The organism is Maribacter dokdonensis DSW-8 (assembly GCF_001447995.1).
Taxonomy (GTDB): domain Bacteria; phylum Bacteroidota; class Bacteroidia; order Flavobacteriales; family Flavobacteriaceae; genus Maribacter; species Maribacter dokdonensis.
On the sequence record NZ_LDPE01000001.1, the window covers coordinates 2076173 to 2191515 of the forward strand.

A 115343-nucleotide genomic window follows, 5' to 3' on the forward strand; every position below is an offset into this window, starting at 1 on the left:
AGATAGTTTGGCATTAGGGTTTTCAACCAACTGGTTAATAATGGTCTTAAAAGCACTACCTAAGTTTAGTATCGTGTTCTCTTCAAATAAGTTGGTATTGTAAGACCACTCAAGTGTTATATTATCATTGGAGCCTGTAGCATTCAAGAACAATTCAAAAGTTTCGAAATTACGAGCATTACTATGATAATCATAGGTTAACCCTTCAAAAGCAACATCATCATCTAAATTCATGTCCACATTAAAAACAACAGGAACCAAGGGAACCCTACCTGGTGTTCTAGGGATGTTCAGTTTTTTCAACAGGCTACCAAAGGTGAGTTCTTGATTTTCGAACGCATCAAAATTGTCAGATTTTCGTTTCTTTAAATAATCAATAAAACTATCATCATCATTAAGCTCACTTTTCATAGGAAGCAGCTTAACGCAATGACCCACTAAATTTTTAACGCCCATGTTAGATTGCCCCGCAACAGGAAGCCCTAGCACTATACTTTTTTGAGCCGTAGTTTTGTAGAGCAATATTTCAAATGCGCCCATTAAGGTCAAAACTAAACTAGAACCAGCTTTAATACCAGTATCTTTTATGCGCTTTACAATTTCTTTATCTAAAGTTTGATTTATACGAGCACCGTTATAGGTTCTTTTCGTTACTTGTCCAAAATCGGTAGGTAAATTTGTTTTGGGAATCTCACCTTTAAAAAGGTTCAACCAGTACGTTTCAGCTCTTTCAAACTCGCCATTGGTTTTTAATTCCTCTTGTTGAGTCACATAGGCAGTGTACGGTGTTGCAACCGGAAGATTATGAGATTTATGGAGTACTTTAGACGAATATAGCGCGCCTATTTCCTGCATAATAATGCCAACGGACCATCCGTCGCAAACAATATGGTGTGCGGTAATTGTAAAATTATAAACTTCCTCATCAAGTTTAAGCAGTGCAAACCTGATCAATGGTCCTTTGGTAAGATCAAAAGAAGTATTCGTATCCTGTTCAGTATAATTATGTATTGCCTCCTTGGCTTTCTCAACTGAAAGTTGGCTATAATCCACCAGGTCGATATTAGTAAACACCGATGAAAAAACGTTAATATACTTACCATCCGGGCTAAATGAAGATCTTAGTGACTCATGACGCGCAATCAATTCATCTACCGCCAATTGCAAAGCATTTACATTGAGCTGTCCTTGCAATTTTATAGTAAGGGAAAGGTTGTAAGCAATATTTGCCGCCTCACCACCAAAATAACAAGAATACCAAATTTCCTCTTGCGCATCGGTCGTTTGCAAAATATGCTTAATCTCAGGTCCTTCAAAAGGATTAAAAGGTGTTAAAACTTCCAAGATTCTATACTAAATAGGTTAATTATATAAGATAAGGGGAACACGTTTAAATTCACACAACTTCACCTTAAGGGGTGTAATTATTTAAATCTTGGGATAAATATATTTATATTCCTAACAATTTGGACTTAGATTCGCTAATCTGTATATAAAAAGAGTTGTTTGTAAAAAAGCGAAGATTTTAGCCCCCTACTTAAGACCCTTAATAATGATGAATATAACAACAAAAAAAGGTATAACCCAATAAAGTTTGGACTATACCTTTTCATTATCAATTACCAGGTTGGCATTTATAAATACTTATATAATTTCTCAAAAGACTGTATTAGCCTTTTAACAACCTTTCAGTCATTAATTTGGCATATATTATTTGATTCTGTTCAATAAGATTAGGTGAAAGTTGATCTCTAGTACCTTGAATTTTTTTTCCTTTCAAGGCAGAACCAGATGCATTGACCTGTCCACTTATTTTTATCTTAAAATAAGGCTTAAGTTGCTTATAGCAATCTTCAAGAGAAACTAACTTTTTACTTTGATAAGAAGATGTTAGCTTCCCATTTAAAATGTTAGATATCATCATATGGAGGTTTAAGTTGATAAAATAACGAGAGGAAACAATAAATATTCTACAAGAGATGACTTAATTTTATAATTTAAGTAAGAGAAAACTTATAAAAGCTAAACATAGCATAAACAACAATACAAATACTAAAAAAATTATATTTTAATTATATTTTAACTATACAACAACAATTCGCTTATAAGTTTTAATTTGAATATTAAGACTAAAACAAAACTTCACCTAATAAGTTTGAAAATATGTACAACATTTAAGAAGAAAAGTTGGCATGCAGTTATTACCATCCATTTGTCAATTGAAACAAAATTGTATCTAATCGGGCTTTACTTCCGATAAACTAAGCTTTCGATCATTTAAGAAATAATTCTTTTTACCGCGCAAGTAAATAATATTCAATAGCAATTATCATTATTTAACTAGAACATTCTTAGAAAACCTTAAAATATACAGGTCATAAATACACTCTTAATAATAATTGAGAACAACATTTTATATAATTACACTTTATCGAATAAATGATTAATTTGTCTATAGTTTGATTTTAACAAGGTGAATTAGGTAAATATTATCCTAAATTTGTTACACAACCATTAACCACAGTCATTTTAGGCGATTTAACCTATGATGAACTTCATACTTATTTTGTTTTAATCTAGGTAGTGGTAAAACATAATTTTACTTTTAAAACCAGTTTATTAACGAATTAAACGAACATCTTTTCTCATATAAATTTAATGAATACACTAAGTTTTTCGCAGGAAAAATGTTTATCACCTAACAATTCAAACAATTTAGAACAAAATTTGGATTCTAATTAAACATAAAATATTATTTAAATTCATTTCACAGCACTATGAAAGTAGCATTAATCACAGGAGTAACAGGTCAAGACGGCGCTTATTTGAGCGAATTTTTACTAAAAAAAGGATACCAAGTTCACGGACTTAAAAGAAGAGCTTCTCTTTTCAATACTGATAGAATAGATCACCTTTATCAAGACCCACATGTTGAACATAGAAATTTTGTACTTCATTATGGTGATATGACCGATAGTACTAACCTGATTAGATTAATACAAGAGATTCAACCTGACGAGATATATAACCTTGCGGCCATGAGTCACGTTCATGTATCATTTGAAGTTCCTGAATATACAGGAAATGCGGATGGATTAGGTACTTTAAGAATATTGGATGCAGTTCGTCTACTAGGGCTAGAGAAAAAAACAAGAATCTACCAGGCGTCTACTTCAGAATTATACGGTAAGGTACAAGAGGTACCACAATCTGAAACTACTCCTTTTTACCCAAGAAGTCCCTATGCAGTTGCAAAAATGTATGCATTTTGGATTACGGTAAATTACAGGGAAGCATATAACATGTTTGCTTGTAACGGTATTTTATTTAACCATGAGTCGCCCATTAGAGGGGAAACTTTTGTTACCCGAAAAATTACTAGAGCTGCGGCACGGATTGGTCTAGGGCTACAGGACAAAGTATACTTAGGGAACTTAGATGCACAGCGTGATTGGGGCCATGCCAAAGATTATGTACGTATGATGTGGATGATTTTACAGGCAGACGAACCAGAAGACTGGGTTATTGCTACTGGTAAAACTACTCCGGTTAGAGAATTTGTACGAATGGCATTTGCAGAAATGGGTGTTGAAATAGAATTTAAAGGTGAAGGTGTTAATGAGAAAGGATATGTAAAATCTTGTAGCAACCCAGAAATTCAACTAGAAATTGGCAAAGAAGTACTAGCTGTAGATCCTAAATATTTTAGACCAACAGAAGTAGAATTGTTAATTGGCGATGCTACAAAAGCAAACACCAAATTAGGATGGATCCCGGAATATGATTTACAAGGCTTGGTAAAGGATATGATGGTACATGACCTAAAACTAATGAAGAAAGACCAATACTTGAAAGAAGGCGGCTATGTAACTTATAACTATTTTGAGTAAGAAATAAACAATTATTCAAGTTAAAATTTCAAAATGTTAGATAAAGAAGCTAAAATATATGTTGCAGGTCATAGAGGTCTGGTCGGTAGTGCAATAGTTAAGAACCTTAAAATAAAAGGCTACTCGAATTTAATTTTCAGAACACACAAAGAGTTAGATTTGACCGATTCTGTAAAGGTTTCACATTTTTTTGAAACCGAAAAACCTTCGTATGTAATACTTGCCGCCGCAAAAGTTGGCGGCATAGTTGCCAACAATACATATAGAGCTGATTTCATTTATGAGAATCTCATGATTCAGAATAATGTGATTCACCAAAGCTATAAACATGGTGTAAAAAAATTACTTTTTTTAGGTAGTACCTGTATTTATCCTAAAAATTGTCCACAACCCATGAAAGAAGATTATTTGCTGACCGATACTTTAGAGTATACCAATGAGCCTTATGCTATTGCTAAAATTGCTGGTATAAAAATGTGCGAAAGTTATAATCTGCAGTACGGAACTAATTTTATTTCTGTAATGCCTACTAATTTATATGGTCCTAATGACAATTTCGACTTAGAAAAATCACATGTTTTACCAGCATTGATAAGAAAAATGCACTTAGGAAAAGCCCTAGAGAATGATCATTGGGATGCTATCTCATCTGATTTAAATGCCTTACCCATTGAGAGAGTCAATGGAAACTCATCAAAAGAAGAAATTTTATCAGTTCTAGATAAATACGGTATCAAAAAGAAAGATGATAACATTCATTTAGAAATCTGGGGAACAGGAAAACCAATGCGAGAGTTTCTTTGGAGTGAAGACATGGCAGACGCCTGTGTTTTCTTAATGGAACAAAGAGATTTTAATGACTGTTATGACCAAGATAATAAAGAAGTTCGCAATACACATATTAACATAGGTACTGGTGTAGATATCAGTATTAAAGATTTAGCTGAACTTATTCAGCAGAAAATAGGTTTTAAAGGTAATTTATATTTTAACACAGAAAAACCAGATGGAACCCTAAAAAAACTAACAGATCCCTCAAAACTACATGACCTTGGATGGAAACACACCGTTTCATTATCACAAGGAATAGAACAAGTGTATTCTTGGTACACCACTAAGAAATAGTTGTCATTTACCTACAGATTTCTATCAAACTCAAATTTACCTGTTATCCATTGGTTGACACCAATGGATAACAGTAATAACCTATCATTAGCTCTTAAACCAACCATTATTAAAAGCTGAAATGAAGAAATCAATTTTCATTATTCCAATTTCATTTTTTGTACATATAATGTTCATAAACCTTACATTATACGTATACATACCTGAAACCTATCTAAATATTTATGGCATACTATATTATAACTTAACTTGGTTAATTGTTGCATACCACATTAACTTTTACCCTACTGCGAGAAGGGATAGTTTTATGACAAATTTCAAGAATTTTGTCGCACAATTTACTGTGTACGGGTTGGTTTACTTTACCTCTTTTATATTCTTTAACCAACAAACGTATACCCCTATTTATTTAGTTCTAGTATATCTTCAGATTTGTATTTTACTCACAGTTTTTAGAATACTATTTTACTGGGCGAGAAATTTATACCGTAAAAAAGGGTATAGCGAAATTAGAACGGTAGTAATTGGGCGAGATAAAAACTTACAAAAAGTAAAACGCATATTTGACAATCCTGAATACGGCTATCGTTATATGGGGTATTTTGATAATATTGAATCAAAAAATCCTTTTTATTTAGGCAATATTGAAAGTTCCTTTAATTACATTTTTGAAAATAACGTAGAGGAAGTTTATTGCATGGCTTCTAGACTCTCAAAATCAGAGATTCAATATTTAATAAACATTGCCGATAATAGTCTAAAGAAAGTGAAAATAATACCAGATAATAAAGAACTATTTTCAAGGGCAATGTCTTTAGAGCTTTATGGGCATGTGCCGGTACTAAATCTTAGGGCATCTCCTTTAGATCTAGATTATTCTAGCATTATAAAACGTTTATTCGATATTTTTTTCTCAAGCCTAGTAATTTTGCTAGTACTATCATGGTTAACTCCAATCATATATATCCTTATGAAACTTGATTCTAAAGGTCCTTTATTTTTTAAACAAAAGCGTCATGGGGTTAATAGAAAAACTTTTTGGTGTTACAAGTTTAGGTCTATGACCAAAAGCAAAAATAGTGACACCAAAATGGCTACCAAGAATGATATGCGTATTACTAGGTTAGGCAAAATTTTACGAAAGACCAGTATTGATGAATTACCTCAATTTATCAATGTATTAATGGGAGACATGAGTGTAGTTGGTCCAAGACCACATATGGTTGTACATACCGAGCAATATCAAAATTCAGTAGACAAATATCTAGTACGGCATTTCCTAAAACCAGGTATAACAGGCTTGGCACAGATTCAAGGGTACAGAGGTGAAATCATATACAAATCGGATATCATTAACAGAGTACGTTATGATATTTTTTATATGGAAAAATGGTCATTGGGATTAGATGCAAAAATTATAATCATGACTGTATATAATGCCATTAAAGGAGAAGAACGTGCATACTAAACAACTAAACCCAAGAACCTATTTTTTGAATATTGATTTAACTCCTTTAAAAATCAACAGAGCTACAAACCCCACTACAAGTCCAGTTAAAAATTCCACAATAATACCTGGTAAATTAGGTAGTAAATGATGTAGAAATTCAATATTGTGTACAAATATTCCCCCAGAAACCAAAAGTAATGCTATTGTACCTATTACAGCAAGCGCTTTAATCACCTTAGGTAATGCGCTTACAAAAAATTGCCCTATTTTATCTGAAATGGTATTGGTCTCTTCATTTATGTTAATTAATCTAGCTCCAAACTCATCCATACGAACTATTAAAGCTACAATACCGTATACTCCAACCGTAGCTAACAAAGCAACAACTGAAACAACAGCTATTTGAGTAGCTAGAGGTTCTTCAATAACAGTTCCTAACGCAATGATCACGATTTCTATTGACAAAATAAAATCCGTTAGAATAGCAGATTTCACTTTTGACTTTTCCAGTTCTAAAATTTCCGCCTTGCTCATTGGTTGAGTATCGGCAGAAACATGGTCAAGCTTGTGAGGTACAATAAATTCATAAATTTTCTCGGCACCTTCAAAAGCAAGGTAAACACCTCCTAAAATTAAAATCACTGTAACCGCCCAAGGCAAAAAAGCACTCAACAAAAAGGCGATAGGTAGAATTATAATCTTATTGAGCAAAGAACCCTTAGTAATTGCCCAAAGTACCGGTAATTCTCTTTGAGAGACAAATCCTGATGCTTTTTCTGCATTTACCGCTAAATCATCACCGAGAATACCAGCCGTTTTCTTAGTAGCTATTTTACTCATTGACGCTACATCGTCCAACAATGCCGCTACGTCATCCAATACTGCAAAAAATCCTGATGCCATTTATATCATTTTGCTCAAAAATAATTCAACAAATTCATTATTAAGAATTCTATACCTAAAAAAGATAACCCATCCCTAATTTGTAACTTTAGTAAGAAATAAAAAGAGAACCTTAAATGAAAGAAATTAATTGGGGAATAATTGGTTGTGGAGATGTTGCCGAAGTAAAAAGTGGACCTGCTTTTCAAAAAGTGGAAAACTCCAACTTGCTAATGGTCATGCGCAGAAATGAAGCTAAGGTCAAAGATTTTGCACAACGCCATGAGGTACCGTTATGGACTACCAATGCTGATGATATTATACACGACCCAAATATCAATGCAGTATATATTGCCACTCCCCCATCTTCTCACCTTACCTATACCACACAGGCTCTAAAGGCAAATAAAAATGTGTATTTAGAAAAACCAATGGCACTGAACCCAAATGAAGCTAACCAAATTTGTGAAGCATTAGTAAATAGCACAGGTAAATTAACCATGGCTCATTACCGACGTAAACTACCCGCTTTCTTAAAATTAAAAGAATTACTAGAAATTAATGCTATTGGTAATGTGCTTCACGTTGGATTACAAGTTTTACAATCTAAAAATGAATTATTTGCTTCTGACAAAAAAGAGAATTGGAGAATACAACCAGAAATATCAGGTGGTGGGTATTTTTTCGATTTGGCACCTCATCATTTAGATTTAATGATTCATTTTTTCGGGTCCATTGACAAGTTATATGGCCTTACCACGCCAACCAAAATCAACAACAAGGTAAATGAAATCGTTAACGGTATTATCGCATTTAAAAATGGTATACAATTTCGAGGTCTTTGGCAATTTAATGCCGCCGAAATAAACCAAAAAGATGAGTGTATTATATATGGAACAAACGGATGTATCAAATTTTCGTTTTTTGGATCGAAAGTTCACCTTATATCCAAAACAGAGGAAAGAGTATTTGAATTCAACAATCCTAAACATGTTCAAGAGCCTATGATCGAAGCAACTGTTAATTTCTTTTTAGGAAACAATAAAAACCCATGCTCTGCTGAAGAAGGACTTTTGGTTATCGATATTTTAGAACGTTTAAGCAGTCGATAACCTTATTTTTCAACCCCCAACAACACCAACTTCGTAAAGAAATCGTCAAACAACAAGCGATTATCAAGCTGTTGATATACTCGAATGTTTCGCCCTTTTAAATTGACTTTATACAAACCCTCTTCATTTATAATTGGAGCTTGTTTTATAACATAGCTACTCGATGATGGGTCTGGCTCAAATGACGACTGAAGAGCCGTCAGAAGCACTAACGGATTATCGCCATATATATACACCTCCCCCATAGGAATATTCCATTTATCCAATTTCGTATAAGCCTCTTTCATCACATTAAATAAATGATTACCAAGCTTGCCTTTACCTTTAACTTTTATCAATAGTTCGGCATCTGACATTATAGGTTGTCGATAAACGTTTCTTGGTACTTGCCATATATTGATGTCTGAATCATTGAATATAACTTGAGCGGCTTTAATATCGATTCCTAAATTATACTCTAAAGTAGTATACCCAGGTGGCGGAATTGCGATATCTGTATATTCTGGACCGCCGATCCAAACCAAGGTTAATTTTTCTGCAATTTCAGGTTCAAGCAAGTAAGCACTTGCGATGTTAGTTAAACCTCCACCACAAACAACATACAAAGGCAAATCTGTATCGGTACGCATTGCTTCTTTAATGATTACCTGGACTGCTTCGCTATCTATAGGTTTTGTAACATCGACCATACTTCGGCTTTTATCTATATACACATTAACAGAATTTTCGAGCCCCAAGATATTAATGACTTTCATCGCCTGTTCTTTTGCGTATTCTGAAGTTCCAGGTCCGCCAAAACCTTGTTCATATAAATGGGAAGCAATTATCCCTCTTATTTCTACTGATGGTGACATTAAGTGATGTGCTAATTGAAAGAGTCCGTCAGGATCACCTCCCAAATCATTATCTATTATTACTCGCATTCTGGGCTTCACCAAAGAGTTCAGCTCTTCTAATCGGGTTTGTTGTGAAAATCCAAATGAAGAAATAACAAAAAACAGAATTAGAAATATAGACCGCATAAGCTTTATTTTTTTATGAAATACGTATCAACAACAATTAATTTTATATTACTACAATGATTACAACAACTTAAATCATCAATATCTGATAGTAAATTTTATCAATAATACTAAATTTTAATGGTCAGATTATCATATAATTAAAAAATAAATGTATTATTGTTACAAAATGAGACAATAACACATTTAATCATCATGAGAAATCTTAAAATTATCCTATTCAGCCTTTTGTTGACCTTCAAATTTACAAACGCACAAGAAACTAATTCATTTCCTGTTCAAGTATCTATTGAAAACGGAATCATCGAAGGTAATTACGACACTCACACCGGAATTCAACGTTTCTTTGGCATACCATTTGCCAAACCTCCAGTAGGTGAGCTAAGATGGAAAGCCCCTCAACCTTTAGATAATTGGGAAGGCGTAAAAGAGACTAAAAAATTTGGTCCTAGACCAATGCAAACTATGGTTTTCGGTGATATGCATTCTAGGTCTAATGGCGTTAGCGAAGATTGCCTATACCTAAACGTTTGGACACCAGCAAAAATGGACACCAAAGACCTTCCCGTTCTTGTATATTTCTATGGCGGCGGGAATGTTGCCGGTGATGGTTCAGAGCCTCGTTATGATGGTGAGAGTATGGCCAAAGAAGGTATTGTCGTTGTTACAACGAATTATAGATTGAATATATTCGGATTTTTGGCACACCCAGAATTAAGTGCAGAGGCTCCGTATAAGGCTTCTGGAAATTATGGATTGTTAGATCAAAATGCAGCTCTAAAATGGGTAAACAAAAATATTGCCGTTTTTGGTGGCGACCCCAATAAAATAACCATTGCAGGCGAATCGGCTGGTTCTATTGGTACAAGTCAACAAATGGGGTCGCCATTATCTAAAGATTTAATTGCAGGCGCTATTGGTGAAAGTGGTGCTGGCATCAACCCTACTATGTCACCTGTTCCATTGAAAGATGCAGAAAACATGGGTGAGGAATTTGCTAAAAATACCGGTTACCCATCTATTGCAGCATTACGTAAATTGAGCACCAGAGAAGTATACGAAATATATAATGAGTCAAAAAGATTTGGTTTCCCTACTGTTCTAGACGGTTACTTTTTACCCAAAACGCTACCTGAAATCTTTGAAAATAAAGAACAGGCTATGGTCCCATTATTATTAGGGTGGAATTCTGCCGAGATACCAGGTATGGCTTTTACACAAGGTCCTTATACAGAGGAAAACTATGTAAACAAAGTAAAAGAAGCTTACCCAAAAGAATATAAAAAGGTATTAGAACTATACCCTCATAGTTCTGAAAAAGAAATTGAATTATCTGCTACTGCTTTAGCATCTGATAGATTTATCTCTTATAGTACTTGGAAATGGTTCGATTTACATAGAAAAAATAGTGGCCAACCCGTTTACAGATATTTATACAGCAAATTGAGACCACCTTTAGTTGATAATACTTTAGCATCTGGTTTAGCTGGTGGCACTGTGGCAAAAGGCTCAGACACACCTCCTGCTCCAGTAGCTGTTGGTGCTCCGCACGCTTGTGAAATTGAATATTGTATGGGCAACCTTCATTTGGTTGATGATTATGCATGGACTGCGGATGATTACAAAGTTTCTAAAGAGATGATGACGTATTTTGCTAATTTCATTAAAACCGGAAACCCAAATGGTGAAGGACTACCAAAATGGGATCCTGCCAAACCCAACGACACAACTCCCCCGGTTATGGTCCTAGACACTGAAAGTAAGCTGATAAAGGCTCCCAATGATGAACGTTATGAGTTTTTAGATAAGTCTTTCAAAAATTAATTAGTAACTCCGTTCAAATACATCTCTTTTTCATTTTAATAGCATCAATGCTCTTAATAAGAAAAAGAGATTTTTTATTGAAACAAGTTTTTGAGCAACTTTTTACATCAATAGTAACCAAACAATATTATAAATTGCACCCATGAAAAAATTAATTCAAATTATTGGTGCGTGGTATGGCGCAAAGAAAATAGGTGGTGGTAAATGTGGCTGCATAGGAACCGTTTTTGTATTTCTTATTCTGTATTGGATATTCGGTTATGTTTTAGAGGCTTTTTGAGGATGTTTGTTAGTTGTTAGTTGCCGGTTGATGGCTTTTACGCTGGGCGCTATGCGCCTGTCGCTTAACGCTTGACGCATTGCGCTGGACATTATAAAACGCTTTATCTGCGCAGAGCATATAGGGCTTTACAAATAGCGCTTCCTCTACTCTCTAATTTCTATTTTCTCTTCTCCAGTTTTCTTTTGGTCAAAAACCTTGACGCTAGTTTTCATATCGGCATATCTAGGGTCTTGTATAAAATCTTGCTTTTGTAGTTTTATAACTTCTATACTTAGAAAACCAAATTCACTGACCACTTTACCATAAAACCGATAAATTCCTCGTCCTTTAAACATATATTTTGCTGCCACGGGCGGAAATAAGACCGTATCAAAAACCTGTCCCTGTTGATCCAACAATGTTGCAAAGTACATGGCTTTCTTTGTATGTGTTCTGGTGCGCTTTACTGTAATTAGATATCCGTAGATATCTATATTCTTACCTAAGTACTGCTCCAAATCTTTACTACCACAAGTATTTAACGGCTGCTCTAACAACAACTGAAACGGACTGCATAAACTAAAGCCCAACAATTCTAATTGTGTAAAGGCAACTTCTAAATGGGTGCTATATAATGCTGGAATTTCAAAATGTTGATGTCGTGGCGCAAACAATTTAGGGTGGTCCACTTTTTTAGTCTTATTCAAAAACAAATGTGCTTTCCATAATAATTCGTGCTTATTGGTTTTTGTAAACCTAAAAGCATCAATTCGTATTAAAATACTCACTTGCTCTATAGAGATAATCAACCGATCTAATAAATCTTCTAACGAATGAAACTTCCCATTAAGAAAGCGCTCTTTTAAAATACGCTCCATAACCCGTTGTTCCAATTCTCGTAGATAGCCTAACCCTAAATACAAATCTTTACCATAAATGCAATTACCTGCATTACTTCTATTTACGCAAGGTGGATGTATCGTTGCGCCCAACATACGGGCTTCGTGCACATAAAATTCGGGTTTGTAAAATCCGCCACCATTATTCAGTACCGCCACCATATATTCTAGCGGATAATACGCCCTTAAAAACAAACTCTGGTAACTTTCTACTGCGTATGATGCCGAATGCCCTTTTGCAAAAGCATAGCCAGCAAAACTTGCTACTTGATCCCACACCTCATTAATAAGCTTTTCTGTATAGCCTTTTTTACGACAGTTATCTATAAATTTATCCTGTACTTTTTGAAACTCTTCTCGCGAGCGAAATTTACCGCTCATTCCACGCCGTAACACATCGGCTTCACCTAAATCTAAATCGGCAAAATGGTGGGCAACTTTTATCACATCTTCTTGATACACCATAACTCCGTAAGTCTCTGGCATAATTTCTAGCATTACCGGGTGAGCCAACTCTTCTGCCCTGCCCTTGTTACGATGCCGAAGAATGTATTCTCGCATCATACCACTTTTAGACACTCCTGGGCGAATTATAGAACTTGCCGCTACCAAACCTAAATAGGTATCTACTTCTAGCTTTTTCAACAACATACGCATAGCGGGAGATTCTACATAAAAACAACCCATGCACTGCGCTGTTTTTACCATGTTATTGATTTTGGGGTCGTTTTTAAATGCTTTGATATCGTGAATATCGAATTTGGCAAATTCATCAGGGCGGTCGCGTTCCAAAATATCGAGCGTTTCTTTTATTTTAGAGAGTCCGCGCTGGGCAAGAATATCAAACTTAAAAATACCGACATCTTCGGCGATCACCATATCAAATTGTGTGGTAGGAAATCCTTTTGGGGGCATATTGGTTGCCGAAAACCAATGAATAGGTTGTTCGGTAATTAAGATTCCACCGGCATGTATACTCAAATAATTGGGCATGCCGTGTAGCAACTGGGCGTATTTTAATACCAAAGCCGATATATTATCTAACCTGCTGGCTTGAAAATCACCATTACACAACACATCTATTTCATCTTTTGGCAAGCCAAATACCTTACCCAATTCTCGAATTACTCCTCTAGATTGAAACGTAACATAGGTACCCAACAAAGCAACGTTCTTGAATCGATTAAAAATATACTCCGTCATTACCGGTCTGTCCCGATGCGAAAAATCAATATCAAAATCGGGCGGATTTACACGATACAGATTAATAAAACGCTCAAAATACAGGTCGAGCTCCATAGGATCTACATCCGTTATAAAAAGTAAATATGCCACAATACTATTGGCACCACTACCACGCCCCACATAAAAGAATTTCTGCTTACGGGCATAAGAGATGATATCCCAATTAATAAGAAAGTAAGAGACAAAATCCATTTTTTTAATGAGGTAGAGCTCTTTCTCTAAGCGATCCAAAACAGCTTGGTTTATTTCTGGATACCGCTTAGGCAAGCCTTCTTGACATAGCTGCTCTAAAAACACCTCATCTTCTGCCTTACTCCCTAAATACACATTTAAATTCTGAGGTTTTCGCTCCAAGCTAAAATCGAAATGAATAGTGCAATTATTCATTAAACGCTGGGTATTCTCTAAAATAAAAGGATGCTCGGAAAAATGCGCTGCCAAATTTGGTATGGCATACATTTTCTCATCTTCATTAGCTTGCTCAGTAACCGACAGCATACTCAACAAGGTGTTATTAGCAATGGCGCGTAGCAACCTGTGTGCATTAAAATCGCGCTTATTTCTAAAGGTTACAGGTTGTAGCAATACAATTTTATCGTGCTGCTCTAACAACTTTGAAAATCGTAATCGTTTTAGCTCATTGACCGAAACCCCAATAAACTCATGTTCTGCAAAGACTTTCTTTTCACTCTCTAAAACTTTCTCAAAAGGATAAATAACAAAGACATTTTTAAACTGCGGAGCTATTTCAGGAATGTTCTTTTCATGATGAATATAATGCGATAAAAAATCGTTGAGCTCTAAAAACCCTTCGTTATTCTTAGCTATACCCACAAAACAAGGTTCAACCCCGTTTCTAAAATCGATTCCTAAAATGGGTTTTATATCATATTCTGGAGCTTTACGAACAAAATTTAAACAAGCCGATGTGTTATTGATATCGGTCAATGCCAGTTGCGTAACCCCATGATTTTTTGCCAATTGCAAGAGCTCCAGTTCCGAGAAGGTTCCGTAACGAAGGCTGTAATATGTGTGACAGTTTAGGTACAAAATTCGTTGTTCGTTTTTGGTTGATGGTTTTTTTGCGCTGAGCGCTTCACGCTAGACGCTAAACACTATTTTTTTTTGCGCTTCGCGTGTGGCGCTCGGCGTGTAGCGCGATGCGCTTTCTCTCTTTTCTAACTTCTATTTTCTCACTCGAGATTTCACTTCGGCTACGCTCAGTGACCGGATTTCGTCATTGCAAGGTTTTTTAGCCGAAGCAATCTGCCGAAAGTAACTGCATCCGATTATCATTGTCACCCCAATACAACAGATCACTTCGTCATTCCTCCTCTTTTTAGTTGATGGTTGTTGGTTGTTCGTTTTTTTTTGCACTTAGCGTGTTGCGCATTGCGCTTTCTCTCCTCTCTATATTCTAACTTCTTTTCTCTCCTCAACAACCAACATTTCATTCCGCCTCTGGGGCTAGGGGCTTACAATTTTCTATGCGCCAATACTACTGGTGGTAATCCGTTGAAGGGATTATGCATTCTTCCTATTGTTTTTGCTCCCATGCCTGATGCACGCAGCACACTTTTGTCTCCGTAGCGTTTTCGTATGTTATCCATAGCATTGTAAAGGCTTAGAATTTCTTCGGTATCATCGAACAAATTGATCTGGTAATTACCCGATACTAAATGACTAAAACGTATACCTATTAAGCGTACTAGCAACCTACGGTTATACAAGTTTTTGAACAGGTCTAAAATTTTAGGAATTAAAATATGATCTGCGCTGGTATACGGAATACGCATTTGCTTTGAATAGGTGTTAAAATCTGAATATCTGATCTTTACCGAAATACAAGCTGTTAGCTTCTCGCCTCTTCGTAATTGGTAGGCTAGGTTTTCGGTCATAGCAATCAGAATACCGCGCAGCCTGTTGACATCAATAGTATCTTTGTCAAAAGTTCGTTCTGTAGAGATAGACTTTCGTTCGTTGAACGGAATCACGGGTGTATTATCAATGCCATTGGCTCGTTTCCAAATAACGCCACCATTGGCACCCAACACACGCTGCATTACCTCCATGGGCATTTCTTGTACAGTACGTACTTGGCGCAATCCTAAATTTCGTAATGTTTGATAGGTTTTATCGCCCACCATAGGTATTTTTTTGATGGACAGCGGTGCCAGAAAAGGCTTTTCCAATCCCTCATCTATTTTTAATTGATTGTTAGGTTTTGCCTCGTTCGTAGCCACTTTAGAAACTACTTTATTTGCTGAAAGTCCAAAAGAAATAGGAAGCCCCGTTTCCCTAATAATCTTCTTTCGCATGTCACATGCATATTGATAGCAACCAAAAAAACGGTCCATACCGGTGAGGTCTGCATAAAACTCATCTATGCTCGATTTTTCGAATACGGGCACATACTCTTTTATAATTTCGGTTACAATATCTGAGTGCTTACTATAGTCACCCGCATTACCTCTAATGACAACAGCTTCGGGACAAAGTTCTCTTGCCATTTTCATGGGCATACCAGAATGTACCCCAAAGCCACGGGTTTCATAGCTACACGCTGCCACTACACCACGGTCTCCTGTTCCGCCTACCAACAAAGGTTTATGCTGTAACTCACGATTATTTAATCGTTCTACGGACACATAAAAAGTATCTAAATCTATATGTAAAATGGTCTTGCTCATAACTACCCCTATAAAAAAACGGGACAGCTAAATTATGGATTATTTCCAATTATTAGGATTATTTCCATTTTTTAACATTGAAAAATAAAGAAAAAAGATTCTGAACCAAAAAGACCATATACTTAATGCCTATTACACTACAAACTACTTACTATCAACACAATAAAACACACAACTTACCTCCCATTGCAAATATTCATCCTCTATATTATTTCAAAAAAATAGTACTATTTATATTAAAATAATATAGTTTTTCGTTAAATGCCATATATCTTGTAGATTACAAAGGTCTTGAACAATTGGTTCTATAAGACTATCTTTAGGGTAAGAACGTACATATGCGCCAACTTCATTTTATATTTTTATTTGTTTTATTATTATCATCTACTATTGCCCACACGCAAGAGATATCTACGATAAACATTACTTCTCCAAATGAAAACACAATCTGGAATATTCCAGAAAAAATAACATTAGAGTGGAATACCGTAAAAATAGATACCAGTAAGTCTATTCGTTTTTTTCTAGTTAGAAATGAAATGGTGGTACAAGAACTAGGCTCTTTTAAGAACGATGGTTTTGAAAGCGGAATAGAATTAGCAAAAAATATAGGTTCTGGCAATAGATACCAGGTAGTTGCCATAGAATTATTTCCTGATGACAAATACAATATTGCCAAAAGGGTAACACCTTTTTTTACCATTACCAATGCAGCCTCTGACGAAAGAAAGAAAAAACAGCAATTAGCAAATGCCAATACGGTTGCCCCTAAAAAAAAGAGAAAGAAATCTAAAGTAAAAACAAAGGAACAAGTTGCCCCGGCGCAAACAGAAGTTGTCCAAGCCCAAGAGAAACCTGAAGTAAGAGAAAGTTTTGATGGAAGAAAAATCTCCTACACCAAAGAATTTGAATTCGATTCTGAACACATTATTGTAAAAATCTGGGACCATGGCAGGCAAGATGGTGACATCGTATCTATTTACCTTAACGGAGTACAAGTAGTAAAAAAGTATTATTTAACCTATTGGAAAAAAGAGTTTAAAATTAAATTAGACCCCAATAAATCTAACGATCTTTTTCTCTATGCCCATAACCTAGGCGACTCGCCCCCAAATACCGTAGCCGTGGAAATCACCGACGGAAAAAAATCAGAAAATATTGTTCTTAACTCAGATTTACAAAGTTGTGAAGCGGTTTTGATCAGTGTAAAATAACCAACACTGAGTATGCCCATCCATTGCTATTTTGATGAACCTGATAATTATAAAAATCAATTCGATTTTTATGAACAGGGTGGCTCCCCTTTCTTACTTCAAGAATTTATACGCACTATTGAAAAGGACAAGAACAATATTGAGGAAATCAATATTTCATGGTACCTGTTCAACAATCAATATTTGTACAACTATCTTAAAGAGGTAGCCGCAAATGGCATTACGGTAAATGTAATTACTATTCCGCTAGAGGGCTATGACAATAACAATCCTAAAGTTTTAAAAAACCTTGATACCGGAAAAAAAACAACTCAAGAACTTACCAAATATAATTTAGCAAGGAAGATTTTTGGTGAAGTTTACAGATCTACATCTCTCAAAAATTTTCATTTTTATGTATTCTCCCACCTATATGTTCGCAGCGCGAATATTAAAAAATTCTCAAGGGGCACCTTACCGTATTCCCTGCATATAAAATCTGCCTACATAAAAAAGAAAAACGGCTATTTATTATTAATGAGCTCATCTAATTTAGCCGTAAGGGATTTGGTGAAAAATGAATCTATGATCTGTATTGAAAACGAACCTGGTTATGAAGAAACGGCCAACACGTTTTACAAGAATTTGATAGAGCGTTCTATTGCCATAAAAGATTACAGGTCTTCACTGAATACAACATGTAACACCCATGATAAGGCAGTATTTCAATTTTCCGATTCAATATATATCACCGCTCCTTTTTACGACAACTCTGCTAACCACCTAGAAATAACTTTGATCAATTACCTAGAAGCGGCAAAAGAAAAAATAATCCTTTGCGCGCAACATTTAGCGGCATTTAATTATAATTTCAATGCCACACATCATTCTACTTTAGAAATAAATGAAACCAGACAAGGTATATTGGGCGTGGTACTAAAAATGGCAGACAAAGGAATCAGCGTCACCTGTTTATCTCAAACATTTGCTCCATTACCCCAAGACGAACAAAAATTTAAGGATGTAAAATTCAGAAGTCCGGTAAACACCGGGAATTTCCAAAAATTTTACGCTCAGCTTAAAAACACCAAAAATGTAACATACTTTATCAATAATGACATTCACTCAAAATATATCATCATAGATAATCTTCTTATCTATTGCTCTTACAATTTTACCCCTACACAATTTATATATTTAGATGATGTGAACATCCCTACATTTAAGAATATGCCAAATGTAAGTTATACCGGTATTCATTGCGAGGTAGGAATGCATGTTGTCATAAAAGACCGTAAAATTATTAAGTCTTTTGAAGCCAATGTAGCGAATATTAAAAATAAGAAGCAGACCATACAAGTGAAATAGATACTTGGTTTAAAAGCATTTTGAAAATCTAAAATGTATTTTTGTAATAACAATAGCATTTAAAATCAAGATATTGTTTAGAACAAAAACAATTGAATAGCACAAAAAAATGAATGTAGTATCCTTTTTTGCCGGAGCGGGCGGTTTAGATCTTGGTTTTGAACAAGCAGGCTTCAATGTCATTTGGGCAAACGAATATGATAAGGATATTTGGGAAACGTACGAGAAAAATCATCCGGATACTATCTTTGACAAAAGAAGTATTGTAGACATCCCTGCCGATGAAGTTCCCGATTGTGACGGAATCATTGGCGGACCACCTTGCCAAAGTTGGAGTGCAGCAGGTGCTGCCAGAGGCATTCAAGATAAACGAGGGCAACTCTTCTATGATTTCATTAGAATTCTTGAAGCCAAACAACCCAAATTCTTTTTAGCAGAAAATGTAAGCGGTATGCTTATTCATAAGCACAGCACTGCTCTTGATGGCATTAAAAAACTTTTAAAAAATGCAGGTGTAGGTTATGACCTATCATTTCAAATGCTAAATGCAAGCGACTACAATGTACCACAGGATAGAAAAAGGGTGTTTTTTATAGGTATTAGAAAAGATTTGAATTTTAAATATGAATTTCCTACCCGTACCTTTCCTAAAGTAACTCTTGAAACTGCCATACATGACCTAAAAAGTAACGCCATACCTGCATTGGAATACAATAACACCAATGGTACAAATTGTAAGGTAGCCAATCATGAATATATGATCGGTGGTTTTTCTACCATGTTTATGTCCAGGAACCGGGTGCGTAATTGGGACGAACAATCTTTTACCATACAAGCTGGCGGCAGACATGCCCCTATACACCCACAGGCGCCCAAAATGAAACTGATAGATAAAGATGTTAGAATCTTTGTACCAGGAAAAGAACACCTTTACCGAAGGTTAAGTGTGCGCGAATGTGCCAGAATACAGACTTTCCCCAATGATTTTACTTTCCATTACAAAAAAGTAGCAGCAGGTTATAAGATGATCGGTAATGCCGTACCTGTAAATTTGGCAAAATTTTTGGCTGAAAGTATTATGGAGCAATTGAAGGTAAATGAGAAAATTACACCTAAAAAGGCAAGAGCGAAGAAAATTAAAATGGATAGCATAACAAACTAATTAAATAGCAAGTTCCATTATTCCACAAAAATCAACATTAGCAATATCAGAATTTTCCAAAATCAAAAAACCCTATTAATCAATTGATTAATAGGGTTTGTAAGTACTCGAGGCGGGAATCGAACCCGCACTCCGAAGAACTGGATTTTGAATCCAGCGCGTCTACCAGTTCCGCCACTCGAGCATATTTGCCATTCAAAGTTGGCATCCTATCAAAATAGGACTGCAAAATTAAATAATAATTTTCTTTCTACCACTAAAAATATCAATATTTATGCATTAGCAACCAAAATTAATTTTTAAATTTGCACCTTCTAAAAAACAAGTGCTTGCCGCCATACAAGGAAGTAACTGTTTGGAAAACAATATACAAAGACATGCCATACCAAGTTCCACAACCGAAAATATTTGCTTGTACTCAAAGTAAAGTCTTAGGAGAAAAAATTGCCAAAGCTTATGGTGCAGAAATAGGCAAAATATCGTTTTCCCGCTATAGTGATGGTGAATTTCAACCTTCTTTTGAAGAATCAATAAGAGGAACCCGTATATTTCTTATTGGATCAACACATCCCGGTCCAGAGAACTTAATGGAAATGTTATTAATGATAGATGCTGCCAAAAGAGCATCTGCGCGTCATATTACAGCCGTTATGCCGTATTTTGGCTGGGCAAGACAAGATAGAAAAGACAAACCTAGAGTGCCTATTGCTGCCAAATTGGTCGCTAAAATGTTAGAAACAGCTGGGGCAACTAGAATTATCACCATGGATTTACATGCTGATCAAATACAAGGCTTTTTTGAAAAACCGGTTGACCACCTATTCGCATCAACATTATTTTTACCTTATTTAAAAAATTTAGGATTAAAAGATCTTACCATTGCCTCACCCGACATGGGCGGATCAAAAAGAGCTTATGCATATTCCAAAGCTTTAGATAGTGATGTTGTAGTATGTTATAAGCAAAGAGCCAAAGCCAATGTTATTTCCCATATGGAACTAATTGGTGATGTAAAAGGTAAAAATGTAGTACTAGCAGATGACATGGTAGATACGGCAGGTACATTGACCAAAGCAGCGGACCTAATGATGGAACGTGGCGCTTTGAGTGTTAGGGCCATTGCTACACATGGTCTATTATCAGGAGATGCTTACGAGAAAATTGAGAAATCAAAACTTACGGAATTGATCATTACAGATTCAATACCGGCGGAGGTAAAGAGTGATAAAGTAAAAGTTTTAAGTTGCGCAGATTTATTTGCCGATGTCATGGACAAGGTACACAACAACAACTCCATATCTTCTAAGTTTTTAATGTAAAGAAGAAGTCAAAACAAGAATATTAATTTTTAATACATATAATGAAGTCAATTACAATTAAAGGATCAGAAAGAGAAAGCGTGGGCAAGAAGGCAACGAAAGCCCTACGTAATGCTGGAAAGGTTCCTTGCGTGGTATACGGAGGGGATAAACCATTACACTTTTCAGCAGATGAACTAGCGTTCAGAGACTTGGTTTACACTCCAAATGCACACACAGTTGCAATTGAATTGGAAGGCAAAGAAACAGTTAACGCAGTATTACAGGATATTCAATTTCACCCTGTAACAGATGCCATCATCCATATTGATTTTTATCAGTTATTCGATGATAAAATGGTTACCATGAACATTCCTGTAAGATTACAAGGGAATTCACCGGGTGTTCGTAATGGTGGACGTTTATTGTTCAGAAAACGTAAGCTTGCAATCAAAGCTTTACCTAGCAAATTGCCAGATTTCTTCGATATCGATATTTCTAAATTAAGAATTGGTCAGAACATTTCTGTAGCATCATTATTAAATGATGACTTTAGCATCTTACACCCAGACAATCAAGTTGTAGTACAGGTTAAAACTGCACGTACCGCTGTTGTTACTGATGATGAAGATGAAGATGAAGAAGGAGCTGAAGGTGCAGAAGGTGCATCTGAAGAAGCTGCTCAAGAATAGACTTAACGGTTTAAAATTCATTAAAAAGCATCCTGGTATTTGTATCAGGATGCTTTTGTATTTTTACGCACTAAATTATAGTTCAAATGCTCCGTTTACTTAAATCCTTTTTTACCAAACAGAGTATTATTATCGAAGAAAAAGATCCCATGAAAAAATTTTTAATCGTTGGCCTTGGAAATATAGGAGAAGAATATACCGAAACCAGACACAACATCGGTTTTAAAATACTGGACGAAGTAGCCAAAACAAACGACTTTACCTTTGAAACGGCAAAACTAGGCGACATTGGTTCTTATAAGGTAAAAGGAAGAACTATTATTTGTCTTAAGCCCTCAACATATATGAACAGAAGTGGCAAGGCATTGAAATATTGGATGGATAAAGAAAATATTCCGCAAAGTAACGTCCTTGTAATTACAGATGATATTAATCTGCCATTTGGAACCATTCGTATTAAAACAAAAGGCAGCAATGGTGGCCATAATGGACTAAAAGATGTAGAATTATTTCTACAGACCATTCAATACAACAGGTACCGCTTTGGAGTAGGTTCAGATTTTAGTAAGGGTAGACAGGTTGAATACGTGTTAGGACAATGGAACAGTGACGAGCAAGCATTATTACCAGAGCGATTAAAGAAATCAACTGAAATTATCAACTCTTTCGCTTTAGCCGGCATTGCCAGAACAATGAATCAATTCAACAATTCTTAGCATTAAAGCACCTTAAAACTATATACCCCGGTATTAGATCTATTACCTTCTGCATCTATAACAATTACACGCCAATAGTAAACCGTATCTGAAGATACCGAAACTTTGATATTGGTAACATCTGATGAAAGCGTACGTATAAGATCAATTGGTGGCGTTTCTACCGAGAAATAGACTTCATAACCGGTTATATCATTATCCAGATCAGATGCAGACCAAACTAGCTCTACCTCATTATTGATGTCCTTAAAAACACTTGAAGAGGAAGCCGGGCTCTCAATAGTTGCCGGAAAGGGGGCAAATGTAGTTCTAGACCCTGCATTATAAAAATACCATTCTTCACTGGAAACCGTTTCTTCTACGTCACTATTACGTGATCGTACCAACCATGAAAACTGCTCTCCTTTGGCCAAAGGCAGCTTTGCTGAATTTGAAGTAGACACAATGGTTTGCACCGTACTTGTAGCAATATTGGTAACACGTAACTCATACGTTTCCGTATTATCCGCCAAGTTCCATCTAAATTCTACCTGACTGGTTTCAGTACCTAAGCTTACACCGGTTGTACATTCAGAATTCTCTTCGGGGAATACCAAACTTACTGCTTCTGGAGGTGTTGCAGAACGCTTCTTTTTACAGCTAGAAAAAGCTATAACTACGCAGAAAGAGAACATTAGAAAACGTATCATTCCTTAATTACTTTTGTTGTTCCATTAATTGTATTTCCCTCATACCTTAAGTAGTATATTCCCGCGGCCAATGCACTTAAATCTAACTGAATTATGCCATTCACCAAAGTGGTAGTTTCATCATAGATAAACCTACCGTCTATACTAAAAATACTTACAAAAACATCTTCTTGCTGCCCACCTATATACACCTGCACTACATCTTTTACCGGGTTTGGAAAAACTACCGGGCGCTCATAAAAACCTATTTGCTCTTCATAAACTCCTTGACAAGCGATTGGAGTATATACCTTTAAAGAATTTAGTCCTTTTTGCAATTCTAATTGCACAACAGAATTTTCCGTTTGTATGGCTATACCGTTCAACTCTATCGTATAAAATGAAGACCCGGTCAAATTCAATGTCACTAAAGACCCATCATCCGCAATTTTAGAAGAAACGTTTAACGGACCAGGTTCGGTTATTTGTACTTCAACACAATATTCTTGATACACGACCGTACCATCCGTACCCGTAATACATAATGTATACGTACCCGCACTTAAGTTTGCCAAATTAAAGCTATTGGAAAAATTTTGCGTTAAATCAACCCCATTACCCGACACGGTTATTTGATAATCCAATGCCAATTTAGGGGCAATGGACAAAGACCCATCATTATTATCGCTACAGGTTTCACTTTCTAAAGTTATTACAAAATTCTCTGAAGGAAAGCGATAAATTGCACAACCGGAAGCATCTACCTCCTGCCCTGCCGGGGTATTTAGACAAAGATCGTCACCATCATCGAATACACCATCATTATCCGCATCTGGTCTAAAGTCACCTTCAACACAAACCTCAAGAGCAAAAGAAACCAAGCGTCCACCATCAGAAGGTGCATTATCTTTTACTTCCAAAGTCCATTCACCCAGTATAGATTCCCCATTAAAGGAACTTAACGTTCCCAATGGTTTCACAGACCCACCTATTCCAGGATTTACACCACAAATAAAAGCAGGGCTATCATCATCGAAAATAGCATTAATGTCACTTGCATCACCACAAGAATTAGAAACCAAGGTAACGGTTGTACCTGCCGGTGAAGTTAAGCTGACCACCAAATCAGCTAAAAAAGTATGCTCAATATCTAACTGCACATTAATATCCGCAATGGGCAAATCTTCTAAAAAGATCAATTTAGACGTTATTACCGGTGTTCCGCTGCTTGATATTGCTATTGGCGTATCAGAAGATTCTTTTGTGGTACAATTAAACTGTACGGTAGAGAAGCTAAAGGCTTCACTAAAATCTCCCTCACCACAATTGTTCCTCGGTTTTACGCGCCAAAAATATGTACTATTATTATCCAAAAGGGTTGGCGTATAGGAACTACCTGATACGGATACAGATTCTACGATAGAAGTAAAGGCAGAATCGCTCGCAATTTCCAACTCGTACTGAGTATTACCGATCGATGTACCCCATTCCAAAAGAATATCTGTAGAAGCATTTGCAAAACCATTTGTAGGAGCTACTAGAATAACATCTTCAAAATTATCTTCGAACACCCTTACTTGTAGCGTAATTTCTTTAGTGACCGTAGCGGATGTAGCTACCACTTTTATAGGGTACTCTCCTACGTTTAGACCCACCACACCTTCTATAGCTATACTAACTTCGGTATCCGTTGTATCTGCGGTCGCCGGGGTAAAGGTTGCCGTAAGGCCTGCTGGCAAATCCTGAACACTAAATGTACTTTCCTCGTCAAAACCCAAATTGGTTTCGTAATTAAAGGAAACATTTAAATCATTAGGCTTACAGACATCAAATATTACCTCATCAAAATCCATTACAATTTCAGAAGGTGTTATGGAAAATAAAGCATCGTTTACTGCAAAGAATATATTATTATCCGCCATTACCATTATACGCCCTGTACTGGTAGGAAGGTTCGGTATAATAACTTCATGACTTCCATCATTTAGTATATTCTCTGCCAATATTTCAGTAAAGGTAATTCCACGATCCGTAGATAATAATATGGTAACCGTTTCCGCATTGATCGGTGCTACGTTCGTATTGGCTACATCCCAAGTTATGGTTTGTACCGATCCAGCTTCAAAGGTCTCTTGTGTACTTTGTGAACTCACCAAAAAAGGACCGGCTTCACCGCTCACCGAAACTGTCATTTCATCAGAAACAGATTGCCCTCCATTCAAGGCATTATCCCTTACGGTCACTGAAAAATTGAGATCCCTGCCAACGTTTGACACAGTTTCCCAAGCATCGCCAATTGAAGGTAACGCCTCTGTAAGTTCCCCGCCCAAAATACGGGTAAGGTTAGGAAAATATCGTTGTGGAATTAGTGAAGGTGGTAAAGACCTAAAATTGGCTCCTGCAGGATTTGTAGGTCCGAACGTAGATTGGGTCACAATACCGTTATCTATTTGCTCCCATGTATAACTAAGCACATCACCGGTATCTACATCGTTAGCTTCTGCAGTTAGCACAAAAGGTGTGCCTTTTGGAATATTATAATTCACCAATGGACTTAACGTTGGTGGTGTATTTCCAAGTACCTCGGTACTACCACATGAAACTGTTTCCAAATAATCTCTGATCTGTACAATACTTACGTAGTGAAAATAATCATCGCTATTATTGGCAACATTATTATTTCCCGTAATACCGGCATACCCCATAATAGTTGTACCACTGGCAGGTTCAACTTGTACTATAGTGCCTTCCGAAGTATGTGAAAAAGAGTGATTGGCACCAAATTGATGCCCTATTTCATGCGCTACCAGATCAATATCAAAAGCATCGCCTATAGGAGAAGACAAAGTAGTATAACCACTACCTTTTCTTCCGTCTACGCAAACGGCACCGATAAAGCCAGAATTACCATCTAAAGTATTATCCTGTTGGTTGAATAAATGCCCGATATCATAATTTGATTCTCCTATGACACTTGTTAGGGTGTTTTGCACCTGAGAGCTTAAACTACCAGTGTACGGATCAGTATCTGAATTGGTATATATAACAAGATCTGTATTTGCGATCAACTCTAAAGTAATAGCCAAATCTCTTTCAAAAACTGCGTTGACCCTTGTCAACGTAGCATTTATGGCCGCTAATGCATCTGCCTTGGTTCCCCCATGAAATTCTGTGTATTCACCTGATGCAGAAATAGCTATCCTGAATTTTCTCAGTGTTTGATCATCTACCAATTTAGCGGTTACATTCTGTGAATACTCCTTAACCTCCGTTACTGTTTTACAAACAAAATCGATATCGCTCTCCTCTTGTTCCGTTCTACGGTACAACACATAAATATCATCAGTAGATTTTTGCATGAACAATGCCCCATTTTCACCAGATGTACTCATTGTACTTTGAATACCCTTTGGCGACATACTGAACCTTATCTGCGTTGTTGCATCGTTCAAGGCAACTCCCTTAAAAGATTTTATGGAAGGGTATTTCTCGGCTAAACCTTCAGCAAAAAGATGTGCATCTTCCACTAAAAAGGGAATTATTTCACCCAACTCGTTAGGGAAATAAACAATTTTAGATGATTTACCGTCGTTTAATACCTTCGTAAATTGTTCTTGATCTAATTTAAAAGCCTTGCTTTTATTTACTTTTAAGCGTTGTTTGGATAATCGCTTCGCCGCTCCGTTCAACTCCGTATTTTTCCAATATGTAGATTGCGCTACACCGGAAAAGGAAAGAAATACTATGGTAATTGTAAAAACTAGGCGTAATTTTGCAATCATTAAGGGACTTTTAACCAAAATCAAATATAAGTCTTTTTATTTTCTATCATAAGGTGATTACAGTCCGCAACATTTCCAAATACAAAGAAGAGTATCCTACGGTCATTACCATAGGCACCTTTGACGGGGTACATATAGGCCACCTGAAAATACTTAATAAAATCATAAATCATGCCAAAAATACGGCATTGAAATCATCGGTTCTTACGTTTTTTCCGCATCCAAGAATGGTTTTACAGAAAGATACCAATATAAAACTCTTGAATACTATTGATGAGAAGATCAATATTTTAGAGCGCTTAGGGTTAGATGTTCTTATTATCCACCCATTTACAAAAGAATTCTCTAGACTTACGGCAACAGAGTTTGTCCGTGATATTTTGGTTAACACCTTATATACCAAAAAAGTAATTATTGGCTATGATCATAGGTTCGGCAGAAATCGTAATGCCAACATAAACGACTTGGTCACTTTTGGTAATACGTATGAATTTTCAGTAGACGAAATACCCGCCCAAGAAATAGATGATGTATCGGTAAGTAGCACCAAGATCAGAAAAGCTTTGGAAGAAGGTGATATTGAAACCGCCAACAGCTATTTAGGCTATGAATATATGCTTACCGGAACAATCATAAAAGGCAAGGGAATTGGCAAACAACTAGGCTACCCTACTGCCAACCTTTCCATTGCGGAAGACTATAAGCTAATACCTAAAAATGGAGCCTATATCGTAAATAGTACTATTAATGGTAAAATAGTTTACGGAATGATGAATATAGGTTTTAACCCTACCGTAAACGGCACCAAACAATCCATAGAAGTCAATTTTTTTGATTTTGATGCGGATTTATACAATCTTAAATTACAAGTTAATATTTTGGTTCGTTTACGAGATGAACATAAATTTGAATCTGTTGATGCCCTAAAGGCTCAATTGGCAACAGACAAAGAAAAATCTCTTCACTATATAAATAAGTAATTATGCTTAATAGGTTATTATTTCAACGCATAGATAATAGCTCATTGATCATTTTTAGAATCTTTTTTGGTATTCTAATCTCACTTGAATGTTTTGGCGCTATTGCTACCGGCTGGGTGAATAGAAATTTAATTGCCCCAAAATTTAAATTTCCATTTATAGATTTCGATTTTTTACAACCTTTACCAGGCAATGGAATGTATTTCTACTTTGGTATAATGGGTCTAATGGGCATATGCATTGCATTAGGCTTTAAGTACCGGGCAAGTATGATAACGTTTACAACCATGTGGACGGCTACTTATTTAATGCAAAAGACCGCCTATAACAATCATTACTATCTTCTTATTTTAATTTCATTGATCATGTGCTTTTTTCCTGCCGAAAAAAGCCGTTCAATAGACGTTAAGCTTAACCCCAAGATAGAAAGCAATGCAATGTATGCATACATAAAATGGATCGTGGTGCTACAACTTTTCATTGTTTACACATACGCATCAATTGCTAAAATATATGGAGATTGGCTAGACTTCAGTACCATAGCCGTTTTAATGCATTCGAAGAGGAATTATTGGCTTGTTGGCGATATTTTACAGGAACCTTGGATACATACTGTTATAGGATCTGTTGGTATTTTGTTTGATTTACTCATTGTACCGGCATTACTTTGGAAACCGACCAGAAAAGCGGCTTTCTTTCTTTCATTGTTCTTTCACCTATTCAATTCGATCATATTTCAAATTGGTATTTTTCCTTATTTATCCATAGCCTTCAGTGTTTTCTTTTTTGAGCCTGAAACCATCCGCAAAATTTTCTTTAAATCTAAAATTCCGTTGACCACATCAAAAGTCATCATCCCAAATTATAAAAACAGCTTATTGATCGTAGCTGCAGTATACTTTTTAACACAGCTGTTATTACCCGTTAGACATTATACTTTTGAAGATGATGTGCTATGGACCGAAGAAGGACACAGAATGAGCTGGCGTATGATGTTACGCAGTAGACAGGGCAAAGGCAGGTACAAAGTAGTGGACAAGAATACCGAAGAGGTTTTTATAATCAACCCCAAAGATTACGTATCTCGTAGTCAAGAGCGAAAGATATTTGCTTACCCAGATTTTGCCTGGCAGTTTGCCCAATATCTTAAAAAGGAATTCAAAGAAGAAAATAGGGACGTTTCCGTATACTTAGAAAATTCAAAAATTAGCATAAACCGTAAGCCGTACGAACCCTTTATAGACTCAAAGACCGACTTGGCGGCCGAGACATGGTACCGAACAAAACACCATAGCTGGATTCTTCCATCCCCTTACATCAAATCAGAAAAATAGATAATTGATGTTTAGTATTAAAAAGTATCTACTTAGAATATTAGATTAAGTAAATTTGCAGCCAAATACAATTCTACAATGTTACAAATACAGACCATTAGAGATAACAAAGAAGAGGTTGTCCTAGCTCTTGAAAAAAGAAATATTGATGCACAACCATTAGTGGACAATGTGCTTAGATTAGATGAAAAAAGACGTGCTTCACAAACTAGTTTAGATAACGTTTTAGCTGAATCTAACAAGATTTCTAAAGAGATCGGCGTATTGTACAAGACAGGTAAAGTTCAAGAGGCAAATCTGTTGAAAGAGCAGACCGTAAAACTTAAGGAGGAGTCTAAGCAATTAGGCGACGACTTAAATGCAGCTGAAGAAGAGTTAAAATCATTATTATATCAATTACCTAATACTCCGCATACCTCGGTAGTAAAAGGTTCTTCTGAAGAGGACAATGAAGAAGTATTCAGTGAAGGCGAAGTGCCAAAATTGGATGAAGCTTCTTTGCCACACTGGGAGCTTGCCAAAAAATATGATATCATAGATTTTGAATTGGGCGTTAAAATTGCCGGAGCGGGATTCCCTGTATACAAAGGCAAAGGTGCAAGGTTACAACGTGCACTAATAGCTTATTTTTTAGATAAAAATACTGAAGCGGGCTATACTGAAATTCAAGTACCACACTTAGTAAACGAACTATCTGGCTATGGTACTGGGCAATTACCGGACAAAGAAGGGCAAATGTACCATGTAACCGCAGACGACCTTTATTTGATACCAACGGCAGAGGTTCCTGTAACCAATATTTTTAGAGATGTTATTGTAAACGAAAGCGATTTCCCAATAACTTATACAGGTTACACGCCATGTTTTAGAAGAGAAGCAGGTAGTTATGGTGCACACGTACGTGGACTAAACCGTTTACATCAATTTGACAAAGTTGAAATTGTTCGTGTAGAACACCCTACAAAATCCTATGAAGCTTTAGACGGCATGGTTGAGCATGTGAAAAATATTCTACGTGAATTAAAACTACCATACCGTATACTAAGACTTTGTGGTGGTGATTTAGGATTTACCGCTGCGCTTACTTTTGATTTTGAAGTTTTCTCAACTGCGCAAGATAGATGGCTTGAAATTAGCTCTGTATCAAACTTTGAAACCTACCAAGCCAATAGATTAAAATTACGCTTTAAAGACGAGAACGGTAAAAGCCAATTGGCACATACCTTAAATGGCAGCTCATTAGCATTACCACGTGTATTAGCTGGTATTTTAGAAAACTACCAAACCCCAGATGGCATTAAAATTCCCGAGGTGTTAGTACCTTATTGTGGGTTTGATATGATTGATTAAATCTTCAAAAGCCAACTTTTAAATATTGGTTGATTTAACTTAAGGTTACAACAATCATTAAAACGTCATGAAACTTATAAATCTCATGACGTTTTTTTTGATACCAATTAATTCTTCGACCTTTATATTTAAAATTGTTACTTATGAATTGGATATTATTAATTATCGCCGGCATATTTGAAGTAGCATTCGCTTTTTGCTTGGGTAAAGCAAAAGAATCTACCGGTAATGAAATGTATTTATGGTATATCGGTTTTTTAATAGCCTTAGCTATAAGTATGATACTCTTGGTAAAAGCAACGCAAACTCTTCCCATTGGCACTGCATATGCGGTTTGGACAGGCATTGGAGCCGTAGGTACGGTTTTAGTGGGCATATTTGTTTTTAAAGAACCCGCTACTTTTTTACGAATACTATTTTTAACTACATTGATCGGATCTATAATAGGTCTTAAAGTCGTTTCACACTAGCTCATATCATAATGTTCTTAAAACAATATTGAAAAAGTATGAACCTAAAAGTGGATCATTTTCTGAACGAACAAGTAGTATGGAAGAATGAGCTTTCATTGCTCCGAGAAATAATCCTGGAATGCGATGTTAAAGAAGATTTCAAATGGAAACATCCTTGCTACACCAAAAATGGAAAGAACATTGTTTTAATTCACGGTTTCAAACAATACTGCGCTCTTCTATTTTACAAAGGTGCCCTGCTTAGAGACCCGCATTCTATTTTAATACAACAGACAGAAAACGTACAAGCGGGCAGGCAACTAAGGTTCAAGAATACAGAAGATATTTTAAAAATGAAAAAGGTGATCAAAGATTACATTTTTGAAGCCGTAGAAATTGAAAAATCAAATCTAATAATACCAACGAAAAAAGTTAGTGACTATGAAGTCCCTGAAGAATTGAAAATAATTTTTAAGGAAAATCCCACTTTTAAAAACGCATTTGAAAAATTGACCCCTGGTAGACAAAAAGGATATTTATTACATTTTTCAAAAGCCAAACAATCTTCGACAAGGTTAGCCCGAATCAATAAATACACCAATAGAATTTTAAGCGGAAAAGGTCTTAATGATTGTGTTTGCGGACTTTCAAAAAGAATGCCCAATTGCGACGGGTCTCATAAGGGTATCGGAACCATTTCATAAAATATGCTGTGATAATATATGCTTTGTAACAACTTACAGCATTCTATGTATCTTTGAGTATGCGGTTTATCCTTTTTCTAATTACATACATAACCTTTACAACATTTTGTTTTGCCCAAGATGATTTTTTGGCCAAACAATATTTTGCAGATGGTGATTTTGAAAAAGCTGTAGTATTCTACGAAAAATTGGTAGAAAAAAATCCCCGAAGAACAGAGTATGTGCAAGACCTAGTTGCTTGCTACCAACAGTTGGAAGCATACCAAAAAGCAGAATCTTTTTTGAATGCACGGTTAAATGACCGCAATCCTTACCCTACCCTGTTAATTGACCTTGGTTACAACTATGCGCTACAAGAACAGCAAGACCTGGCGCAAAAGAATTACGACAAAGCTTTGGCCATTATAGATAAAAATCCCAATTACGGATATGCCTTGGGACTTCAATTTCAGAAATACAACCTTTTGGATATGGCCATAAAGGCTTTTCAAAAATCAATGGAGTTAAACCCCGCTTTAAACTTCAATTTTCAATTGGCAAGAATTTATGGGGAACAGGGCAACGTTGAGGCTATGTATAATTCGTATTTAAATCTTGTTATTGATGGTAAAACTTCAAAAAGCAATATTCTAAGAAGCATAGACGATTTTGTATCGGAAGAACCGGAAAACCAAAATAACATTTTGCTAAAAAAAGTGTTATTGGAACGCGCTCAAAAGAATCCTGATATTTTATGGAACGAGTTATTGAGTTGGTTATTTGAAAAACAAAATCAATACGGTAGTGCATTTAGGCAAGAAAAAGCCATTTTTAAGCGTATGAATGGCAGTTCTACCAGTCGTTTAGAAAATTTAGGACAAAGCGCTCTGGAGAATGAAGAATATGAAATTGCTAAAGATATTTACAGCTATATCATTGAAAACACCAGTGATAAAATAGTTCAACTAGATGCAGAATTAAATCTAATTGATATTGAATTGGTAGGCGCAACGGACAGTACGTTAGACGCTATTCAAAAAAAATATGAGGAACTTGTGGATATTTACGGGTACAGATCACAAACCCTTCAGCTTCAGGTAGCCTATGCCAATTTTCTAACTTTTAAAAAGAACGACCCGGCACCTGCCGAAGAATTATTGAAAAACAGCCTTGAACTGCCCATGAGCGATAGAGGCACTGCCTATTTAAAATTGGCACTTGGAGATATTTTAGTGTTCAACAAAAAATTCAATGAAGCACTCATCTATTTTTCACAGATTCAGCAAAAACTTAAAAACGACGTTTTAGGTCAGAATGCACGGTTTAAAGTTGCGCAGACCAGCTTCTACAAGGGAGATTTTGATTGGGCCTTAACCCAACTAAAAGTATTAAGAAGCTCTACCTCACAGCTTATCGCAAATGATGCCATGCAGCTGAGCCTCTTGATATCCGATAATTCATTAGAAGATTCTACTCAAACAGCATTAAAAAAATATGCACGGGCAGATTTTTTAGCCTACCAAAATAAAAACGATGAGGCAATCAATGCCTTGGGTGACATTCTAGAAAATCATAAGGGAGAAAAAATTGAGGACGAGGCTTTATTGAAGCAAGCCCAATTATACGAGAAACTTAAAAAATACGATAATGCGCAATTAAATTACCAAAAAATCATCACGTTCTATGGTAATGGTATTCTTGCAGATGATGCTTATTATGCCTTGGGAGAACTTTACAGAACAGTGTTCAATGACCCCATAAAAGCAAAAGAGCAATATGAAAAAATCATTTACAACTATCAAGATAGTTACTACTTCCCAGAAGCCCGCAAGAACTTCAGAATTTTAAGGGGAGATTCCATTAATTAAATTCAAGGGATATCTAATTCATAGTCAGGTCTAGTTCAACTAACTTTGCAATTCAATCTGAACAATAATACATGTACATATATAACGTTACCACCAATATAGAGGAAACAGCACATGACTCTTGGCTGCAATGGATGAAAGAGACCCATATACCACAAGTACTATCTACCGGTAAATTTTTGAGCGCAAAATTCACCAAGGTTCTAGTAGAAGAAGATATGGGAGGCTATACGTATTCCGTGCAATATACGGTGCCCGATAAGGCAACATTAGATCGTTACTATGAAGAAGATGCCCCGGCACTCATAGAAAGTATCCAGAAAAAATTTGCCGGTCAGTTGGTTTCTTTCAAAACAGAATTAGAAGTTGTAGATGAATATTTTGTACAACGCGCTACTGCAACACATTTTTTGTTTACATATGGCACTTTACAAGAAAGAGAAGTTCAATTAGGAGTTTTTGCAAGACCTTTGAACGGATTTGAAGATGAATTACCGTCATATATAATATCCGACCAAAAAATAGCAGACCTCTACCCTACTTTGCAACATACAGGAAAAGCGGAAGATTCCATTAAAGGCCAAGTGTACACCCTGTCTCATCAAGAATTGCAAAAAGCCGATGTATACGAGGGCGAAGCGTATGAAAGAATTGAAATTCAATTGGCTTCCGGCAAAAAAGCATGGGCTTATATTGCAAAATTTTAAGCTTTTAAAATAGATTTATGGGAACAAAGAAAAAGAAATACAAAGGAGATAAATATGCTCAAAAAAAGCATCAAGAAAAAGGTCCCGTAAAAGCAAAAAAACACCTTGGCCAGCATTTTCTAAAAGATGAGAATATTGCCAAACAAATAGCAGATACGTTATTACAGAAAGACTATAAAAATGTAATTGAAATTGGTCCGGGTACGGGGGTATTAACAAAGTACCTACTATTACGCAACAGTAATTTAGTGGCCATGGACTTAGATACGGAGTCTATCAACTACTTGAACGAAACTTTTCCACTAGAGCATCCAAAGGCATTTCAAGGTGAAGGTTCTTTTAAGGTTATTGAAGCGGATTTTTTAAATTTCGATATCTCCACTTTATTTGGCAATGAGCAGTTTGGCATTACGGGTAACTTCCCCTATAACATCTCAACCCAAATAGTTTTTAAAATGTTAGAGCTACGAGATCAAATTCCAGAATTTTCGGGTATGTTTCAAAAAGAGGTAGCACAACGTATATGTTCGTCAGAAGGTAGCAAGGCCTATGGTATTCTTTCTGTATTGTCTCAAGCATTTTATGATGCCGAATATTTATTTACCGTTGAAGCCGATGTCTTTGACCCCCCACCAAAAGTGCAATCGGGCGTTTTAAGATTGACCCGAAAAGAAAATTTTAAACTCCCTTGTGACGAACAACTACTTTATAGGGTAGTAAAGACAGCTTTTAACCAAAGAAGAAAGACATTACGTAACAGTTTAAAAACATTCACTTTATCAGATAATCTAAGAGAAGACACTATATTTGACCTTAGACCGGAACAATTATCGGTCGAAGATTTTATTGCATTGACGAAGAAAATAGCAGATGACACCCTTTAAACTTACAGACGAATTAGTTTCAGAAATAGAACAGCTCATTGAACAAAATAATGACGCTGAACTAAATGCTATGTTAGGGACCGTGCATTATGCAGATGTTGCGGAGATCATTAATGAACTGGATAAGGAGCAGGCAACTTATTTGATCAAATTATTGGACAGCGATAAAACATCGGATGTTCTTACAGAACTAGATGAAGATGTCCGTGAAGCTATTCTTAGTAATTTATCTACCAAGGAAATTGCGGGCGAGCTAGAAGAACTTGACACAGATGATGCTGCCGATATTATTGGTGAACTACCAAAAGAACAAATACAGGATGTTATCTCTAAAATTGAAGATAGGGAACATGCCAAAGATATTGTTGATCTTTTAAGATATGCCGAAGATTCCGCAGGGGGACTCATGGCAAAAGAGCTTGTAAAGGTGAACGAAAACTGGAACGTGCTTACATGCGTAAAAGAAATGCGCACACAAGCAGAAAACGTTACCCGTGTACATTCTATCTACGTAGTAGATGATGAAGATAAACTAAAAGGTCGTTTATCCTTAAAAGACTTATTGACCACATCTACCAAAACCCACATAAAGGATGTTTTTATAAAAAATGTAGATTCGGTCAACGTTAATGAAGATCCAGAGGAAGTTGCTAGGATTATGAGCAAATATGACCTTGAAGCCATACCTGTGGTTGACGAAATTGGCAGGTTGGTGGGGCGTATTACAATTGATGATATTGTAGATGTCATTAAAGAAGAAGCGGAACGAGATTACCAAATGGCCGCGGGTATTTCACAAGATGTTGAGGCAGACGATAGTATTTGGGATTTAACTAGAGCTCGTTTACCATGGCTGATCTTAGGGCTTTTTGGTGGTGCCGCCGCCGCAGTAATTATGGGCGGTTTTGAAGAAATGTTTCGTGAGTATACCGTACTTTTTCTATTTACACCACTAATAGCGGCAATGGCAGGTAATGTTGGAGTACAATCTAGTGCTATTATAGTACAAGGTCTGGCCAATGACGACATTAAAGGAAGCATCAGTAATAGATTGATAAAAGAAATGTTATTGGCATTATTGAACGGGTTTATCCTATCTTGCTTACTGCTTATTTTTACTTGGATTTGGAAAGGGGATTTTCCCACCTCATTGGCAATTTCCATATCACTGATCGCCGTTATTGTAGTAGCCGGTTTCATAGGCACATTTGTGCCATTGTTTTTAGACAAAAGAGGTATTGACCCCGCCATTGCAACAGGACCTTTTATTACGACTAGTAATGACATTTTTGGTATATTAATTTACTTCTCTATCGCAAAATTGATTTTGGGCATATAATTAACCCACTATCTTTTTTAGAATACTAAGGCTTTACGTATCTTACTGTATTCAATTTTACCTTAATTAAATCATTCTTTGCCATACCCTTCAAAAAGGATAAGGCAAACAACCCTATGAAAAGCATTAATCTTAAAGAAAAACATAAACTTGTAGATGGGTATTGGCATCCACACAAAATTGGTGTCGTGGATAATATGCAGGTATTATTGGCTAAGCTTAAAGGTGAATTTGTATGGCATTCACATGACAATGAAGATGAACTATTTCAAGTGACAAAAGGTACGCTATATATGCAATTTAGAGACCGTACGGAAGTGGTAAGACAAGGCAAATTAATTATTGTACCCAAAGGTGTAGAACATTGCCCTTTAACCAAAGACAATGAGGAAGTGCATATTATGTTATTTGAAAAACAAGGCATTGCACATACCGGTAATGTAATAGACAAAAAAACAAAGACAGAATACCCCAAAATATAATTGAACATAAATGAAAGTATTACACATAGATATAAACCACCCATTAATAATTGAACAGTTTGCTGAACTAGGCTTTACGAACGATGAAGATTATACTTCTTCAAAAGAACAGATAGAAGCAAAAATAGCCGATTATGATGGTCTGATCATTAGAAGTAGGTTTACGATAGACAAACAATTTCTTGATAAAGCAAAAAATCTAAAGTTCATTGGCAGATTAGGAGCCGGACTTGAGAACATTGATACCAAATATGCAAAATCATTGGGTATTTTTCTAGCAGCTGCACCTGAAGGCAATCGCAATGCCGTAGGTGAACATGCCTTGGGTATGCTTTTATCGCTATTTAACAAATTAAATACTGCCGACAAGGAAGTTAGAAATGGCAAATGGGACCGAGAAGGCAATCGCGGAATTGAACTAGAAGGAAAAGTAGTTGGTGTTATCGGTTATGGCAACATGGGCAAGGCCTTTGCTAAAAAACTAAAAGGTTTTGATGTGGAAGAAGTGATCTGCTACGATATTAAAGGCGGCGTTGAAGATGAAAACGCACGCCAAGTTGGTATTATGGAATTTCAAAGCAGGGTGGATGTCATAAGCCTCCATGTACCCCAAACAGAGGTAACCATAGGCATGATAGATGCAGAATATCTAGATAAGTGCAAAAAACCTATTTGGATCATTAATACTGCCAGGGGAAAATGTATAAAAACCAAAGATTTAGTTGATGCCTTAAAATCCGGTAAAGTTTTAGGGGCAGGTTTAGATGTATTGGAATATGAAAAAGCTTCGTTTGAAAACATGTTCACAGATGATAATCTTCCTGAGGCATTTCAGTATTTAATTGCATCTGACCAAGTAATGCTATCGCCACATGTAGCCGGTTGGACGGTAGAAAGCAAAATAAAATTGGCCCAAACCGTAGTTGATAAAATAAAGGCAAAATTCGAAAGCTACAATGAAGTACAAAGCTAACACACCAGACGAATATATTGCTCAATTACCACAAGAACGTAAAGAGGTAATTGAAAAGTTAAGGGCAATTTTACTTAACAATTTGCCTAAGGGCTTTACAGAGCAATTGAGTTATGGTATGCTGGGCTATGTTGTGCCACATTCGCTTTATCCGGCAGGTTATCATGTTCAACCAGAACTACCTTTACCTTTCATTAATTTGGCATCGCAAAAAAATTATATTGCACTGTACCACTCCGGTATTTATGCAGACAACTTATTAATGAGTTGGTTTAAGGACGAATACCCCAAATATTGCAAACGTAAATTGGATATGGGCAAAAGCTGTATACGATTTAAAAGTATGGATGACATCCCGTATTCTTTAATAGAAGAACTGTGTACTAAAATGACCGTAAAGAATTGGATTGATCTGTACGAAAATACTATTAAAAGATAAATAGATATGAAAAAAAGAGTTACGGGACTAGGTGGCTTTTTCTTTAAGACCAAAGATCCCGATCATTCAAAAAATTGGTACAACAAACACTTAGGTTTAAATACCGATCAATATGGCTGTACTTTTTGGTGGAAAGATAAAGAAGGAAACGACTGTTCTACACAATGGAGCCCTATGAATAACGACACTACCTATTTTAACCCTAGCAAATCTAGTTTTATGATGAATTTTAGGGTTGAGAATCTTGTAGAACTTTTGAAAGTTTTAAAAGAAGAAGGAGTCACGGTAATTGGTGAGATCGAAGAATTTGAATATGGAAAATTTGGATGGATTTTAGACCCTGATGGAAACAAGATAGAACTTTGGGAACCAGTTGATAAAGCATTTTTATGATGTTAAAATAATTGCTACATTTAACACCTATTAACCACCAAACAACAATTAAAATGTCAGACGAGAATAAAAATTTCGGAGATAAGGCTGAAGATGCTTTTGATAACGCAAAAGAATCGGCCAAAGAATTTTCTGAAGATGCAAAAGAATCAGCTAAAGAATTTAGTGAGAATGCCAAGAAAACTGCCGATGAATTTACTGCTGGAGCCAAAGAAGCTTTTAGTGGAGCAGGAGGAGAAAACAAAAAAGTTTTAGTAGGAATTTTAGCAATTATATTAGGTTCCTTAGGGGTTCATAAATTCATATTGGGATACCAAAAAGAAGGTTTTATTCTTTTAGGAGTAACAATATTAGCTTACGCAACGTCCTGTCTTGGTATAGGTCTACTATTAGTGTGGATTCCTTACGTTATAGGATTAATTGAAGGTATCATCTACCTAACAAAATCAGACGAAGAATTTTATAACACGTACCAAGTAGGTAAAAAACCTTGGTTCTAAAAAACTTGAGCCAGATATGATCTATCTGGCTTTTTTTTAATTTTATTAATATCGTAATATTGCTATATACAAATATCTTATGGGATTAACGAAAACACAAATATTCAATGCAGAGCAAAATGATCTAGCTATTATTTTTAAAGTGCTTTCTAATCCCGCTCGCATTGCCATATTACAATACATAAGTCGGCAAGATGCTTGTATTTGCAATGATATTGTTGATGAAATAGGTTTAGCACAACCAACAATATCACAGCATCTAAAAGAATTGAAAAGTATTGATTTAATTAGAGGTGAAATTGAAGGCAAAAAAGTTTGTTACTGTATAAATCTCCAAAAATGGACAGCAATACAGGAATTGTTCAATTCATTTTTTAATACTACTAAAAGTAATTGTTGCTAATGAATCTTAAAATTATTGAATTCCATTAAAGCTAATAAAGTATGAATAATATAACCATAAGAGCAATGTTGGCTACTGATTGGAATGCTGTATCAGAAATATATGTAGAAGGTATTTCAACCGGCATTGCCACTTTTGAAACATGTGCACCAACCTATGAAGCATGGGACGCCGCCCACATGAAAAACTGCCGCTTTGTTGTTGAAAGCAATGGTGAAATATTAGGTTGGGTTGCCCTCTCTCCCGTTTCCAATAGATGTGTCTATGGTGGTGTAGCAGAAATTAGCGTTTACATTGCTGGTAACAGTAGAGGTAAAGGTCTTGGGAAATTGTTATTGGAGCATGTCATAATCGCAAGTGAAAAAGAAGGCATCTGGACATTACAATCTGGCATATTCCCTACAAATTATGGAAGCATAAAAGTTCATGAAGCTACAGGTTTTAGAATGATAGGTAAACGCGAGCGTATAGGAAAATTACATGGCAAATGGGTAGATAACGTGCTTTTTGAAAGGCGTAGCAAAATTGTTGGTATAGATTAAATTATGCTTCGTTATCAGTATTTTGACCTTCAAGTAATCGTCGCTCCAATTCAGCTTGAAATTCTTCCATAACAGGTTTAACCGTGCTTTCCGGTAGATCTGCTATTTTAATATACATTAATCCGTCTACAGAATTATTAAAGAGTGGATCAACATTAAAAGCCACCACCTTTGCATTTTGCTTAATGTATTTTTTAATCAAAACCGGTAAGCGTAAATTACCAGGTTCTACTTCATCGATCAAGCGATCAAACTTATTTAAATCGGCTTGGGTTTCATCAAAAACGAATTCTTTATCGGCATCCTTTAGTTTCACCTTAAATTCCTTTTTAGGTCTAATGTATTGCGCCACATAAGGATCCCAGTAATTGGACTTCATGAACTCGATCATCAAAGACTTAGAAAAATTAGAGAACTGGTTACTTATACTTACCCCTCCTATTAAATACTTATGCTCTGGAAAACGCAAAGTAGTATGCACAATACCTTTCCACAGCAAGAATAATGGCATTGGTTTTTGCTGATACTCTTTTGTGATATAGGCACGGCCCATTTCTATGGAATGCTTCATCATATCATAGAGTTCTGGCTCTACCCTAAATAAATCTTGTACGTAAAACCCATCTATACCATGAGCAGGAAATATCTCTGACCCCATACCCATTCTATAAGCTCCAACAATACATTTAGCATCATCGTCCCAAAGAAAAAGGTGGTGATAGTAGGTATCAAAATCATCAAGATCTATTGCCTTATTGGTACCTTCTCCAATAGCCCTAAACGTTACCTCTCGCTGTCTACCAATTTCTTTTAGGATAAACGGCATATCCTTTTCTTTGGCTAAAAAAACCTCATAGTTCTTACTCTGCAGTAACCTACAATCCTTCTCCCTTAGCTTCTCAATTTCACCCTCCATAACCTCTTTACGAACCGCATCCGCAATTTTCTTTGGTTGCTTGGGCAGTTTGAGTGAAGTAGGTATTTGATCAATTAAACGCTCTTTCTCATAGGCGTTAGAGAGCATGTATGTTTTACGGCGCAAAAGATCAGTATATTCTTCAATACTTTGTTGTTCTTGCTGGGTAGCTAATGAAATAGGTTGACCAATTCTAACTTTGATCGGTCTATTGCTTTGGGAAAAAACCTGTGAAGGTATCATGGCAGTTCTTAAAGAATCGCCCAACTTAGAGATTCTATAGAACAAAGAGCTGTTTTTAGCATGAAAATATATGGGTACTACGGGTACATTTGCCTTTCTGATCAGTTTAATGACCGCTTCTTCCCAAGGCTTATCAACAATTAACTTACCGTCTCTATACGTAGATACTTCGCCCGCAGGAAATACACCCAGTACATGACCATTCTTTAAATGTTCTAAGGTTTTCTTGAATCCGGCTAAATTGCTTCTAGCATCTTTATGGTCATTAAAAGGATTAACCGGTAATATATAAGGTTTTAAGGGCACCATTCTCTCTAAAAGAAAATTCGCCATTATTTTATAATCTGGGCGTTGACGCAACATTAGCTTGAACAACAGAATACCGTCTATTGCCCCCAAAGGATGATTACTGATAGTAACGTATGGTCCTTCTTTAGGCAGACGTTTAAAATCTTCCTCAGGAATTTCATAGTCAATATCAAAATGCTCTAAAATGGCATTGGCGTAACTTTCCCCCTCTAAATGGGCAATAGAATCATAAAATCTATTGATAGCCGATATACGTGTAACCTTCATTAACACCCAACCAACAAAGGTTCCCAACACCCCATATTTGGAGAGGTTAATGGCTTTGGCTATTTCTTTTGCGGTGACTAAACCCATATATTCATCCTCATTTTAAAATGTAAATATAGGCAAATAGCCAAAGTAGCTACCAATAATAAATTAGTGAAATAGTGACTGTATTACTTCACTACCAATTGAACGGTTTCCGTACCGCGCTGCTCCAGTAACAACTCATGTCCGTTTTGCAAGGTCTCTAAAGCCTTATTGTCAAAATGCCTTATGGTATATAAAGAAACATTCTCGTGGTGTACCACTTTAAACTTACTTTTTAGCTGTTGTAATAACGCAGCCAATCCTCCAAATTTATTGTCGATACAAACAGAAAAGCTAATAGCGGAATTCTGAATTAAATCTACCTTAATTTTATGCTGATGGAATAATTTAAAAAGCTCACTAATACTGTCTTCTACGATAAATGAAAAATCCAATGAGGATAATTTCATTAGTACCTGATTCTTCTTTACTATAAAGCAAGGTACTTTTGGTTCTATACCAACACCCTTGCCTACCGTAGTACCTTTATCTTTTGGGTTGACAAAAGATTTTACGTGCAAAGGAATTTCCTTGCGTTGTAGAGGCTGCAATGTTTTAGGGTGAATAACGGATGCCCCATAAAAAGCAAGTTCAATAGCCTCTCTATACGAGATATTGTTAAGTAATTGTGTTTCTTCAAAATATCTAGGATCCGCATTTAAAACGCCTGGAACATCTTTCCAAATGGTTACGGAATCCGCATTTAGGCAATAGGCTAAAATAGCTGCCGTATAATCAGAACCTTCACGTCCCAAGGTTGTTGTAAAGTTATTGTCATCACTGCCTAAAAATCCTTGCGTTATGTTAAGAACCTTTTTATCAATATTGGTAACGTTCTTTTGCGTACGTTCCCAATCTACAGTGGTATCTCTATAACTACTGTCTGTCTTAATATAGTTTCTTACATCTAACCATTGGTTTGCAATGCCAATTTCTTTTAAATACGCACTAATTATTGTTGTAGATAACAGCTCACCGTAACCTACAATTTGATCATAAACAAAATTATAATTAGGAGATTTGTTCCAAACCAAAAAGCCGTTTATTTCATCGATCAATACTTTTATTTCTTTATAAATGGTATGTGAAGCATTTGGAAATAATTCTGACACTATAGCATGATGATAATCGACCAACTCAGAAACCTTAGCTGGTATTTCTTGTTTATCATTAAAATAGGCATTAATAATATCTTCCATGGCATTGGTGGTTTTCCCCATTGCCGAAACTACCAGTAACGTATTATCATACCCTACTTCCCTTAGAACCTTAACTACATTTTTAACCGCATTTGCATCTTTTACAGATGCTCCTCCAAATTTAAAAACCCTCATATTCAATCTATATCTAATCTATTTATTTTCTTTTTCCTTAGTTCTTCTTATGCAATCGCATTTAAATATGCTTTAATACCTTTTTGATCTAATTGAACTACATCCCAATCTCTCATTACATTGGCACCTTTACTTTCATAAAAACCTATAGCAGGCTCGTTCCAATCCAGCACTTCCCAGCAAATTCTTCTTACCCCTAATTCATCACCATACTTCACCACTTCATCTAAAAGCGCCGTACCCAATCCTGTTCCGCGCATTTCTTTGGTGACGATCAGGTCTTCTAAATGAATAACCGGTCCTTTCCACGTAGAATATCTTGGGTATACCAATGCCATACCTACAATTTTTTGATTCTTTTCTGCAACAAAACAGTGAAACAATTTCTGTTTACCAAAACCATCTTCCTTTAAATCTTGTACACTAACCTCAACGGCGTGTTCTTCCTTCTCAAAAGTGGCCAATTCTTGAATTAATTGATGCACTTGTTCCATGTCCCCTGCTTGGGCAACTCTAATTATATACTCCATAATTGTTACAAATAAAACACAAAGTTATAAATTTAAAAAATGTAATTAAAATGAAAATGAAACGTTTAACAAAATACACGATATTTGTATATAACCATAAACTAAAGAATGTCTCCAAAAAGAAATCAGACCCTAGGGGAGTTTATTATTGAAAATCAAGATTCATTTCAGTACTCTTCGGGCGAATTATCAAAACTTATTAATGCCATTAGATTAGCGGCCAAAGTTGTAAACCATGAGGTAAGCAAAGCAGGACTAATTGATATTCTAGGTGGCGTAGGCGAAACCAACATTCAAGGTGAAGACCAACAAAAACTAGATCTTTTCGCGAACGATAAATTTATTCAAACATTAAAAAACCGGGAAATTGTATGTGGTATCGCCTCGGAAGAGGAAGATAGTTTTATCAGCATCAACAGTAACGATGATAACCACCAGAACAAATATGTAGTACTGATCGACCCTTTAGACGGCTCGTCCAACATCGATGTAAACGTTTCCGTGGGTACCATTTTTTCTATTTACAGACGGGTTACCCCTATTGGAACTCCCGTTACAATGGAAGATTTTTTACAGCCTGGACACAAACAAGTTGCCGCCGGTTACGTAGTTTATGGCACCTCTACCATGTTGGTGTATACCACAGGTGATGGTGTAAACGGCTTTACCTTAAACCCTGCATTGGGTACTTTTTACCTATCGCACCCAAATATGCAATTCCCGGAAGATGGTAGAATTTACTCAGTAAACGAAGGTAATTATGTGCATTTTCACCAAGGCGTAAAAGATTATATCAAGTACTGCCAAATGGAAGAAGATGATAGACCATATACCTCAAGATATATTGGATCCTTGGTTTCAGATTTTCATAGAAACATGATCAAAGGGGGCATTTACATGTACCCTAAAAGTAGTGTTACTGAAAGCGGTAAATTAAGGTTATTGTATGAATGTAATCCTATGGCATTTTTAGCCGAACAAGCGAACGGACTTGCAATTGGCGGCAAAAATCGAATTATGGACATACAACCAACAGAACTGCACCAAAGGGTTCCTTTCTTCTGTGGAAGTAAGAACATGGTCATAAAACTTCAAGAATTTTTAGATAAATATCATTAATAAAAAAGGGAGCTTTTAGCTCCCTTTTTCTTTACCCTTTTTTCAAGGCTAAAAATTATTTCTTTAATAGATACAGATAATCTTCAAAATCAATTTTTCCTCCAAAAATAGCTACTGAACGCTCAATAACCTTATCTGCTTTATCACCGGTAAAACCTAGACCAATAGCATATTTTTTAATTAGAATTCTTTCTTCGTCATCAATTTCATGATCAGAATAAACAATTCTAAATAGATCATATAAACGCTCCAATCTTTTTTCGGAATCTGGCGTTGAATCTATTGGATATTTATTTTCCTTCTTAAAAACCTCCTCATACTCAGATTTGGTGATATCTAGTTTCGTAGCAAAACGATCTAGCATTTTTCTTTCCTCTGTACTAATTTCACCGTCTACTGACGCTAAAGTTGCCAAAGCTGCAAAGTGGGCCAAATTTCTTCTGTGCTCACCGCTAGTATATAAATCTGCAAAAGACATATCTTATTTTTTAATTATTGAGCAAATATAATTTTTTTAGAGGTCATAGTTTACTTTGACATCAACTTTGTTAAAATACAAAATTTGTAACTTGACAAAGCTATGAAAACTCCCTTATTACAATTTACCAACAACGGTATTTATTGCGAAAAAGCCAATGTATACCTGGATCCGTGGAAACCGGTAGACCACGCCATAATCTCTCATGGGCATGCAGACCATAGTAGATATGGTCATAAGAAATATATAACCCACTACCGTAACGTACCAATAATTCAACATCGTTTAGGTGAAATAAATGTTACCGGAAAAGAATGGGGAGAAATCTTCACGGTCAACAATGTAAAGTTTAGTCTTCACCCAGCCGGGCATATTATTGGCTCGTCACAAATTAGGGTAGAACACAAAGATGAAGTATGGGTTTTTACAGGAGATTATAAAACTGAAAATGATGGTATTTCCACACCGTATGAACCTATAAAATGTAACACCTTTATTACCGAATGTACCTTTGGATTACCCGCATTTAAATGGACACCCCAGGCAGAAGTTCTAGAAAACATTAACAATTGGTGGGCAGAAAATAGAGCTGAAGGTAAAACATCCATACTTTTTGGGTATAGTTTGGGCAAAGCACAACGATTATTAAAGTACCTAGATACCGACATTGGAGAAATATATACCCATGGTGCCATTGAAAATATGACCGAGGTTCTTAGACCGTTGGTAGATTTTCCCAAGACCACTTTAATTACCAGAGACACCAAAAAAGAGCAGCTTTTAGGCAATATTGTATTGGCACCACCAAGTGCCCATGGTAGTACTTGGATCAGAAAAATGGTACCCTATGTTACTGCTTCCGCAAGCGGATGGATGACCTTTAGGGGAGCAAGACGAAGAAGGGCTATTGACAAAGGTTTTGTTTTAAGCGATCATTGCGATTGGCCCGGTCTTTTAGAAAGTATTGAAGCCACAGGCGCCGAAAAAATTATCTGTACACATGGCTATACAGATATATTCTCGAAATATTTACGGGAACAAGGTTATGATGCCCGTACAGAAGCTACGCAATACGGTGAAGAAGAAACAGAAGCTGCATTAGCTTCAAAATCTACCGCATCTGTATGAGAAATTTTGCACAGCTTATAAAAACCTTGGATAGTACCAACAAAACTACGGTTAAGGTACAGGCATTGACCGACTATTTTCTAAAAGCCAATGATGCCGATAAGGTTTGGACCATCGCAATTTTATCGCATCGTAGACCACCAAGACCGGTAAACACAACGCTATTAAGAACTTGGGCTTCAGAACTGGCAAATATTCCACTGTGGTTATTTGAAGAAAGCTATCATATTGTTGGTGATCTTGCAGAAACTATCGCCTTGGTCATTCCGGCAGCCGACCAATCATCGGACAAAAGTTTAACCGATTTTCTTCAAGAAATGATTGCCCTTAAAAAGAAGACAGACGAAGAAAAAAGAGCATATCTCTACGAAAATTGGAGTGTTTTAAACTATTACGAACGGTTTGTGTTCACTAAACTGATTACTGGCGGATTCAGAATTGGGGTAAGTCAAAAACTAATGACACGTGCCCTTGCAAAAGCCACCCAAATTGACGAAGATATTTTAGCCTATAAATTAATGGGCAACTGGGACCCGAATAAAATCACTTTTCAACAATTGGTTTTAGAGGAAAATGAGAGCGATTACCTTTCAAAACCTTATCCTTTTTATTTGGCTTATGCCATTGAAGGTGAAGTGTCAGACTTAGGCGTTATACAAGAATGGTCTGCAGAACATAAGTGGGACGGAATTCGTTCTCAAGTGATCTTAAGAAACAATGAATTATTTGTTTGGAGCCGTGGCGAAGAATTGGTTACGGATAAGTATCCCGAATTTGAAAAATTCATAGGCGTTATCCCAAACGGTACGGTCATAGATGGTGAAATTCTACCTTTTCCAAAAGGTGCTATTGGCACCTTTAACGATTTACAAACCCGCATTGGTAGAAAAAACGTAACCGCCGCACTTTTAAAAAAAGTTCCGGTAATTTTAAAAGCATATGATATTCTTGAATGGGAAGGAGAAGATATTCGCCAATTACCTTTTATAGAACGTAGAGAAATTTTAGAACATCTTTTTAAAAATGTCACTGAGCAAAACCAAAGTGATGACACTAAACTTAGCCGAAACGAGGTCACTGAGCGTAGCCGAAGTGATGTCCCCCTTCACCTCTCTAAAACCATCTATTTTAATTCATGGGAAGAGATGGCTGAAGAAAGAGACCGCTCTCGCGAAATGCACAGTGAAGGCTTAATGCTAAAAAGAAAAGATTCGCCCTATTTAGTCGGTCGTAAGAAAGGTGATTGGTGGAAATGGAAAGTTGACCCACTGACCATAGATGCGGTTCTTACCTATGCTATGCGCGGTCATGGTAGGCGAAGTAATCTTTTTACAGATTATACTTTTGCCCTTTGGAAGGATAATGAAGAAGGAGAAAAAGAACTGGTAACCTTTGCAAAGGCATACTCAGGCTTAACCGATGCGGAATTCAGAAAACTAGATGCTTGGATAAAGAAAAATACCTTAGAAAGATTTGGACCCGTTCGTAGTGTTACTCCGCATCACGTGTTTGAAATTGCCTTTGAGGGTATAGCATTATCCAAGCGACATAAAAGTGGTGTTGCTACCCGTTTTCCTAGAATGCTACGCTGGAGAAAAGATAAAAATATTCATGAAGCAAATACGTTGGATGATTTGAAGGGATTAATTCCGAGCGAAGCGAAGGAATCTGTTAAATAAAAAACGAAAAATTAATTTATATCTGTTGATTTCACAAGCCTAAATAAAATGAAAGGATATGTCTATATAACAACCAATAAAAATAAAACAGTTCTTTATGTTGGAGCTACAGATGATATTAAAAGAAGAATAAATGAACATAAAAGCAGAATATATCCAAATGCTTTCACCAAGAAATACAATTGCGATATACTAGTTTATTTTGAGGAATTTGAAAATGTAGAAGATGCATTTAAAAGAGAATTGAAATTAAAAGCTGGCAATCGGAAAAAAAAAGGAAGAGTTAATAAACTCAATGAATCCTGAATGGGGTGATCTTTCCATTAATTGGTTAGATGAAAATTTTAGGTTTCGGAACAAAAAATAAAATTCAAGAATAAATTAAACAGATTGCTTCGCTTTACTGGCAATGGTAAAAAGACAAGAACTCTACGATATAGCAGAAAACTGGTTTCAGGAACAAAACTGGAAACCCTTCAAGTTTCAAAAAGATACTTGGAGAGCATTTTTACAAGGTAAGGACGGACTCCTAAATGCTCCAACCGGTAGTGGCAAAACCTATGCCTTATGGTTTCCCATTGTTTTAAATTACATAAAAAGCAATCCTAATTACAAGACCAAACATAAAAAAGGGCTAAAAGCTGTTTGGATAACGCCATTACGTGCATTATCGCAAGAAATTAAGCAATCGGCAGAACGTATTACGCAAGACCTGGGCACACAGATGACCGTGGGTATTCGCTCTGGAGATACTACCACCAAAGAGCGGGCGCAGCAAAAAAAGCAAATGCCCGATCTGCTGATCACCACTCCAGAAAGTCTTCAGTTACTGCTTGCTACAAAAGGTTATGATAAAATTTTTAAAGACTGCTCGGCAATTGTAGTAGATGAATGGCATGAAATATTGGGCACCAAGCGTGGCGTACAAATGGAACTTGCCTTATCACGTTTAAAAAATATATCCTCGCAATTAAGAATTTGGGGCATCTCTGCAACCATTGGCAATCTAGAACAGGCAAGAGATGTTTTGTTGGGCATTGATTCCAAAACGATAGAAAACTCGGTGCTCATAAAAGCCAAACTCAACAAAAAGATCACGGTTAAAAGTATTATTCCCAAAAAAATGGAAACATTTCCATGGCGTGGTCATTTAGGTTTACACCTTTTGGAAGATGTTGTCCCCATCATCAATAGTAGCAAAACCACTTTACTCTTCACCAATACCCGTAGCCAATGTGAAATTTGGTTTCAAAAAATCTTGGAAAAGCACCCAGAATATGCGGGCGAAATGGCAATGCACCATGGCAGCATTAATAAGGAAACACGTGTTTGGGTTGAAAATGCAATTCGCAATGAACAGTTGAAAGCGGTGGTTTGCACCTCAAGTTTGGATCTTGGAGTAGATTTTGCCCCTGTAGAAACGGTAGTACAGATAGGAGGACCCAAAGGTGTTGCCCGTTTTTTACAACGTGCCGGTCGCAGTGGTCATAGTCCCGGTAAGGAAAGTGTCATTTATTTTTTACCCACCCACGCCATTGAACTTATTGAAGCATCGGCTTTGCAAAAAGCAGTAAAGCTGAATACGGTAGAAGACCGTATACCTTACCTTAACAGCTATGATGTGCTTTTGCAATATTTGACCACCTTGGCAATATCTGACGGATTCTACCCTAAAGAAATTTTTCAAGAAGTAAAGCAAACTTTTTGCTACCAAACGTTGACAGAAGACCAATGGCAATGGTTATTGAATTTTTTGGTTATGGGCAGTCAAAGCTTGCAAAACTATGATGAATACAAAAAAGTAGAAATTGAGGAGGACGGGAAATTTAAGGTCAATAACCGTGGTGTTGCCATGCGGCATCGTTTTCAAATAGGCACTATTGTTGGCGATGTAAACTTATCGGTTAAATATCAAAAAGGAGGATATATAGGGTCTATAGAAGAGTTTTTTGTTTCTAAACTCAACAAAGGCGACGTGTTTACATTTGCCGGTAGAAATCTAGAATTCATCCGAATAAAAGAAATGACGGTGCAGGTGCGCAATAGCAATAAGAAAACCAACAAAATTTCTAGTTGGATGGGGAGCCGACTCACTCTTTCCGCACAAATGTCAGAGTTATTGAGAAACGAACTGTATAGCTCGGGTGAACCAATAAAAAATCAATCTGAAGAAATAAGGGCATTGGCACCACTTTTTGAAAGGCAAAGACGAGATAGTATTGTACCCAAACCATCAGAATTTTTAATTGAAACCTTTAAGACCAGAGACGGGTATCACCACCTCTTCTACCCTTTTGAAGGTAGATTTGTTCATGAGGCCATGGGCAGTTTATTAGGTTATCGCATAAGTTTATTATCGCCTATTACATTTTCGTTGGCATTCAATGATTATGGTTTTGAACTACTTTCTGACCAACCCATAGACGTACAACAGGTGCTGGACAATGACCTGTTCACTACAGATTTTATGCTGGATGATTTGCAAAAAAGTCTGAATGCCACAGAAATGGCTCGCCGAAGATTTAGGGATGTTGCCATTATAAGTGGTATGGTCTTTACTGGATACCCAAAAAAAGGTATTAAAATGAAGCATCTGCAGAGTAGTTCTCAATTGCTGTTCGATGTGTTTAGAGATTATGAACCTGATAATTTGTTATTTCAACAAGCCTTTACGGAAACCTTTGAGCACCAATTGGAAGAAGGGAGATTACGATTATCGTTAGAGCGCATTGCCACGCAAGAAATTGTTTGGAAAGAATGCGCAAAACCTACCCCGTTTTCTTTCCCGCTGATTACCGATCGTATGGGCAGGGAAAAATTGTCCAGCGAAAAGCTAGCAGACCGTATTAAGAAAATGGCAGCCTTATTGATGAAGAAATAAAGAACCTTGCCCCCTAACCCCCAAAAGGGGGAATTGCTATTCTTGAAATCAAAATAAATTATTTATCCGGACTTTCTTGTAATTTTGTCTTAATGACCCATTCTATTACCCTACATGATCAAATTTTTGAAATGCATTTTTCTGGCGCATTATTTTGGGAAAAGCATTCCATACTTTTAATTAGTGATGTGCATTTGGGTAAGGTTTCCCATTTTAGAAAATATGGCGCTGCGGTACCACAACAAGCCGTACAGCAAAATTTTGATGCGTTAACAGCGGTTGTTGAACATTTTAAACCAAAATCCATCCTTTTTTTGGGCGATTTGTTTCATTCTGCCATAAATATAGAATGGTCACTTTTTGAGCAATGGGTGCAAACTACATCTCAAGAAATTATATTGGTAAGCGGCAATCACGATATCATTTCTCCGCTGAAATATGAAGCGCTAAATATTAAGGTAATTCCAGAATTAACGCTTGATTCTTTTCTACTTACACATCATCCAGAGGAGCGCGATGGTTTCTTCAATTTTTCAGGGCATATTCACCCTGCTATTAAATTGAGTGGATTAGGTAGGCAATCGGTACGTTTACCTTGCTTCTACAAAACGGAACACCAAATGATATTACCTGCTTTTGGAGAATTTACGGGCACTTATACCCTAGAACCTTGTGAGGGCTGTGAAGTCTATGCCCTTTTGGGTGATGCCGTATTACCCGTACCTATAAAAGAGGTGAAAAAAAGGCGGTTTAAACGAAAATAGTCCATTTAATACGCTAAAGGGCATACCTTTATAAAATATCTACCATAATTTTATAGGGATGAAAAAAAAGTTATCCATACTTAATTTGGTATCTGTTGTTTTGGTAATTGCCGTGAATTATATTTCACAAGCCTTTTCACTTAACGACACCACTATAGGTGAAATGAGTAGGCGTTATAACAACTTATTTACCCCTGCCGGATATGCTTTTGCCATATGGGGCATTATATTTCTAGGCTTATTGGGCTATGGTATTTTTCAGGTAAAGAGAGCCTTCTACAGTACCAAGAATAGTAATTTTATAGAACAGACTGGGTATTGGTTCTTTATAGCCAATATATTGAACTGTTGTTGGGTGTTTGCCTTTATGTACAATTACACAGGATTTTCAGTTATTATCATGCTCGGGATATTACTGTCACTGATAAAAATTATTCTTAATACAAATATGGAACGTTGGGACGCCCCGATTTCCACAATAGCTTTTGTTTGGTGGCCTGTATGTTTTTATAGTGGATGGATTTCTGTAGCCACCATAGCCAACATTGCGGCATATTTGAGTAAACTAGATTGGAACGGGGGCATACTTTCTGAACAAGCCTGGACGATCAATATGATTGTAGCGGCTACGACCATTAATCTATTGATGATTTGGAAAAGAAATATGCGAGAATTTGCCCTGGTAGGCATTTGGGCATTATTTGCCATTTTTATAAGACACAACCGGTCCAATATGTACATTGCCTATGCAGCTATTACAGGAGTTATTATACTTTTTGTTGCAATTACGATCCATGCCATGAAAAATCATGAGACCAACCCATTTAAAAAACTGAAAGAAAGATTGAGAGATAAGAATTAAACCATACTCTTAATATCATTTACCCACGAAGGATAGGTAAAAATAGTCGACTTAATATCCCTATCTGTCATCTTATTATTTATAGCCATAGTAAAAATGTTTATGGTCTCACCAGCATTAGGACCAATTAAGTGAGCCCCAACAATTTCTCTTGTTCTTTCGTTTAAAATTACCTTGTACGCATACAACGGTGCATTTATACGCTTGGCATTGAACCAATCTGTAGACACCTCATAATTAACAATGATATTTTTATATCTAGTACGGGCTTCTTCTTCAGAATAACCAACAGTAGCCAAATTTGGTAAGGTAAAAACTACAGAAGGTACTACTGGTACTTCCAATTCTTTTTTATTTCCATTGATAATATTCTCTGCAACTACATAACCTTGTCTTCCAGAAAGAGGGGTCAAAGGCAAATTCTTGTCAGACACATCTCCGCAGGCATAAACATTGACATTGCTCTTACTTTGCAAAAAGTCATTGGTAACTACTCCGCTATCTGTAAAATCAACATTACCATTATCCAAATCTAGCTCAGCCAATGCCGGTACACGACCTGCAGTATTAAAAACCATATGGGCTTCAATAGTTTTTATACCACCTTTGACCTCATAGCTTAAAATATGTTTCTTTCGTTTCTTTTTAAGTGAAGTTGGTTTCGCCTCAAAAATGAAAGTAATACCTAAAGATTCAGAATACTTTTTCAGTGCTTTCACCAAGTCCGGATCAAATGCATGTAATGGTCGTTTACCAGTATCTACAACAGTGACCTTTGCTCCTGCGCGTGCGGCCATATGGGCAAACTCCATCCCAATGTAACCACCACCGACAAAAACAATATGCTCTGGCAATTTTTTAAGGTTCAGAAAATCATCACTATTCTTAAAATGTTTTGAGCCCTTAATTTCTATTTTTCTAGGTACTTGCCCTGTAGCAATCACAATTTTTTGGGCACTTATTTTTTTACCCTCCACCAGTAACGTTCGCTCATCAATAAACTTTGGAGATTGGTGAAAGAGATGAATGCCTTTCTCTTTTAAAACCCGCTCTGTAGCAACAGGCACGTTAACGGTGAAATTACGTTTATACTTTTGCAACTTGCCCCAGTTAATCCTAGGTGTTTTGGCAACGCCTTTCCCCTTCAAATTTTTACTAAGTTCATAAGCCTCCATTGCCCCCAATAATATTTTTTTGGGATCACAACCTCTGTTTGCACAGGTACCTCCAAACTCACGGTTATCGGCTACAGCAACTTTCAAACCAGCCTCTACGCATGATTTTGCCACAGTTTGCCCGGCGATACCACTTCCTATTACAAAAACATCAAATGCAATCTCTTCCATAAACCTTACTTTATTAGCTTCACCACAATTTCCAACTTTTTAAGGGTAATGCGTAGCCCATATGTGATAATAATGAGTGGTATCCATTAATTAGGTATACGTATATTTGCAAAAATTTAAACTGTTGAGTCATTCTTCTATCCAACAACGGTATGCCCAGTCTCCCCAAATAGGGAAACTGCAAAACGCTATTGCCGAATCTGAACAATCAGGAACAAAAAATATTCAACTGAAAGGTCTTGTAGGGTCATCGTTATCCTTTGTACTTTCTAGTATTTTCGAATCTGAAGACCGACCGTTTTTGGCGATATTCAATGATAAAGAAGAGGCGGCCTACTACCTTAACGATCTAGAACGGTTAATTGGTGAAGACCATGTGCTATTCTACCCGGGCAGCTATAGAAGACCTTATCAAATTGAAGAAACAGACAATGCCAATGTGCTTTTACGGGCAGAGGTATTGAACAGAATAAATTCCAGAAAAAAACCTGCGGTAATTGTCACCTACCCAGATGCGCTGTTCGAAAAAGTGGTCACCAGAAAAGAATTGGACAAGAATACCCTAAAAATGAAGTTAGGGGATACGCTTTCTTTAGACTTTTTAAATGAAATACTTTTTGAGTATAAGTTTAAACGCGTAGATTTCATAACAGAACCTGGTGAGTTTTCAGTTAGGGGCGGTATTGTAGATGTCTATTCGTTTTCTAACGATGAACCCTATAGAATTGAATTTTTTGGAGATGAAATAGACAGCATACGTACTTTCGATGTAGAGTCGCAGCTTTCAAAAGAGAAGATAAAATCAATTACCATAGTGCCAAATATGGCGGATAAGTTTTTGGTTGAAAAACGCCAAAGCTTTTTAACCTATGTTGCCTCTAAAACATTGGTATTTGCTAAAAACACCGATTTATTATATGACAGATTAGATGATTTCTTCGGCAAAGCAAAGGAAGCATTTACAAAACTCTCAAAAGATATAAAACATGCCGAGCCCGAAGAACTTTTTATGGGAGGCAATGAATTTAGGGAGCAACTTTCCGGTTTTACGGTTTTAAGTCAAGATGCCCATAAAGATGCGCCCAATCTTGTTGAATTTCACTCAAAACCTCAACCATCTTTCAATAAAAAGTTCGATTTATTAATCGAAAACTTAAATGGTTATAAAGACAAAGAATACACCAATTTTATATTCTGTGCCAGTGAACAGCAGGCAAAACGTTTTCATGACATTTTTGAAGAAGTAAACCAACAGGTTCATTACCAAACCATTGTTTCTCCCCTTTTTCAAGGCTTTATAGATGACGACCAAAAACTGGTTTGCTATACTGACCATCAAATATTTGAACGTTACCATAAATTCCACTTAAAGAACGGTTATGCCAAAAAACAGGCCATAACGTTAAAAGAGCTGAACAAGCTTGAAATTGGTGATTATGTAACCCATATTGACCACGGAATTGGAAAATTCGGCGGATTACAAAAAATAGATGTTGAAGGTAAAAAGCAAGAAGCCATTAAATTAATGTACGGCGAACGAGATATTTTATACGTAAGCATACATTCTTTACATAAAATATCCAAGTTCAACGGTAAGGATGGTGCTCCGCCAAAAATTTACAAACTTGGTTCTGGTGCTTGGAAAAAAATAAAGGATAAGACAAAATCCAGGGTCAAGAAAATTGCCTTCAACCTTATTAAGGTCTATGCAAAAAGAAGATTGGAAAAAGGGTTCCAATATAATCCAGACAGTTATTTACAGAATGAACTAGAAGCTTCGTTCATCTACGAAGACACGCCCGATCAAAGTTCAGCTACCGAAGACGTAAAGCGCGATATGGAAAGTGAACGCCCTATGGACCGTTTAATATGTGGCGATGTAGGTTTCGGTAAAACCGAGGTAGCCATAAGGGCCGCGTTCAAAGCAGTGGATAATGGCAAGCAAGTTGCTGTTTTGGTACCAACTACTATTTTGGCTTTTCAACATCACAGAACTTTTTCCGAACGTTTAAAAGATATGCCGGTAACCGTAGATTATTTAAATAGGTTTAGAACGGCAAAAGAGAAAAAAGAGACCATTCAACGTTTAGGTGAGGGCAAAGTAGATATTATTATTGGTACGCATCAACTGGTCAACAAAAATGTCCAATTCAAAGATTTGGGACTTTTAATTGTAGATGAAGAACAAAAATTTGGGGTTGCCGTAAAAGACAAATTAAAATCAATTAAAGAAAATGTAGATGTTTTAACGTTGACGGCTACTCCAATACCAAGAACACTTCAGTTTAGTTTGATGGCAGCCAGAGATTTATCTACCATAACCACAGCACCACCAAATAGATACCCTATTGAAAGTCAGGTAATTCGTTTTAACGAAGAAACTATTAGGGATGCGGTAAGCTATGAGATTGAAAGAGGTGGACAAGTCTTCTTTATCCACAACCGTATTGAAAACATAAAAGAAGTGGCCGGTATGATCCAGAGATTGGTACCCGATGCAAAAGTAGGTATTGGCCACGGTCAAATGGACGGTAAAAAACTAGAGGCGTTAATGCTTGGTTTTATGAACAGTGAATTTGACGTTCTGGTTTCAACAACAATTGTGGAAAGCGGTTTAGATGTAACCAATGCCAATACAATTTTCATTAACAACGCCAATAACTTTGGTTTAAGTGATTTACACCAAATGCGTGGTAGAGTTGGTCGTGGTAATAAAAAGGCATTCTGCTATTTTATTACTCCGCCGTACGAAGTAATGACAACCGATGCCCGCAAACGAATTGAGGCTTTAGAACAATTTACAGAACTGGGCAGTGGTTTTAACATTGCCATGAAAGATTTGGAGATTAGAGGCGCGGGAGACCTATTAGGTGGTGAGCAAAGCGGATTTATCAATGAAATTGGTTTTGAAACCTATCAAAAAATTCTTGCCGAAGCCATTGAAGAATTAAAAGAAAATGAATTTAAAGACCTTTATGATGAAGTTGAAGGCAAGCAAGAAAAGATATTTGTAAAAGAAACACAGATAGATTCTGATTTTGAATTACTCTTCCCGGATGACTACATCAATAATATAACAGAAAGACTAACGTTATATACAGAACTGAATCAAGTAAAGGATGAGGAAGCCCTTCAAAAATTTGAAGCACAGCTTGTAGACCGTTTTGGCGAATTGCCCGATGAAGCTCAAGATTTACTGAATTCAGTACGTATAAAATGGATTGCTAACAGCATTGGTTTAGAGAAAATTGTAATGAAACAAGGTAAAATGATCGGTTATTTTATAAGTGACCAACAATCGGCCTTTTATCAAACTTCAACATTTACCAAAGTATTACAATATGTACAATCACATGCTCAGCAATGCAAGATCAAAGAAAAACAGACCCGTAACGGTCTAAGACTTTTATTGGTTTTTGATAGTATAAGATCAATTGACAGAGCTTATTTAGCATTAAGACCCTTTGAAAGTAAAGAAAAAACAACAGTATAAATGGAATTTGACATCTCAGAAAAATTGGCGATCGTCCATCTTATAGACTCTGTAATCGTTGCAGACGGTAAAGTACATGAAGGTGAAATTAATGCCCTTAGCAAATTTATGCCCATTATTGATTTTGATAGTAATTTCTTAATTCAGGCACGTACCATAGACATTGATCAAAGTGTACTTATTCTAAAGGAAATGACTGAAGATAAAAAAAGTAAACTGGCAGAAATCTTAGAAGAAGTCGCTATTTCAGATGGCTATGTGCATGAAAAGGAAAGTGATGTAATACGTCATGTATTTTCAGAGATAGGCGTTTCTAAAAAAGCTTAATTATATCCTGTTACAATAATTGTGTTGACTCTATATTAATTTATTATCCGTAGCAACTTATGTATCTTAACGGTAGAATTTAAATAAACCGTTTTGAACCACACCATAGTTTCTTCACAAGAAATGCAAACTGTATTGGCGACTTTGTTCACCAAATACAATTTTCCACAAGAACAGGCAAAAACATTGGCCCGTATACATACCGAAAGCACAATTGATGGCATATATTCCCATGGTATCAATAGAATACCCGTATTTATAGATTACGTAAAAAAGGGGTTAATTAATATAGACACCACAGCAAGTAAAGTTACTGCTATGGGAAGTATAGAAAGATGGGATGGCAACCGTGCATCTGGCGTACTCAACGCCATAAAATGTACGAACAGGGCTGTTGATATGGCTAAAACGCACGGCATGGGCTTAGTTGCCCTTAAAAATACCAATCATTGGATGCGCGGTGGCACTTATGCCTGGCAAGCAGCTGAAAAAGGATGCATCTCTATACTTTTTACAAACACCATACCTAATATGCCAGCTTGGGGCGGAAAAGAAAATAAGATTGGCAATAACCCATTAGTAATTGGTATTCCACGTAAAAATGGACATGTAGTTTTAGACATGGCACTATCACAATACTCTTTCGGGAAAATGCAAAGTTTAGCTTTAAACGACCAAGATTTACCTTTTGACGGTGGATGGGATAATGATGGAAATTTAAGTAAAGACCCAAAAGCCATTATTTATTCTGGTAAGGCATTACCCTTTGGCTATTGGAAAGGATCTGCACTATCAATGATTTTAGATATGTTGGCCACTTTATTGTCAGCAGGAAACTCAACGTATAAAATAGGGTTAGAAAAAGATGAAACCGCGTTATCACAAGTATTTCTATGCATAGACCCATCAACCTTTAAGGATACAGAAATTCAAGAAAAACTACTAAACGAAATTATTGGTTTTACCCATGACAGCAGTCCAATCTCAAAGGGAGACAGAACCTACTACCCAGGGGAAAGAACTTTAAAACAAAGGTCAAAATCCATTAAAGAAGGAATGCAGGTCAACACGGTAATATGGAAAAAAATTCATGAGCTTATTGCGTAAACAATTAATTGTCAAGTGTATAATTTTATACCTTTAACTGTTTCACCACCAATGTACTGTTCATGAAAAAAGTTCTACTCCCACTACTCGCCTTATTGATTGTTTGCTCTTGTAAAGAAGAACCTAAGGGCAAAGCACCTGAGAAAGTTATAATCCATAACAAAATAATTACCACTACTGTAAAAGCAAGAATAGACTCGGTACTCAACGCTTTCGTACAATCTGGAAATATTGCCGGTGCTTCTGCACTCATTTTTGAAAATGGAGAAGAGGTATATTATAATGCTTTTGGTTATGCCGATATCGCATTAGAAAAACCAATGCAAAGAAATACTATAGTTCAAATATACTCCATGACCAAGCCAATTACGGGTACGGCTCTAATGACTTTATTTGAGCAGGGAAAATTCAAACTAGATGACCCTTTATCAAAGTACATTCCCGAGTTTGAAAATATGACCGTGTATGCTGGTGTAGATGAAAATGGCAAAATGAAAACCGAACCACTTAAGAGAGAAATTTCAATTAGAGATCTAACCAGGCATACCGCTGGTTTTCCCAACAGGGACGACATTCCTGGTCTAAGCAAGTTATTTCGCAAGGCAGATGCTATGAATAGAGAAAATACACTTACTCAAATGGCGGAAAAAATGGCAAAAGTACCTTTATGGTTTCAGCCAGGTGCACAATGGGAATATGGTCCCAGTGTAGATGTACAAGCTTTATTGGTAGAAAGAATTTCAGGAATCCCCTACGGTGAATACGTACAACAACATGTATTATCTCCTTTAAAAATGGATGAAACCAGATATTTCGTACCTAAAAAAGATAGAGATAGATTCTCAAAATTATATATTAGAAAAGGTGAAGGTGAGTTAGTTAAAGATACTACAACCTATAGTAATTATACGGCACATTGGCCACTTACACGTGGTGGCTCTGGACTTACCTCAACCTTAGATGATTATATGCGTTTTGCACAAATGCTAGTCCATCAAGGAAGTTTAGATAGCGTACAGGTATTACAACCAGAAACGGTAAAACTTATGGCTACCAACCACTTGCCTGATAGTGTTACCAAACGTTCTTGGTTGCCCAGCAAAGGTCAGGTTGGTTTTGGCATTGACTTTGCCGTTAGGGTGGCACCACCAAAAACGCCAGAAGAAAATAACGGTGTGGTTGGCGAATTTTATTGGGACGGTGCAGCGTCTACCTTATTTTGGGTAGACCCCGTAAATCAATTAACGGCTGTATTGTTCGTACAACTTTTTCCTTATGACCAGATAGGGTTACATAAGCAATTTAGAGATGCAGTATATGGTCCTTACCCCTTTTAAGTTAATATAGCCTCCATAATATTAGTGAATAACTAGTAGTTAAAGTCAATAAGATATCCTCTTGTTTTTCTTATCTTTCAGCTCCAAAAAAAAGCACATGGAGTTTGAAGATTTTGTAAAAGCGGCCTTTGTAAAAATGATTTATGAGGTTATAGAGGCAGACGGTAAAATTCACCCCGCGGAATTAGAAACCTTAAACAAACTAAAGGACATTATCGGTTTTGATAATAAATTTTTAGAACGTGCAAAGAAATTGGACTACGACAATGCCTTAATTACCCTTTATAATTTGCCTCATGACCAAAAGAAAGCTTTGGCCCAAATTTTAGATGAGGTTGCTATCTCAGACGGTGCCATTCATAAAAAAGAAATGGATCTAATCATAGAAACATTTATAAATATAGGCTTAGGCGAAGAAACGGAATAACTAAAGGTATGGTATGATGAATTATACAAAGGAAGAAAAGCTAGCTGTGGTAAAAATGGTTGACTATGTTATTTTAGCCGATAGCAAGGTTGCTCCTGCAGAAATGCAATTTCTTACCCAACTAATGGATCGCTTTACTTTTGACAGTTTCTTTATAGGTCAAGCCCGTAATTTAAATAAAGATTTAGCCTATAAGATTTTAAGTGCAATGTCCCTGCCCAAAAAAAAGGCTCTTGCCCAACTCTTAGATGAAGTTGCATTATCAGATGGCTTTGTACATGAAAAAGAAATACTAAAAATTTCAGAGGCTCTTGGCCACATGGAAATTGAAAAAGAATTATCATAACCTTTTCAAAATTAAAGCTTTCAATTGCGGGTCTATTAGTACTTTTATACCGTGAATATTAAAATCTTCACTCCGTCAATGACCAAAACAATACCTTTTAAATCAACATCTTTATTTACAGGTGCTAGCAAGGTAATTGGTATAATAATTGTTTTTTAATTCAGCATGAGAGTATTTTTACGTTTTTGCATCTTTTTTATTACCATAAGTATACAAGCGCAAGGTTCTATAAGCGGCAATTTTTCCCCGGCAAAAGATTTTAAATGGCTTATTGCCTATGAGCTCACCTCCAATGGTGAACGCTACAGTAAAGACACCGCTGTTAAAGACGGTGCATTTACCTTAGAAATGCCCTTGACCGCACAGGCAGGCATGTACAGACTAGTTTATGCAGTACCACAAGATGAGTTTTATATTGATATCATCTATGATAAAAAAGAAGAGGTAAAATTCAATTTTGACCTTCAAGATGGGTTGACCATAACCAACTCAATAGAAAATAAATGGTACAATGAATATTTTTCAAAAATAACAACTGCACAAGACCGTTTATTGGAATATTATGAGCTAGGCAAAGATTCAAAAAAAGAATACATGGCCCTTCTTAAAGAGTTACAAACACTACAAGATACATACGAGGAGAACCATGCCAATACTATTGCTCATAAATTCATAAAGGCCAACCGTAGTTATTTGCCCACGGAATATGAGAATCTAGAAACCTTCCTGAAAAATAAAAAACAGCATCATTTTGATCATTTAACTATCAATGATCCTATACTACAGGGCTCTAATTTTTTGACCGATAAATTTGCCAGTTACGTTTTCTCAGCATTACCGGTGAATATTACCACCAAAGAACAATTATTTACAGAAGTCATTAAAAATGTAAATGTTACCGCTTCTAAAATTGCGAATACATCTACAGGTTTTCAAGTAAGATCATTTCACCAATTATGGAATATTGCGGATGCCAACGGTATGGCAGAAGTTCAAGATTACATTTTTAAAAATTATTTGAAAAAAGCAGCAATAGCTAACAATGACCAAAAACTTGTAGATGAACTAGAAATGGCTTCACGATTAAGAATTGGTGCAATATCTCCTAATATAACCTGGGAAATCAATGGTAAGAAGAGATCACTTTCAACCATTGACCCAGCAGAAAACTACTTACTTATTTTTTGGAGCAGCACATGTTCTCACTGTCTAAAAGAACTACCTACACTTCATAAAGAACTTAAAGAATATGAAGATTTAAAGGTAATAGCCGTTGGTTTAGAGGACGATGCCATTAATTGGAAAAAAGTATCTGCCACATTACCTGCATTTAACCACGCCATTGCTTTAGGCAAATGGGAAAGTGATTATGCCAAAACCTTTGGTATTCAAAGTACACCAACCTATTTTATCTTGGATAGCGAAAAGCGATTTTTAGCTAAACCAGAATCTGATAAAGAGGTGGTTGAATTTCTAGAAAATTAAAGAGATTTTAAATCCTTAATAGTTTTGAATGCCATATCTACTTGTTCGTCATTAACAAGAATAGTGAACTCATTGGTTGTAGAAATTACTTCATAAAGTACAATGCCTTCCCAAGCCAAACGCTGAAAAATAAAATAATAAATTCCGGGTACCGAAACATTTTCAGCAGGTAATTTTACCGTTATGGAAGAAAGTTCCTCTGCTTTTTGTGTACATTTTTCATCCTTAAAAAGCTTTTCAACCGTTTTGTCCATCACATTGCTAATAACAATGTTTATTTCGTTAACACCACGGCTAGAGGTATAGAACACATCTTGGTTATCGTTGATCTCTTCAAGAAGCTTAGCTTGGTGCACCAATATTTTGTCCGATGCCAAAAAAGTATAATCGGTCAAAGAAGACCTTACGGTAATCTCACCAATATTCTTTAATACTTTAAGAATTTTGTGGGTTGCTCTAAATTCCAGGTCATCGGACAAGCGTTTTAGTGCCATTACAATTGCACCATTACGAATATCCTTACCTAATTCATGCTCAATTTCTGGTTTTACTATTCTAGATAGCGATGTAAGATTGATGATTCCCTGAGCAAGAGCACTTTGCAAAAATGGTTTTTTCTTGATGTACTCTTCAACGACTGACGATATTGTTTTCATTTTTATAACTGGTTGTTGTGCAAATATAACAACTTGTTATAAATAAAACAAAATGTTTTTATATAAATCTACTAATTAAGTAGATTATTCAAAAATGCAAGAATGCAGATTCTATATGTTCAAGTTGAAATTGTTTGGTATTTTTAAGGATGGTAATAATATCAAATCGAACCTCAACATCCATATTATTCTCGTTAACATAATGGTCAGCTGCCATGACCAATAGTTTTATTTTTTTCGGTGTAACCGTTTCAGCAATATTCTCTAGAAAATCTGAGCTTCTTGATCGGACTTCAACAATGGCCAGCACATCATCCTTTCTAGCGATAATGTCTATTTCCGCCTTTAAGTACCTATAATTTTTGTAGCAAATGACATACCCATTCTTTATAAGGAAGTCTACCGCTAATTGTTCTCCTTCCTTTCCAAATTCGTTATGTTTTCCCATGTAGTAGTGCTCAAATTGTGCAATTCATCGAAAATATAGGAATTTCGACGCCATTATAAGGATAATTCTCGTTATTTGATTCCAGATTATCGAAAATAGATAGTTTTAAATACTATACCAAATTTCGAAACGTTTAGCATAGAAGCCCCAACTCTACGAACGTAATACAAATGCCTATTTTAAGACTATGGAATATTTCATTAATTGTAATACTTCTACTCTTGCTCCGTATACAGCTAATTTAGACCAGCTTAGAGCATCTCATTTATATAGACGATTAGGGTTTAGCGCCTCTGTCGCCACTATAGACCAAGCTACGGGACAAAATGCCGGCACCTTGGTTGATCAGTTGGTTGATGAAGCGTTGAATATGCCCACGATAACTGCTCCTACCTGGGCTACATGGACTAATGCGAATTATCCTGAAGATGATGATGCCAGTAATCAATTAAAGAGAGAACAGAAGAACGAGTTTCAGCTAGCATATGCCAATAGCTTGTTGAACAATAATTTAAGAGATAGGTTAAGCTTTTTTTGGAGTAACCATTTTGTTACGGAATTAGAGGTGTATAACTGCAACTCCTATTTATATGAATATATAGAATGTTTACAAAGAAACTCAATAGGTAATTTTAGAACCTTTACCAGAGAAATAGGGCTTACAAATGCCATGTTGTATTACCTAGATGGTGTATATAACAATGGTAACAACCCCAATGAGAATTATGCAAGGGAGTTGTATGAGCTCTTTACTTTAGGTGAGGGCAACGCTTATACGGAAGAAGATATTATTGAAACTGCCAAGGCTTTGAGCGGTTATGTAGAACGTGGTGAAATTGGTTGTTCTCCAGTAGCCTTTGATGCTACCAAGCACGATGCCGGTAGTAAAACCATTTTGGGCCAAACAGGTAATTGGGGCTATGATGATGTCATCAATATTCTTTTTGAGCAAAGGGCTCCTGAAATAGCCGAATTTATTTGTAGAAAACTATACGAATTCTTTGTTCACCCAGACTCTAGGGATGATGCCAATAACGCACAAGTTATAATCGATGGCATGGCAGCTACTTTAGTCTCCAATGATTTTGAATTAGCACCGGTTCTAAGACTTTTATTCAAGAGTCAACATTTTTTTGATGATGAAGCTATTGGGGTTATTATAAAGAGCCCTGTAGATTTCTATTTTAACACGCTCAACGAATCTGGTTTTGCTTATACCGATACCAATGTAGCCGAAATGGTAAATTATAGCGCATTGCTAAGTCAAGAGATATTTGAACCATTTGATGTTGCCGGTTGGCAAAGAGACCGATCTTGGATCAACACTAATTTTATGATTGGGAGATGGCTTACCATAGAGAGTATTTTAGAGAATTTCTACATGGCCGATAATGAACAATTTAGGTCTTTTGGTTTAGAAATATCCGGTAATGCAGGCTTAACCAGTTCTAACCCAGATGAAGTTGCAAGGCTAATAATCGATTTTATTCTCTCCAAAGGACTTTTAAATGAAGATGAATATGCCAAAGCGTTTACAATTTTCAGGAGTGATGTTGAAGATGTGTATTATGAAGGTGGCAACCAAGAATCTTGGACCTTGGCCACTTGGCCACAAGCACCTTTTCAAGTATATCTACTTTTTCAATATTTAGCGAGACAACCTGAGTTTCAATTAAAATAACACCTACATCTATGTGCAATACACACCATACCCCATTTAAAGGCCTACATCACGAAGGTCATGATGAAGAACATAAAACATGGAGCAGACGCTCTTTTTTACAAGCAATGGGCATTGCGGGATCAGGCTCAATGATGTTAGGTTCCAACATGCTATCAGCTTCTGCCCCATCTGCATTGTCTGCAGCAATTTCGGGCGCGGAAACAGATAATATACTAATACTTATTCGCTTATCTGGCGGTAATGACGGGCTAAGCACCGTTATTCCTATTGAACAATATGATAGTTACGCAAATGCAAGACCCAACATATATATACCAGAAAGTAAAGTACTTAAATTGACCGATGAATTTGGTGTTCCTTCCTATATGAATTCCATTGCCCCAATGTGGGATCAAGGTCAGTTTAAAGCTGTTCATGGTGTAGGATATGAAGGTCAAAGTTTATCACACTTTACAGGTTCAGATATTTTTGCCAATACAGACATAGAAACTACGGGTTTTAGTGGACTAAATACTGGTTGGATGGGTAGGCACTTTGAAAGTATTTACCCAGATTATTTAGTAAATCCGCCAGCAGCACCTGCTGCCATTCAAATTGGACAATTCGGAAGTTTGGTCTTTCAAGGGGACGAAACCAATTATGCCTTTGTCACCTCAAATGTGGATCAATTAGAAGAAATAGCCGAATCTGGTGTAGTCTATGGTCTAGAAGATACCTTGTTCAACAATTGTATGTACGGTGATCAATTAAAGTTCTTAAGAGGTGTTGCCAATACAACCTATGAATATTCAGGCATTATTCACGACGCTTACACACGTGGACAAAACCAAGTTGAATATCAAGATAATAGTTTTGCCCGCCAGCTGGCTCTTATAGCAAGATTGATCAAAGGTAATCTGGGTACTAAGGTTTATATGATTTCTATGGGAGGATTTGATACCCATGGCAATCAACCACAGGCACATGCACGTTTAATGACCAACTTATCTGTAGCCGTAAATAACTTCTATGAAGATATTGCATTTACTCAACAAGATGATAAAGTATTGAGCATGACTTTTTCTGAATTTGGTAGACGTATTTTCGAGAATGGTTCTAATGGTACCGATCACGGTAAGGCCACACCAACATTGTTCTTTGGATCAGGCTTAAACGGTAGTGCTTTTGTAGGTGACCACCCCACTTTAGATGACCCGGACGGAAGAGGTAATTTAGAATATACAATGGATTTTAGAGATCTGTACGCCACGGTATTAGCAGAGTGGCTCTGCGTTGACATTCCATTGGTAGAGGCACATTTATTGAATTACAAACCCTATGTTCCGGTAGATTTAGGTTTTAGTTGTAGTGGAGAACCATTTCCAGATATAGCTTACAGTGATGGTGAAGTTACACCACCGGTACCGCCAGGGGAAGAGGCCGAAACACCTATAACTCCAGACTTATTGAACGCTGTGGTACATAAACCATTCTACCCAACGGATCAGACACCACATATCTACCTAGAAATGCCATTTTCTGCACACGTAGATATTCAACTTTATAATATTTTAGGACAAAAAGTAGGCACCGTTTTCAACGAAATGATGTTAGAAGGTTCTACAGAAATAAATATACGAGAGCGCATGCCCGAACAGTTATCTACAGGTAAATACATCTATAGAATCAATGTACAGAATCAAAAGATGAGTAAATCTGTTATGGTAGCCTAGTTTGTTTCCCACAAATGAAAAAGCCCTATTTGCAACATGTAAATAGGGCTTTTTTTATGTAAGTTTAGAATTGTTCATCTTAGATTCAAATCTTAATTCTTTAATAACCCTATGGTTTTTGTTCTTGTGAACCAAAGCCACATTCTTAATGTTTTTCTCAACGCTCTTTCCTTCTATATCTAACTTTTCTAAACTTTTATCTAGCTTTAGTTTTTTTGAATCACAAACTGCCATACCGTATATATTTTAGTTAAAAAAATAAGTTTTTTCTTACAATAGAACTTTTTTTTATTCGTTTTAGTATATTTTTCAGTAACCTCCCTAATATTTACTTCACTTACCAATCCTATATTGACTATAGTTTCATTAGGACGATAACTTCAATTGCTCGGATATTAGTAATTCTCCCAGCAAATTCAGTATTTTTGTGGCTTAATTTATTTTGATGTCCGATATTAAATCACCCTCTAGATATACGATTACTGCAGCACTACCTTACACAAATGGTCCAATTCATATTGGTCATTTGGCCGGTGTTTATGTGCCTGCAGATATTTACGCCCGTTACTTAAGATCAATAGGTAAAGATGTCGCCTTTGTTTGCGGTAGCGATGAACATGGTGTTGCCATTTCAATGAAAGCTAAAAAAGAAGGCGTTACCCCAAAAGATATTATTGACAAATACCACGCAATAATTAAACAATCCTTTATGGATTTTGGTATTACGTTCGATAATTATTCTAGAACCTCTGCTCCCGTTCATCACAAAACAGCATCGGATTTCTTTACGACACTCTACAAGAAAGGAGACTTCATAGAGGAAACTACAGCCCAATTATATGATGAGGAAGCCCAGCAATTTTTAGCTGATCGTTTTGTAATAGGTACGTGTCCAAAGTGTGGAAATGAAGAGGCATACGGTGATCAGTGTGAAAATTGTGGGTCAAGTTTAAATGCGACGGATTTAATAAATCCGAAGTCGACCATTACCGGAACAGTACCAACCACCAAGGAAACAAAACACTGGTTCTTACCATTGGACAGATATGAGGATTTTCTTAAGGATTGGATATTAAAAGGACATAAGGACGATTGGAAACCAAATGTTTACGGTCAATGTAAATCTTGGATCGATGGTGGCTTAGAGCCAAGAGCTGTCACCAGGGATTTAGACTGGGGTATACCGGTGCCTGTTGAAGGCGGAGAAGGAAAAGTATTATACGTATGGTTTGATGCCCCGATCGGATATATTTCATCTACCAAAGAATGGGCTGCTCGTGAAGGAAAAGACTGGGAACCGTATTGGAAAGATAAAGACACTAAATTGGTGCACTTTATAGGTAAGGATAATATTGTTTTTCACTGTATTATTTTCCCATCCATGCTAAAGGCAGAAGGAAGCTATATTTTACCGGAAAACGTTCCTGCAAACGAGTTCTTGAACTTAGAAGGAAACAAGCTTTCTACATCTAAAAATTGGGCGGTTTGGTTACATGAATATTTAGTGGATTTTCCAGAAATGCAAGATTCGCTACGTTATACACTTACAGCAAACGCACCGGAAACAAAGGATAATGATTTTACTTGGAAAGATTTTCAAGCACGTAACAACAATGAATTAGTTGCCATTTTAGGTAATTTCATTAACAGGGTAGTTGTACTGACCAACAAATATTATGATGGCAAAATACCAGCTACAGGTAGTTTAACCAACGTTGATGCAGAGACACTTGAGCAATTATCAAAATACCCTGAAATCGTTTCAACTTCTATTGAGCGTTACCGTTTTAGAGAAGCTGGTCAAGAATTAATGAACCTTGCCCGTTTGGGGAATAAATATTTAGCCGATGAAGAACCATGGAAGGTCATTAAGGTAGATGAAGAACGCGTAAAAACAATTATGAACGTGGCTTTACAAATAGCTGCAGGTTTAGCTGTTTTAAGTGAGCCATTTTTACCATTTACATCTAATAAATTAAAGAATATTTTAAATCTATCTTCTTCTGGGACTGAGCGTAGCCAAAGTCTTAACTGGAACGATGTTTCTAATAAAAAAGCATTATTGAAGCCTGAACATCAAATAAATAAAGGAGAATTACTTTTCAGAAAAATTGAGGATGCTGAAATACAAACTCAGTTAGATAAATTAGAAGCGACCAAAAAAGCGAACGAGAACGAAAACAAACAAGTAATGCCACAAAAAGATACGATTACCTTTGATGATTTTTCTAAATTGGATATGCGTGTAGGTACCATTATCGAAGCTGAGAAAATAGCGAAGGCCAAAAAGCTTTTAGTACTTAAGGTTGATACCGGATTAGATGTTAGAACCATAGTTTCCGGTATTGCAGAAAGCTTTAAACCAGAAGAAATTGTTGGTAAAAAGGTAACAGTGTTAGTCAACCTGGCACCAAGAGCATTGCGCGGTGTTGAGAGTGAAGGTATGATATTAATGACAGAAAACGCCGATGGAAAATTGGTATTTGTAAATCCTGATGAGGATGGAGTTGGTAATGGATTGACCATTAATTAAACAGAATATATCATTAAAAGCTTTGGTTAATCACCAAAGCTTTTTGTTTTTAGATAAATAGGTCTACACCTTGATTTCAATACCTAATAATGGGTATTTTTAAAAGTTCTAAACGATTTTACATGCAATTACTGCCCTTTATACTTAAACACACCCAACTGCCCGAAAAAGGAATACAGAATACCATTGAGCTTTTAAATGCCGATTGCACCATCCCTTTTATATCAAGATACCGTAAAGAAAAAACCGGAAATTTGGATGAAGTCCAAGTGGGAGCCATTGTTCAATTCAAGGAACAATTTGAAGCGCTTGAAAAACGTAAAAAAGCAATTATAAAAGCAGTTGATGAGCAAGGCGTACTTACAACAGAACTACAACAAAAATTTGAGCGCGCTGAAGACCTTACCCAATTAGAGGATCTTTATTTGCCTTTCAAAAAAAGCAAAAAAACAAAAGCCGAAGTTGCCCGTAAAAACGGACTAGAGCCTTTGGCAAAAATCATTATGGCGCAACGTAATGATGATATTGAGTTTACGGCATCTAAATACCTTAGCAATACTGTAGAAAATGAAGATGATGCTTTAGAAGGTGCGCGTCATATTATTTCTGAGTGGATCAATGAAAGAACAGATATTAGAGCGTCTATCAGATCTCAATTAGCAAGATTTGCCATTATTAGCACCAAAGTGATCGGCACAAAAAAAGATGATGAAAAGGCGCAGAAATTCCGTGATTATTTTGATTGGAGCGAGCCTTTGAACAAATGTCCGTCACACAGATTATTAGCCATACTTCGCGCCGAATCGGAAAAATTCATTCGGGTTAAAATTGAATTGGATGATGAACGATTATTAGACCGAATAGAAAACAGAATTATAAAAACAAATAATGCCTGTGCCCAACAAATTGAAATGGCTTTGACAGATGCCTATAAGAGATTATTGTTTCCTTCTTTATCCAAAGAACTTTTAAAAGCGGCAAAGGAAAAAGCAGACGATGATGCCATTGCTGTATTTTCCAATAATCTGAGACAATTATTATTGGGCGCTCCTTTGGGAGAAAAACGTATACTTGCCATTGACCCCGGTTTTAGAACGGGCTGCAAAGTGGTTTGTTTAGATGCCCAAGGCAATTTGCTACACAATGAAACCATATACCCACATGCACCACAAAACGATGTTGGCGGAGCTATCAAAAAATTAAGCTCATTGGCAAATGCGTATAAAATTGAAGCTATTGCCATTGGCAACGGCACAGCGTCAAGAGAAACGGAACAAGTTGTAAAGAAAGTACTATTCAACGATCCCCTTGAAGTTTTTGTAGTGAGCGAAGCTGGTGCCTCTATCTATTCCGCATCTAAAATTGCGCGAGAAGAGTTTCCCAATTATGATGTTACCGTACGTGGCGCCGTTTCTATTGGTAGGCGCTTGGCTGATCCACTTGCGGAACTGGTAAAAATAGACCCTAAATCTATTGGTGTAGGGCAATACCAACATGATGTAGATCAAAACAAGCTAAAAACTTCGTTAGATACGGTAGTTGAAAGTTGTGTGAACTCCGTCGGCGTAAATATCAATACTGCCAGTGTTCCACTATTAAGTTATGTATCTGGTATTGGTCCTAAATTAGCGGAGAATATTGTAAGCCAAAGAAAGGAAAAAGGAGCTTTTAAAAGCCGAAAAGATATTATGGATGTTCCTCGTTTAGGCGGCAAAGCGTTTGAACAAGGGGCGGCATTTCTACGTATTAAAGATGCTGAAAATCCGCTTGACGATTCTGCCGTTCACCCAGAGAGTTACGCTATCGTAAAACAAATGGCAAAAGATAAAGGAACCGAAATTCTTTCCTTGATTGGCAACAAAACGCTTCTTAAAGACATAGACTTACAAAAATATTGCACCGCCGAAGTTGGACTCCCTACCCTGGAGGATATACGTTCAGAACTTGAAAAGCCTGGACTGGACCGCAGGGAAAAGGCAAAAGTGTTCACCTTTGACCAAACTATTAAATCGATCACCGATCTACACAGTGGGCAATTACTACCAGGTATTGTAAACAACATTACCAACTTTGGGTGTTTTGTGGATATAGGTATTAAGGAAAGCGGATTGATCCATGTTTCAAATCTTTCGGACAGCTTCGTTAAAGATGTTAACGAGCATGTTCATTTACACCAACAAATTATTGTAAAGGTATTAGATGTTGATGTTTCAAGAAAACGAATTCAATTGAAGCTTCACAAATAGAAATGTAATGCTAAAAATAGCCTATCATCCTATTTACAAACATCCATTGCCAGAAGGGCACCGGTTTCCAATGCTAAAATATGAACTGCTACCACAGCAACTTATTCATGAAGGCACATGTACCGAGGCTAATTTCTTTGAGCCAGAAATACCAAATGACAAGTATATTGTAGCGGTACACGATCCTGAGTATTTCTATGATTTATTGAACATTATGATTTCGCCAAAAATGGCACGGAAAATAGGTTTTCCGCTATCAGAAGAACTGGTGGAACGAGAACGTATTATTGCTGATGGTACCATAAAAGGTTGTGAATATGCATTGAAAAATGGCATTGCCATGAATATAGCCGGTGGCACCCACCATGCTTATAGCGACCATGGTGAAGCCTTTTGCATGCTGAACGATCAGGCTATTGGCGCAAGATATTTACTGAATAAAGGGCTGGCGAAAAAAATTCTCATTGTTGATCTAGATGTGCACCAAGGCAACGGAACGGCAGAAATATTTCAAAATGATGAATCGGTTTTTACGTTCTCCATGCATGGAGCCGGTAACTACCCGTTCAAAAAAGAAGAATCTGACCTTGATATTGCCCTACCTAAAGGAACCAACGATGAAACCTATCTTTCTATTTTAAAGAAAGAATTACCTAGGCTAATTGAAAACATACAACCAGATTTTATCTTTTATCTATGTGGCGTAGATATTCTTGAGAGTGACAAATTAGGAACTTTAGGTTTAACTTTAGAAGGATGCAAAAAACGGGACGAGTTTGTTCTAAGCACTTGCCATAGACTAAAAATACCCGTACAATGCAGCATGGGTGGTGGTTACTCTCCTGATATCAAAATCATAGTTGAAGCGCATGCAAATACATTTAGAATAGCACAGCGTCTATATTTTTAATGTCTTTTCAATAGTAATAGGATCAAACATTGTTCTAATTTCACTATATTCTAAACGACCAACCCATTAAATTTGCACCATGAAAAAATTATTGATCCTTTTAGGCTTTATTTTATGTATTTCATTAAGTGCACAAGAAACCAGTAAAGATTCTGTTGAAACAAGATGGAATATGTTCAAGTATGATATTGCCACCATGTTTCAAGGTGTGGGATATTCTTATACAAGACCTCTACATTGGGAAGGAAATCAATGGGCTCAATTTGGTGCGGTCGTTGGCGGTACAGCTTTGGTATATTTAGCAGATGATGATACCTCTAGGTTTATTAGAAATAACAGGGAAGGAGTACCCCAAGTAATTCGTGATTATGGAGAATTTTACGGTAGCCCATCAAACAACTACATGGCAACTTCTGGTGTTTATGCAGTGGGATTAATAACCAAAAACGAAAAACTTAGAAGAACCGGTGTGCTACTGATATCCTCAGCCACCTCTGCCGGATTATTACAGCAGGTCTTAAAATCTGTCGTGGGCAGAGCAAGACCGCTCGCCGATCTAGGTAAGGATACCTTTGATCCATTTAACTCCAGCAGAAATTTCCATTCTTTTCCATCTGGACATGCCCTACTTGCATTTACGAATGCATATGCCATAGGCAAGCAATTTAAGAGTCCATGGGTAAAAGCAGGAATTTATACCCTAGGAGCAATACCTGGTATTTCACGTGTTTGGGACGGTCAACATTGGTTGAGCGATATGGTCTTTGCTTTTGCTATAAGTATTGCAACAGTAGAATCCATAGACAGATATTTGGATAAAAAATATGACCAAAAGTACAACAACCAAAAGAAGTTAGTAAGTTGGAACTTAAATTTTGGTCCAGGCACTATGGGTGTGACCGTCAATTTCTAAGCATCCAACATATACAACGCAAACTTAATTTTCCAATAAGGCATTTTTTCTTCAAAGTATTCAAAATAATCTTTCAACCCTGTAGCATCGGTTAATTCTGATTTGGCTTTTTCTATTTGTGCTATTTCTTTAGCGTCAACAAACTGATCTAAATCTAGCTCCTCACCTTCGGCATGTTTTTTCATTAAATGTCCGTAAATGGTGTTTTCAGATAGGTTTCTTTGCGTGGCTATCTCAGAAACCGATAATCCGTCAGAAAACAATTCAAAAGTTTGATCGTGAGTTTTCTTTTTAGATTTTTTAGTGCCTACATGCTTTTTAATTTCCTGCAAAAACACATCTGCATACTTCTCTAATTTCGCCTGACCTACTCCGGATACCTCCATAAATTCCGTTTCATTCTTAGGTAACTTGGCTTCCATATCTTTCAAACTGGCGTCACCAAAAACTACATAAGCAGGAACATTCTGTTCTGTTGCGATCTGTTGCCTAAGCAATCGTAGTTTTTCGAATAAATCGGTTTTCTTCACTTTTGATTTGGATGGTGCCTTTTTCTTTTCCACGGCTTTTTGTAGAACGGCCAATTGTATTTTTTTACCGGAAAACAAAACTTCGTTTGCCAAGGGTGTTAACCCGATCCTAGCCCCTTCCCTAAAGTTGATTTCCAAAATACCTTGGTTCAACATTTGAATTACATACTGCTGTAAATCTAACCATGCAACATCTGTTACGGCACCATAGGTTTTTATATGCTGATATCCCTTCTCTAATACCTGTGCGTTTTTTGCCCCTCTTAAAACATCAATCACCATACCCATAGGCTCACGCTCCTTTAGTCTGGCAACTCCGGAACATACTTTTTGAGCCAATACCGTAGCATCAAAATAAGCAGGCGGTGCGGTACATATATCACAATTACCACAACCTTGGGTAACTTGTTCTCCAAAATAGTTCAACAATGCAATCCTACGGCAACTTAAGGCTTCGGCAAACTGTTGCATGCGCTCTAATTTAGCATATTCAACATCTGCATTTTCACTTTGGGTTATAAACCTTCGTAATTGCGCTACATCTGCAAAACTATAGAACAACAAGGCATGTGCTGGCAGTCCGTCCCTACCACCACGACCAATCTCTTGATAATAGCCTTCTATATTTTTAGGTAAATTATAATGTATTACCCAACGTACATTACTTTTGTCTATACCCATACCAAATGCAATGGTGGCTGCAATGATCGGTACTTTGTCCGTAATAAATTCTTCTTGCACCAATGATCGCTCATTTGAAGACATACCTGCATGGTAAGCTTTGGCCTTAAAACCTGAATTGCGCAATTTCTCGGCAATAGCCTCGGTACTTTTACGGCTAAGGCAATAGATAATACCGCTTTCAAAAGGACGCTCTTCTAAAAATTCTAATATATGCTTTATTTTATCTTGGGCAGGTTTTACATCCAAATATAGGTTAGGTCTATTAAAAGAAGCTAAATGGCGATTGGCATTCGGAATACTTAATTGATCAACAATGTCATCTTGTGTAGTCTTATCGGCAGTTGCCGTAAGAGCCATAAAAGGAATATTAGAAAACCTTCTTTTCAATCCGCCGAGCTGAGTATAAGCCGGTCTAAAATCATGTCCCCATGAAGAGATACAATGTGCCTCATCAACTGCGAAAAGACTTATTTTTAAGTTCCCGAGAATGTTATTAAAGAAGCCTAAACTTTCAGGAGCAACGTAAAATAGTTTCAACTCTCCTCTCTCTAACTTTCCAAGAATTTCTTGTTGTGTTTCTACAGACTGGGAGCTGTTGTAGTACTCTGCAGCTATACCGTTAGCTTTAAGCACATCTACCTGATCTTTCATTAACGCTATAAGTGGTGAAATCACAATTGCGGTACCTTCAAGTGCCAGAGCCGTTAATTGATAGCAAAGGGATTTACCACCACCTGTTGGCATTATCGCCAATACATCTTTTTGTTGCAATGCATCTTCAATAATTGATAATTGATTCGGTTTAAAGGAATCATAACCAAAATATTTCTTTAATAAGGGAAGTAACTCTTGCTCTTGTATCATCATGTTTTGCAAAAATAAGAAGTTTGAATACCATAAAGGTCTTTGGACTGTACTAAGACTTGCATTCATCTACATTTATAAAGCCGATTTAATGGTGCCAACTGAACTTTACACATAATTAACTCCTAATATTCAGATGTGTGTCAACCCGTTTTTAGCACAGTCCAAAGACCTGATACTCATTATTACTTTCCTAGCATCAACAGCTCATTACACCTAACTTCGGTAATATATCTTTTATCACCTTCTTTGGTTTCATAAGAGCGATGGGTTAATTTTCCCTCTATGGCAACCTGTTTGCCTTTTATCAAATAATTCTCTACGATTTCAGCAGTCTTACCCCACGCTACAATATTATGCCATTGGGTATCATCTACTTTTTCTCCGTTTGCATTTTTGTAACTGTCTGTGGTAGCAATGGAAAATTTTGCCAATTTGTTGCCTCCTTCCAAGTTTACAATTTCTGGGTCTTGCCCTAAATGTCCAATCAACTGTACTTTGTTCTTTAATGCGTTCATCTTACTAAAATTTAATGGTTTAACAGTTCATACTATCAAGCTACTATAGCCCAACACCGCAAACCTAGAACAGCACTGAAACTTTATTCGGTATGTAAACGTTTACTATCGTTTGTTGTCGTTTACATTCGTTTATAAACGTTTTTATTGTTGATTTACAGGCAACTATATACTTGTTTACACTTAGAAGTAAAGTTTGATTTCGGGTGCTATACCCTGTATTTTTTTTTCGGTTGATTGATTACTACTTGTGTTATGGTTACTACATCGCTAAATCAATATAGCAGAGCATAACTTTTTTCATATACCAATATTCCGAATTTCAATGAGCGTTGTGCATTGTCAATGAAACGCTTTCTTAGGACGTTTCCAAGACTATACGGTCAAAACCGATGCTATGTTTCTGAATTTAATTAAGCAAGTCCGAGTCCTATTACTGTTTGTGTTGCCATCTCCTGAATTTTCTCATCAGTAAGATCGTTAATTGGTTTGCTTTGGGCTGAAACCCAACCAATATTTTTAGCAGAACGTACAGATACAATTCCGTTTTCATACTTAACATGAAAATTTTTACCTCTAATAATCATAGTTGTTTCCATGATGCTATTTATTTTCGTGAGGATTCCAATTTAACCCTTGTTTTAGTTTTTTGTTAAAATCTGATAAAGGAGGTGGCGCTGGGGGTAATGGTGGTGGTGGAGGTAATTTCTCCCCCTTATTTATCTTAGAAACCACCCTGTCAAAATCAGACACAAATTCTTTATCTTGTTTTATTCTAAATTTTTGATACTCACTTTCTGCAAACTTTTTAGCTACGTCTTTTCTTATTCTACCAGCATCATCTAATAAATTATAATCATTGAATTGCAAAAAGGAATCTAACTTATTAGCCCATTCAGCCATAGTCATAGTTTTACCTCTTTTTGCTTGTAATTCTGCAAAATCTAAGTACATATTAACTAAAGTGTTAAGCTCTCCTATTTCTTCTTTTTTAAGATAATTCTTAGCTACAGACACATCGGTCTTAATAATTTTTCCACCTTTTTTTTCATTTTTCCAACTTGTCAAACCCATATTGGGCTTTTTAGAATCAGCTCTTAATTTTATTATTTCTGGTGCTGTGTGATGTGTTATTGCATACTCTAATTTATTTTGTACGGTTGCAAAAAACAACCTTGTAATCTCTGCTTTAGGATTATAATCAATTGCTGTTGCATATAAATCTGTGATTTTTTGATAAAACCTTCTTTCAGAAGCTCGTATCTCTCTTACAATCTCAATTAATTCATCAAAATAATCTTTATCAAAAAGATTTTTTCCTTGTTTCAATCTATCATCATCAATAGCAAAACCTTTAACTAAATAGTTCTTGAGTACACTATTTGCCCATATTCTAAACATGGTTGCTTTTTGTGAACTAACTCTGTAGCCTACTGATATTATGGCATCTAAATTATAGAAATCGATGTTTCTCTGTACATCTCGATTACCTTCCTTTTGAACTGTCAAAATTTCTTTGACAGTTGAATATTTATTTAGTTCACCCTCCTTGTAAATATTACCTAAATGATAACTAATAATTTGCTTAGAGGTGCCAAAAATATCAGCCATGCTGTTTTGAGATACCCAAACAGTTTCGTTTTTATCATCAAGTATTACTTGGATGTTCGTAGTACCGTTATCCGAAGTATAGAACATGAATTCTGTGTTCTCTAAACTATGCATTTATTAATTCTTTATAGGTTATTCTATTTTCTATGTTTTGTAAAAATAAATTAAATCTCATTGCTTCACTAGACGTTCTTGAATTGTAGCGAAATACGAATTCATCAACGTATAATTGTAAATGCTTTTTAGAAGTAAAATGATAAATACCCACAATACCTCTTTTTAACAAAGACCAAAATGCCTCTATTGTATTTGTATGTACTCTACCTTGTACATATTGGTATTGGCTATGCTTCACAACTTGGTGGTCGTAAACTCTTTTTAAGCGCTTATAAGATGTATATTCATCAGTGTAAAGTTTTGCTGTTTCCTTTACACTTTTAAGTATCTCGATTGATAATGTTTCATAAGTTGTATTAGGTATCTGCTTAGCTATTACTTTACCATTTCTTTCTACCATTCCCAAAACTGGCGCTTTATCATCAGAAGAACCTTTAATCTTTTTATTAGCGTGTCTGTTTTTATTCTTACCACCTACAAAAGTTTCATCCGCTTCAACTTCATTATCTAATTGAGAATCGTTATCAATACCGAAGCATTGACGTATTCTAGACAACATGAACCAAGCAGATTTTTGAGTAATATTTAAATCTCTACCTAACTGTAAAGAGGAAATACCTTTCTTATGTAAAGTAACTAACCATATACCTAAAAACCACTTTTGAAGTTCAATTTTCGTGTTGTCAAAAATAGTGTTGGTCTTTACGTTAAAATATTTACCTGTATTCTTACATTTGTATTTGTTCCCCTTACAATTATAAACCTTAGATTCTGAATCGAAAGGACTTACAACGTTTCCGTTCCATCTTAATTGCTCTAAATGGTCAATACAAGATTGTTGAGTTGGAAAGGCTTTGATTAAGTCTATTATCGAATTAAAATCTTGGTTGATCATAATAGTATTATTGTACAGCTAAGATAATACTTTAATTACACCAAGCCTAATTATTTAGTGTAATTAAGTTCTAAAAAAATAATTTTATGAACAATAATGAGGATGATGATTTTAAATTTATAACAAGCGAGTATATAAATAATTTAGATTTAAAACTTAAATCCAATTTTGAATACTTAACCGAAAATCAGAAAAACGATATTAAATTATCTGATTTATGTACAAATTTTATAGTTAGTTATTTATCATTAACCATTGATGGGATAGGTAAGATAGACCAGTTAATTTTAGATAGAAACAAAATGAAAATAACCTTAGATCGGTTTATGAATAAGCAAAATGCAACTTACATGGGTTACGCAAAAATAACTAGTAAAACAAATGATTGTTATGTTTTAGAATTAACGGAAAGTGGAAGAATATACTATAGACATTCAGATGTAAAATACAGAATTAAGTTTCCTACATTAATCCAAAAGATCAAACTATATATATTAAATCTTACTAAAAAATTAAAATCTTTAGTCTTTGTATCTGCAAACAATAAAATAAAAATGATAATGGATAGTGGTATAACAAGACTAATACTGTTTATACTTAGTGTTATAACATTCGTTATTTTAATAAAAAACAACTTCTTTAATTGAATTACATTAAAACATAATCCAATTATAATTGGTATTAATATCTTCATCTAATCGGTGTAATGTTGTATATAGTTACCGATTTACAGTAATTTACAAAACATAGAAGAGTTATATTATTTTCTACGATATAACCACCAATTCATATCTCTAGTTAAAGTATATCCTAATTTTTCATACAGAGGTATTGCAGAGTTACCCTTATTGGTGTGAAGAATGGGCTTCTTATTCTCTTTTAGAATCTCTTTTGTTGTATGTGCAATTAATTGTTTTGCAAGTCCTCGTCTCGTAAAATCCGGATGGGTGACAACGGCACTAACCTCAATAAAAAGATCTGTTTGCATTCGTTGACCTGTTATTGAAACCAATTTACCTTCCTTAAAAATACCGTAGTAATTACCCATTTCAAAAGTTCTTCTTCTGTAATATCCGGGCATTACCAACCAAACCAAATCATATATTTCATTGATATGTTCATCTCCCAATAAAACAATTTTCTCAGTGATAGAAACATCTGATAACTCATTCAGAACCATTTGACAACCATCTATTTTCTTTTCCAAAAAAATATGGGCACTATCAACTTTTGGAGTTTTATTTTCTGATACAAAGAAAAAACTATCGGTAGTTTTAAGGTATTGGTTTGAAGCGGCAGTGGTTCTATCTTCATCAAAAAATGCACCAAAAGTGCACACTTCTTGATCATAAAATAATACTTCCTTATACTTAACCGCAAATTTTTTGTGAGTTTCATTTAAGGAATACCACACCGGATTTTTAAGTTGCTGTTCTAACGCTGTCATTATATAAATATAAACAGTACAATTTAAATCTTAGCTAACTATATATTTACGACTAGTAAAGATTTTTGTTAAATAAATATAATTAGAACGCTTTTTAATATTAAAAAAAGAACATTGTTTAATTAAATAAGCTTTTTTATCTATTTTAAACAAAGTAATTAATAAACCAACCATTTTGAAAACCTATATTCTATATGTTCTGGAATAGTATAGGCTAGAAGTTACAATGAAAACTTCTTTTTGTATCACCTAATACACCTATTGCACTTATGAACGTTATTGATTATCAATATTTTGAAACTTTTATTTTTACGGCAATATTTGGTGTTTTTGCTATCTATCACATATTACTTTACATAATTCTAAGGTATAAGGCATTACTTTACTACTGTGTTATATTGATAGGCTTAACCGCTCATTTTACGCTCTATTTATTGCTATTCGATGCAGATAAGAGCTTTTCTCTACTAGTTCAAAATACATCGTTGATCACGGCTATGGTTACCACCTTTGGGTTTTTAATCTTTACAAGGAATTATCTTGCCATAAACCAGTATAAGACACCAAGGTTAAACAAAACCTATAAATTTCTAATTGTAGCAACAATTGCCTTAACCATTATTCATATTCTTAACATCATTATCGCTGGCTACAATACCTTTAGCAAACTTCTAGAATTATTAGCCGCTTTTACCGCATTGGCAACCATGATATTAAATATCATTTCAGGAGTTAAATTATTTCATGCAGAAAAATTCAATAAATACTACCTCTATTCCTATACACCTTACCTTTTAGCCTCGATCTTATACGTAATTACCTGGTTGTTAAGTTATTTTTTTAATATCAAAACTGACTATATATTATTAATCACCTCAATTTTAATAACCTTACAGATCATACTTTTCTCCATATTAATGGGTTTCAAATTCAAATCTATTCAAGATGAAAATAAGAGAATACAGGTAGAGGCCAATAATAGATTAGAATATGAAGTTGATGTGCAAACCAAACAATTACAATTAGCCAAAAAGGAACTTGAAATTCAAAATAAAGAACTTGAAACGGTAAATAAATTAAAAAACAAACTATTCTCCTTGCTTACGCATGATGTAAGAGGTCCACTCAACAATGTTAGTACCTTAATTGAATTGATAGAAAATAAATTATCAGATAGTCCATTAAAGGAAATTACATCCAAATTAAAAAGTGATGTCAATGACAGGGTATCAATGATCAACACTTTGTTAGACTGGTCTTATAAACAACTAGAAGGCGTTAAGGTCCATAAAGAACAATGTGATTTAAATGCAATTTTCATTACTATCATAAAGGAATTTGAACGGGCTGCACTTGATAAAAATATAACTATAGAACAAGAGGTTTTATGTCCCGTTATTTACATAGACCAGAATATGTTAAAGGTTATGCTACGTAACCTTTTATCAAATGCTATAAAGTTCAGTGAATACGGTCAAAAAATTATGTTCTCTTCAAAATGTAACTCCGATACAATTGACATCATCGTTGAAGATTTTGGAACAGGTATGCAAGTAGATTGGTTCAATTCAAAAAACGAACATTGTCCCCAAACCAAAAAAGGCACCAAAGGTGAAGTCGGTACCGGTTTTGGGCTTTTGATTACAAAAGATTTTGCAGAAATGAATGGTGGAAAAATAATATGCGAAAGCGAAATCAACAAAGGCACTAAGTTCACCCTAAGTTTTGAGAATATTTTACCAGATTAAGATACCTTACAAAGCATTGATGTATAGGCTCACCCTACAATCCAAAGTAACATAAACCTTCTCAAAAGCTATTGTGGCTTAAAAGAGTATTGTTTTACAAACCAGTTCCAATTATCTTCTTAAAAGAATCATTTTTTTCCTAACTTAAAAATTCTAAAATCAACAATTTACAAATGGAAGAAAACAAATCAAATGACCAATGCGTCACCACTATTATTGTAGCCAACAACGGTCCTTTAAAAGTTAAAGGAAACCTAGAAATACAATTGGCCTCAGGTGAAATTGTAACTAAAGAAGGTACCACAGGTTTTTGTCGTTGTGGCGCATCTGAAAACAAACCGTTTTGCGATGGTGCCCATAGAAAAATAGAATTTATAGGATAATCAAAACAAATCTGCCTAGCCATGGAATTAGCCATACATAATTGGATGCGTGCCGAGACTTTAGAACACACACTCAATAGGATCAACAAATTAGATTATACGCATATAGAAATACAAGGAACCCCAGAGAATTACGATATAAAAAAAGCTCAGTTACTTTTAGACCTCTACGGAATTAAATGTTGGGGATCTGTAACACTTATGTTAGAGCAACGTAATTTACTTGCTAAAGATCCCGCGCAACGGAAACTGTCTATTCAATACGTAAAAGATGTTGCCAAAATGGTATATGAATTGGGCGGTAAAGTCATTTCTTTAGTGCCGGCAACCGTAGGCAAAATTGTCCCCGATGCCAGACCTGAAGAAGAATGGGAATGGGCGGTAGAAGGCATTAAAGAAATTTATAAATATACCGAAGACCACGGTTTACAAATAGGCATTGAGCCCATTAACCGTTTTGAGACCTATTTTATCAACAGGGGCGAACAGGCATTGGCACTTGCAGAAGCTGTTGGTCCTAATTGTGGAGTTTGCCTAGATACATTTCATATGAATTTAGAGGAGGTCAATATGTTTGACACCATTAAAAAAGTAGGCAAGCGTTTGGTAAATTTTCATGTTGCCGATAATAATAGAATGGCACCGGGGATGGGGCACCTCAACTGGACTAAAATCATAAATACATTAAAAGAGATTGAATATGACAAGGTGCTATCAGTAGAATTTTGTTCCCCGTTAGATAGAACACCTGCCAATCCGTATCCGAATTCCATAGAAACAAATCCTGAGGGACTCACTGCAGAACAAAAGAAATTCTTGGAAGATCACGGTAGTTCAGCCGTTACCGATGAGTTTTACACCATGCTGACCAAAAAATCCATAGACACCCTAAAAGAGCTTATTAAATGAAAATCACCAATATAGAAGCGTTTTGGTTACGCTGTCCAATACCAAAAGAAAAGCAACATTTTTCAGATTATGGTCTATTGACAAATTTTGATATGACCTTGGTAGTGGTAACGACCGATACTGGATTACAAGGTTTTGGCGAAGCAAAGGCAGCTGTAGGTTCTTCCGGGTCTTGTGCCTCTATAGTCAGCTGCATAGAAAACGAACTAAAACTACAATTAATAGGTAAGGATGCCCGAAATATCTCCCGTATTTGGGAACACGTATACAACGGCACACGAGATCATTATTCCCTATCAAGAGGTCGTAAATTTCCCATTTTAGGAAGAAGGGGATTGACCATTTCTGCCATGAGTGGAATAGATACTGCGCTGTGGGATATTAAAGGAAAGGCTTTAAAAGCTCCTGTGGTAGAATTGTTGGGTGGTAGCTGTCGCGATAAAATGCCAGCATACGCCAGTGGTGGTTGGGCAAAAGCCGATGCTATTGGCGAACAACTGTTGGGGTATACCCAAAAAGGGTTTAGCGGTGTAAAAATGCGTGTTGGTATAATGGATCAAACCGTTGCCGAAAGTGTAAAAAGAGTTCAAGCAGCACGTGAAGCCTTGCCCGATCACATAAAGTTAATGACCGATGCCCATGGTACTTTTAGCGTACCCGAAGCCAAGCAGTTTACAAAGGGTGTAGAAGACTGCAACTTATATTGGTTTGAAGAACCTATTAGTCCAGATAATAAAATAGGTACCGCGGAAGTTCGTGCCAATACCTTTATACCCATTGCCGCTGGTGAAAGTGAGTACACCGCTTTTGATGTTCGCGATTTAATAGCCGAACGTGCGTTAGATGTGTTACAACCAGATTGCGCCATAATTGGCGGTATTACAGAAGCCATGCGGGTTTCACAATTGGCACATACCTATCAACTGGAATTGGCACCGCATTGTTGGGGATCAGCATTTTCATTTATGGCGGGACTTTCGGTGGCATTCGCTTCCCCTTCTGCCAATGTAATAGAGTTTTCGTTGGGCGGCAACCCTATGATGTATGATTTGGTACAGGAACAAATTACGGTGAATAATGAAGGTATGCTCAATGCACCCACCAAACCCGGACTCGGTTTAACCCCTAATTGGGATTTTGTAAAAGACTTTAAACAATAAACTATGGCAAAGGCAGTACATATTAATCACGTAGCACTAGTGGTAAGCAATTTAGAAGAAGCTTGTAAGTTTTACGAGGAAGAACTCGGTTTGGAAGCCATACCCGCATTCTTATTTGATTATCCCACGGCATTTTTTAAATTCAACGAGGAGCAACAATTACATTTAACCGAGTGGGAAGATGCCTATTCGTTTAGAGGTCACATCTGTGTTCAGGTAGATGACATCAATACCTTATTCTTTAGAATGAAAGAGCTTGGTGTCATTGATATAAAACCGTGGGGCAATGTACGTCAACTACCGGATGGCGCCATACAAATGTTTGTTCGTGACCCATCGGGGAATTTGGTAGAGCTCTCCTCCGTTCCCGGTGATTATATAGACCCAAAGATTTTTGAAGACGAGTTGTTCAAAGAAGGAATTTATGTCTCGGGCAGAAATGATTTCCGTGGATACAAATCCAAAGACGCCACGCTTTACCATAAATCAGATGAATAGAAAAAATATTCTTTTACTAGAAACGGTTGCCGAAAATGCTATGAGTATGTTGGAAAATGCTTCGGACATCAATATTTTGACAGGGTTTGATGAGGCATCACTGAAGCATCAGATAGAAAACAACGTGATTGATGCCATCATTACACGAGGGAAGGGTCAGGTACGTGATTCGTTCATGGAACAGTTGCCCAATTTAAAAGTAATATCCCGTTGTGGTGTTGGTTTGGACAATATTGATGTATCAAGTGCCACCAAACGAGGAATCAAAGTAGTGAACGCCCCAAATTCCAATGCCGACACCATTGCAGAACACACTATTGCCCTGTTATTAATGCTTCAGCGGAATTTGTACAATGCCGTAACCATGGTCAAAGAAAATAGATGGGGAGACCGGGGAACGTATGTTGGCGATGAAACCCATGGCAAAACTTTGGGGATTATCGGTATGGGAAATATTGGAAAAAAAGTAGCGCATATCGCCAAGGCCTTAGGCATGAATGTCATTTATTGGAGCTCAAAAAAAGAAGATGTACCCTTCTCATTTGTAGAATTTGAACACCTTTTAACCACTTCAGACGCAATTAGCTTACACCTGCCTTTGACCTCTAAAACAGAAAAACTAATTGATTCCGCTGCCTTTTCATTAATGAAAACCAATGCGTTGTTGATCAATACCGCCAGAGGAGGAATCATAGATCAAAAGGAGTTGTTCACTGCCCTGCAAAGCAATAGCATAGCAGGTTTCGCTGCCGATGTTCTGGCAGAAGAACCACCAGTGGAAAATGATCCATTACTTCAATTAAAAAATGTATTGATTACGGCACATTTAGGCAGCCTATCCAAAACAACGTATACTAAAATGTGTACCATGACGGTTAAAAATACCTTGGCAATTTTACGTAATGAAGCTCCTATGCAAAATTGTGTTTTCAATAAAAAAGAACTGGAGAACAACTAAAGCATAATATTATGAGAAACAATGAACCTATAATTGTCACTCAGCTTTTTAACACTTCAATGGAGCAGGTATGGGAAGCATTGACACATGTGGAATACATGCGAAAATGGTACTTTCCTGGTATTCCGGACTTTAAGCCAGAAGTTGGTTTCACCACCAGCTTTCTTATTACCAACGAAGGAAGAAATTTTACCCACAACTGGGAAGTAATAGCAGTAACACCGCCATCCAAAATAAGTTATCGTTGGACGTTTGATGAATACCCCGGAGAAAGTATCAGTACCTTTGAGTTATCCAAAAATGAACAAGGCACCTTTCTTACCCTTACCGGTGAAGTCATTAAAGATTTCCCAACCGATATTCCTGAATTTAAAAAAGAAAGTGGCAAAGCGGGTTGGGAATATTTGATTCAGGAAAGTCTTGTCCAATTTTTAAAATCTCATAAATTTTAACAGCGGGCTATCGCCCTTAAATGAGTACCTTAGTTCAAAGAACTAAACTAACTTGAACATGAAAAAAGTACTACTCATTGGGGCATATTTCCTATGCTCCACATTTGCAATTTCACAAACTGTAGAGGACATGGTCAATGCCATAGAGAAAGAAGGCATTGAAAACTCCCAACTAGAACAATTGGCTTATGAATTAATGGACCTCAACGGTCCAAGATTAGTGGGTACGCCAGAAATGAAAAGTGCTCATGATTGGGCGGTAAACACCTACAAGAAATGGGGAATTTCTGCAGAAAACCAGCAATGGGGAACCTGGAAAGGATGGCAAAGAGGTATTACCCATGTAGATATGGTGTCACCTAGAGTAGCCTCATTACATGCAACACAATTGGCATGGAACCCAGGCACTAGCTCTAAAGGTGTTACGGCTTCATTAATTACACTGCCAAGTTTTACAGATTCATTGTCCTTTGTAAAATGGCTACCTAACGTAAAAGGGAAAATAGTAATGGTGAGCATGTTGCAACCTACGGGCAGACCAGATGAAAACTGGGAAGAATACGCGACCAAAGTATCTTTTGAAAAAATGAAAAGCGAACGCGATTCATTGGAGAAAATCTGGAGACAGAATATTAATAATACGGGATATACCAGTAGAAACATCAATGCAGCATTTGAAAAAGCCGGTGCTGTAGGTATTGCACAATCAAGATGGTCCGAGGGTTTTGGTGCCAATAAGATTTTTAGTGCAAGTACTGAAAAAATTCCTGCTGTTGATATTTCATTAGAAGATTACGGAATGCTATACAGGATGGTAGAGCATGGTGCGGATACCAAAATTAAAATAGTGGCAGAGTCCAAAGACTTAGGCGTTGTACCAACATTTAATACCATAGCCACCATACCCGGCACCGAGTTCCCTGATGAATATGTGATTCTTTCCGCTCATTTTGATTCATGGGACGGCGGTACAGGTGCAACCGATAATGGTACAGGTACCATTACCATGTTAGAAGCAGCACGTATTCTGAAAAAAGTATATCCAAACCCAAAAAGGACTATTCTTGTAGGGCATTGGGGAAGTGAAGAACAAGGTTTAAATGGTTCTAGCTCATTTGTTGAGGATCACCCAGAAATTGTTGCCGGTGTACAAGCATTATTCAACCAAGACAATGGTACGGGCCGTGTGGTTCGTTTATCCGGGCAAGGATTTCTTCATGCATATGATTATTTGGGGCGATGGTTAGAAGCCGTACCGGAAACCTACAAAAACGAAATTGAAACTACATTCCCCGGTTCGCCCGGTCGTGGTGGATCAGATTATGCATCTTTCGTAGCGGCAGGTGCCCCTGCGTTTTCGCTAAGCTCGTTGAGTTGGGATTATTGGAACTATACTTGGCACACCAATTTGGACACCTACGATAAAATTGTTTTTGACGATGTACGCAACAACGCCATATTAACTGCCATTCTAACCTATATGGCATGCGAAGACCCAGAAAAAACATCTCGTGAAAAAGCTGTTTTGGGCATTAACCCAAGATCAGGCAAAAAAGGAGAATGGCCAACACCAAGAACGCCACAACGTAAAGGCGGACAAGATTAACGGTACCATCTAAAACTGATTTTCAAGCTCAAGGCTGTCCGCTGCTTGTAATGCTTTTTTAATAGCAGTACTCCACAGTGCATAGCCTTGCTTGTTCAAATGTAATCCGTCAGAAAGGTATAACTCTGGTATAGGCCTATTATCAGTAGTGATCATTTGTGCAAACACATTAATGTATTGGGCATTAAGCTCAGAAATAAAATATTTTGACAGCATTAAATTAGTTTCCATGATCAGCGGGATCAGATGTTCACGCTCTACACTTGGTTTTAAACTTATAAGCGCCAATTCTACATCTGGGTATTTATTCTTGATCAATTCTACCAGCTCCATACACCCAGAAAGAACTTCTTGGGGTGTCTTGCCATCATTTAAATCATTTTCACCGGCGTACAACACAATTTTAGACGGATTTGCCTCTACAAATATTTCATCAAAATAATGAATACACCAAGCAAAAGTAGAACCGCCAAAACCCAGGTTAACCACATTGAACGGACTCAAGTCCCTTTTCATATTCACCCAAAGCCGTACAGATGAACTACCATAAAAGGCAATTAAATTATCTTGGGTAGGCAATTTGGCCACTCGTCTTTTAAGTCGCTTTATTTCATTACACCATATTGCGGGTGGTTCTTCTAAACTATCGGCACCTGAGCTAGATACGTTCAATTGCTCTGCTCTTTCAATTGCCGCTTGCACATACCCTTTATACTCCTCTTGGTATTGCTCCATAAAAGCATATAGATCTTCATTGTTTTTAGAAGGCACCTTTTCACTCAAAAGAAAAGGTTCTTTAATGGCACAATAATATAAAGATTTACCAATTCTGTGGTCAAAATTCACCATGACTATAGGAGTAATGTATGGTTCCGGCTCTGTATGCATTGCTAGTTTAAAAGCACCCATTTTAAATGGTCCAGGAGATTCCTCAGTTCTATAAGATGTACCTTCTGGGCTTATGATCAGGTTATATTCCTGCTTTAAATGCTTAGAAGCCTCGCTATAAAATATGCTTCGCGCCTGTTCCTTTTTATTACTTGTCGTTTGTTCAGATTCTTTGGTGTAAACATTGATATAGCCTAGATTATTGTAATAATTTTGATGTCCATACTCCTGTCCTTGCCCAATACGAACAGTTCTAATACCCGGTTCTCCATATTTCTTATACAGTACCATAGCACTTAGAAAATGAGAATCTAAGGTTATTTGAAAATTATTGTTCAGGGTATAATGTGCATCATTGATCAGGTGATTATAAATGAAGATATTCCCTGTTTTATCAGGTAAATTATCCCATCCTTCAATAATGTAGGGTACGTTTTTAAAGACCTTCATAGTCAATTCCGCACATACCTTTCTATTCAGCATTACATCATTACTATTCTTTTCCGCAACGTTTTCATACATCTGCTGTAACCCACTGACAAAATCGTGCTCCTTTTGATCTTCTCCCAATAATTCTAAACTCAATGAGGCTATATGACGTTCTAACGCCGTACCGTTTTTTAACAAATTTGCAAGTGCTTCATAAGCAAATTGCTTTGTGGTCATACTCTTTAAAAGATGTGGCACTTGGTGTAAAGGCGATGAAAGCAATAAGCGCGATTTGTTGTTCTTGATCAATTGATATACGGCTTGCAAACTATGTTTTCCCAACAAACCAACATATCTAACAAAAGCCGCATTCAGTTGGTTACCCATGAGCCAAAGCAACCGTTGATAAAATTGACCTTCAAAGGCATCATCTCTCTGAAACAATTTCATGAGATCACATTCCGGTATAAAATAGGCAGATGTCTTTGTATTGGTAATCGCAGAGCAAATATCTTTTTCCCTTAAAAGACAAGACCACCCAAAAACAAACCCAGAGTTTTTTATAGAGCGTTGTTTAATTTCAATGGTATTTTCAATTCTTTTTATAGTAACCTCGCCATGAATTAGAATAAATAACCCGTTGCTAGATCCGTCTTGCACATACAACACCTCATCTGGTTCATATTCACGCCTTTCTGCCAAACCGGCCAGTGCCATTAAATTTTTCTCCTCAAAAAAATCTAAAAACGGAGAACGTCTCATCAATGAGACTATTTCTTCTTGTTCCGTTACCGGGGAAATAAAAAATTGCCTATCCTCTACAAAAGGCTGAAACCTTACCGGGCTCAACAATTCCGTTTGTTTCAATAATGCAGTACGCAAAACGTGATATAACTTGGCACCTATGTTTTTCAACAGAACGTTTTGGTGCCCCTTTTTTAAGTATACATCAAGATCGTTAAAAGGAATTTCAAAGAATGAAGCTTTTGCAGACGCCACCGTTGCTTTATAAGTAAAGCGTTTAGGCGTGTTAAATCCGTTTAAACCAATAGTTGAAAACGGTTCTGAATTTTGGCAAACCAAAATATCGCTCTCTGGGCTATCTAAAGAAATATAGTAATTGACGCTTCCTTCAATAAGCCATCTAAAAGTGTTTACCTTTTTGTGAATATAACTAATAGCATACCCTTTTTCGTATGTTTTTATTACTCCTTTTGGGAAGTATTCCTTAAGTTTTTCAGTACTTATTTCTTGTCTTAAAAGTCTAGTTTGGTGTGTCATGCGCCTTCTAACTTAACCAGATTAAACCTAAAAAAGAAACCCTACACACATTAAAATCAATTTATCATTTTAAGAAAATAATATTGGTCAAAACCATAAAAATGGCACCCTTAAAATTAGAATTACCAAATTAAATTTTCCCACTCACTTTTTACAAAGGCTTTTGTTATCTTACCTACTCAACAACTAATTTGACCACACCATGAAAACCATCAAATTTCTATTTGTGCTATTGATGATTGCACCTATGACCTTACAATCTCAACGTAGAAAAAGTAAAATCACCCAACCATCAATTACATTAAATGACTCTGTTTTTACAGGATTAAAATGGAGAAATATTGGTCCATTTAGAGGAGGTAGAAGTGTAGCATCAACCGGTGTGGTTGGTCAACCCATGGTGTATTATATGGGAACCGTTGGTGGTGGAATTTGGAAAACCACGGATGATGGAATCACATGGAAAAATGTTTCGGACGGATTCCTAAAAACGGTAACCGTTGGCGCCATATCTGTATCTGAAAGTAATCCGAATATTGTAATTGCCGGCATGGGAGAACATGCGGCAAGAGGTGTGATGACCTCTATGGGAGATGGTGTTTACAAATCTACCGATGCGGGTAAAACTTGGAAACACATAGGGCTAGACAAAACACGGCACATTTCTGATGTCATTATTGACCCTACAGACCCAAACATCATTTTTGTTTCGGCACAAGGTGCACAATATGGACCTTCTACTGAAAGAGGCATTTATAAATCTACCGATGGCGGTGATACTTGGAAAAATGTACTTTTCCTAGATAATACTACTGGAGCATCTGGTCTTACAATGGATATGACCAACCCAACCATACTATATGCCGCTATGTGGCAACACAGACGATATCCCTGGACAATGGAATCTGGTGGAAAAAACTCAGGTATCTATAAATCTACCGACAGTGGTGAAACTTGGCAGCAATTAACCGAGGGGTTACCAAAAGAAATGGGTAAAATTGGTATTTCTGTATCTAGGGCCAACCCTGAACGTGTATTTGCAGTGATCGAGGCAGAAGGAGAAAAAGGCGGAGTATACCGTTCTGATGATGCCGGTAAAAAATGGAAATTGATCAATAAAGACCGTATTAATATTGCCCGGTCTTGGTACTATATGGAAATTTTTGCAGACCCCCAGAATGAAGATATTGTCTATGTGCTAAATGCACCGGTCACAAAATCAATAGATGGCGGTACATCTTTTTCACCGTTGCCAACACCACATGGCGATAATCATGACTTATGGATAGACCCTTTGAACAACAAGCGCATGGTAAACTCTAACGATGGTGGTTCTAACGTTTCTAATAACGGTGGAAAGAGTTGGAGTACGCAACAAAATCAAAATACCGCTCAATTTTATAGGGTGATAACGGACAATTTGGTACCGTACAATGTCTATGGCGGGCAACAAGATAATTCTACCGTTGCCATTGCGTCAAGAACAAACGATAACGGAATAGATTGGAAAGATTGGTACGCAGTTGCAGGTGGAGAAAGCGCCTTTTTAGCTTTTGACCCAGACGACCCAAAATTAATTTATGGTGGCACATACCAAGGAAATATTGACAAGTGGAACGCAAGTACCAAAGAGTCAAAACCCATTAAAGAATACCCGGAATTAGGTTTAAGTATATCACCAGAAAATGCAAAATACCGTTATAATTGGAATGCCCCAATTATTACCTCTCCACATGACAGAAAAACAATTTACCACGGCGGCAATGTAGTTTTTAAATCAACCGACGAAGGTCAAAGCTGGTCAGTTATTAGTCCTGATTTGACCCGTAATGAAAAAGATAAGCACGGACTTGGCGGTAGACCCTTTACCAATGAAGCCGCAGGAGGTGAAATTTATAACACACTTACCTATTTGACAGAATCTCCACATGAAGAAGGCGTAATTTGGTCAGGTAGTGATGATGGTTTGGTACATGTAACCAAAGATGGTGGTGCCAATTGGTCAAATGTTACTCCTACAGACGCCATGGAAGGGATTATTAATAGTATTGAAGTATCTCCACATGATCCGGCAACAGCTTACATCGTTTTAATGCGTTATAAGTCGATGGATTTCAAAAATTACATTTACAAGACTACGGACTATGGTACTACTTGGACAAAAATCACCAATGGCATTACCGGTGACAACACCTTTACCAGAGTGGTTCGTGAAGATAAAAAGGTAAAAGGTCTACTATATGCGGGTACCGAAACGGGCTTGTTTGTTTCTTTAGATGATGGCATGCATTGGCAACCTTTACAGTTAAATTTACCTTTAACCCCTATTAACGACCTTATTATTCAAGATAATGATTTGGTTGCTGCAACGGCCGGTCGTTCATTCTGGATCTTGGATGATTTAGCCGCTTTACAAAATGCCAGTGCACCAAAACAGGCATTGAACATTTTTAAACCCAAAGACACCTATTTATTCATTGGAGGATATAGCGAAAAACCTGTGTCAGGCTTAGGAAGCAACCCCAAAAGCGGCGTTACTTTTGATTATTACCTGAACGAAGCACAAGATAGCACTGAGCTAAAATTAGAAGTTTTAAAAGATGGAGATGTAATACGAACGATTACCAATAAAAAAGACAAAAAGTTTAGTTCTTGGCCAGGCGGACCATCAAAACCAGCCGTATTGCCTTCTAAAAAAGGATATAACCGTTTTACTTGGGATTTTAAAAGAGACCCACTACCCGCAGTTGACAAAGTATTTGTACTGGGCGGATTAGATGGTTCTATTGTTGGCCCAGGAGATTACCAACTTAGACTTATATTAGAAAATGAAACCGCAGAAACCTTGGTAAGTATTTTACCTCTCCCCAACATTAAAGCGACCATGGCAGATTATGAAGAGCAACAAAATATGTTGAAAACCATAGAAGCTACCGTAATAGAAATACATACTGCAGTGAATGATATGCTATCAGCAAAATCTCAATTAAAACAGTATAATCAATTACTTGAAGACCACACAAAAGCAGAAGCACTTTTAAAACAAGGCGATTCTTTGATCAAACGAATTTCATCTTGGGAAGAAAATCTTATTCAGCCCAACCAAAAAACCTTTCAAGATGTTATAAATTTCGAAAATAAACTAAACGCGCAATTATTGAATTTAAGAGGATATATTGACGTAGCAGAACCCAGAGTTACAATGGGCGCAAAAGAAAGATTGCGTGATTTACTTGCTATATGGGGCAGTTTTAAAACAGAACATAATGCTATCATCAATACAGAAATGAAGGCATATAATACCCTATTCCAAAGTTTAGAAATCCCTGCAATTATATTACCGCAAGCACAAAATTAAAATTGAGTTGGAAAAACTAATACTAGACCAGACTTTTAAAGGCGAAAATTATACCATTTCCCGTTTGCCACGTGCAGAATATGAAAATTGCATTTTTGAAAGATGCGATTTTTCCAAAGGATACTTGGACAACCAAATCTTTTTGGAGTGCGAGTTTATAGATTGTAACTTAAGTAATGTGAATTTGGTGAACACGACTTTTAAAGAAGTCAAATTTTCACATTGCAAACTTATGGGTTTAGCATTCCACACATGTAACAGTTTTTTAATGGACTTCTCCTTTTATGATTGTAATTTAAATTTTTCCATATTTACCGAATTAAAATTAATTGGTCAGGTATTTAAAGCCTGTAACCTTTCAGAAGCAGATTTTAGTGACTGTGATCTAAGTAATTCCAAGTTCGTAGATTGTAATTTAGAACGTACCATCTTTTCAAGAACCAATTTACAAAAGGCAGATTTTAGCACAGCAACCCATTTTAACATAGACCCAGAAAACAACATGGTAAAAGGCGCCATCTTTTCCAGTGACATGCTAGAAGGTCTATTGCATAAGTATAAATTGAAGATATTGAAGTAATTTTAAATTATAAGTATATGTATGAATATCAATTTGTTAAAATAAACCTTGGAGGTATTTTTACCGCAAAGCCCAGCTCAAATTATAAAGAAATTATATCATCTAAAGCAAAGGAAGGGTGGCGATTTGTTCAAATTTTCGCACCAGCGACCTCAGGGTATGGATCCGCATCTTATTTTGAATTGATTTTTGAAAAAAAGGTAGACTAGCATGGTCATTCATTTTGAACACTCTAACTGTCCAAATCGTAAAGTGATAGACGCTAATTATTCAATTGCCGAAACCCTCCAAATAACACCACCGTCATCATCATTTACCAAAAGAGATCCATCTGGGGCAACGGTAACTCCAACTGGTCTACCATACACTTCACCAGCTGCTTCATCAGCAATAAAACCAGTTAAAAAATCAACAGGTTTTTGGGGTTTTCCGTTTTGAAAAGGGACGAATACCACCTTATAACCAGCAAATTCCGCTCGGTTCCATGAACCATGTTGACCAACAAATGCTCCATTTTTATACTTCTCAGGAAATTGTGAAGCGGTATAAAACGTAAGCCCTAAAGAAGCGGTATGACTACCCAAAGGCACATCGGGAACTATAGTCATATCTACAAGGTTTTGGTGCGGATCATCTTCCCATCTTGGATCATTTATATCTCCATAATAACTATAAGGCCATCCATACCATCCTCCTTTTTTTACACTGGTTAGATAATCGGGCACTAAATTATTACCAATCTTATCACGTTCGTTAACAGCCGTCCATAATTCACCAGTAACCGGGTTCCAATCCATCCCCACCGGATTACGTATACCACTTGCGTATATTATTTCATCAGACCCATCTGTATTTACCTCTAAAATGGCAGCACGTCTTTCCTCTTTATCCATACCCTGCTCCCCTACATTACTTGCCGATCCAACCGAGATGTATAACTTATTTCCTTCCTTATTCGCTATTACATTACGGGTCCAATGGTTATTATAGCCACTTGCAGACAAAGCAACTATTTTTTCTCCTTCCCCTTCAAGCTTGTTCTGACCTTCCTTGTAGGCATACCTATAAAGCCCATCTGTATTAGCGATATAGAAATATCCATCCAAAACCAACATCCCCAAATTTTGATTCAGTTGATCTTTAAACACATATCTTTCATCTATTACACCATCCATGTCGTTATCACGTAATAATGTAATCCTATCAGCGCTATTTTTTGTGTTAGATTCTGCGACAAAAATGTCATTATTAGGTGCAACATACGTCCACCTCGGATGATCCAAATCTTGAGCAAATATTGCAACTTCAAAACCCGTTGGGGCTTTGGGCAATTTGTTTGATGGCCACGCTATAATTTTACTGTTTTTAGTAACCGATTCAGATGAATATGGAGGCACCAATTCCAAAGGTCCAATAGCGGTTTCCACAACCGATGATCCCGTATTTCGCCATTTTTCTTTTGAATTTTCAGTCAACTGTTTTTTACTACTACAGCTCATTAAAATTGTAGTGGACGCTAGTATATATAGAATTGTTTTCATAGTATTGGTTTACTCTCAAAATTATAGCAACCGTATTAAAAAGTCTACCAAATACACCTGTTTACAAATACTTTAACAGATTTTTACATAAAGTTTAAAATATTGATTATTAAGACTCTAAATAGATAAAATTCAATTTTTTAAGATTAACAATATCCATTTTAATTGAGTAAAGAATCATATTAATTTGAGCCCAAATTTTAAATAATTAACTTTCTTTCATAATTAAGATTGATGACCAAAGAAATAAAAACAAAAATCATTCAAGTTTGCGATGCTAAAATTGCAGCAAAAGGAGAAAACGTAGGGCTGTCTTTCTATGCCTTTTTTAAAAATAAAAATGACCATCCAGAACTATTGATGGAAGTTGCCCAATGGTGGATATTAGAAAACAAGTTAGACCATTTTGAGAAGGCGATAAAGATAAGGGATATGATAAAATCTTTAAATTAACCTGCAATGAAAAACAGTTTTTACGTGCTATTTCTACTGTCATTTCTAACTAGTTGCCAGCAACAAAATGTCAACCGTACCGCAGTAGTTAAATCATATTACAGTGCTTTTGATTCAGGAAATTACAACGCTTTAAAAGCAATTACCAATGATAGTGTTACAATAATTTCTGGCGACTTTACAACAAACTATGATAAAGAAGCTTTTTATGAATTCTATAAATGGGATTCCATTTTTAAACCTACATACAACACTATTAAAATAGAAGAAGAGAACAATACTGTTTTAGTTACCGTTGCTCAAAAAAATAAAAGAAACAGTTTTTTACAAAACAACCCTCTAAAATTTAAGGTCAGGGTTTCATTTACCAGTGGAAAAATCTCCAAATTAGAAGAACTTGAATATATCAATGTTAATTGGAATGAATGGAACCAACAAAAAAATGCCTTAGTAGAATGGGTACAACTGAATCACCCTGAATTAAATGGTTTTGTGAATGACATGACCATGAAGGGAGCTATGGATTATTTGAAAGCGATTGAATTGTATGAGAAAAAGGAATTATTGAACTAAGTTACTTTTATTTGAAAACGTGAAATGAACAAAATACACCATACCGCTATCATTTGCTCTAATTACAAAATTTCCAAGAAATTCTACACCCATGTTTTAGGCTTAGAAATAATTCGTGAGGAGTATCGCCAAGAACGACAGTCTTATAAATTAGATTTAGCTTTGAACGGAGATTATATTATTGAGTTGTTTTCTTTCCCTAATCCACCAAAGAGACCTTCAAGGCCAGAAGCATGTGGTCTACGGCACTTGGCTTTTGAAGTAGATGATTTAGAAAAGATAATTGCCCATTGTAAATCCTACAACGTCATTGCAGAACCTATTAGAATTGATGAGTTCACCAACAAACGATTTACTTTTATTGCAGACCCTGACAACCTTCCTATAGAATTTTACGAAAAGTAAACCTATCCGTTTGTAAACGTTTAATTTGTATATTGTTACAAATACCGAAGTATGAAAATTCTACTATTACTCCTTCTATCGACCACTGCTATGGTCCATGCACAGAACACCATATCCTTTGAGCCTGAAATGACAAGTCCCAAAGCCAAATTAAGTCAGATAGAATGGCTGGCAGGTCATTGGAAAGGGGAAGCATTTGGTGGCATTGCTGAAGAAATATGGAGTCCACCTACAGATGGTAGCATGATGTTTTCTTTCCGACTAATTGATAAAGGCGCTGTAAGTTTTTATGAATTCGGACACATTATCGAGGTAGATGATACATTATTATTACAGCTAAAACACTTTGATGGTGATTTGGGCGGTTGGGAACAAAAAGATGAAACCGTAGATTTTATATTGGTAAAAGTCGAAGAGAATAAATTTTACTTTGACGATTTTACTATTGAACGTATTTCTGATACAGAGATAAACATGTATGTGGAAGTCAGTGAAGAAGAAGGCACATCAAATGAAATAACTTTCAACTATCACAGACAATGAAAAGAGAATGTTTAGAATGCGGTTCAGAAGTTATTGGTAGAATAGATAAGAAATTCTGCAATGATTATTGCCGCAACATATATAACAACAAAGTAAACCCTGCTAGCAAGCAGCTTATAAGAAATATCAATAATAGGCTACGTAAAAATTACCGAGTACTGGATAGTTTTCAATTAAAGGATGGAAAAACCAAAACCACGGGCACACGCTTGATCGATAAAGGATTTGACTTCAATTATGTTACCAATTTATATACCACCAAAAAAGGTACTACCTATTACTTTCTTTATGATTTAGGATACCTCCCATTGGATAATGATTTCTATATGATAGTAAAGAGAGAATAGCAAGCCCCTTAGCCCCCAAAGGGGAATATTATTGATATAAAAAAGGTTTCCTAATAGGAAACCTTCATGTATTTTAAGCTCCCCTTTGGGGTTGGGGGCTAGCTCTATTTCCAATTATGACCACTTAATTTTAGGGCGGCCACAACAATGTCTTTTCTACTAATTTGCCCTACTAAGATATCATTACGCATTACAGGTAATCTTCTTCTGTTGTGCTGGGCAAAAATACCCGCAGCATCAAAAATGGAGATATCATGCGGGATAGTTTCCACCGTTTTGGTCATAAACTTCTCAACACTTTTATCTAGAATAGGCTGATTGAAATACCTACTTTCAGAAATTTGTTTCATACAATCGGCTTCAGAAATGATACCTACTAGAAAACCGTTGCCGTCTAAAACAGGTCCACCAGAAATGCGATGTTTGGCAAATTTCTCCATAACGTCTAAAATTGAATCATCTGGCGAAAAAGTGATTAACTTAGTGGTCATGTAATCGGCCACAAGAATTGGTGCTTCAAATTCTTTTTTAAATACCTTTCTAACGCCTTGAAAGCTTTTGATTCCCATGATAGTATGTTTAGAGGTTGATTACTAAAGATAATAAATAAAATGAAATTTGCTAATAATTTTCGATGTATGTCAATTAATACTCAAAATTTTAATACATTTTAAAAGAATATCGCAATTATGAAAAAAACACCAACCGTATTAACCCTACTACTTATTATTCTTGCCACTTATTGGAGTTTTAGAGTGCTTTTACCTCAATATACGGAAGGGGAAACCGTTGCTGAGACTCAGTTTTCAACAGACAGAGCCTTAGTACATGTAAAAGAAATATCTAAAGAACCACATGGTGTTGGTTTTCCTGCACATACCACGGTACGTAATTATATAACAGAGCAACTACGATCGTTAGGGTTAGAAACTACATTACAAGAGGGCTATACGGCCGGGGATTGGGGCAACCTAAGCAAAGCCGAAAATATACTTGCTAGAATTAAAGGCACCGAATCTGGAAAAGCACTTTTGTTATTGAGCCACTATGATAGCAATCCTCATTCATCATTAGGTGCCAGTGATGCTGCAAGTGGAGTTGCCACTATCATAGAAGGTATACGTGCATTTTTAAAAACCAACACACCACCCAAAAACGATATTATAATTTTAATTTCAGATGCCGAAGAATTAGGGCTCAACGGAGCAGACCTTTTTGTTGATAAGCATGAATGGTTAAAAGATGTGGGCCTAGTGCTCAATTTTGAGGCTCGCGGTAGTGGTGGACCAAGCTATATGCTCATGGAAACCAATAGGGGAAACAGCAGGTTAATTTCTGAATTTATAGCCGCTAAACCTGATTACCCCGTAGCAAATTCATTGGCATACAGTATATACAAAATGTTACCTAATGACACTGACCTAACCGTATTTAGGGAAGATGGCGATGTTGAGGGCTTTAATTTTGCGTTTATAGATGATCATTTTGACTATCATACCCAAATTGATAATTATGAAAGACTAGATAGAAATACGCTTGCACACCAAGGTAGTTACTTAATGCCCTTACTAAAGCATTTTAGCAACACTGACCTCACGAATTTGAAAAGTTTAGATGACAATGTCTATTTTAACGTTCCCTTTTTTAAGATGGTTTCTTATCCGTTTAGTTGGATCATGCCAATGTTGATATTTGCCATTCTCATTTTTATCTTATTATTGATTTTAGGATTCAAGAAAAAAGTATTGAATGCCAAAGATGTATTCAAAGGATTTCTACCTGTACTATTAACCTTAGTTGTCAATGGCATTGTTGGGTATTACAGTTGGCAATTTTTAAAATGGGTGTATCCTGGATATACTGATATTCTTCATGATTTTACATACAACGGTCATGCCTATATCTTTGCATTCGCCCTATTCTCACTTAGCACATGCTTTTATGCATATTATAGATTTAGAGTGATCAAGACAGCTAATCTGTTAGTTGCCCCGTTTATTATCTGGATAATTATTTGTGGCTTGGTAGCGGTATATTTAAAAGGAGCCGCATTTTTTATTGTGCCTTTATATAGTTTTTTGGTTGCATTTTATGTTCATATCAATCAGAAAAATCCGGATCCGTTTTTATTGTTGTTCTTAGGTATACCGGCACTGTTCATATTTGCTCCGTTCGTACAAATGTTTCCTGTTGGCCTAGGGCTTAAAATGATGGTTGCATCTACCCTATTTACTACACTCATCTTCTTTTTGTTACTGCCATTAATATCAAAATACAGAAAAAAGGGTGCTTTGGCATTTTTAAGTTTTCTGTTGTTCGCCGGTTTTATGGTATCGGCCCATATGGATTCTGGGTTTACTAAAGATAAACCTAAACCAACAAGTTTATTGTATGTATTAAATGCAGATGACAATACCGCTATGTGGGCAACCTATGAGCATAAATTATCTGATTGGACCGCACAATACATCATAGATAAGCTTGGCGTACCACCACAAATAAACGAAACCATTAGTAGTAAATATGGAACTGATTTCACCTATACATATGAAGCTCCACTTAAAAACATTCCAAAACCTACTATTGAGGTACAGTTAGACACTGTAATCAACAATGTACGTTCTATACGATTATGCATCACGCCCAATAGACCAATAAATCGTTTGGAAGTTTTCACTAATCCAGTTGACATCCTAAAGGCAGATGTGAACGGTATTCAATTGTCTCACCATTTTCTACAAAACAGAAATAGTGGTAGATTGATTACCAACTACATCAGTGATAAAAATTTTACCGATATTAATTTAGAATTTCCGGCAGACTCCCCTTTAGAACTGACATTTTACGAAGCCTCTAATGATTTATTAAACAATGAATTATTCTCTATACCTGAACGTAGAGAAGATCAAATACCAATGCCTTTTGTGTTGAACGATGCAATAGTAACCGTACAAAAATTAAAATTTGGTCAATAAAATAGGAATAATAGGTTGTGGTTGGCTTGGGTTGCCCCTAGCCGAAAGTTTAGTGAACGGCGGATTTGAAGTAAGGGGAACTACCACTTCTAAGAACAAAATGGCCGTTTTAGAGGAAAAAGGCATCCAACCATTTCAAATTTCCATTTCCGAGAAGGAAATCAATGGAGATATCCATGCTTTCCTTTCATCCATAGAAGTCCTAATTATAAATATTCCGCCTAAACTGCGTGGCAAAGGTCCCAAGGAAAGCTATATTGATAAAATAAAACTACTGTACCTGGCCATTAAAAAGTCTGACGTAAAAAATATCATATTCGCCAGCAGCACCGCTATATATGGTGATGCAAAAGGTATCGTGACCGAAGAAACCAAGCCCCTACCTACTACAGCATCTGGCATACTACTACTGCAGTGTGAAAACCTACTGAAAAACGACAACGAACTGAATACCGTTATTATTAGATTTGGTGGATTAATAGGTCCTGATAGGCACCCGGTAACGATGCTATCCGGCAGGCAAAATCTCAGTAACGGAGATGCCCCTATCAATTTAATTCATTTGGATGATTGTATCGGTATTATTAAAACGATTATTGAACATAAGCATTTTAACGATGTATTGAATGCCGTTTATCCAGAGCATCCTACTAAAAAAGAATACTATACCCAAGCAGCCATAAAGAGAGGCTTGGAACCACCCACATACCATTCCACCGGCAAAAACCTTAAATTAATTCAATTTTGTAAGATTTTTCTTATTAACAATTATCATTTTCTTACCCCGCTAAATTAACCATTTACAACACTAGAATATCCTTTCACAACAAAACCTGAAAATCAGCGTTAATATAATGTTGACTTTCAACTACTTATCGACGTAATACATACCTTTGTTTAACAATATAAAACCATAATGTTATGAAGAAAGATAAATTACGGGAGAGGGTTTTAGTTGAATTAGAGAAGCTCATCTCCCTAAGTTGTAAGAACCCAACAGGTTCTAAAAAATATGAAGATTTGCATGTGGCACTTTTAAAAAAGCATTACAGTGCTACCAATGTAACCATAGACTATCACCGTCATAGAATTCAAATGGAGGTTATAGAAGATGTTAGTCTATATGACCCTAAAACGGTAAATACATATTTACCTACATTCTACACGAATCTATTATTCAACAATCTATGTAATTTCTTGATTTCATGTGTAGAAAAAGACAATAAAAGTATTGGTTTTTACACCCAACTTTTAAACTCTTTCAAAGGTTCAAAAAACCAATTAGAGTTAGCTTAAAAAACCCTATTCGTTGTAAATTAAAGACGCCAGAACAGGCGTCTTTTTTTGTTTGGAACATTTAAACCTTTCCTTAACAAGATCATACAGAATAATTTAATAGTTTAGCGCACTTTAAAAGAATCAGATAAATGAAAAAATCAGTTTTAATATTAGTAGCGGCCATTTTACTATCGGGCAGCTATGGATATGCACAGACCAAATCAGAATTACTTAAACATTACGAAGCATTTTATGACCAAATGAGGTTACAAGGTGATGTAGATGGTGTAATTAATGCACTAACTCACCTAAACGTGCTATCACCATCAAAAGAAAGAAATGATACCCTAGCCTATATTTATGCCAATGACAACCAACATTTACAGGCATTGAATATTATAGGGATTGAAAAACTGGATTCAGATTCCAACTTGGCCATACAGGTAAAAGCGGTTTCTTTAAAAGCTTTGAACCAACCAAAAAGGGCGTTAGAGCAATTTGAAGCATTATATGCCAGAGAGCCAAATGCCTACCTTGCTTATGAACTAGCAGACCTTAAGGTACAAACAGGAGATAATGTAGGCGCAATGAAACATGTTGAATATGGTATTGCAAATGCCAAAGACGATATGAAATATGCATTTTATGAGCGTCAGCAACCATACGAAGTACCTTTAAAAGCCGCCTTTATTCATGTAAAGGCACTTATACAGTACAATATGGACAAAACTAATATTGACCAAGCTATAGCTACTTTAGACGAAGCTTTGGCCATTGACCCCAATTTTAATTTGGCCAGCTTAAGCAAGCAAGCATTGACTTCGCGAAAAGAAGCACCTACCGAGAAAAAATAATGTCACTTAAGTTTAAAAAAAAGGCGAATCACTTGATTCGCCTTTTTTTTATTAATTTGTTTTTAGCATTTCTAAAAGAGTATTGTCCGTTTCTTTTTTCAGCTCTACCAACTCATCTACCAAATCATTAGGTACCGCAATAGACAGCACATAATGTGCTACCTTCCATTGTCCATCTATCTTTTTCAATACTCCCGATCCACGGCAAATTTTCATTTGTGTATCTAAAAGTTCATCGAACCATGCGAAATCGGCTTCCTTATTTATATAAATATTACGCTCAACCGCAGTAAAATTCCAAGCTTTTCCTTTATCAAAATAAGGTTTTGAAAAACTCATAAACGCATCTCTTTGCCAATTTTCGGTAGCATCGGTACCTATAAATACAGCATCATTGGTCATTAAATCAAAATAGGCGTCAAAGTCTGCAGAACCTGCCGCTGCATGCCAGCTGTTCAAAGTTTCGGTAATTTGTGCTTTCTCATTATTCTGTGAAAAAATAAATGAGGAGAACAGTAATATAAATAGGCTAATTTTCTTCATTCTTAAGTAGTTCTTCTGGCAACGTATTGTTGACCACAACGTTAAATTGATTTCTAAGATCATTATAGGCCTTTATCATCTGAATCATAGATTCCGTAGGATTTTGTCTATACTCCAAATCGCCCTTGGTTTTTAAAACAAAGGTCTTGAACAGTTTCTGCCTACCCTTAATTTGTTGGATATTGAATTTTTCGGGGTATTCGCTTTCTTCTAGTTTTTTTTGATTTTCTATAATCTCATCGATCACAAGTTCAAAATCTTCTATGTAATCAGAGGAATACATTTTGTCAAAACTTTTATCCAAGGCGTTATATTCCAACCAATCTTTTAAAATAGCATGGGCTTTGGTATCTAAGCCAATTTTTACGGGCAGGCTGTCTTTTGTAGACTGCCAAAGAGATTCATGTACAACCGTGGTTTCCTTTGCTTCCTCTTTGCAAGAGGCAACTAGGACTATGAGTGATAAAAAAAAGATAATTTTGGACATAAGCGAATGTACAAATTTTAAGAAAAGGTATCTTTATCTCAAATTCATTTAACGAAAAATTTAATGCCGAAATATATTTTGATTATTGGGGCCTGTGGTCAAATTGGAACAGAACTAACCTTAACCCTTAGGGAGAAATACGGTAGTGAGTATGTAATTGCCAGTGATATTAGGGAAGGTAATGAAGATTTAATGCAATCTGGACCATTTGAAATATTAGATGCCACTAATTATGACGCGCTTGAAGAGGTCATTGCCTATTACGAAATTTCAGAAGTGTATTTAATGGCCGCTATGCTTAGTGCAACGGCAGAGAAATTTCCGATGCGTGCATGGAATTTGAACATGAATACCCTTTTCAATGTATTGAATTTGGCAAAGGAGAAAAAAATAGATAAAATCTTTTGGCCGTCTAGTATCGCCGTTTTTGGTCCGAATACACCAAAAGACGATACTCCGCAAAATACCATAATGGAGCCAAGTACGGTTTATGGTATTAGTAAGCAAAGCGGTGAACGATGGTGCGAGTATTATTTCAAAAAATTTGACGTAGATGTAAGAAGCATTAGATACCCAGGCCTTATTAGCTGGAAAACCATGCCAGGTGGCGGAACAACTGATTATGCCGTAGAAATATACCATAAAGCACTTTCAGAAGGCTCATACACCTGTTTCTTGGAAGAAGACACTAAATTACCTATGATGTTCATGGACGATGCCATACGTGCCACATTACAGATCATGGAAGCCCCATCTGAGAACATCAAAGAGCGTTCTGCCTATAATTTGGCAGCAATGAGCTTTACGCCCAAAGAAATGGCCAAAAATATAAAAGCTGTGATCCCTGAATTTGAAATGGCCTATGAACCGGATTTTAGGCAAGAAATTGCCAACTCTTGGCCAAGCAGTATAGATGATAGCAGTGCCCAAAAAGATTGGAATTGGAAGGCAGAATTTGACCTTGAAAAAACTACCGAAACAATGTTGGAAAATTTGAAGAACAGGGTTTAGCCTGTTCTTCAAATTAATATTTAGTTAATAAACTTCAATCGCTTTTCAATTGCCATGATCATGGCATTGGCGATATCTTTACCTGTAGCATTTTCAATACCCTCTAAACCTGGTGATGAGTTAACTTCCAATAGTAACGGTCCTTTGTTAGATCGTATGATATCTACGCCCGCAACGGCAAGGTTCAATACTTTAGCGGCTTTTAAAGCCAACTTCTTTTCATCAGCCGTAATCTTAACGATTGATGCCGTACCACCTTGGTGAATATTGGCCCTGAACTCCCCCTTTTGGGCTTGGCGCTGCATACTGGCCACTACTCTGCCGTTCACCACAAAACAACGGATATCTTGTCCGTTTGCTTCTTTAATAAACTCTTGTACCAATATGTTCGTGTTAACGCTCTTAAAGGCATTGATTACACTTTCAGCGGCCTTATTGGTTTCGGCAAGAACAACACCCTTACCTTGCGTACTTTCCAAAAGTTTAATGATCAATGGTGCACCGTTGACCATTTTGATCAAGTCTTTGGTATCCATAGGTGATTTTGCAAAACCGGTGATAGGAATGTGGATATCATAGTTTGAGAACAACTGTGATGCGAACAATTTATCTCTGGATTGTGTAATAGCCTCTGCCGAATTCTGACAGTATACACCAAGATTGTTAAACTGACGGATCAATGCGCAACCGTAAAATGTTACGGATGGCTTTATTCTTGGAATAACCGCATCATAATCTTTAAGAATAATACCACCCCGATATCTAATTTCGGGCGAATGGGCATCAAGCTTCATATAGGCTTGCTCAACATTTAAGAAATGTATTTCATGACCCCTTGCCTCTGCGGCTTCCATGATTCTCTTATTACTGTACAAATTTGGATTACTGGCCAAAAGTGCAATCTTTAGTCCCGATTTTTCTTTAAAATAAGGAGCGTAAAACTTATTGACCTCTTGATCTTCAAACGATCCTAATTGATAGTTTACCGCAGGGTTTACAATAAAGCGCTCATTTAAAGCCTCTCTACCTAAAAGCATACGGAACTCCATAGTATCTCTATTGGCCAAGGTCAATTCAATATCAAATGTAGCATCACCTAAGGTAACCGGTGTTTTTATCACCAGACGTTCTTCTGATATACCCGATGAACTTTTAACCATACGACGGGCAATCAACCTTGCTTGGCACTCAATGGCAATACTCCGGTTTTCTTGAAGCGGACTAACCTCAAATTTTACCCATTCCTGACCTCCTTTTGATACTATTTTTAAATTAGTAGCTTGTATGGAAGATGTTTTTGCTCCAGAGTCTACCCTGGCTTTAATTGCCGGTATACCCAGGTCATTGAATACACACCACTCTTCACTACCTATTATTTTTAAATTATCCAATTCTGTTTGTTTTTGACTCCTTTTTAAAATAGGAGCTTTCTTATTTCTTTTTTAACTCAAATAAATCTGTTCTTCTATCGCGAAGATTACGTACTGCACCAAACTGATTTAGTTCACGTAATAAACTAATATCAACATCGGCAATTAAGATCATTTCTGTATTCGGTGTTGCCTCCGCTTTGATCCCGTTTGTTGGAAAAGAGAAATCGCACGGTGTAAAAACCATAGACTGAGCAAACTGAATATCCATATTCTGAACATTTGGCAAGTTACCTACACTACCTGCAATAGCAACATAACATTCATTTTCAATTGCTCTAGCCTGCGCACAATTACGCACTCTAGAATAACCATTTTGGGTATCTGTCAAGAAAGGAACGAACAAAATATCCATACCTTCATCTGCAAGCAGTCTACTAAGTTCAGGAAACTCAGAATCATAGCACACCAACACCCCAATTTTACCACAATCAGTATCAAAAGCCTTTAATTGATTACCGCCTTGCATTCCCCATACCTTGGCTTCATCTGGTGTTACGTGAAGTTTTTCATAGCGCTCCATACTACCATCCCTTCTACATAAATACCCCACATTGTACAAGCGACCATCGATCATTTCCGGCATACTACCTGTAATGATATTAATGTTGTACGATATGGAAAACTCAGAGAATTTTTGGGCAATTGCCTGTGTATGCTTTGCCAATTCACGAATAGCATCTGGTGTAGACATGTGATTGTTAACCGCCATTAAAGGTGCGTTGAAAAACTCAGGAAACAATGCAAAGTCTGATCGGTAACCAGAAACGGCATCAATAAAATACTCTGCCTGCTCCAACAATTCATCTAGATCCTTGTACGGTCTCATTTGCCATTGAATCAACCCTAATCTAATTACGGTTTTTTTAGTAGCGGCTTTTTTAGACGGTTTTTGGTAATAGATATTATCCCACTCCATCAAAATAGCAAAATCTTGAGAAGCCTTATCACCATCTAAATACCCTTTCATTACCTTGGCAGGATGAAAATCATTACTGATCTGAAAATTCAGTACAGGATCTTGAATCTCTTTTCTACGGACCTTATCAATGTATTCTTTGGGTGATAGTTTTGATGCATAGGCATGGTAATTTGGCATTCTACCACCAAAAACAATGCTTTTTAAGTTTAACTTTTCACAAAGCTCTTTTCTATAATCATATAAACGACGCCCTAAACGAAGACCTCTAAAGCTTGGCTTTATAAACACCTCTATACCATAAAGCACATCACCCTCATTATCATGGGTGTCAAAAGAGTATTTGCCCGTAATTTGTTCATAGGTATGATTGTCATCAAAAGCATCATAATCTACGACAATAGAAAGGGCTACCCCTGCAAGTTGGCCATTGATCTTAATAACGACCTGACCCTCAGGAAATTTTTCAATCAACGATTTTATATGTTTCTCTTTCCAATATGAACCCGGCATATTGGTGTAGGCAGAAATCATAGCAGTTTTAAGTTCTTGATAATCATCAAGGTCCAAAAACTTTAATTCAATATTTTCAATTTCATCAATTTTCATATACCTGTTGTAAGCACAACGATATTTAGTTTATAGTTTTAATGGTAGTCCATTTTGGGACAGTCCCAAAGGGCATTCGGAAATTGTAATCGTAACATCTCGCATTGCGAGAAAGACTTGGTTTTCCGGTCTACAGAAAATAGACCGGATGTATTATTCTCTATAGTGCAGGAGCAACTTGAGCGATAGAAAAACTAATCTTCATCATCGCCATCAACCATATCCTCAGGATTTGGTTCTACAACGGCAGTTGGATCATCATCATCAAAATCTTCATAATCATCCTCGTCATAATTCTCCATTGTATACTCAAGCTTAGCACTGATTTTTACTAAATACTTAGTGTCTTCGGTCAATACCTCAACAGCTTCTATACGCTCTCCTTGAGCATTTCTAAAGGAGATAATATTACGGTCATCATACCCATCTGGGTATCTTTCTACCAACAGTTTCAACACTTCTGGCGTCAATTTTTTAAAGTCGACTATGACTCTTTTTAAATGTGCGTTCTTGTCCATAATTACATGTCTAATAGGTAAGCAAAAATTAAGGGCGCAACAATTGTCGCATCACTTTCAATTATATATTTGGGTGTATTGATATCTAATTTTCCCCAGGTAATTTTTTCATTTGGTACAGCACCCGAGTATGAACCATAACTTGTTGTACTGTCGCTAATTTGGCAGAAATAGCTCCAGAACGGCGTATCTGTACGTTCCATATCTTGATACAGCATTGGTACAACACAAATAGGAAAATCTCCGGCGATACCACCACCAATTTGGAAGAACCCAATACCGTTTTCAGAATTTTCCGTATACCAGTCTGCCAAGAAGGTCATGTATTCAATACCAGATTTCATGGTACTTGCCTTTAGTTCACCTTTCATTACATATGACGCAAAAATGTTACCCATGGTACTATCTTCCCAACCTGGGCAAATAATAGGCAGGTTCTTTTCTGCAGCAGCGTACATCCAAGAATCTTTAAGGTCTATTTCATAATATTCCTCTAGCACTCCGGAAAGTAACATTTTATACATGAACTCATGTGGCAAATAACGTTCGCCCTTATCATCTGCATCTTTCCAAATTTTGAAAATATGCTCTTGCAATCTTCTAAAAGCTTCCTCTTCTGGAATACAGGTATCGGTAACCCTATTCAAGCCTTTTTCCAACAGGTCCCACTCGTCTTGCGGAGTCAAATCTCTATAATTAGGTACACGCTTGTAATGAGAATGCGCCACCAAATTCATAATATCCTCTTCTAAATTGGCACCGGTACAGGAAATGATCTGTACCTTATCTTGGCGTATAACCTCTGCAAAGATCTTACCTAATTCAGCAGTAGACATAGCACCGGCCAAAGAAACCAACATTTTGGCACCGTTGTCCAGCTGTTCTTCATACCCTTTGGCAGCATCTACCAAAGCAGCCGCATTAAAGTGTAAATAATATTTTTCTATGAAATTGGTGATTGCACCTTTAGTCTTCGTCATCTTCGAATCTTGAATTTGTATTTGCTTTATAATCAATATCAAAAGTATTGTCATACTCTTGATCTATGTCTTGCCCTGCAAATTTATAGCTGAGCATTTTGTAATATAATTTAGCCGCCAAAAAGTCTGACGATTTATCATTTTTGTTAGGGCAAAGTTCAACAATGTCAAAACCTACCACGTTCTTATCTTCAAAAACCTGCTTTAAAAACTCCAAGGTCTCGTACCAAAGTAGTCCTCCTGGTTCTGGTGTACCGGTAGAAGGCATAATGGACGGATCAAAAGCATCAAGGTCCAATGTTATAAAGACATTTTCGGTCATTGCTTCTATAACCTTATCTGACCAATATTCATCAGCAACCATATCATGGGCAAAAAAAGTTTTTTCCTCATCCATTACGGTCTTTTCAATCACATCCATAGAACGAATACCTACCTGAACCAAATTGGTAGTCTGGCTAGCTTCGTATACGGCACAGGCATGGTTATACTTTGTGCCTTCATAAGATTCCCTAAGATCCGCATGAGCATCTATCTGCAATACCGTTAAATTATCAAAACACTCGTTAAAGGCTCTAATAGAACCAATAGATATTGAATGTTCACCGCCAAAAAGGGTTACAAACTTGTTACGTTTAATAAAATCTTTGGTAATGTTATGTACCTCATTTACCATTGCCTCTGGAGAACTATTCTCTGTAATTGGCTCGGTTAAATGAATACCTTGCTTGTAAACTTCAGAATCGGTTTCAATATCATACAATTCCATGTTTTCCGAAGCTTCCAAGAAAGCTTCAGGACCTTTGTCCGCTCCTTTACCCCAAGTACTTGTTCCGTCATAAGGAACAGGTATCAAGATAATTTTGGATTTTTCTAGTTGTGCGAATTCATCGGAAATACCGGCATAATTCTTAGATGTACTCATGATATATTAGCTATTGTTAAGTGGTTTTTTAGTAATATTTTCAATTTTATATACGTATTTCTATTTCTATCGGTCTTTGTTACCGGATTATTTTTATTCATTTTCTGGCTCTACCTCATACCCCAGAATATTTAGCAGGTCTTCTGCTTTTTGCTGGGACCTAAAGAGTTTGTAAGTGAAGTTACCGTTTTCATCCTTATCAATCAATATATGCTTTGGCTGTGGAATTAAACAGTGCTGTAAACCACCATAACCGCCAATGGTCTCTTGATAGGCTCCAGTATTGAAAAAACCTATATACAACGGTTTTTCCCTTTTATACTTAGGCAAATAAATAGCATTCATGTTCTGCTCACTATTATAATAATCATCACTATCACATGTTAGTCCGCCCAACAATACACGCTCATACTCATCATTCCACCTATTGATCGGTAACATGATAAATCTTTTATTGATTGCCCAAGTATCTGGCAACGTGGTTATAAAAGAAGAATCTATCATATTCCACTTTTCACGATCATTCTGTTGTTTTTGATATAAGATCTCATAAATGGCACCACCACTCTCACCTACAGTAAAGCTACCGAATTCGGTAAAAATATGAGGAACGGGCACATCTGCTTCTGAGCAAGTGATATTGATCTGATTTAAAATTTCATTGATCATGTATTGGTAATCATACTCAAAAGCCAGGGTGTTCTTTATAGGGAAGCCGCCACCAATATTTAAACTGTCCAATGATGGGCAAATCTTCTTTAAACGAACATAAACCTTAAGACATTTTACAAGCTCATTCCAGTAATAAGCATTGTCACGAATACCGGTATTAATGAAGAAGTGAAGCATTTTAAGCTCTACCTTATCATTATCCTTGATCTGGTTCTCATAGAAAGGAACAATATTCTTATAGCCAATACCCAAACGAGAAGTATAAAATTCAAATTTAGGCTCTTCTTCCGATGCTATACGAATACCTACTTTAAAGGTGTCATTGATAGCATCTGAAAGTAAATCTATTTCTTCATAATTATCTATAATGGGAATACAGTTCTGGTGTCCATTATTTATTAAGCGTGCAATATTATCAATGTACTTCTCACGCTTAAATCCGTTACAGATAACAAAAGTGTCATTGCTTAATTTACCATCTGCTTTAAGTTTTTCAATGATATTGATATCAAAGGCAGAAGAGGTTTCCATATGAATATTGTTCTTTAAAGCTTCATGCATTATATGCTGAAAATGCGAGCTTTTAGTACAGTAACAATAGTGATATTTACCCTTGTAATTATTTTTTTCTATAGCATTTGCAAACCAGTTTTTTGCCCTAAGAATATTCTCTGAAATTTTAGGCAAGTAAGTAAATTTCAACGGGCTGCCATATTGCTTTACCAGCTCATTTAGAGGTATGCCGTGAAATTGTAGGTGTTCACCATCTAGATTGAACTCTTCTTGGGGGAAATAGTAAGTTTGATCAATTAGATCAATGTATTTGGTATTCATGAAATTGAATTATAATGAAATTTGATATTTGTTAAATATAGTAACTAGCCCAAAGACTTAAAGTTAAGAAAACGTAACCATGTTGAATAGTGTATCACACCAAAATTTGCCTCTGCGTAGTAGGAATAAAGAAGTAATCATGCTGACTTTGCATGATAGTAGAAAATGAATTGGAAGTTTGCTTTACTAATCGGCAACCTATCTTATAAGCCATTTGTGGGAAATACTTCCAATTTCCCTCAAACCCGAACATAGAATAACGATACATAATGTTCAGCTAAAAGCTTGAAATCTCCAACACACAAAGTTGTATATTAGGACATGACAAATGAAATCAAAAAAAATGAAAAAACAAGCGTTTTCATTTTTTTTACGACAATTAACATTTTTTTCAATTTTCATACTAAAAATAATTACCAACTTTACGATAACTGATTAATTTTCAAATTTTTACAAACACACAACACCAATGAAAAAAATTAATTTAAAACTGATTTCTGCAAGTATTTTACTGCTTTTGACTTCAAGCTTGGTTGTATACGGGCAAATTCCGACCGGAATTTACACTGACACCGTACAAAACAACGGATCAAAAACAGTGCATCAAGTAAAAATAAACGGTGACTATTTTATCTATAACCAGTATGAAGTTGACCCTGCAAAATTCATTAAGACTGTAGGAGGATTTTTTAAAATAGAGAACACCTCACCTCAAAATACCTTAGTAGTCCAATTGGAGTTTAACTCAGACTACGAAAAAGATGCCTTAAAACAACTTACCATACCTTTTAAAATGGATGGTGAAAAACTGCAACTGCACTGGAACCAAAAGTTAGCATTAGAGCCCAATACCCCAGCTGCCCAAGATTTAGATGGCGCTTGGCTCTTTGCCACTAGAGGACCAGATAAAGGTCAAGAAAGACGCGGCGAAGAAAATTCTAGAAAAACATTGAAGTTATTAATTGACAATACATTTCAATGGATAGCGTATGACACTGAATCTTTTAGGTTTTCTGGTACAGGTGGTGGTAGCTACACCGCATTAGATGGTATATACACAGAACATATTGAATTCTTCTCAAAAGATGATACCAGAGTTGGGGCACAATTGAATTTTAATTATAACATAAAAGGAAAAGATTGGCACCACACGGGTAAGAACAGTAAAGGTGAACCTATGTATGAAATATGGAGCAAAAGATAAATAACCAGAATTTTAACCCAAACAAAGCACATTAATTTGTTGATAATTAGCACGTTCAATACTTAAAACTTAAAAAAACACTACCGTTTATCGAAAATAACATTAGATGACCATTACCCTTTCTTAGTTTTAATAGTTTAGCAGAAAATTCCTACTCATGTCTAACTACATTAACCTTTTCGGATTTTTTGCTATTTGTTTGATAATTGCCTTTTTATGGGTATTCTTTTTTACCGAAAACAAAAATTGAACCCGAAGGGTTTAATGGTTATGACCAATATTTATGGCATAAAAAAGCCGATTTCAACAATCGGCTTTTTCAAACTAACTCAAACTAAGAACGTATCCCTTTATTAGGGCGCTGCAAAATTAGGGATCATTGTTTTCTACAAGGTCATTTGTACGTAAACATACTGTTATGAAATTGATACAACAATCAAAAAAGCCTTACATTTAATTTTCACGTTTAATATTTCTTATATCTTTTTGTGTCCAAAAAATATATTCTAATATTTTGATTATTAATTTAATATAAATATTAATAAGATGAGGAAACTATTAACGATACTACTATTTTTCGTCCTCCAGGTTTCCCTTGCGCAGAATTCCGTGAACACTAAAAGTTATCATGAAAGCTTTAAGGAGTTAATTTTTAAGAATCCGGATTCAGCTTTGTATTACATTAAAAAATTAAAGCTTGAAAAAGATGTAACAAATTCATTCTTTTCATCTTATTATTATCATCAGAATCTAGGTCAATATTACTTCTTCACAGCTAAATTAGATTCATCTGAATGGCATTATAAGAAAGCTTATGATATCAGTATATTGAAAGGAATCGACTCTTTAATTATTGACAGTAATATTTGGTTGGCAAACCATGAATACTTTAAAGGTGAATCAAAAAATTCAATTTTGAGATATGAGAACATACTTGAACATTCAAAAAAAGCCAATTATTTAGAAGGCATAGCCTCCGCCTACTCCAGGTTCGCAGGTGTTGAACCTGACTTGAACAAAAAAATGAATCTTTATTTAAAAATAGATTCTCTTTATACAAATAACAACACCCAGTCTTCCTTGTTAGCTCGTGTTAAAGGATATATTGCAGAAATTTATTTAGACGCAAAAGGAAACAATGATTTAGCCAAGA

At 36.3% G+C, this 115343-nt stretch carries 105 protein-coding genes and 1 tRNA gene (2 of these 106 running past the window's edge); 72 read left to right on the forward strand and 34 right to left on the reverse strand.

Annotated features, from left to right (window positions below; translation table 11 throughout):
• Positions 1-1344, reverse strand: the beginning of a protein-coding gene (locus tag I600_RS08975; RefSeq protein ID WP_058104093.1) for a non-ribosomal peptide synthetase. The gene continues 2616 nt to the left of window position 1, outside the view; 1344 of the gene's 3960 nt are visible here — the first part of the coding sequence; its start codon is at positions 1342-1344; the stop codon falls past the left edge of the window.
• Positions 1345-1669: 325 nt separating this feature from the next.
• On the reverse strand, positions 1670-1924 hold the full coding sequence (locus I600_RS08980; RefSeq protein ID WP_157490858.1) for a hypothetical protein: 255 nt from the start codon (positions 1922-1924) through the stop codon (positions 1670-1672).
• An 853-nt stretch (positions 1925-2777) separates the two neighbouring features.
• Between I600_RS08980 and gmd the strand changes: the two genes are divergently transcribed.
• From gmd to I600_RS08995, 3 genes are all read left to right on the forward strand, one after another.
• Complete coding sequence (gene gmd, locus I600_RS08985; RefSeq protein WP_058104095.1) at positions 2778-3890, forward strand: GDP-mannose 4,6-dehydratase; 1113 nt, start codon at positions 2778-2780, stop codon at positions 3888-3890.
• A 33-nt stretch (positions 3891-3923) separates the two neighbouring features.
• Positions 3924-5015 (forward strand): GDP-L-fucose synthase family protein, encoded by a 1092-nt coding sequence (locus I600_RS08990; protein ID WP_058104096.1) that lies wholly within the window; start codon positions 3924-3926, stop codon positions 5013-5015.
• A gap of 121 nt (positions 5016-5136) precedes the next feature.
• Complete coding sequence (locus tag I600_RS08995) at positions 5137-6483, forward strand: undecaprenyl-phosphate glucose phosphotransferase (RefSeq protein WP_058104097.1); 1347 nt, start codon at positions 5137-5139, stop codon at positions 6481-6483.
• Positions 6484-6501: 18 nt separating this feature from the next.
• Here the strand turns inward: I600_RS08995 and I600_RS09000 are convergent, their stop codons facing one another.
• The gene (locus I600_RS09000) at positions 6502-7368 is read right to left on the reverse strand and encodes a DUF808 domain-containing protein (protein WP_058104098.1); all 867 of its coding nucleotides are present in this window, start codon (positions 7366-7368) and stop codon (positions 6502-6504) included.
• 116 nt (positions 7369-7484) lie between these two features.
• Here I600_RS09000 and I600_RS09005 point away from each other — a divergent pair, with 116 nt between their 5' ends.
• Positions 7485-8459 carry a Gfo/Idh/MocA family protein gene (locus I600_RS09005; protein ID WP_058104099.1) on the forward strand — a complete coding sequence of 325 codons (975 nt, stop codon included), beginning with the start codon at positions 7485-7487 and terminating at the stop codon, positions 8457-8459.
• 2 nt (positions 8460-8461) lie between these two features.
• Here the strand turns inward: I600_RS09005 and I600_RS09010 are convergent, their stop codons facing one another.
• Entirely contained in the window at positions 8462-9394 is a 933-nt protein-coding gene (locus tag I600_RS09010) for a nucleoside hydrolase (protein WP_245188872.1), read from the reverse strand.
• 282 nt (positions 9395-9676) lie between these two features.
• On the opposite strand from I600_RS09010, the gene I600_RS09015 reads away from it, so the two are divergent.
• A complete protein-coding gene (locus I600_RS09015) occupies positions 9677-11305 on the forward strand; it encodes a carboxylesterase/lipase family protein (protein WP_058104101.1) in 1629 nt (542 codons plus the stop codon).
• A 142-nt stretch (positions 11306-11447) separates the two neighbouring features.
• Positions 11448-11585, forward strand: a complete 138-nt coding sequence (locus I600_RS19315) for a hypothetical protein (protein ID WP_027065147.1) — start codon at positions 11448-11450, stop codon at positions 11583-11585.
• Between the two features lie 146 nt (positions 11586-11731).
• Here the strand turns inward: I600_RS19315 and I600_RS09020 are convergent, their stop codons facing one another.
• Entirely contained in the window at positions 11732-14761 is a 3030-nt protein-coding gene (locus tag I600_RS09020) for a DNA polymerase III subunit alpha (RefSeq protein ID WP_058104102.1), read from the reverse strand.
• A 425-nt stretch (positions 14762-15186) separates the two neighbouring features.
• Positions 15187-16401, reverse strand: a complete 1215-nt coding sequence (gene dinB / locus I600_RS09025) for a DNA polymerase IV (RefSeq protein WP_058104103.1) — start codon at positions 16399-16401, stop codon at positions 15187-15189.
• 338 nt (positions 16402-16739) lie between these two features.
• Here dinB and I600_RS09030 point away from each other — a divergent pair, with 338 nt between their 5' ends.
• The 3 genes from I600_RS09030 to I600_RS09040 all read left to right on the forward strand — a co-directional run bounded on the left by I600_RS09030 (position 16740) and on the right by I600_RS09040 (position 20124).
• On the forward strand, positions 16740-17615 hold the full coding sequence (locus tag I600_RS09030) for a hypothetical protein (protein ID WP_058104104.1): 876 nt from the start codon (positions 16740-16742) through the stop codon (positions 17613-17615).
• Positions 17616-17627: 12 nt separating this feature from the next.
• Entirely contained in the window at positions 17628-18962 is a 1335-nt protein-coding gene (locus I600_RS09035; protein WP_058104105.1) for a phospholipase D-like domain-containing protein, read from the forward strand.
• Positions 18963-19071: 109 nt separating this feature from the next.
• A complete protein-coding gene (locus I600_RS09040; protein ID WP_058104106.1) occupies positions 19072-20124 on the forward strand; it encodes a DNA cytosine methyltransferase in 1053 nt (350 codons plus the stop codon).
• Between the two features lie 104 nt (positions 20125-20228).
• Here the strand turns inward: I600_RS09040 and I600_RS09045 are convergent.
• A tRNA-Leu gene (locus I600_RS09045) sits at positions 20229-20308 on the reverse strand.
• Positions 20309-20501: 193 nt separating this feature from the next.
• Here I600_RS09045 and I600_RS09050 point away from each other — a divergent pair.
• From I600_RS09050 to pth, 3 genes are all read left to right on the forward strand, one after another.
• Positions 20502-21443 carry a ribose-phosphate pyrophosphokinase gene (locus I600_RS09050; protein ID WP_058104333.1) on the forward strand — a complete coding sequence of 314 codons (942 nt, stop codon included), beginning with the start codon at positions 20502-20504 and terminating at the stop codon, positions 21441-21443.
• Between the two features lie 41 nt (positions 21444-21484).
• The gene (locus I600_RS09055) at positions 21485-22114 is read left to right on the forward strand and encodes a 50S ribosomal protein L25/general stress protein Ctc (RefSeq protein WP_058104107.1); all 630 of its coding nucleotides are present in this window, start codon (positions 21485-21487) and stop codon (positions 22112-22114) included.
• 86 nt (positions 22115-22200) lie between these two features.
• Positions 22201-22830, forward strand: a complete 630-nt coding sequence (pth, locus tag I600_RS09060) for an aminoacyl-tRNA hydrolase (protein WP_058104108.1) — start codon at positions 22201-22203, stop codon at positions 22828-22830.
• Positions 22831-22832: 2 nt separating this feature from the next.
• Here the strand turns inward: pth and I600_RS09065 are convergent, their stop codons facing one another.
• Entirely contained in the window at positions 22833-23519 is a 687-nt protein-coding gene (locus I600_RS09065) for a hypothetical protein (RefSeq protein WP_071341114.1), read from the reverse strand.
• Entirely contained in the window at positions 23516-27280 is a 3765-nt protein-coding gene (locus I600_RS09070; RefSeq protein WP_058104110.1) for a zinc-dependent metalloprotease, read from the reverse strand. The genes I600_RS09065 and I600_RS09070 overlap by 4 nt, the downstream gene beginning before the upstream one ends.
• Positions 27281-27333: 53 nt before the next feature.
• Here I600_RS09070 and I600_RS09075 point away from each other — a divergent pair, with 53 nt between their 5' ends.
• From I600_RS09075 to I600_RS09150, 16 genes are all read left to right on the forward strand, one after another.
• Positions 27334-28260 carry a bifunctional riboflavin kinase/FAD synthetase gene (locus I600_RS09075; protein WP_058104111.1) on the forward strand — a complete coding sequence of 309 codons (927 nt, stop codon included), beginning with the start codon at positions 27334-27336 and terminating at the stop codon, positions 28258-28260.
• A 2-nt stretch (positions 28261-28262) separates the two neighbouring features.
• Positions 28263-29594 (forward strand): HTTM domain-containing protein, encoded by a 1332-nt coding sequence (locus I600_RS09080; RefSeq protein WP_058104112.1) that lies wholly within the window; start codon positions 28263-28265, stop codon positions 29592-29594.
• A 78-nt stretch (positions 29595-29672) separates the two neighbouring features.
• Positions 29673-30944 carry a serine--tRNA ligase gene (serS, locus tag I600_RS09085; protein WP_058104113.1) on the forward strand — a complete coding sequence of 424 codons (1272 nt, stop codon included), beginning with the start codon at positions 29673-29675 and terminating at the stop codon, positions 30942-30944.
• A 143-nt stretch (positions 30945-31087) separates the two neighbouring features.
• Positions 31088-31414, forward strand: a complete 327-nt coding sequence (locus I600_RS09090; RefSeq protein WP_058104114.1) for a DMT family transporter — start codon at positions 31088-31090, stop codon at positions 31412-31414.
• A gap of 38 nt (positions 31415-31452) precedes the next feature.
• On the forward strand, positions 31453-32100 hold the full coding sequence (locus I600_RS09095; RefSeq protein ID WP_082642920.1) for a DUF1801 domain-containing protein: 648 nt from the start codon (positions 31453-31455) through the stop codon (positions 32098-32100).
• Positions 32101-32159: 59 nt separating this feature from the next.
• The gene (locus I600_RS09100) at positions 32160-33947 is read left to right on the forward strand and encodes a tetratricopeptide repeat protein (RefSeq protein ID WP_058104115.1); all 1788 of its coding nucleotides are present in this window, start codon (positions 32160-32162) and stop codon (positions 33945-33947) included.
• 71 nt (positions 33948-34018) lie between these two features.
• Positions 34019-34654 (forward strand): DUF4286 family protein, encoded by a 636-nt coding sequence (locus I600_RS19585; protein ID WP_074671506.1) that lies wholly within the window; start codon positions 34019-34021, stop codon positions 34652-34654.
• Between the two features lie 17 nt (positions 34655-34671).
• Positions 34672-35538: a 16S rRNA (adenine(1518)-N(6)/adenine(1519)-N(6))-dimethyltransferase RsmA gene (gene rsmA, locus I600_RS09110; RefSeq protein ID WP_058104116.1), complete on the forward strand. Its 867-nt coding sequence runs from the start codon at positions 34672-34674 to the stop codon at positions 35536-35538.
• The gene (mgtE, locus tag I600_RS09115; protein ID WP_058104117.1) at positions 35525-36877 is read left to right on the forward strand and encodes a magnesium transporter; all 1353 of its coding nucleotides are present in this window, start codon (positions 35525-35527) and stop codon (positions 36875-36877) included. Before rsmA ends, mgtE begins: the two co-directional genes overlap by 14 nt.
• Positions 36878-36993: 116 nt before the next feature.
• Positions 36994-37359: a cupin domain-containing protein gene (locus tag I600_RS09120; RefSeq protein ID WP_058104118.1), complete on the forward strand. Its 366-nt coding sequence runs from the start codon at positions 36994-36996 to the stop codon at positions 37357-37359.
• 10 nt (positions 37360-37369) lie between these two features.
• On the forward strand, positions 37370-38332 hold the full coding sequence (locus I600_RS09125; protein ID WP_058104119.1) for a 2-hydroxyacid dehydrogenase: 963 nt from the start codon (positions 37370-37372) through the stop codon (positions 38330-38332).
• On the forward strand, positions 38316-38771 hold the full coding sequence (locus I600_RS09130; protein ID WP_058104120.1) for a DUF1801 domain-containing protein: 456 nt from the start codon (positions 38316-38318) through the stop codon (positions 38769-38771). Before I600_RS09125 ends, I600_RS09130 begins: the two co-directional genes overlap by 17 nt.
• A 6-nt stretch (positions 38772-38777) precedes the next feature.
• Positions 38778-39164 (forward strand): VOC family protein, encoded by a 387-nt coding sequence (locus I600_RS09135; RefSeq protein WP_058104121.1) that lies wholly within the window; start codon positions 38778-38780, stop codon positions 39162-39164.
• Positions 39165-39217: 53 nt separating this feature from the next.
• Positions 39218-39664, forward strand: coding sequence for an NINE protein (locus tag I600_RS09140; RefSeq protein ID WP_058104122.1), 447 nt, complete (start codon positions 39218-39220; stop codon positions 39662-39664).
• Between the two features lie 79 nt (positions 39665-39743).
• Complete coding sequence (locus I600_RS09145) at positions 39744-40067, forward strand: ArsR/SmtB family transcription factor (RefSeq protein WP_058104123.1); 324 nt, start codon at positions 39744-39746, stop codon at positions 40065-40067.
• 41 nt (positions 40068-40108) lie between these two features.
• The gene (locus I600_RS09150) at positions 40109-40609 is read left to right on the forward strand and encodes a GNAT family N-acetyltransferase (protein WP_058104124.1); all 501 of its coding nucleotides are present in this window, start codon (positions 40109-40111) and stop codon (positions 40607-40609) included.
• A 1-nt stretch (position 40610) separates the two neighbouring features.
• Here the strand turns inward: I600_RS09150 and I600_RS09155 are convergent, their stop codons facing one another.
• The 3 genes from I600_RS09155 to I600_RS09165 all read right to left on the reverse strand — a co-directional run bounded on the left by I600_RS09155 (position 40611) and on the right by I600_RS09165 (position 44292).
• Complete coding sequence (locus tag I600_RS09155) at positions 40611-42431, reverse strand: GNAT family N-acyltransferase (RefSeq protein ID WP_058104125.1); 1821 nt, start codon at positions 42429-42431, stop codon at positions 40611-40613.
• A gap of 83 nt (positions 42432-42514) precedes the next feature.
• Entirely contained in the window at positions 42515-43762 is a 1248-nt protein-coding gene (locus I600_RS09160) for an aspartate kinase (RefSeq protein ID WP_058104126.1), read from the reverse strand.
• A 47-nt stretch (positions 43763-43809) separates the two neighbouring features.
• The gene (locus I600_RS09165) at positions 43810-44292 is read right to left on the reverse strand and encodes a GNAT family N-acetyltransferase (RefSeq protein ID WP_058104127.1); all 483 of its coding nucleotides are present in this window, start codon (positions 44290-44292) and stop codon (positions 43810-43812) included.
• A 108-nt stretch (positions 44293-44400) separates the two neighbouring features.
• Between I600_RS09165 and fbp the strand changes: the two genes are divergently transcribed.
• Positions 44401-45411: a class 1 fructose-bisphosphatase gene (fbp, locus tag I600_RS09170; protein WP_058104128.1), complete on the forward strand. Its 1011-nt coding sequence runs from the start codon at positions 44401-44403 to the stop codon at positions 45409-45411.
• Positions 45412-45466: 55 nt separating this feature from the next.
• Here the strand turns inward: fbp and I600_RS09175 are convergent, their stop codons facing one another.
• Positions 45467-45889 carry a tellurite resistance TerB family protein gene (locus tag I600_RS09175; protein WP_058104129.1) on the reverse strand — a complete coding sequence of 141 codons (423 nt, stop codon included), beginning with the start codon at positions 45887-45889 and terminating at the stop codon, positions 45467-45469.
• A 102-nt stretch (positions 45890-45991) separates the two neighbouring features.
• On the opposite strand from I600_RS09175, the gene I600_RS09180 reads away from it, so the two are divergent.
• The 6 genes from I600_RS09180 (at position 45992) to I600_RS09205 (ending at position 53203) form a co-directional block, all read left to right on the forward strand.
• Positions 45992-47017 (forward strand): ligase-associated DNA damage response exonuclease, encoded by a 1026-nt coding sequence (locus I600_RS09180; protein WP_058104130.1) that lies wholly within the window; start codon positions 45992-45994, stop codon positions 47015-47017.
• Positions 47014-48696 (forward strand): ATP-dependent DNA ligase, encoded by a 1683-nt coding sequence (locus tag I600_RS09185; RefSeq protein WP_058104131.1) that lies wholly within the window; start codon positions 47014-47016, stop codon positions 48694-48696. Before I600_RS09180 ends, I600_RS09185 begins: the two co-directional genes overlap by 4 nt.
• A gap of 48 nt (positions 48697-48744) precedes the next feature.
• Positions 48745-49002, forward strand: coding sequence for a GIY-YIG nuclease family protein (locus I600_RS09190; RefSeq protein ID WP_317038727.1), 258 nt, complete (start codon positions 48745-48747; stop codon positions 49000-49002).
• 103 nt (positions 49003-49105) lie between these two features.
• Positions 49106-51577 (forward strand): ligase-associated DNA damage response DEXH box helicase, encoded by a 2472-nt coding sequence (locus tag I600_RS09195; protein WP_058104132.1) that lies wholly within the window; start codon positions 49106-49108, stop codon positions 51575-51577.
• Positions 51578-51669: 92 nt separating this feature from the next.
• On the forward strand, positions 51670-52341 hold the full coding sequence (pdeM, locus tag I600_RS09200) for a ligase-associated DNA damage response endonuclease PdeM (protein WP_058104133.1): 672 nt from the start codon (positions 51670-51672) through the stop codon (positions 52339-52341).
• A 58-nt stretch (positions 52342-52399) separates the two neighbouring features.
• Positions 52400-53203 carry a hypothetical protein gene (locus tag I600_RS09205; RefSeq protein ID WP_058104134.1) on the forward strand — a complete coding sequence of 268 codons (804 nt, stop codon included), beginning with the start codon at positions 52400-52402 and terminating at the stop codon, positions 53201-53203.
• Here the strand turns inward: I600_RS09205 and I600_RS09210 are convergent.
• Positions 53200-54549, reverse strand: coding sequence for a dihydrolipoyl dehydrogenase family protein (locus I600_RS09210; RefSeq protein WP_058104135.1), 1350 nt, complete (start codon positions 54547-54549; stop codon positions 53200-53202). The genes I600_RS09205 and I600_RS09210 overlap by 4 nt on opposite strands.
• A gap of 124 nt (positions 54550-54673) precedes the next feature.
• On the opposite strand from I600_RS09210, the gene mfd reads away from it, so the two are divergent.
• The 7 genes from mfd to I600_RS09245 all read left to right on the forward strand — a co-directional run bounded on the left by mfd (position 54674) and on the right by I600_RS09245 (position 63071).
• Positions 54674-58042 (forward strand): transcription-repair coupling factor, encoded by a 3369-nt coding sequence (mfd, locus tag I600_RS09215; RefSeq protein ID WP_058104136.1) that lies wholly within the window; start codon positions 54674-54676, stop codon positions 58040-58042.
• The gene (locus I600_RS09220) at positions 58043-58369 is read left to right on the forward strand and encodes a TerB family tellurite resistance protein (RefSeq protein WP_058104137.1); all 327 of its coding nucleotides are present in this window, start codon (positions 58043-58045) and stop codon (positions 58367-58369) included.
• 93 nt (positions 58370-58462) lie between these two features.
• On the forward strand, positions 58463-59476 hold the full coding sequence (yiaK, locus tag I600_RS09225) for a 3-dehydro-L-gulonate 2-dehydrogenase (RefSeq protein WP_209439182.1): 1014 nt from the start codon (positions 58463-58465) through the stop codon (positions 59474-59476).
• 62 nt (positions 59477-59538) lie between these two features.
• Positions 59539-60813, forward strand: a complete 1275-nt coding sequence (locus I600_RS09230; RefSeq protein ID WP_058104139.1) for a serine hydrolase domain-containing protein — start codon at positions 59539-59541, stop codon at positions 60811-60813.
• A 97-nt stretch (positions 60814-60910) separates the two neighbouring features.
• A complete protein-coding gene (locus I600_RS09235) occupies positions 60911-61240 on the forward strand; it encodes a hypothetical protein (RefSeq protein WP_058104140.1) in 330 nt (109 codons plus the stop codon).
• A 13-nt stretch (positions 61241-61253) separates the two neighbouring features.
• Entirely contained in the window at positions 61254-61586 is a 333-nt protein-coding gene (locus I600_RS09240; RefSeq protein WP_157490860.1) for a tellurite resistance TerB family protein, read from the forward strand.
• A gap of 165 nt (positions 61587-61751) precedes the next feature.
• Complete coding sequence (locus I600_RS09245; RefSeq protein WP_058104142.1) at positions 61752-63071, forward strand: TlpA family protein disulfide reductase; 1320 nt, start codon at positions 61752-61754, stop codon at positions 63069-63071.
• Here I600_RS09245 and I600_RS09250 read toward each other — a convergent pair.
• Both I600_RS09250 and I600_RS09255 read right to left on the reverse strand, forming a co-directional pair.
• Positions 63068-63727, reverse strand: a complete 660-nt coding sequence (locus I600_RS09250) for a hypothetical protein (RefSeq protein ID WP_058104143.1) — start codon at positions 63725-63727, stop codon at positions 63068-63070. The genes I600_RS09245 and I600_RS09250 overlap by 4 nt on opposite strands.
• An 88-nt stretch (positions 63728-63815) precedes the next feature.
• On the reverse strand, positions 63816-64175 hold the full coding sequence (locus I600_RS09255) for a YraN family protein (protein ID WP_058104144.1): 360 nt from the start codon (positions 64173-64175) through the stop codon (positions 63816-63818).
• A gap of 187 nt (positions 64176-64362) precedes the next feature.
• On the opposite strand from I600_RS09255, the gene I600_RS09260 reads away from it, so the two are divergent.
• Positions 64363-65856 (forward strand): DUF1800 domain-containing protein, encoded by a 1494-nt coding sequence (locus tag I600_RS09260; RefSeq protein ID WP_058104145.1) that lies wholly within the window; start codon positions 64363-64365, stop codon positions 65854-65856.
• Between the two features lie 11 nt (positions 65857-65867).
• On the forward strand, positions 65868-67571 hold the full coding sequence (locus I600_RS09265; protein WP_058104146.1) for a DUF1501 domain-containing protein: 1704 nt from the start codon (positions 65868-65870) through the stop codon (positions 67569-67571).
• A gap of 54 nt (positions 67572-67625) precedes the next feature.
• Here the strand turns inward: I600_RS09265 and I600_RS09270 are convergent, their stop codons facing one another.
• Complete coding sequence (locus tag I600_RS09270) at positions 67626-67805, reverse strand: hypothetical protein (RefSeq protein WP_058104147.1); 180 nt, start codon at positions 67803-67805, stop codon at positions 67626-67628.
• Positions 67806-68016: 211 nt separating this feature from the next.
• Between I600_RS09270 and metG the strand changes: the two genes are divergently transcribed.
• From metG to I600_RS09290, 4 genes are all read left to right on the forward strand, one after another.
• Entirely contained in the window at positions 68017-70104 is a 2088-nt protein-coding gene (gene metG / locus I600_RS09275; RefSeq protein ID WP_058104148.1) for a methionine--tRNA ligase, read from the forward strand.
• Positions 70105-70226: 122 nt separating this feature from the next.
• A complete protein-coding gene (locus I600_RS09280; RefSeq protein WP_058104149.1) occupies positions 70227-72350 on the forward strand; it encodes a Tex family protein in 2124 nt (707 codons plus the stop codon).
• A 7-nt stretch (positions 72351-72357) separates the two neighbouring features.
• Positions 72358-73260, forward strand: a complete 903-nt coding sequence (locus I600_RS09285; protein ID WP_058104150.1) for a histone deacetylase family protein — start codon at positions 72358-72360, stop codon at positions 73258-73260.
• 79 nt (positions 73261-73339) lie between these two features.
• Positions 73340-74173, forward strand: a complete 834-nt coding sequence (locus tag I600_RS09290; protein WP_058104151.1) for a phosphatase PAP2 family protein — start codon at positions 73340-73342, stop codon at positions 74171-74173.
• On the opposite strand, the gene recQ is transcribed toward I600_RS09290, so the two are convergent.
• The 5 genes from recQ to I600_RS09315 form a co-directional block, all read right to left on the reverse strand.
• Positions 74170-76254 (reverse strand): DNA helicase RecQ, encoded by a 2085-nt coding sequence (gene recQ / locus I600_RS09295; RefSeq protein ID WP_317038728.1) that lies wholly within the window; start codon positions 76252-76254, stop codon positions 74170-74172. The genes I600_RS09290 and recQ overlap by 4 nt on opposite strands.
• A 182-nt stretch (positions 76255-76436) precedes the next feature.
• A complete protein-coding gene (locus tag I600_RS09300; RefSeq protein ID WP_058104152.1) occupies positions 76437-76769 on the reverse strand; it encodes a single-stranded DNA-binding protein in 333 nt (110 codons plus the stop codon).
• A gap of 413 nt (positions 76770-77182) precedes the next feature.
• Complete coding sequence (locus I600_RS09305; RefSeq protein WP_058104153.1) at positions 77183-77368, reverse strand: hypothetical protein; 186 nt, start codon at positions 77366-77368, stop codon at positions 77183-77185.
• Positions 77369-77372: 4 nt separating this feature from the next.
• Positions 77373-78494 carry a virulence RhuM family protein gene (locus I600_RS09310; RefSeq protein WP_082642921.1) on the reverse strand — a complete coding sequence of 374 codons (1122 nt, stop codon included), beginning with the start codon at positions 78492-78494 and terminating at the stop codon, positions 77373-77375.
• Positions 78487-79392, reverse strand: a complete 906-nt coding sequence (locus I600_RS09315; protein ID WP_058104154.1) for an IS1595 family transposase — start codon at positions 79390-79392, stop codon at positions 78487-78489. The genes I600_RS09310 and I600_RS09315 overlap by 8 nt, the downstream gene beginning before the upstream one ends.
• 86 nt (positions 79393-79478) lie before the next feature.
• Here I600_RS09315 and I600_RS09320 point away from each other — a divergent pair, with 86 nt between their 5' ends.
• Positions 79479-80039: a hypothetical protein gene (locus I600_RS09320; RefSeq protein WP_058104155.1), complete on the forward strand. Its 561-nt coding sequence runs from the start codon at positions 79479-79481 to the stop codon at positions 80037-80039.
• 113 nt (positions 80040-80152) lie between these two features.
• On the opposite strand, the gene I600_RS09325 is transcribed toward I600_RS09320, so the two are convergent.
• Positions 80153-80839, reverse strand: a complete 687-nt coding sequence (locus I600_RS09325) for a GNAT family N-acetyltransferase (RefSeq protein ID WP_058104156.1) — start codon at positions 80837-80839, stop codon at positions 80153-80155.
• Between the two features lie 269 nt (positions 80840-81108).
• Between I600_RS09325 and I600_RS09330 the strand changes: the two genes are divergently transcribed.
• The 8 genes from I600_RS09330 (at position 81109) to I600_RS09365 (ending at position 88553) form a co-directional block, all read left to right on the forward strand.
• Positions 81109-82587, forward strand: a complete 1479-nt coding sequence (locus I600_RS09330) for a sensor histidine kinase (protein WP_058104157.1) — start codon at positions 81109-81111, stop codon at positions 82585-82587.
• Between the two features lie 173 nt (positions 82588-82760).
• Positions 82761-82970 carry a CDGSH iron-sulfur domain-containing protein gene (locus I600_RS09335; RefSeq protein WP_058104158.1) on the forward strand — a complete coding sequence of 70 codons (210 nt, stop codon included), beginning with the start codon at positions 82761-82763 and terminating at the stop codon, positions 82968-82970.
• 21 nt (positions 82971-82991) lie between these two features.
• Positions 82992-83879 carry a sugar phosphate isomerase/epimerase family protein gene (locus I600_RS09340; protein ID WP_058104159.1) on the forward strand — a complete coding sequence of 296 codons (888 nt, stop codon included), beginning with the start codon at positions 82992-82994 and terminating at the stop codon, positions 83877-83879.
• Positions 83876-85039, forward strand: a complete 1164-nt coding sequence (locus I600_RS09345; protein WP_058104160.1) for a mandelate racemase/muconate lactonizing enzyme family protein — start codon at positions 83876-83878, stop codon at positions 85037-85039. The genes I600_RS09340 and I600_RS09345 overlap by 4 nt, the downstream gene beginning before the upstream one ends.
• A gap of 3 nt (positions 85040-85042) precedes the next feature.
• Positions 85043-85537 (forward strand): VOC family protein, encoded by a 495-nt coding sequence (locus tag I600_RS09350; RefSeq protein WP_058104161.1) that lies wholly within the window; start codon positions 85043-85045, stop codon positions 85535-85537.
• Complete coding sequence (locus I600_RS09355; RefSeq protein ID WP_058104162.1) at positions 85530-86495, forward strand: 2-hydroxyacid dehydrogenase; 966 nt, start codon at positions 85530-85532, stop codon at positions 86493-86495. The genes I600_RS09350 and I600_RS09355 overlap by 8 nt, the downstream gene beginning before the upstream one ends.
• An 11-nt stretch (positions 86496-86506) precedes the next feature.
• Positions 86507-86947 (forward strand): SRPBCC family protein, encoded by a 441-nt coding sequence (locus tag I600_RS09360; protein ID WP_058104163.1) that lies wholly within the window; start codon positions 86507-86509, stop codon positions 86945-86947.
• A 58-nt stretch (positions 86948-87005) separates the two neighbouring features.
• Positions 87006-88553 (forward strand): M20/M25/M40 family metallo-hydrolase, encoded by a 1548-nt coding sequence (locus I600_RS09365; RefSeq protein ID WP_058104164.1) that lies wholly within the window; start codon positions 87006-87008, stop codon positions 88551-88553.
• Positions 88554-88562: 9 nt separating this feature from the next.
• Here the strand turns inward: I600_RS09365 and I600_RS09370 are convergent, their stop codons facing one another.
• Positions 88563-91151 carry a cyclic nucleotide-binding domain-containing protein gene (locus I600_RS09370; protein WP_058104165.1) on the reverse strand — a complete coding sequence of 863 codons (2589 nt, stop codon included), beginning with the start codon at positions 91149-91151 and terminating at the stop codon, positions 88563-88565.
• A gap of 202 nt (positions 91152-91353) precedes the next feature.
• Between I600_RS09370 and I600_RS09375 the strand changes: the two genes are divergently transcribed.
• Genes I600_RS09375 through I600_RS09385 form a run of 3 tightly spaced genes read left to right on the forward strand, consistent with a single transcriptional unit; the run spans position 91354 to position 95298 of the window.
• Positions 91354-94509 carry a WD40/YVTN/BNR-like repeat-containing protein gene (locus I600_RS09375; protein WP_058104166.1) on the forward strand — a complete coding sequence of 1052 codons (3156 nt, stop codon included), beginning with the start codon at positions 91354-91356 and terminating at the stop codon, positions 94507-94509.
• A 7-nt stretch (positions 94510-94516) separates the two neighbouring features.
• On the forward strand, positions 94517-95089 hold the full coding sequence (locus tag I600_RS09380; RefSeq protein WP_058104167.1) for a pentapeptide repeat-containing protein: 573 nt from the start codon (positions 94517-94519) through the stop codon (positions 95087-95089).
• 17 nt (positions 95090-95106) lie between these two features.
• Positions 95107-95298: a DUF4177 domain-containing protein gene (locus tag I600_RS09385; RefSeq protein ID WP_058104168.1), complete on the forward strand. Its 192-nt coding sequence runs from the start codon at positions 95107-95109 to the stop codon at positions 95296-95298.
• A 57-nt stretch (positions 95299-95355) separates the two neighbouring features.
• Here the strand turns inward: I600_RS09385 and I600_RS09390 are convergent, their stop codons facing one another.
• Positions 95356-96630, reverse strand: a complete 1275-nt coding sequence (locus I600_RS09390; RefSeq protein WP_058104169.1) for a PQQ-dependent sugar dehydrogenase — start codon at positions 96628-96630, stop codon at positions 95356-95358.
• Positions 96631-96864: 234 nt separating this feature from the next.
• On the opposite strand from I600_RS09390, the gene I600_RS09395 reads away from it, so the two are divergent.
• From I600_RS09395 to I600_RS09415, 5 genes are read left to right on the forward strand one after another with little or no spacing between them, the layout of a single operon-like run.
• The gene (locus I600_RS09395; protein ID WP_058104170.1) at positions 96865-97083 is read left to right on the forward strand and encodes a DUF6500 family protein; all 219 of its coding nucleotides are present in this window, start codon (positions 96865-96867) and stop codon (positions 97081-97083) included.
• A 6-nt stretch (positions 97084-97089) separates the two neighbouring features.
• Positions 97090-97656 carry a hypothetical protein gene (locus tag I600_RS09400; RefSeq protein WP_058104171.1) on the forward strand — a complete coding sequence of 189 codons (567 nt, stop codon included), beginning with the start codon at positions 97090-97092 and terminating at the stop codon, positions 97654-97656.
• 24 nt (positions 97657-97680) lie between these two features.
• On the forward strand, positions 97681-98061 hold the full coding sequence (gene gloA2 / locus I600_RS09405) for an SMU1112c/YaeR family gloxylase I-like metalloprotein (RefSeq protein ID WP_058104172.1): 381 nt from the start codon (positions 97681-97683) through the stop codon (positions 98059-98061).
• Between the two features lie 51 nt (positions 98062-98112).
• The gene (locus tag I600_RS09410; RefSeq protein WP_058104173.1) at positions 98113-98604 is read left to right on the forward strand and encodes a DUF6265 family protein; all 492 of its coding nucleotides are present in this window, start codon (positions 98113-98115) and stop codon (positions 98602-98604) included.
• Positions 98601-98951: a hypothetical protein gene (locus I600_RS09415; protein ID WP_058104174.1), complete on the forward strand. Its 351-nt coding sequence runs from the start codon at positions 98601-98603 to the stop codon at positions 98949-98951. The genes I600_RS09410 and I600_RS09415 overlap by 4 nt, the downstream gene beginning before the upstream one ends.
• Positions 98952-99055: 104 nt before the next feature.
• Here I600_RS09415 and I600_RS09420 read toward each other — a convergent pair whose 3' ends face one another.
• Positions 99056-99520, reverse strand: a complete 465-nt coding sequence (locus I600_RS09420; RefSeq protein ID WP_058104175.1) for a CBS domain-containing protein — start codon at positions 99518-99520, stop codon at positions 99056-99058.
• A gap of 120 nt (positions 99521-99640) precedes the next feature.
• Between I600_RS09420 and I600_RS09425 the strand changes: the two genes are divergently transcribed.
• The 4 genes from I600_RS09425 to I600_RS09440 all read left to right on the forward strand — a co-directional run bounded on the left by I600_RS09425 (position 99641) and on the right by I600_RS09440 (position 104058).
• Entirely contained in the window at positions 99641-101926 is a 2286-nt protein-coding gene (locus I600_RS09425; RefSeq protein ID WP_058104176.1) for a M28 family peptidase, read from the forward strand.
• Positions 101916-102722: an SDR family oxidoreductase gene (locus I600_RS09430; RefSeq protein ID WP_058104177.1), complete on the forward strand. Its 807-nt coding sequence runs from the start codon at positions 101916-101918 to the stop codon at positions 102720-102722. Before I600_RS09425 ends, I600_RS09430 begins: the two co-directional genes overlap by 11 nt.
• A 125-nt stretch (positions 102723-102847) precedes the next feature.
• Positions 102848-103222: a hypothetical protein gene (locus I600_RS09435; RefSeq protein WP_058104178.1), complete on the forward strand. Its 375-nt coding sequence runs from the start codon at positions 102848-102850 to the stop codon at positions 103220-103222.
• A 131-nt stretch (positions 103223-103353) separates the two neighbouring features.
• On the forward strand, positions 103354-104058 hold the full coding sequence (locus I600_RS09440; RefSeq protein ID WP_058104179.1) for a tetratricopeptide repeat protein: 705 nt from the start codon (positions 103354-103356) through the stop codon (positions 104056-104058).
• A gap of 51 nt (positions 104059-104109) precedes the next feature.
• Here I600_RS09440 and I600_RS09445 read toward each other — a convergent pair whose 3' ends face one another.
• Positions 104110-104601: a nuclear transport factor 2 family protein gene (locus I600_RS09445; RefSeq protein ID WP_058104180.1), complete on the reverse strand. Its 492-nt coding sequence runs from the start codon at positions 104599-104601 to the stop codon at positions 104110-104112.
• A complete protein-coding gene (locus tag I600_RS09450; protein WP_058104181.1) occupies positions 104588-105088 on the reverse strand; it encodes a hypothetical protein in 501 nt (166 codons plus the stop codon). The genes I600_RS09445 and I600_RS09450 overlap by 14 nt, the downstream gene beginning before the upstream one ends.
• A 63-nt stretch (positions 105089-105151) precedes the next feature.
• On the opposite strand from I600_RS09450, the gene I600_RS09455 reads away from it, so the two are divergent.
• On the forward strand, positions 105152-106099 hold the full coding sequence (locus I600_RS09455) for an NAD-dependent epimerase/dehydratase family protein (RefSeq protein WP_058104182.1): 948 nt from the start codon (positions 105152-105154) through the stop codon (positions 106097-106099).
• Positions 106100-106119: 20 nt separating this feature from the next.
• Here I600_RS09455 and rimK read toward each other — a convergent pair whose 3' ends face one another.
• The 6 genes from rimK to I600_RS09485 form a co-directional block, all read right to left on the reverse strand.
• The gene (gene rimK, locus I600_RS09460) at positions 106120-107490 is read right to left on the reverse strand and encodes a 30S ribosomal protein S6--L-glutamate ligase (protein WP_058104183.1); all 1371 of its coding nucleotides are present in this window, start codon (positions 107488-107490) and stop codon (positions 106120-106122) included.
• Positions 107491-107530: 40 nt separating this feature from the next.
• Positions 107531-109057 (reverse strand): bifunctional GNAT family N-acetyltransferase/carbon-nitrogen hydrolase family protein, encoded by a 1527-nt coding sequence (locus tag I600_RS09465; RefSeq protein ID WP_058104184.1) that lies wholly within the window; start codon positions 109055-109057, stop codon positions 107531-107533.
• 194 nt (positions 109058-109251) lie between these two features.
• Positions 109252-109575: a hypothetical protein gene (locus tag I600_RS09470; protein ID WP_058104185.1), complete on the reverse strand. Its 324-nt coding sequence runs from the start codon at positions 109573-109575 to the stop codon at positions 109252-109254.
• Between the two features lie 2 nt (positions 109576-109577).
• The gene (locus tag I600_RS09475; RefSeq protein WP_058104335.1) at positions 109578-110555 is read right to left on the reverse strand and encodes a deoxyhypusine synthase family protein; all 978 of its coding nucleotides are present in this window, start codon (positions 110553-110555) and stop codon (positions 109578-109580) included.
• On the reverse strand, positions 110542-111480 hold the full coding sequence (speB, locus tag I600_RS09480; protein WP_058104186.1) for an agmatinase: 939 nt from the start codon (positions 111478-111480) through the stop codon (positions 110542-110544). Before speB ends, I600_RS09475 begins: the two co-directional genes overlap by 14 nt.
• A gap of 93 nt (positions 111481-111573) precedes the next feature.
• Positions 111574-112986 (reverse strand): arginine decarboxylase, encoded by a 1413-nt coding sequence (locus I600_RS09485; RefSeq protein WP_058104187.1) that lies wholly within the window; start codon positions 112984-112986, stop codon positions 111574-111576.
• Positions 112987-113455: 469 nt separating this feature from the next.
• On the opposite strand from I600_RS09485, the gene I600_RS09490 reads away from it, so the two are divergent.
• Together I600_RS09490 and I600_RS09495 are read left to right on the forward strand one after the other, a co-directional pair.
• Entirely contained in the window at positions 113456-114190 is a 735-nt protein-coding gene (locus I600_RS09490; protein ID WP_058104188.1) for a hypothetical protein, read from the forward strand.
• Positions 114191-114736: 546 nt separating this feature from the next.
• Positions 114737-115343: the start of a response regulator gene (locus I600_RS09495; protein WP_082642922.1), read on the forward strand. It continues 2297 nt past the right edge of the window; only the first 607 of its 2904 coding nucleotides appear in the window; the start codon lies at positions 114737-114739; the stop codon falls past the right edge of the window.

Excerpts from the sequence above, each read along its gene's own strand:
- I600_RS09400 (WP_058104171.1), top strand. The coding sequence starts at position 97,090 with ATGAAAAACAGTTTTTACGTGCTATTTCTACTGTCATTTCTAACTAGT.
- I600_RS09150 (WP_058104124.1), top strand. The coding sequence starts at position 40,109 with ATGAATAATATAACCATAAGAGCAATGTTGGCTACTGATTGGAATGCT.
- I600_RS09210 (WP_058104135.1), bottom strand. The coding sequence starts at position 54,549 with ATGGAAGAGATTGCATTTGATGTTTTTGTAATAGGAAGTGGTATCGCC.
- I600_RS09235 (WP_058104140.1), top strand. The coding sequence starts at position 60,911 with ATGGAGTTTGAAGATTTTGTAAAAGCGGCCTTTGTAAAAATGATTTAT.
- I600_RS09390 (WP_058104169.1), bottom strand. The coding sequence starts at position 96,630 with ATGAAAACAATTCTATATATACTAGCGTCCACTACAATTTTAATGAGC.
- I600_RS09120 (WP_058104118.1), top strand. The coding sequence starts at position 36,994 with ATGAAAAGCATTAATCTTAAAGAAAAACATAAACTTGTAGATGGGTAT.
- speB (WP_058104186.1), bottom strand. The coding sequence starts at position 111,480 with ATGAGTACATCTAAGAATTATGCCGGTATTTCCGATGAATTCGCACAA.
- I600_RS09325 (WP_058104156.1), bottom strand. The coding sequence starts at position 80,839 with ATGACAGCGTTAGAACAGCAACTTAAAAATCCGGTGTGGTATTCCTTA.
- I600_RS09345 (WP_058104160.1), top strand. The coding sequence starts at position 83,876 with ATGAAAATCACCAATATAGAAGCGTTTTGGTTACGCTGTCCAATACCA.
- I600_RS09240 (WP_157490860.1), top strand. The coding sequence starts at position 61,254 with ATGATGAATTATACAAAGGAAGAAAAGCTAGCTGTGGTAAAAATGGTT.
- I600_RS09330 (WP_058104157.1), top strand. The coding sequence starts at position 81,109 with ATGAACGTTATTGATTATCAATATTTTGAAACTTTTATTTTTACGGCA.
- I600_RS09130 (WP_058104120.1), top strand. The coding sequence starts at position 38,316 with ATGAAGTACAAAGCTAACACACCAGACGAATATATTGCTCAATTACCA.
- I600_RS09385 (WP_058104168.1), top strand. The coding sequence starts at position 95,107 with ATGTATGAATATCAATTTGTTAAAATAAACCTTGGAGGTATTTTTACC.
- fbp (WP_058104128.1), top strand. The coding sequence starts at position 44,401 with ATGTCTCCAAAAAGAAATCAGACCCTAGGGGAGTTTATTATTGAAAAT.
- I600_RS19585 (WP_074671506.1), top strand. The coding sequence starts at position 34,019 with ATGTACATATATAACGTTACCACCAATATAGAGGAAACAGCACATGAC.
- I600_RS09455 (WP_058104182.1), top strand. The coding sequence starts at position 105,152 with ATGCCGAAATATATTTTGATTATTGGGGCCTGTGGTCAAATTGGAACA.
- I600_RS09490 (WP_058104188.1), top strand. The coding sequence starts at position 113,456 with ATGAAAAAAATTAATTTAAAACTGATTTCTGCAAGTATTTTACTGCTT.
- recQ (WP_317038728.1), bottom strand. The coding sequence starts at position 76,254 with ATGATGATACAAGAGCAAGAGTTACTTCCCTTATTAAAGAAATATTTT.
- I600_RS09485 (WP_058104187.1), bottom strand. The coding sequence starts at position 112,986 with ATGAATACCAAATACATTGATCTAATTGATCAAACTTACTATTTCCCC.
- I600_RS09440 (WP_058104179.1), top strand. The coding sequence starts at position 103,354 with ATGAAAAAATCAGTTTTAATATTAGTAGCGGCCATTTTACTATCGGGC.
- I600_RS09375 (WP_058104166.1), top strand. The coding sequence starts at position 91,354 with ATGAAAACCATCAAATTTCTATTTGTGCTATTGATGATTGCACCTATG.
- I600_RS09395 (WP_058104170.1), top strand. The coding sequence starts at position 96,865 with ATGACCAAAGAAATAAAAACAAAAATCATTCAAGTTTGCGATGCTAAA.
- serS (WP_058104113.1), top strand. The coding sequence starts at position 29,673 with ATGTTACAAATACAGACCATTAGAGATAACAAAGAAGAGGTTGTCCTA.
- rsmA (WP_058104116.1), top strand. The coding sequence starts at position 34,672 with ATGGGAACAAAGAAAAAGAAATACAAAGGAGATAAATATGCTCAAAAA.
- I600_RS09175 (WP_058104129.1), bottom strand. The coding sequence starts at position 45,889 with ATGTCTTTTGCAGATTTATATACTAGCGGTGAGCACAGAAGAAATTTG.
- I600_RS09040 (WP_058104106.1), top strand. The coding sequence starts at position 19,072 with ATGAATGTAGTATCCTTTTTTGCCGGAGCGGGCGGTTTAGATCTTGGT.
- I600_RS09180 (WP_058104130.1), top strand. The coding sequence starts at position 45,992 with ATGAAAACTCCCTTATTACAATTTACCAACAACGGTATTTATTGCGAA.
- I600_RS09450 (WP_058104181.1), bottom strand. The coding sequence starts at position 105,088 with ATGTCCAAAATTATCTTTTTTTTATCACTCATAGTCCTAGTTGCCTCT.
- I600_RS08995 (WP_058104097.1), top strand. The coding sequence starts at position 5,137 with ATGAAGAAATCAATTTTCATTATTCCAATTTCATTTTTTGTACATATA.
- I600_RS09415 (WP_058104174.1), top strand. The coding sequence starts at position 98,601 with ATGAAAAGAGAATGTTTAGAATGCGGTTCAGAAGTTATTGGTAGAATA.
- I600_RS09035 (WP_058104105.1), top strand. The coding sequence starts at position 17,628 with ATGCCCATCCATTGCTATTTTGATGAACCTGATAATTATAAAAATCAA.
- I600_RS09080 (WP_058104112.1), top strand. The coding sequence starts at position 28,263 with ATGCTTAATAGGTTATTATTTCAACGCATAGATAATAGCTCATTGATC.
- I600_RS09370 (WP_058104165.1), bottom strand. The coding sequence starts at position 91,151 with ATGACACACCAAACTAGACTTTTAAGACAAGAAATAAGTACTGAAAAA.
- I600_RS09160 (WP_058104126.1), bottom strand. The coding sequence starts at position 43,762 with ATGAGGGTTTTTAAATTTGGAGGAGCATCTGTAAAAGATGCAAATGCG.
- I600_RS09055 (WP_058104107.1), top strand. The coding sequence starts at position 21,485 with ATGAAGTCAATTACAATTAAAGGATCAGAAAGAGAAAGCGTGGGCAAG.
- I600_RS09425 (WP_058104176.1), top strand. The coding sequence starts at position 99,641 with ATGAAAAAAACACCAACCGTATTAACCCTACTACTTATTATTCTTGCC.
- I600_RS09435 (WP_058104178.1), top strand. The coding sequence starts at position 102,848 with ATGAAGAAAGATAAATTACGGGAGAGGGTTTTAGTTGAATTAGAGAAG.
- I600_RS09410 (WP_058104173.1), top strand. The coding sequence starts at position 98,113 with ATGAAAATTCTACTATTACTCCTTCTATCGACCACTGCTATGGTCCAT.
- I600_RS09065 (WP_071341114.1), bottom strand. The coding sequence starts at position 23,519 with ATGATACGTTTTCTAATGTTCTCTTTCTGCGTAGTTATAGCTTTTTCT.
- gmd (WP_058104095.1), top strand. The coding sequence starts at position 2,778 with ATGAAAGTAGCATTAATCACAGGAGTAACAGGTCAAGACGGCGCTTAT.
- I600_RS09350 (WP_058104161.1), top strand. The coding sequence starts at position 85,043 with ATGGCAAAGGCAGTACATATTAATCACGTAGCACTAGTGGTAAGCAAT.
- I600_RS08980 (WP_157490858.1), bottom strand. The coding sequence starts at position 1,924 with ATGATGATATCTAACATTTTAAATGGGAAGCTAACATCTTCTTATCAA.
- pth (WP_058104108.1), top strand. The coding sequence starts at position 22,201 with ATGCTCCGTTTACTTAAATCCTTTTTTACCAAACAGAGTATTATTATC.
- I600_RS09165 (WP_058104127.1), bottom strand. The coding sequence starts at position 44,292 with ATGGAGTATATAATTAGAGTTGCCCAAGCAGGGGACATGGAACAAGTG.
- I600_RS09260 (WP_058104145.1), top strand. The coding sequence starts at position 64,363 with ATGGAATATTTCATTAATTGTAATACTTCTACTCTTGCTCCGTATACA.
- I600_RS09005 (WP_058104099.1), top strand. The coding sequence starts at position 7,485 with ATGAAAGAAATTAATTGGGGAATAATTGGTTGTGGAGATGTTGCCGAA.
- dinB (WP_058104103.1), bottom strand. The coding sequence starts at position 16,401 with ATGAGCAAGACCATTTTACATATAGATTTAGATACTTTTTATGTGTCC.
- I600_RS09305 (WP_058104153.1), bottom strand. The coding sequence starts at position 77,368 with ATGGAAACAACTATGATTATTAGAGGTAAAAATTTTCATGTTAAGTAT.
- I600_RS09255 (WP_058104144.1), bottom strand. The coding sequence starts at position 64,175 with ATGGGAAAACATAACGAATTTGGAAAGGAAGGAGAACAATTAGCGGTA.
- I600_RS09145 (WP_058104123.1), top strand. The coding sequence starts at position 39,744 with ATGGGATTAACGAAAACACAAATATTCAATGCAGAGCAAAATGATCTA.
- metG (WP_058104148.1), top strand. The coding sequence starts at position 68,017 with ATGTCCGATATTAAATCACCCTCTAGATATACGATTACTGCAGCACTA.
- I600_RS09300 (WP_058104152.1), bottom strand. The coding sequence starts at position 76,769 with ATGAACGCATTAAAGAACAAAGTACAGTTGATTGGACATTTAGGGCAA.
- I600_RS09335 (WP_058104158.1), top strand. The coding sequence starts at position 82,761 with ATGGAAGAAAACAAATCAAATGACCAATGCGTCACCACTATTATTGTA.
- I600_RS09270 (WP_058104147.1), bottom strand. The coding sequence starts at position 67,805 with ATGGCAGTTTGTGATTCAAAAAAACTAAAGCTAGATAAAAGTTTAGAA.
- I600_RS09320 (WP_058104155.1), top strand. The coding sequence starts at position 79,479 with ATGAACAATAATGAGGATGATGATTTTAAATTTATAACAAGCGAGTAT.
- I600_RS09220 (WP_058104137.1), top strand. The coding sequence starts at position 58,043 with ATGGAATTTGACATCTCAGAAAAATTGGCGATCGTCCATCTTATAGAC.
- I600_RS09135 (WP_058104121.1), top strand. The coding sequence starts at position 38,778 with ATGAAAAAAAGAGTTACGGGACTAGGTGGCTTTTTCTTTAAGACCAAA.
- I600_RS09365 (WP_058104164.1), top strand. The coding sequence starts at position 87,006 with ATGAAAAAAGTACTACTCATTGGGGCATATTTCCTATGCTCCACATTT.
- I600_RS09475 (WP_058104335.1), bottom strand. The coding sequence starts at position 110,555 with ATGACGAAGACTAAAGGTGCAATCACCAATTTCATAGAAAAATATTAT.
- I600_RS09245 (WP_058104142.1), top strand. The coding sequence starts at position 61,752 with ATGAGAGTATTTTTACGTTTTTGCATCTTTTTTATTACCATAAGTATA.
- I600_RS09250 (WP_058104143.1), bottom strand. The coding sequence starts at position 63,727 with ATGAAAACAATATCGTCAGTCGTTGAAGAGTACATCAAGAAAAAACCA.
- I600_RS09050 (WP_058104333.1), top strand. The coding sequence starts at position 20,502 with ATGCCATACCAAGTTCCACAACCGAAAATATTTGCTTGTACTCAAAGT.
- I600_RS09185 (WP_058104131.1), top strand. The coding sequence starts at position 47,014 with ATGAGAAATTTTGCACAGCTTATAAAAACCTTGGATAGTACCAACAAA.
- I600_RS09140 (WP_058104122.1), top strand. The coding sequence starts at position 39,218 with ATGTCAGACGAGAATAAAAATTTCGGAGATAAGGCTGAAGATGCTTTT.
- I600_RS09465 (WP_058104184.1), bottom strand. The coding sequence starts at position 109,057 with ATGAAAATTGATGAAATTGAAAATATTGAATTAAAGTTTTTGGACCTT.
- I600_RS09285 (WP_058104150.1), top strand. The coding sequence starts at position 72,358 with ATGCTAAAAATAGCCTATCATCCTATTTACAAACATCCATTGCCAGAA.
- I600_RS09315 (WP_058104154.1), bottom strand. The coding sequence starts at position 79,392 with ATGATCAACCAAGATTTTAATTCGATAATAGACTTAATCAAAGCCTTT.
- I600_RS09310 (WP_082642921.1), bottom strand. The coding sequence starts at position 78,494 with ATGCATAGTTTAGAGAACACAGAATTCATGTTCTATACTTCGGATAAC.
- I600_RS09090 (WP_058104114.1), top strand. The coding sequence starts at position 31,088 with ATGAATTGGATATTATTAATTATCGCCGGCATATTTGAAGTAGCATTC.
- I600_RS09125 (WP_058104119.1), top strand. The coding sequence starts at position 37,370 with ATGAAAGTATTACACATAGATATAAACCACCCATTAATAATTGAACAG.
- mgtE (WP_058104117.1), top strand. The coding sequence starts at position 35,525 with ATGACACCCTTTAAACTTACAGACGAATTAGTTTCAGAAATAGAACAG.
- gloA2 (WP_058104172.1), top strand. The coding sequence starts at position 97,681 with ATGAACAAAATACACCATACCGCTATCATTTGCTCTAATTACAAAATT.
- I600_RS09360 (WP_058104163.1), top strand. The coding sequence starts at position 86,507 with ATGAGAAACAATGAACCTATAATTGTCACTCAGCTTTTTAACACTTCA.
- I600_RS09195 (WP_058104132.1), top strand. The coding sequence starts at position 49,106 with ATGGTAAAAAGACAAGAACTCTACGATATAGCAGAAAACTGGTTTCAG.
- I600_RS09205 (WP_058104134.1), top strand. The coding sequence starts at position 52,400 with ATGAAAAAAAAGTTATCCATACTTAATTTGGTATCTGTTGTTTTGGTA.
- I600_RS09030 (WP_058104104.1), top strand. The coding sequence starts at position 16,740 with ATGCGCCAACTTCATTTTATATTTTTATTTGTTTTATTATTATCATCT.
- I600_RS09095 (WP_082642920.1), top strand. The coding sequence starts at position 31,453 with ATGAACCTAAAAGTGGATCATTTTCTGAACGAACAAGTAGTATGGAAG.
- I600_RS19315 (WP_027065147.1), top strand. The coding sequence starts at position 11,448 with ATGAAAAAATTAATTCAAATTATTGGTGCGTGGTATGGCGCAAAGAAA.
- I600_RS09420 (WP_058104175.1), bottom strand. The coding sequence starts at position 99,520 with ATGGGAATCAAAAGCTTTCAAGGCGTTAGAAAGGTATTTAAAAAAGAA.
- I600_RS09070 (WP_058104110.1), bottom strand. The coding sequence starts at position 27,280 with ATGATTGCAAAATTACGCCTAGTTTTTACAATTACCATAGTATTTCTT.
- I600_RS09265 (WP_058104146.1), top strand. The coding sequence starts at position 65,868 with ATGTGCAATACACACCATACCCCATTTAAAGGCCTACATCACGAAGGT.
- I600_RS09340 (WP_058104159.1), top strand. The coding sequence starts at position 82,992 with ATGGAATTAGCCATACATAATTGGATGCGTGCCGAGACTTTAGAACAC.
- pdeM (WP_058104133.1), top strand. The coding sequence starts at position 51,670 with ATGACCCATTCTATTACCCTACATGATCAAATTTTTGAAATGCATTTT.
- I600_RS09290 (WP_058104151.1), top strand. The coding sequence starts at position 73,340 with ATGAAAAAATTATTGATCCTTTTAGGCTTTATTTTATGTATTTCATTA.
- I600_RS09230 (WP_058104139.1), top strand. The coding sequence starts at position 59,539 with ATGAAAAAAGTTCTACTCCCACTACTCGCCTTATTGATTGTTTGCTCT.
- I600_RS09100 (WP_058104115.1), top strand. The coding sequence starts at position 32,160 with ATGCGGTTTATCCTTTTTCTAATTACATACATAACCTTTACAACATTT.
- I600_RS09445 (WP_058104180.1), bottom strand. The coding sequence starts at position 104,601 with ATGAAGAAAATTAGCCTATTTATATTACTGTTCTCCTCATTTATTTTT.
- I600_RS08990 (WP_058104096.1), top strand. The coding sequence starts at position 3,924 with ATGTTAGATAAAGAAGCTAAAATATATGTTGCAGGTCATAGAGGTCTG.
- I600_RS09355 (WP_058104162.1), top strand. The coding sequence starts at position 85,530 with ATGAATAGAAAAAATATTCTTTTACTAGAAACGGTTGCCGAAAATGCT.
- I600_RS09190 (WP_317038727.1), top strand. The coding sequence starts at position 48,745 with ATGAAAGGATATGTCTATATAACAACCAATAAAAATAAAACAGTTCTT.
- I600_RS09280 (WP_058104149.1), top strand. The coding sequence starts at position 70,227 with ATGCAATTACTGCCCTTTATACTTAAACACACCCAACTGCCCGAAAAA.
- I600_RS09470 (WP_058104185.1), bottom strand. The coding sequence starts at position 109,575 with ATGGACAAGAACGCACATTTAAAAAGAGTCATAGTCGACTTTAAAAAA.
- I600_RS09015 (WP_058104101.1), top strand. The coding sequence starts at position 9,677 with ATGAGAAATCTTAAAATTATCCTATTCAGCCTTTTGTTGACCTTCAAA.
- I600_RS09155 (WP_058104125.1), bottom strand. The coding sequence starts at position 42,431 with ATGGGTTTAGTCACCGCAAAAGAAATAGCCAAAGCCATTAACCTCTCC.
- I600_RS09000 (WP_058104098.1), bottom strand. The coding sequence starts at position 7,368 with ATGGCATCAGGATTTTTTGCAGTATTGGATGACGTAGCGGCATTGTTG.